Below are 99,400 nucleotides of genomic sequence, written 5' to 3' on the forward strand. Positions count from 1 at the left end.
AGCTTCAATATGTCGTTTACCTTGTCCCAAAAAACAAAATAGCCAGCCGAATGGCATCGCATGACAGTAACAAGCTTGCCCCCTTGACTCCGAAAGAGTGGGAAGTTTATGAGCTTGTGCAGCAAGGATATACAAACCAGCAGATTTCGGGCGAATTACACATTAGTCTGAATACGGTCAAAAGGCACTTGCAAAATATCTATAAGAAAATGGAAGTAACGAACAGAACGAGCTTGTGTTACAAGATTAACTCGTAGTTCTATCTTTTTATGACGCGAGTCCGTCCGTTGTCTCGATGGCCATCATGGTATTCTCTATCTTTACCCTTTTGCTGGGGATCGCCTCATCGTCAATCTCATCACCAGTGGCATGAGTTTTTTCATGACGGCTAGCCATACAACCAAATAGCCTATTCACTCTTTCCAGCAACATCAACACCAAAAAGCCGATTCTCTCTTAGAGAAAATCGGCTTTTTGCCTATACTCATCACTCCTCCCGCTTCGTCTCGATCGATAATCCTTCGACATGCTTGCGACTCATCATTTTACGCTTCTTCCGGTTCTCTTTTGTCTCGAAAACGATGTCCATGTCATAATCGGCCGGATACAGTTCTTTGCCCTCAATATGCAAGGCGAGGCGCTTTCTGTTGATTTTATATTTCTGATTTTGAATCATGACGCCAACGATACCTTTGGAGTCCTCCGCAGCAAACACAATGCCGGTTCTCCCCAGATAGGAAATGAATACACAATCACCAACAGCAAATGGTTTGTCTCGCTCAGGCGTGGCTGGTGTATCTGCTGCTTTTTCGGAAATCTCCTGTGAAGGTTGCTCACGCCTCTCCGCTTCTCCTTCTACTGCCACTTCCACTTCTTCCGACTTTTCTATTACCCGTGTCTCCACGTATTGAGGAGCCTCATTCTCTTCCTGCTCGACGGCTTGGTATTGTTCCAGCCTTTCCGCAGTGGAAGTCGTAGTTGTGAATCCATTCCGAGTAATTTCCCGTGAACGCTGAATCATCTCAGACGGGATACCCAGCTTCAGTGCGATCAGAAATGCGTAGCTCTGGCCAGCTTCTCCGATTCGCAAACGATACAGTGGCTGCAAGGTCTCCTCGTCGAATTCCATTCGTGCATTTTGGAACCCGGCAGTTGCGGAGGCAAAATTTTTGATTTCGTTAAAATGTGTATTCACAATCACCGTCGCGCCTCTTCGGTGCAGCTCCTCCAAAATTGCAATCGACAGGGCGACACCTTCTCCTGGATCTGTACCGGTAGCCATCTCATCAATCAGAACGAGGGTCGAGGCATTAGTGATCTGCAAGATTTCCAGGACATTATGAATATGCGCGGAAAACGTGCTTAACGCTTGCTCGATGCTTTGACCATCCCCAATATCTACCGCGATGCTGCGGAAAATAGCAAAGCGACTGCCTTCCTGTACAGGTACGAGCAAACCCGACTGCACCATCATGGTTAAAAGCCCGATGGTTTTCAACGTCAATGTTTTCCCGCCTGTATTGGGCCCTGTAATAATAAGCGATTTGTATTCTCGACCAATCTTCATATGCAGCGGCACCATTTTCGGACCGAGTAGCGGATGCCGTGCTTCTTTGACATCGATGATCCCTTTTTCGTTTAGTTCGACATTCGCACCTCCGATTGCCAATGCGTACTTCGCTTTTGCGAAAAGGAAGTCATACATCCCAACAGTCTCGACATTCACGGTGAGTTCATGCGTATATTCTTCTGCGAACGCGGATAATTGCATCAGTACTTTGGTTACTTCGCGTTCTTCCTCTGCCTTGAGTGCTGTGAGTTCAAACTGTACAGTGCTGATCTCCGTCGGTTCCATATAGACGGTTTGACCGCTCGCCGATTCATCTAAAACACTACCAGCCACTTGCTTGCGATGCTCTTTTTTGATAGGGATGACATAACGTCCATTGCGTGTACTAATGACATTTTCTTGCATGATCGAACGATATTTGTTCATGATGGAATCCAGTTGTCTTTTCAGGCGCTCTTCAAATACGATAATCCGTTTACGCACCTTCAACAGGTCTTTGCTGGCGGAATCGACAACTTGCCCATGACGGATGCATTGTTCAATTTCGTTCTTCAATTTTGTGGCGTCGTACATCGATGCTGCATAGCTGCTTACGCGTGGTGCCAATTGTGCTTTTGTCGCCATGTACTTCATTAGCTGTGAGCAACTCGTAAGGAACAGGTACAGATTTGTAAAATCGTTTACCCCAAATACATATCCCGTCCCCAAGAGGGAAAGGATCTTCTCCATCCCTTCCAGCGCAGGAATCGGTACACTAGCTCCATTTTGCAGGATGTTCTTGGCTTCTGCTGTTTCGTCCAACTTGCTTCGCACTACTTTGACAGAGTCCAGCGGCATCATTTGTTCTACATGCTTTTTCCCTGCGTACGATAAAGCGTATTCCATTACCTTTTCTTTGATTTTGTCGTATTCGAGACGCTGTAATGCTTTTTCATTCATGACTGATTTCTCCTTTTTTATGAAAAATAAAAAAGGGCGAAGAATGAACAAATGTCATTCTCCGCCCTTTTTTTGGGGATACCTAAACAAAACGCAACCAAATAAAAAACCGCGCTGAACACAGCACGGATTTTGGGCGCAATGATAGGGTTTTCACCTAAGGCATTGTATGATATCCGTTGTTCTTAACTAATTCCAAGGCCGATTATCACCCAGCACAAAAAAACTTTGCTTCATGGCAAAATTTTCGAATGATGAATCAAGACCTTTCATATGGAATTGCTTTAGTTAAGAACGACCGCCGACATCAACATCTCTCCCTAGATATGGTTCTCTCCACTATAGCGCATGTGATCCTCTGCCGTCAATGCGCTTCGAATTTGTACACCTTCACGCCATAACCAGCAAAGATATCGTCAAGCTGTTTTCTTACCACATCCCAGTCCCCGCCTGCTAAACCGCAGCCAATCCCGTATGGAATGGCAATGGTCAGATTTTCTTTTTTCGCGAGGGAGAGAACTTCTTCCAACCCTTTTTGCAGCATGTCATATTTCGTGTACACTCCTTTTTTTCCATAACCGAGCTGTGCGAAAAGGTTGGCCATGTACTTCCCTTCCCCAACCTGGCAAAGCTGTACTTGTCCAAGGAGGTCTCCCCGTGCATCCGCATACTGCTCGCAATGCTGTTTGTATTCTGTATAAACGCTTGGGTATTTGGCTCTTATTTGCTTGGCAAGCCCTGCTCCCATCACACCCATGCAGTTGACCTGCTGCACGATGATATTTTCCGTAGCTTCCAAAATGTTGCCTGACACGACTTGTACCCATTCACTCATGGCATTCACTCCTTTCCTTATACTACATGCAGGGCTTTCTTTTTACGCCTTAAGAAGCGCAGACAAACAAAATAAAGCAAAGATGCAACTACGCCCAGGACATAAAACTTGAGAAGCAGCTTAAAGGTATGCGTAACGATTAAGAAAAGCATCATGGTTGCAATGATTCCAGCCACGATGTACAGTAGCGTTTCTAGTAGGAAAAGGAGACTTCCCTTGTTCCATGGTAATCGCTTCATGACCCAATCAATGGCGAGAGATTGCGGAATCCCTAACAAAAACACCGTCGGGAACGTAAACATCGCAACGAGAAGAACTGAGGATCGATCCTGAAAATACAGAAGTGCAATCCCAAATGTAAATAAAAAACTGGCCAGTATCCCCGCAATAAACCTTTCAGCCATGCTCGACAATCACTCCTTGCTCCCTACACCTGCTCACGAATAAACAGGTCTGGATAGTTCAGAACCAACCCACTTGTATCGACCGTGATATTCTCCACGAATGTTCCTGCCCGGTATTGATAGACAGAAGAGCCCCCATTGCTTTCGAGCAATGTATATTGCTGTTGCACTTGTCTGTACGTCAGCTCATGGGCTGAGAAATAGGCTACTTGGATAGACTGTGGCTCCCCTGGAGAATACGACAAACGGCGGATCGGCAGTGTATTCGTGAAAGGCGTACAAGAAATATCGATATCGATACAGCCAAAGAGCTCGGGAATGGGCTCACCCACCTCGTTCGTCCAATTTCCCTTGCCATCCGATGAGAGATGCAAAGCTCCTTCTTCGCCCATGATTGCTAGTGAAACCTCTCGCGTGACCCAATTTGAATCAAGGACAATTTCATATTGGATTCTTGTTAGGGTGGCGTCATCCAGCCTCCTGATCACCATGCTATTTACGTGAATTCGGTTCGAGCCCTCCCGTATTCTCAAGTGCTCATATCCGACACCTGTCGTTGGTTTCCAGATAACATTCGCTGGTAACATGCAAACCCCTCCGATCATTTGTTCCCCTTTTCTCCATCCTATCATTTCTTGGATGAAAATGGTAGGGTCCTGTATGATCGGCTTACTCAACGCATACCTGGGTCATCCACGGAATAGGATTATAGTACCGGAAAATAATGGAAAGGGGACGTTTGATGGATAATCCCTCCTTCTCCTTAACACAACCTGACATGCTGTCCATTATTCGCAATGGTCTCCCACGAACGCACTCTCCCCTCAATATCATCATCATCGGGGCGGGGATTGCTGGTCTTGTTTCTGCCTCCTTGCTAAAAGCAGCGGGACACAACGTAACGATTTTGGAAGCTGCGGACAGGATAGGCGGCAGAGTTTACACATTGCGCTCTCCTTTTACCCACGGCCATTATCTAGAAGCTGGCGCCATGCGTATTCCTCACACGCACGAACTTACCCTGGCATACGTGAAGAAATTCTCCCTTCCCCTTCATCCATTTATCAACAACTCTCCGAACGACATCATCTCAATAAATGGCATCAAGACAAGGCGTTGGATCTATCAACGCGATCCCGGCATCCTCCGCTTCCCTGTAGCGCCACATGAAAAAGGCCGTACTTTCCATGAATTAGCCGGGCAGGCCATTCGTCCTGTCATTGACTTCATCAAACTCAATCCTGCGACGAACTGGCCCATCATTGTTCAAAAATATGATCGTTTTTCCATGGATCAATTTTTGCGCTTCAATCCTGTTGGCCCTTCCTTATCCGCCCCCGCTATCGATATGATCAAGGTCATGACTGGCTTCGAGGGATTCCCTGAGCTCGCCTTTCCCGAAATTTTACGAGACTTCATCCTGTTCGATCCTTCTACACGTTTTTACGAAATAGCAGGGGGATTTGACCAGCTACCACAGGCATTTCTCCCCATATTACAGGACAATATATACTTCCGGCATAAAATGACGCGAATCGTCCAGACGGGAAATCAAATTACCATTTCTGGCGTACGTACCGACACAGACGAACTGTTCCAGATGACCGGTGACATTGCGATTCTTACCATCCCTTTTACCGTTTTGCAGTTTGTTCAGGTTGAACCGTACGATCTGTTTTCCTATCAAAAATGGAAAGCCATTCGTCAACTCCACTATGTTTCCTCATCCAAAATAGGCATCCAGTTTTCTCAGCGCTTCTGGGAAGCACAGGGAATAAGGCACGGACAAACCGTAACGGATACGCCTATTCGCCTCTCCTACTTTCCCAACCACGGGTTTGATCAGCCTGGGGGTGTCGTATTGGTCAGTTACACATGGGAGGATGATGACCTTCCGTGGCTCAGCATGTCGAAAGAAGAACAAGTGATGCAAGCGGTAAAGCATCTGGCAAGCATTCATGGAGAGCAGGTGTACACTACCTTCGTTACGGGGATCACACATAATTGGGCATTGCAGCCTCATGCTGCTGGTGCCTTTGCCTTGTTCAAACCGTTGCAGGAGACGGAATTAACTCCCTACATTGGTGCGCCGGAAGGAAGAATTTATTTTGCGGGGGAGCACACCTCGAATGAACATCACGGCTGGATTCAAGGGGCGATTGAATCTGCTTTGCGAGTGGCTGTAGAGGTGGGGAGAAAATGAGCGGGGGTCTGTACGATGAAAGATTCCGTACAATCCCCCGCCTCTTATCGACTACGATTCTTTTACGAATTCAACTCATATTCTTTTCGAAGCAGCGCCAGCTTCACAAGATCAATGTACATCCCATTTTCAAATTCCGTTTCTCGATGGATTCCTTCCACTTGAAAGCCAAATTTTTGGAGCAAATGGATGGAGGCCGTATTTCGGGTATCTGCGTCTGCTTCTATTCTGTTTAGATGCATATCCGTAAACCCGTACGCGATAATGGGCCGCAATGCTTCCGACATGATCCCCTTATTCCACCACAAAAAATTCAGATCATATCCAATCTCCGCTTTGTTATGTACAGCATGATAATTTTTGTAGCCGCAGCTACCAAGAAATTTTCCAGTGGAACGATCCGTGACCGCCCATCTGAGTCCCTGTTTTTGTTCAAACAAGTCTCGATACCATCGAAGTTCATTTTCAGCATCTGCTATCGATTGAAACCTCGCTATCCCTACATATCTCGCCACATCTTCATGTGACAACACTTCAAAAATATCTTCTATGTCTTGTTGATCAGGTTGTCGAAGAATCAATCGGTCTGTTTCGATGAGAGGGAATTGATTGAACATAGTCAGATTACTCACGATAAGAACCTCCTCGCAAACGTAGGATGAGAGATGTTTGGTGCCTGCTCCCTTTCATCATCTAGTGAATGATATGGTTTATGATCGAAAGAAGCAATATCTCGAATTGCTGAACTTGCTTGTGCGTTGCTCCTCCTCTTTCCGAGGACCAGAACGATCGCAGCAGTCTGTCTACAGTATCTTACGAAAGTGATATTCCATCTCTCCAGCCAGTGCTGCCAGAGTATCACCTGTTTCGCGGAAATCATGAGTATAAATCGTTTCAAACGGCCCAAAATCTGCTTGCTTATAAAATTCAAAGCAAGGGAATCCATCGTGCGCTCCTTCGATCTGTAAAAAACCATCCCTTTTCGCCGTTACCGATAATAAGTAGTCAACTGGAGGCGCATGGTCATTCAGGGGATTGCTCGCACTTGCGCTCATTTCAAAGCTCACTTCTTCATCCGATTTCCATACCATGTTCCTGCACAGAATACCCTCAGTACTCGCTTTTCCTTTTCGCAAATGAATCGAGCCATCTGGATTCGTGATCTTCTCTGTTGTGATTCCCGTGTTCTGATAAGTAAACATTTCTTTTTTCATAAAGTCTACGACAACCTCTTGCTCGACTCTGGACCGCATGGCGTTAACAGCATACGGGGTAAATTCACGTGAATCGCCTTCGAATTGAATGATTTTTCCTGTTTGCGGATCAGTCCTCGGTTCCGTCCATGACAAGGGGATAAATACACTCGCTCTGATTTTGATCAAGTTCACCATACCTTGGCACCTCCATGTGTGATTGTTCTTCTAAGACAAATATGTCATGTTTTGCTGAGGAACGAACTCCATGCAGATAGCTTCAAATTCTTTGCAATCAGCCAAATTGGACAGATTCATGGGGGCTTGTATCCTTTCTACGCCCATCTTCGGATTCACCAATAAATAATAAGCCATGAGTAACGCTTTTCTACAATGATCCTGATTTGGTTCACGCACGAGTAGCTCACAGATGATAGCTGTTCTCTTATCCTCGTCATATTGTAAGGCGAAATGGTAGTCCCAAAATGGTATGGAGCTTTTACTCCCAGCAGAACAAACAATAGGGAAACGCGCATGTACAAATTGATTGATGATCTCATGTACATCATCCGTGCTTACCTTCTTCATTTCGTTGTCAACGCAGCTTATTCCTTGATGAATAACCTGATGATATGACACATTCAATAGATGCTCCCGAAATTTCTCTATTAATTCCCCGCGCAAAAAAATAGGACCTATCATGATAAAGTATCCCCTCATTTTCTTAATCGCGTTACAATGACCGCCATGTTATGATTTTAAAATACGAGAATTATCCAAGGATTACCACATAAGAATTCACATAAAATCGCATGAGTAAGGTGGGATGATGATGTTGCAAGAGAATGCCAATCTTTACGCTCCAGACAGATGTATTTTTCTCGTTACGGGGATTATGGCTTCTGGAAAATCAACAGTAGCCCAGTTACTTGCTGAAAAGCTGACTCGAGGCGTTCATCTGCGTGGTGATTCGTTCCGACGAATGATTGTAAATGGCAGAGAAGAATATATGCCTGAACCGTCAGAAGAAGCCATTCGTCAATTACGGTTGCGCTACAAAATAGCAGCCTCTACGGCAGACACTTTTTTTGAAGAAGGATTTAATGTCGTTGTACAGGATGTTGTGATCGGCCCCTTTTTGGGTGAATTTGTTGAAATGATTCGGAATCGTCCATTGTATGTTGTCGTACTCACGCCCAATGAAAAAACGATTGAAGAGAGAGAAGCTTCCCGTTCCAAAACAGGGTATGGGGCTTGGACGATTCCCCACCTCAATAAAATCTTGCAGACCAAAACGCTAAAGCTCGGCATGTGGATCGATTCTTCCGAGCAGACACCTCAGGAAACTGTCGAGGAAATCTTGCGGCTTGCTTATCGAAAGCCCCCTCGTGTCACTCCGTTGCCTTGAAGTTGGTTGATCTTTCTCTCATCATAAAAAAACCTGAGTTCGGTGAAATCCCGAACTCAGGCAACCAGATCGTCTATCTTCTTACACTGCGTACATGGTTGGCCAGAAGTACTCTACGCCTTCCGCGTACAAGAACGCTTGGAACTTTTTCAGCTCATCAGGAGTATTTCGGACAGCGCGTGGAGTCAGGCCATATTGTAAGCAATACGCTGTCAAATAACCAGCTACTTCACCGACGTTCCACTCTACTGGGTGGAGACGGAAGCATCCATTTGTAATATGGGTAACCCCAAGATTTTTGCCCGCTGGCAGCAGGTTATTTACACGCACAGGGATTAAGCTGCCCAACGGAATTTGGAACGGATAGGTAGACACATCGACGTAATTGCGGTTTGCAGTGCTCGGATGCAGGTCGATTCGGTAGCTGCCGACCCCAACGGAATCATGGAAGGCTTCTGCTTTGCCTGTATTGCGGACAAATGCACTCACATGTTGCTCCAATACGGTGAATTCGGCTTTGATCCGGCGGGATTCGCGAATATACGGATACATCGCCAGTCCATCCTCTGTTCCCACTACATCCTTGCGCAGGCGCAGTCCTGGATACCCTTGTCCACCATCTGGGCGAGGAGCCTCTGTTTGCATCCAATACAGAAGGGAGAGACTCAGTTGTTTACCACCGTAGAGGTGACGCTGACGCTCTTCCTCTGGCACATCAATGATCGAGCCCAGCCAGTAATCATTTTGCGGCCAGTTTACGAGCGATACGCCACTCTTGTACAAACCGGTTTGGAAGTTTTTCGGGTCAGCAACCTGACGATACGTGAAGAGCGGGAAATATTTAGTACCTGGGAATAGCTCATATCGTACTGATTCAGCAGTATTTCGCGGATTGGAGCCTGTCCAGCTGAGCAGCTTGTCCGGCCAGAAATCTGCTTTGTAGTTTCTCCAGAAGTCATACGTTTCCGGCTTGGCAATCGTATGATCTTCTCCCTCCAAATAGTCCATGGCAAAGACATACGTAAACGCCTGAATATCATTTGGCTGCGGCGGCCCGACAACAGCATTTGGCTCTCCTGTTTGATCGACTGATTCAGCGCCAAGTACGTATTCTACGCCGGCTTGCGGGAGTACATCTCCACATTCTGTCGCATCCAAGAAATAAGGTGCTACCAGTTCATGAAAATCATGATGCTTCCGATCTTCAACTGTGATCGACAGTACGTTATCGCCAGCCATGCGAACGGCATGCAGCTTGTGATTCGTCAGAATAGTAAGTCTACCACTATTAATATAAGGAGCAAGCATCTGATAAAAAACAGCGAGCGCTACTTTGGGTTCGTGGCAAAGGCGACTTACGGAACCGTTACCAGGGTCAAGATTTGGGATGACACGTGCTTCTGCCGTCATTGGATAATGGTTACGGTAATAGTCACGCACGCTGTCACGGAATGTGCGATAGCTTCGCGTGCAACCAAACTGTTCAATCCATGGATGCTCATCTGGCGGTACCGCTTGGCTCGTAAATTGACCGCCAATCCAGTCGGTTTCTTCCGTCATAATGACTGATTTTCCTGATTTTGCTGCTGCCAGTGCTGCTGCGCAGCCACCAGTACCTCCCCCAATGATTACCACATCAGCATGAAGTTCTCTCATTCTTCTTCCCTCCACATTTTCCGCTTTTTGTTTGTTTCTGCCAATTAATACGCAAGAAATGACAATACGTTACAATTTTCGCAAAAAAAAACTAAATTTTTTATCCATTAGCTTCTACTTGTGCAAACCTTGACTCTCTGCATCAGTGCCTCAAATTTGCTTAAGAGTTGCTGCCCCTTTTCATCCCCTTCCTGCTGTCTCTAGCCAAGCCAGCATTCCACATCTCCCCCCTGAAATACATATTTTGGGGTGAGATTATCTTTGCAAAGCTCCTCAAAAACAAGAACACACGTTCCTATTTAAATATATACGAACACAACGCGAACAGTCAAGAAATTATTTCCTTTTCTTTCTATTATTTGTAAAATACTAAGCCATAGAGAGCATTCAGAAGTGAATGTAAGCACAAAAAATCCCTCCAGCCTAGACTATCTCCAGCATGAAGGGATTTTTGAATCGTCTTTATTTAAACAAATTAATCGTGGTAATAATAATCGGCATCGCGAACACATCAATCAGGAAGGCACCTACGATTGGAACGACCAGGTATGCTTTTCGCGAAGGACCAAATCTTCCCGTTACTGCCGCCATATTCGCCATTGCGTTTGGAGTAGCCCCCAGACCATGTCCTGTAAAGCCTGCCACCATGACTGCGGCGTCGTAGTTTTTGCCGAGCAAACGGAACAGGACGAAAATGCCAAACAAAACGATGAATACTACTTGAACAAAGACGATCACGAGCATTGGAAGCGCAAGATCGGCAACTTCCCACAGCTTGATGCTCATCAGTGCCATGGACAGGAAAATTCCTAGCGTAACGTCACTGATCAGGTTAATACTCTTCATGTCGATTGCCTTTGGACTGAGCTTATCTACGATGTTACGAACAATCACCGCTACAAACATCGCTCCCACATAACCTGGCAAAACAAATCCGGTTGCAGTCGAGAACAACTCTCCCAAATACGTTCCCAATGCCATACAGAATGTAATCAACAGGACTTGGATGAAGAAGGTATTCGAGTGAATCGGTTGTCCTTTTTCTTCTACTGTCTCTACTACTTCTTCGGTTTCCGTCGGCTTCAGATCGTATTTGGCAACTAAATATTTCACAGTCGGTCCGCCAACCAAGCCCCCTGCTACAAGGCCAAAAGTAGCTGCTGCGATCCCAATCGCCAACGCAGATTGAATGCCCATATCCTCAAGCGTTTGTCCAAAAGCGCCAGCAGCTCCATGTCCACCTTCCATGGAAACAGCCCCTGCCATCATTCCGATCAATGGATGAATGCCGAACACGGAAGCCAAAGACACACCGATTACGTTTTGTGCCAAAGCCAGAAATCCACAGGCGATCCAGTAAATAACGAGCAGCTTACCACCAAGCTTGATCAGCTTAAAGCTCGCTCCCAATCCAACAGTAGTAAAGAACGTGAGCATGAACAAGCTTTGCAAGGAAGTATCCAATGTAATTTGTAAAATTCCGGTCGCTTTCAAAGCCGTTGCAATGATAGCGAACAACAAGCCCCCAACAACTGGTGCCGGGATACAAAACTTTTGCAAGAAACTAGCCTTTTTTACGAGGAATGTACCTAATACGAGAAGTGCTACTGCGAGAAAAATCGTCGTTACTTGATTAAGTGCTAACGTCATAGTTGTCTCCCCTTAGTTGTTCTCTAGTAATCCCATGATGGCTTCATTCGTCAAGTAAGCACCTAACTTTACTGTTCTGCCGTTTTCATCTAAGATCGGGTTCACTTCACAAATATCAAAAGAAAGCGTTTTCTTATGAGCGGCAACGATACGTATCAAAGTGCGGACAACCATTGGTGTTAAGCCAAAAGGAGATGGAGCACTTACTCCCGGTGCAAAAGCTGCGTTTAAAACGTCCGTACATAGCGTTAGCATGACATGATCGTGTTTTTCGATGAATTCGCTTACAGATAAAGTAATTTCATCCATTCGTGCGTCTGTCATCTCTTCTTCATACACATAACGGACACCGAGCTCATCTGCTTTATCAAATAGCTCCTGCGTATTTCCGAAACGCTGAATCCCTAACACAAAATAGCTACTGTTTTTGTCATGTTCTAGTATTTGCCGAAACATCGTCCCCGATGAAGGCTGAACTTCATAGGATCGCAAATCGAAATGAGCGTCAATATTGATAATGCCCAGAGAAGCCTCTTTTCCAATATGCTTTCGGACACCGACGTAATGTCCATACAATGTCTCATGGCCTCCACCTAAAATAATGGGCGTCATGGCTTTGGAAAAGATGGCAGAGACGGCGTTACCCAACTCTTCCTGGGCAGCTTCTAGCTCTTCGTTTGGACAAGCAACATTCCCCACATCAACAATCCGTTTTCCTTCCTCCACCTTCCAAGGAAGGCTTGCAAGCGCTTGCCGAATTGTGTTTGGAGCTTTGGCTGCACCTAATCGTCCTTGATTACGCCTCACTCCCTCTTCACATTCAAACCCAATGATAGCGACTGTGCGATCCTTGGCAACTTGCAATGTATCCAAGTCCGTTATTTCTACAATCTGATGATAGCGAAAACTGCTTCGTCTCTCCGTATGGTCAGTCCGGCCGGTCCACAAATCTGCTGATATACTCTTTGGCAAGCTATTCATCCTTTCTGAACCTTTTGTTTATTGATTATATAATGACAAACTTATTATTTCTAATATATAATTTAAATAAATTGATAGCTTCAAGCTATAAATAGAGGCAGGCGATCCAGTTGGACATCAAACATTTGCACTATTTTGTGACAGTTTGCGATCAGTTGAGCTACTCCAAAGCCGCACAAAAACTGCATATTTCACAGCCTTCCTTAAGTAACGCGATCAAAAATCTGGAGCAAGAAGTCGGCTCTCCACTGCTCGAGAGAAACACAAGAAAAATGGAATTAACGGATGCTGGTAAAATTTTGTATCAGAAATCGTTGCTGCTTCTTTCCCAAATGAACATGTTGAAAAAAGAGATGGAAGAAGTAAAGCTGACTGGCAGCGGAGATCTCATCATTGGCATCATTGAGTCCGTGAAGCACTGGATTCCAAAAGTCATTCGCGGATATCAGGGGCGTTTTCCCTCTATTAACATCAAGCTAATCGAGGTGCTGAGCGGGAAAGCTGTCAAAGAATCACTGCGGAAGTATCATACGCATTTACTCATAACCAACCAATTTATCGATGAAGAAGATATCGAATCATTTCCCCTGTATGATGAGCGGTTAATGCTGGTGCTACACAAAGATCATCCATTGGCGGAAAAGGATTCGGTTCGGTTGAAAGATTTGACTAGTGAGCCATTCATCATTAGTACAGAGGGATTTCAGACGAGGGAGGATATTTTAACCGCCTTTTCGTTTGAACAAGTCTACCCCCAAATCAAATTTGAGATTGAGCGATTTGAAACTGCGTTAACGCTAGTGCGGGAGAATCTGGGGGTAACGATTATTCCGGAGAACTATTTGTCTGGATCAACAGATGCTTCGCTTGTTCGGAAAACGATTGATTCGCCTGCGTTGGAGCGGACGGTTTATTTGGCGTATATGAAAAGTCGTTATTTGGCCCCGGCGGTGCAGGCTTTTTTAGAGGAGGTTCGGGGGAAGTTTCCTTCCAAAACATAGCCAAAACCCTCTACATCACATAGAGGGTTTTGGGTTCCTACTTCTGAGGAATCGTCACCGTTAACTCTTCTTCCGTATTCTTCTGATAATCTTTTTTCTGGTATAGGAGTTCGGTTTCACTCTTCCATTCGAGTGGGAAGTAGTCCGTGTGATCATTGGCTTGAAGCAGCTTTTTCTGCTTCATGGTAGCCAAATCGTACAGCCATATATCTTCTGTCTCTTCGTCTTCCATCCCGTATTTTTCTTTAGCAACTCTCCCACTTAATAAAGAAAAAGCTGCCCATTTCGAATCTGGTGAGAAACGGAATTGGTAAATATACGAGAAAGGCTCACTCATTTTATCGGTTGCTACCTGATAGATTTGTCCGCCGCGATGTCTGCTCGTTCCTGTATCCAATAAGAGATACGCAGAATCGGGAGACCATGTAAAGAAATAGCGGTCGATGACAGCCTCTTTTATTGGGGAGGGAGAATCGTTGCCAACCTTCCAAATGTATGCCTGACCATCTTCGGTAGTTCCCTTATAATAGGCGACTGCTTGAAAGTTCGGCGACCATTTGGCGTGAAATGTATCTTCGCTTGTATACAGCTTCTGCTCGATCTTGTCCATTTGCTGCCATGTTTCCGGACTCACCTGTATACTTTCAGCCTCCAAGGTTGGCTGTGGATAAGTAGCGGGATCAAAAAGATGATAGAAATACTTCAAGCCATCTTCTCCAAGTACTTTTACATGGTGAGTCGAAGGTTCATAGTAGCGGGCATTTCCGCGATCCCCGTCCTTGTCGGGTAGGTAAAATGTGTATTCATCCTCTTTCCACACCCCCTGATAGGTTCCCCCTTTCACTTTTTCTATTTCACGGATTTTATTGAGTACTTGATAAGGAGACCGAGGTTCTTTTTGTTGTTCTTCCACTGGTTGCTTGGTAGGTGCTGTTGTGTTTGGACTAGAGGCTGGAATCGGTTCAGGTGTTGGTTCTTTCCCTATTTCTTGATTTGGTGTAACGGATGGAGTAGGGCTTGGTTTTGCTATGGTCTCTGTTGTTATTCCGGTGTTCTCCGATGTGATCGGTTTGGTCGTTTCCTGTTGACATCCAGCTATCAAAGCGACCATGCAGAGCATCGACAGCCATTTTATTTTGTTCGAAGCTTTTCTCAATGGTTAAGCGCCTCCAAGATGGTAAGAAGTTGAAATAATACATTCCAATTATACCAATTTTTACAGGCATAGAATAAATCCATTACACAATTCTCTCATCTTTATATATAATTGGGAAAGTCTTGAAAACATTCAAAAGCAGGTGATCCTTTGGTTCAAGTAGGCGATGCTCCCTCTACCTTTTTTGTGTTCCTCCCGCTCCTTCTCATCTTATTTTTAAACGTGATTAATATTGTCATCAGTATTTGGGCATACCGTGATGCGAGGAGACGTGGGAATAGCAAGGAGTTCTCCATCATTGTGCTTATTGCGTTATTGTTTTTTCCGATTATTGGGTTGATTGTTTATTTAGTGATTCGGAAAGATAAGTATTGAAAAGTAAGGAATTCTATTTTCCTTACTTTTTTGTTTTCTAGGAAAGCCAAACCTGTCGCAACAATTCGGTTAGGAGCTATGCTTTTCGATAAAAAAAGCAGTCAAATCCACCGATTGAGATGTCAGAATAGCACCTGATCATTTCTGTTAGCATCACCTTTGCCTCCAGTCTGGATAATGGTGCGCCCAGGCATAGGTGGCAGCCCTTTCCAAATGATAACTGCTTATTGCTATTAGGTCGCTGGATATCGAATTGATCTTCCTGTGCAAAGGTATTTTCATCACGATTGGCATAACCGAGCCATGCAAGCTAATGGCAAATAATCCGCCCCAAGCATGAAAGCGACCGCAGCAACTTCAGGAGTTCCAATGGAATGTACCTTTTCCTCTAACCTAAGCATCCATTTGCGAAATACCGGATTCTGATCAAAAAGGTCTTTTCCCCATCTGATCGTACTGAGACCCCTGTTCAGAAAACAGAAACACAACAGGCTTTTCCATGTATGGTGCCCCCCTTGTATATATGAAAGGTTTTTATAAAGAAAACTCCCCACAGCCTGGTCATTTGACCGCTTGTGGGGAATTCATAAGCGATTTGTCATGGGTGGTTCTATCTCCTGAAGTTCATCCTTTACTACAGCAACATTCCACTCAGTCTTTTTCGGGTAGGTGATCGAACACACATAGTCGCCAAGGATAAAAGATGCAGTACGGTATTGGGGAAAGTTTTCAAAGAGACTATACACAACCCCATTCTTTGCCTCCACTTGGCTTATTTCATAGATATGAAAAGAAGTTGTTAGGCCAGTCTTCAAAATTTTGGATAACGCTTCCTTGACTGTCCAGAAAAGAGTGAGAGTCGTTTCATAGGAATAAGGCAAGCATGAAAATAAATTGCCCTCTTTCACTGTCATTTGCGTCTCCAGAACTTTATTTCTATCAACGCTAATTCTCTCAACATCAATTCCCATCGGTAGCTCTTCCGAAAAAGCAATGGCTGCGGCAAGATCGTCACAGTGGGTGATACTCACTTGGACATTGGTTGTATTCGGTAGGTTCACGACAGGGTGATGAAAAATGCCCTGTTCAATACATATTCGCTCTAAGCTGTCTTCTCCAGTCAAAACCGAAACGGCTCTTTTGGCGACATATCTCCCTGTCAGGTAGCTTTTTACTCTCCGCTCAAACTCCAGATGAAAATAGTACTCGAATTCTTTTGGATGCAGGAATTTTACCATTTTAAAAAAATCAGTGGGAGCAGAAAAGCAGCCCAAACACAAACTTGCACGAAACTCTCTATCCGTGCCTTTTACAACGAATTCTTTCGTAGAGATCTGTGGAAATACATGCAATCCAATCTCCGCCTTCCGTTCTCCTACTATGCCAATGGGCAGAGCTTCCCCAGTTCGTGGGTCAATAAAAATACACACTACTGTTTCTCCGTATGTCCTCCCTACATTCCTTTAACGTGCCGAAACATCGATTAAAATTCCCTATGGGATTTTCCTTTCGATAAAAAGCTTATATAGCTAGCTCTTTAAATTTATGCAGAATGTTACGACAACTGCATTTATTGCATAATACAAGGAAATTGGATATATTTAGTATAATAACACGTTTTTTGGAAATCATAAAGAACTCCAGACTTTCGAATCCACTTCATAATGAAAGGATTGCTCACCTTGAAATGGTATGCCATCTTTGTAGATTCTGGTAAAGAAGAAGTCGTTCAAAAGTACCTCAAACTCTATTTTAATGAGGAGTCTTTAAAATCCCTTGTACCGAAGAGATTGGTTCCTGAGAAAAAATCAGGCATTGTGTATAATGTCCTGAAGAATATTTTTCCTGGATATGTACTTATTAAAACTGAAATGACTAACGATATGTTCCATAAAATCAAAAAAATCCCTATAAATTTTCGTTTGGTCAATAACCGTAGTTACTATTCGCAAGACGAGGGCGTTTATTATTCGAGCATTGATGAAAAAGAAATCATCCCGATACTCCAACTCATGGGCAACGGTGAGGTTGTCGATTATTCAAAAGTTTATCTGGAAAATTCAAAGGTGATCGTAGAATCTGGTCCCCTAAAAGGACTGGAAGGCATTATCAAAAAAGTGGACAAGCACAAAAAGAGGGCTAAAATATTTCTATCTTTTATGGGAGTAGAGAAGACAATTGATGTGGGAATTGAAATCCTCTCAAAACCTTCTTAAATGGGGAGCGTCGTGTACGCGCCCCCTTTTTATTTTCTTCATACAAGCACGCATTCCATCGTAAAAACATAGGCTCATGGTAAGTGACATTCGAATAGGATTTCCCTGCTTTCATTTGGGAGGGACAGACAAAAGTTCGATGATTCTTGTTTGGAAAGGAATTTGTCTACATGGTTTTCTCGGACGAAGACAACATGTTTACTAGTCAGGCTGCCATTTTCCTTGCGGCCATGAGCTATCAGACTTATCTATTATATTTTAATGAGGAGCTTATCTTACCCAAAGGCTTTCAACTCCGATACACGATTCGAGCTTCAGCTGACGTAGAGAATCCAACTGAACATATCTATGGTTTTGTGGCAGAATCAAAAGATGAAATCATCATTGCCTTCAGAGGGTACGCAGCCTATCCGGCAGACCTTTTGGCAGCCTATGACATCTTACAAATTCCCTATCCTTTTGTTACAGATGCAGGGAAAACCTTACGTGGATTTACATGCCTGTATCAGTCAACACGAGATCGATTACTGAGAAAAATAAATCAGTTTTCCGCATCAAAAAAGCTGATTATCACTGGACACAACTACGGTGGAGCTCTGGCTGTGCTGGCAGCTTTAGATATAGCGGTAAACACGCAGTTTAGACACCCAATCGTTTATACCTATGGCAGTCCGCGTATTGGTGACCCCCACTTCGCTTCTCGCTTCAATAAAGTCGTTCCAAATAGCCTGCGCATTGTCAATGTTCACGACTCTTTCCCTACCTTCCCCGATCAAAAGTATCCGCCTCCTTTTACCCAGGAAGGCATCTACTATCAACATGTAAAAAACAAGTTTCCTCTCTCGTTTCAACTGAATAATACGCCTCGCAACGATAGTATCGCCTGCTATTTTCATAGCCTCACTCAGCTTGACCCTGATTATGCCCAAACGCTCTGTGTGGAAAATCCGGGGTTTTGTCCCGATACCGATACGTGTATTCCGTTTCAAGGCAAATGCTAGCTTTGACAGCCTTGAAACCGAGAAAGGGAGACACATGAATGATCGATCGTATTTATAACAGTGAAGATGCGATTTTACTTGCGGCCATGGTCCATCAGGCCTATCAGCTTTTTGAAACAGATTCACTTGTCTTGCCACAAGGGTATCGTCAACGCTCGGCGATTCGAGCATTGGCTGGTGTTGAGACGCCGGAGCCCGAGGTATTTGGTTTTGTAGCCGAGTCACCCGACAGTATCGTTGTTGCTTTTCGGGGAACACGCACGTTTAACGACAATGAGTCAGATCAAGATTTGTATCAAGTCCCCTATCGATTTGTCAGAAAGGCAGGAAAAACCCACCGTGGGTTTACTTGCATTTACCAATCCGCGCGAGATGAATTGATTCGGGAGTTGAGCAAGCTCCCTAGATCGAAAAGACTATTTGTTGCGGGGCACAGTTTAGGGGGAGGCTTGGCCGCACTTGCCGGCTTGGATATTGCCGTGAATACGAAGTTTACGCGACCTTTTGTGTATACGTATGGGAGCCCTCGTGTCGGAGATCCTGTCTTTGCTTCGCGGTTTAATGAGACTGTAAAAAACAGTGTTCGGATCGTGAATGTTCATGATATTATTCCGACGTTGCCGTCCAAGGCGTATCCTCCTCCGTTTACGAAAAAAGGGTTGTACTACCAGCATGTCGATCCGAAGCATTTGTTGGATTTTCAGTTGAATAGCTTAGCTGTAAGGAATCATGAAATTGTTTGTTATTTTAAGTTTCTGGCGCCGGAGGACCCTGGGTTTACGGAGAGGTTGTGTGTGGAGAATGAGGGGTTTTGTCCGGATACAGGGATGTGTGTGCCGTTTTTAGGGGGATGTTGATTCCATTGAATCACTCTCTTTTTTTATGCCCTCTTTATCACGGCGTGAGAGGTAATCTACAAAAAAACTTATTGATAACAGTTATCAACAGGATTATAATGGTTATAATTTCCAAATATTTACTTCCGATCGTGATTGAGAAAAAAAGGAGGCATTACGATAATGAAAAAAGCCATTTTAGCAGGGGCATTAGGAATTGCACTATTTTCAGGTGTATCTTTGCCAGGAGTGGAAGTCTCAAAAGCTAGCGCAGCAGCTACAGCTTTAGACATGCAAGAGGTTACGAAACACTATTCTTTGAGTTCATACGAAGTGACGCAAAAAGAATCTTTTTCGCTTAAAAAGGGAGAAGAGCTTACGATATTTGTAAACAATTCAGGATTCCCGATCTCTTATACAGTCTTTGATGCGGATAATCAAGTGATTGGTACATACCAAGCTAATTCACCTTACGGACGCGTCTTTCAAGCAGATAAAGATGGCAATATTTCTGTGCAATTTCAAGCTGGAGCGAATTCTTCCTATATGAAAAAAATGAATTTTACAGCTAAATTCGCTATTTCCAAGTTTTATTAAGCGTTAAGAGAAAGGGGCTGTTTCAAAAATCGATTTTCCGACTAAACGACAGTCCCCTTTGATTCATTAACGATTCAATAAACAGTGTTGTGGACGCCAATGAACCAGGCGCAATAAAAAAAGAAAGCCCCTTGTCTACCAAGGGGAATGAAGTTATTGGTAACGATCTGAAAGAAGCAGTCTATAAGTACAAAACAATCATACGCGGATGTTCATAAAATTAAGATTTACAGAATCGCAATGGGGCAACCAATTTTCCCCGTTGCTTGCTCCTTATTTCTTTAATTCTTCTGGAATTTCAGGTTTCCCCACGAAACCAAAGGATGCGGTAGATACCGCCAGTACCGCAACAAATGAAGCAATTGCTGAAACATGCTTCGCTACGAACATCATCGCTTTATTTTTCATCTTTTCCACCTCCTTTCAGTGGAATGAGCGTCAGTGCTTGCACAAAAAAGGTCTTAACCAGTGTCTCGCTTTCTATGAAAAATAATAAACTGACGATGATAATGGAGATGATCTTGAGGAGCAAAGTCTGATTCTGTTTGAATAGTCGTGATTGCATTTCCATTTTTTGCGGTGCAAAAAGTGCTACTAGGACTAATGTGATGATAATAATCGGGGTGACAAAATCATTAGGAAGGGTAATGAGAGGGATGAATACAGCTCCCGCTATACTTGTCATGGTGCAGTAGACGGACGATGAGTAGTGAAATCCTCCTGAAAATTGGCGTAGTACTAAAAATCCGGCCAATGTGAGTAATGTTCCTTGAAACGTCCCAATCAAAAGTGAAATGGTAAGGCTAATTGTAATGATGAGCAGCATGTTGATGATAAGGATCAACCCAAACTTCATGGTAGGAACCGACTTCGTTTCATGTGGATTGATCGATTTTAGTTGTATGGCTATTCTTTCAGCAAGAGTTTCAATCATATTCCCCATCCCTTTTTATAGCCAGCCATGCCAGTATCGTGATTCCGATTGCCATCCCAAAGAAGATCCAGACTAAGGAAGCAATTCCATATGTGCTTGCTAATTTAAACAAGACCGTTATCAATACTCCTGTTACAATGATCAGTGACAAAATCACCATGTTGATTCTATGATAAATAAAGAAAGGCGCTCCATCTCTGACAAATGTAAATTGCAATCTACATTTCCGAAGTCCATAGCATAATGCAAAGGTAAGGAATGCGGAGATTGTCTGGAATATGAACCCTGTGTTGATGGTTCGATCCTCTAACGATTCAATTGTCTCTAAGGTTCCTATGACGGTCAGGAAGAACACTTCCACCATCTGAATCCCCAAGTATATTCCAGCTGTTATAATAGTCATTAAGGCAGCATGTCCCCAATTAACGTTCCATACCAGGATTAATGCCCCAAAGATGATGACGACTTGAGCTATAGTTGCATAGTCTCCATATGGCGTAAATTGTCGCAGCCCAAACGAGAAAAGCATTAATACCAGACTCACAAAGAGAATCCGGTTGATATGCACCAAAAAGCCAAACCTAAATAGTGTAGTCATAAGAGCAAATATTGCGAGGTATTCCAACGTTGAAAATAGGACAAACAGCATGTAACTTTTTCACCTCAATTACTTATTGAGGGTTATATTCTACTAGAAACGACAGATTCCTGCTTGAATTTACCATATTTGACATTTTAGAGACCGTAGCCGTTCCGAAGATAGTTTCCAAGACCCAAGACATTATAATGCTGCGCTTCTTCTTATTCAAGGTGTCAATCCTTAAGTGGTAAGTGAAAGATAGGACATCCAACCATCCGATTGGCTCAATACTCTTACTCCTTCCAAATTCGTGTACCTAAAACAAAAACCGCCCGGTTATTTACCTGGGCGGCTTATTCATCGTGCGTACACTTAGGATAGAGCGGTTTTTGATTTATTTGCAAAAACCGTCAAAAGTGTCAGATTTGTAAACCCTTCGAGTTGAAGAGGTTTATTTGGCATTGGGTAACCCCCACCAAAGCACAAGGACTCTACTAAGACTCGAACGCTGTTCTTTCCGGAAAATTTCCGCCTTCTCTAATTAGACAAACTGCCAACCGCTGCGCCGCTCTGTCAAAATAAAACTTAGATGGAATACTTAGGTCGGGTATTCCTTCTAGCTCGGAAAATTTTCTGGTTAATTTGTTTAATTCAATTTTACCCATTATATTTTCATTTGGTCCAAATTTGTATACAACAGTTTCATCATTTTCAAATTCTTTTAGTAACAAAACATATGAAGCCAATATTACTCCTCCTCTGGTGGATACCATGGACGCCCAGAATCTACCGTTCTGTCGTGAGCAGTTCTGTAATCCGTCTTAAATATTCCTTCAAATTTAGATTCAAAAATTTCATGATTCAATAAGTCGATGTCATTCGGTTTGTATGTCCCTTTTTGAAGCCTATCCCAAGCTTGAGCAATTTCATAATCAGCTTCAAAACGTCCTACACCATGCTCCTTGATGTGTTCTTTGAAGAATACATGCTCTTTTATCCTTTGTACCCTATGTTCTACCATCCCAGTATTTTTTGCAATAGCCTGAACATCAACATTTGACGTTCTAAAGGATTCGTACATTTCATCTGCTTTGTCTAAACGTCTTAGATATTCATCGACAGAGAGTTCTCTACCACCTGTCTGAACTTTCGCCGGCACCTTCTTTCCTTTTCTTGCAGCATCCACTATTTGTTTTACGTTTTTACTTCTTCCGAGCGTAAGTGCACTCAAGGCAAGTCCACCGATTGCAATTCCATCCGCGAGATTGATTTTATCATCCCGCAACGTATCCAAGTCTTCTTGCATTGGCTCTATATAGCCTTCCCTTACAAACACGCCAACACCCTTAGGCAAATCCTCTGCCGCCTTCTGTAAACCTTTTGGCAAATCATTTGCAGCTTTCTCCAAAGCCCCTGGCAGCTCACTTGCCGCTTTTTGCATCGCAGCAGGAACGTCTCCCAGCATCGAGATTCCTTTGACGAAATTATCCCACATGCTTGGCTTTTCCTGCGGCTTTTCGCAAGCTGGTCCTTGTCCAAAACCAGCAGCAGACGGCCCGCTGTCTGTTGACGACTGATTTCCTATCGTCACACCACCCAAATCCTGCCCGTCATCTTCAATCTTGATCTGCCCACAATAGAAACACATATTCGTTGATTTATTTAGCAATGCCGGATGGCCGCCGACCATTTTGTCCGCTTTCCCATCTATCCATGGCATTGTGGTCAGAGGTATGCACGGCATTGGAGTAAGTACACCGTTGTTAGCTGCCGTGGCAGAAGCGACTGTGGGATTTTGTAAGCTGTTGCACTTTCCAAAGGGCATGATATTTACGTTGGGAACAAAATCCATGATGTTCATTTGCGGCTTTCCTTTTACAAAAACACCATGGCTGAACTGCATTTTCAACCGACTCTGTTTACTTCCGCTGCTGCAAGATAAAATGGCTCCCACAACCACGTAGCTGTTGCGTTCAGCGCTTGACTGCTGGATATTAATACCTTCAATATTGGGCATACAGTCTCCTCCTCTCTGTAAAGGTTTCCATACAGATGGAAGATGCTCTTGTTGATCGATACGCCTGATATCCAATCTATATATAAAAAGGAAAAAATGCCCACGTTTTGATGTATCGGATATAGAAAGGTCACGAGCAATAGGTATAAAGTTACAAATACACCTCTGTGTTCGAAAAACCGCCTTATTCAGTGCGGGATCTGCCCCGCTCGACATACCTGCAACATGGATTACAATAAACGAATATTGCCATGCGAGGACGGACCTCCATCTAGAGGAGATGGTACTAATTCAAACTAGCAAGTAAACTCAAAAAGTCGATGAGGCATTATGAACGCCCATCGACTTTTTTTGAATAAGATATTAAACTAAGAAAAATCAAGCGGTGATAATAGGGGGAAGTATGGACTATACATATGAATCTTTACTGACCGATTTAAAAATTGTACGTGAAATAGAGTTTGAATATAAAGCATCAAGATACTCCATTACTCGAACGAATGGATGTTGGAACTTCACCACATTCAATCAAGAAGATTATCTACAGATAAAGAACCTTAATGATATCGGTTTAGTAAAAGTTGAGGATTGTTTACTAAAAGATCTATTTGATTTAGGAAAATATCAAGACTTAACTATTTTTTAATGTAATTTATTGAATTTGTCTGCTCAACACCCGATTAATGGGTGTTTTTTTATTGAAGTTTATGCACATTCTTCTCATATCTAACAAGTAACCCAGTAGACACAACTATGCATACACATAAAGAAGTCCTTCTTTATTCGAATTGTCTACTATGTACGTCAAGCTATCTTGAACTATTTTACATTAGATGAAAAATATATATAGATACTTACACGATCCTTTTAATGCACATTGCTCAAAGGATTGAGACTAAAAAAGCCTCCCCCGTTGCAGTGCAGATCACTTTAAAGGAAGGCGATAATTTTACTGTGTTGTTTTTTACTCGTCTCCATTGATTCCACTTGGGTTAGATCCTGTTTAAGTCCTCCAACTGCCTGTTGTCAAAGAAGCCAGTACAACAGTTCTCCTTCCAAAGAAACAGCTTCAATCAACTGTATGATAAGCTGCATTAGATACGAACATGTAAAACAAAAAAACCCTTGATTCCTCAAGGGTTCGAGCCTTCATATTATGGGGATCCGGACTGGGTTCGAACCAGCGACCCCCACCCTGTCAAGAGTGGGCAATGTTATAGTTCGAATAAAACAAATCAGAGATACTATCTCTAAATATTGCTGAAATTGCATGAATCAAAGATCCTTCAAATCATAAAAATTATTAAGATGCTAACTGATAATAATTTTGGCACCAGCGTGGCACCAAATTAAATCACAAGTTATACGCCTCTAACGCTAGTACTTGTTAATATTTTGTTTTTTTTCTCCTATTACACTCCTTGTGGGTAGCCTGTAAATTGAGAAAAGAGTCTCTTCCACCTACTGCTAAAGGCTTAATATGATCTACTTCTATCTCATCTCCCGAAAATAAATATCCACTACATAAAGGGCAGATATTATTCTGCTTCTTTATTAGCTCTTTTTTCTCGTCATCAGTTAAAGTTATTTTTCTGCTTTCAATGCTAAAGTTGTCCCAAAAGGCTTGTACTTTACTTAAGAAATAACTAAGTCCATTACCGTTAGAGACATTTTTCATTAGCTCGAATATATTTGTTATCTCTGTTTTAATTTCAGTTCTGTGGGTTCGAATCATCTCTGAGTTAATATTATTTAGCAGATACCAAAGTGTATAAAAGTTTTGAAGGGTTCTTCTTGCATTCATACCTCCTTTTGGAAAGACTGAGTTTAATTCTTCACCTAAGAAATCATTTAAGTTATCAGTATCTTTGTCAATTAAAACTGTTTTTACCTTCCTTATGAAGGATTCAACATTTTTAATGGACTTAATAAAATCCGATTTCACATTATCATTGATAGACGATAGATTGAGTATTTTAGTTATGTCATTCTTATCTTTAATCCTGGCATTTACTTTTTCCGCAATCTTGTAAATATCAAGGTAGGCTGAAACTTCTTCCTTGGTTACTTTACTTTTATACTCAAGATAGGCTAAAGATGTATACAATTCCTCATTCTCCATACGGTTGTTATTTTTCCTAGAATAAAACCATCCTGAATGCTTTTGTGTATTTTCCTTGATTGCACTTATAATTTCCTTATCTATATAAGAGTTCCACATTTCGAATGTGTTTTCCCGTATTGGATAAGGTTTGTTGTTAAGTCTGATAAATAAATCAATTGGATCAAAGTTAGGGTTAATCTTTTCATCAATGTTTACTACTGACAAATTAAAATCAAAAATTTTATCCTTTAGAGAATCAGGTAAATCATCAAATTTTTTTCCATTAAGTTCGTTTAGAATAGGTAGTTTACTTAAAGTAAATTTATACTTTTCAGATTTTACTCTTTTTCCACCCTCGTCTGTAAATTCTTCACCAATAAATCCAAGAATTGAAAGTAATCTCTGTTGACCATCCACTACTTCGGAAATTCCATCATTTCTTTTATAAACAAATAACGGGGGCAATTTTATCCCTAACAAAATACTTTCAATTAAAGCAGAAGATTTAACCTTATTAATTGCTTCTCCACGTTGGTAAGAAGGACGTACTAAAAACCTTTGCCTTAACATCTGCCTACATATGTCTTCAATCGTGGTAGTTGAAGCATCTGGTTTATTTAACCTTAATGATTCAAATTCATGTAGTTTATTAGGGTCAGTATTTACTTCACTTAATAATTTTTCAGACTTAAACCGACCTTTATTATTTAAATATAGATCAAAACTTATACCGAATTCCTGCTCAAAAATCGACGCTGTAAAAGTGTATCTCTCATTGAACTCTTTATAAAAGTGACTATTATCTGTTTTATATTTGTCAATATTGTTTGCAACTATATTGACAAGTTTTTTCTTAAAGTCAGGATTATTTATAAGGTTTAAATCAATTTTTTCATTCTCAAGGATTGACAAAGCCCAAAACAAGCATTCAAAAACAAGTCTGTTTGAAGGGCTATTTGTTAACATAAATTGATCCTTCAAGTCTTTTAAAAACTCAATTTTGTTAAGAAAATTGTTATAGAAAATTTCTATATCATCAATACTATTCGATAAGTTTTCAAAAAATCTTCCAATCAAATCTTTTCTACCTTTTGAAGTAGAGAAATAACCAATTGGAATATTATGAAGCACTAAAAAAGTCCTGATTTTATCCATTACTTTCTCTAAAGTTAAGCTCTTTTCCATTAGCTCCATGTCTCTCTCTAAAAAAAACAGTTCAAGAATCCACGAATATTGATATTTATTTTGTTTTAATTGGTTCTTAAAATATGAAACAGTATCATCTCTTATATATTTTGCCTTCTCAACCTCAACGCTTTTTAATGGAGTTATTCCTGAATTGTATCGCCTAAATATCTCCTTTTTTATAAGATCTTCTTTCCTATCATCTAGGCGAGGCTCATTTACAACACCATACTCTATGATACGAAGTTTAGTATCCCAAAAAATATCTTTAATATCGCTAGGTAAATCGTCAAAACTTTTTTTCTTCAAATATTTTAGAACATTTAACCCATTGTTAGTCAGATGGAATTGGTTTTCAATAAATCTTTTGATGGTTTCAAATCTTTGTCTACCATCTATAACTTCTATTTGCTTTCCTGTGTTAAAAAAAACTAATGGTGGAATTTCTGTCCCTAATAAAATACTTTCAATAAAATAAGATGCTTTATCAGTATCCCAAACATAATTTCTTTGATAATAAGGATCGTACACTGTATTTTTTTGTCGGCGAGTATTAGCAAACAAAGTTTCAATTGACATAACCTTGGATTCAATAGTTAGATGAGATTTAAATATTTCATGAATCTCTTCATCTTTAAGGAAAATATCGCTCATTAGTTCTCCTCTTTTGTTTTAAAAGTAATAAATGACTACCTTATTCTACCATGTTAATTGTGGCAATTCCTACACTTTTGCTCATTATTTGAACGAAATCTTCTATCGCCTCTGATTACATAATCTAGGAATAAAAACGCTTGATCTATGTCTTCTTTTTTCTTAGAAATTTTTGTGTGTACAATAAATTTAGGAATTTTTTGTATTGGTGTTAAGAAGGTTACCGATTGACGAGAAATATTTACTGAAGGACTCGGCATTATCTTTAATAACCCAATTGAACATATTGAAAAGCCGCGGTTGGTTAAAAGTGAAATGTCTGCATGGGAAGTTTCTGAGGTCGAAGTCTTTCTGAAGAATGCTAAAGACGACTGATTATATCCTGCTTTCTTACTCGCACTATCAACAGGCATGAGACAAGGGGAAATATTGGGGCTTCGTTAGAAAGATATTGATTTTGAAAACAATACTTTGGCTGTTCGTCAAACGCTAAGCCATGACGGCAAAACATCGACCACGGAAGCAAAAACGAAATCAAGCCTTAGAACAATTTATCTTCCAAGTCATGTACTTGCCGCTTTAAAAAAGCACAAGAACATAGAGTAAGGCAGGAGAAGTTAAAAACCGGGGCAGAATATCAGGATTTCGACCTAGTAATGCACATCTATTGGAACACCTGTTATCCCTAGAAACCTTACTAGAACGTTCTACGGGCTTGTTGATAAGACAGGGGTTACACCTATCCGCTTCCATGACATGAGGCATACACATGCCACACTGCTTCTTCAAGAGGGAATACACATTAAAGTAGTTGCTGAGAGGTTAGGGCATAGCAATACAAGAATGACATTGGATACTTATAGTCATGTGCAATCTAACATGCAATCTAACATGCAAGCTTCAGCGGCTGAGGCAATTGATGAACTTCTGTTCAAGAAAAAAAGTGATTGGCACCAAAATGGCACCATTGTTAGTGCAGAGGCATGAAAAGAGGGATATTTAGGATTGCTAAAAAAGCAAAAAACCCTGATATATCAAGGGTTCTAATCTTATGTATGGTGATCCGGACTGGGTTCGAACCAGCGACCCCCACCCTGTCAAGATGGTGCTCTCCCAACTGAGCTACCGGATCATGGGATATGTGTGTGATCGTTTAATGGTGGGCCCTGTAGGACTCGAACCTACGACCAATCGGTTATGAGCCGACCGCTCTGACCAACTGAGCTAAGGGCCCGAATCGTATCGGACGTCGATCACATTTATTACTATACAGCATCGTAAAATGGATTTCAAGAGGAAATGAATAATTTCTTGTAAAAATTTTCACTCGTACCAAAAGAACACTAAGAAACCCAGTGAAATCAGGCTTGTTTTACCCTTGCAAAAAGCCATTCCCCACCACTGCTGCCCACATCCCCCCCCTACAAAACATGGGGATTACCTACATGATGGCATCACATCATACATGACTGCATCAAGCATATGAGCAACACCGGCGAAGAATTGGCTCCTGCTAAGCTGAAAGCGATCCAATAAAGTTACAACAAAAACAAGATAATTAGGTAACGATCGAAACAAACTCCCTCATCCCAAACCTAACCTACCCCGCCTGCTCCGTCCCTTTCCCTTTCTCCTCGACAAGCAGCTCCGTTTCCTGTTGCTTCAACGCCTCACTTCGTGCCAACTCCGCCTCCTGCTCATCTCTCATCCGATGCGCCATTCGGCTAGACGCATTGGCTGCCACACTCGCCACGAGGTCGTCCAAAAACGTGTGAACACGTCCCTCTGCCGACTTGGTATCCAGCCTTTTAATCACCCCAACCTTGTGCTTATCCAAATGACCAAAGGTGGTCACCGCGATACTTCCATATCCAAATACGGAGCCTAGCGCCAATGTTTCGTCGCATCCGAAAAGTCCTTCATCTGACGCGATGATGGATTGGAGCGGCTCGGACAAGAGACCCTTCTCTGCTAACGTATCCAACTCAACGCCAACCAGGATGGCGTGCTGCATTTCCCTTTTTTCCAAGACTGCTTTCACGCTCTCGATGCACTGCGCCATTGTGAGATCTGGATGGTAGGGCGACTGCATGAGATAGACGATCTCTGCGATATCATCCACCGTCACTCCGCGTTCTGCCAAACGTGCGAGAGCAGCGTTTCTGACTTCGATGCTGTGTACTTGCTTCTTCATATAAGAGACAACCCCTTCCACAAATCGAGTGAAGTCGTTTCCTACCATAGTATCACACGCTGACCAAATTGCGACAATCTTTCGCCCACAGCCTGACCCTGCACCCAAACTCTTGGGCATGCCCGCTCGCTCCTGTATAATAATGAACAGGAATATCCCAATAAGGAGGACACCGCAGTGGCCCTTGAGGAAATCATCTTGGAAAGCCGGCATTTGGGGACGCCGGAAAAGCTGATTGTCTACACACCCCAACGCTACTCGCCACTCTACTCGTATCCAGTCCTCTACGTACAAGATGGAGAAGATTACCTGGCAATGGGTAGAATGGCTTCTTTGCTGGATCAATTGAATGGGGACAAAGAATTGCCTGATATCATCGCTGTCTTTCTCCCAGTCGAGAAAAGCAAACGGAACGAACGTTATCATCCGGATGGCAAGGAGCATATGGCCTACCGTCGCTTCCTCGCCGAAGAAGTTGTAAGCTATGTCGATACGCATTACTCCACTCATCCTTTGGGAAACGCTCGAACACTTCTTGGCGAATCTTTGGGCGGCGTTGTCTCTCTGTTCACTGCTCTTCACTATCCACATACGTTTGGACAAGTTGCCTGCCAGTCGATTGCCATGGACGCAAAGTTAAATCGTCTGGTTGCTGACGCTGACTTTTCCGTACCGCAAACCATTTATTTGGAGATCGGGACGGAGGAAACGGCAGTAAGCACGGGCCGAGGCACATTGAATCTTCTAGCGGCCAATGAAGAACTACGCGAGATTTTGGGCACGAAAAAAGCCACCCTCGTTTATGAAACGTTTGAGGGTGACCATACGTGGGGCCACTGGCAGCGTAATCTACCGCGTATGCTAAAGACGCTTTACGGGTAAACTTACCGTGGCTGTTCTTCTTGTGGACCTTCATCCTTGATAGTCGATACGAGAGCCTCTTCGAATTCTCCTTTTCGTATCGCAGTCAAGATCGTGAAGGTCAGCACAGACAGTAGAAGCAGGACGAGAAAAATGAATGTGATCATCATAGCCGTATGCATGCAGTGCGGCACCTCCTTGCACTACACAGTCTTTCCTTTCGCACAAGGAATATACGGACCCACGCTTAACATTACACAAATGAAGAATTTTCTGTTAAAATAAGATCTTGTAGAGCATGATAGATAGTAAGGAGGAGTGGTTCTGATGATGTACAGTATCGTAATTTTCCCATCTAGCAAGGTGCAAGAAGTAGCCAACTCTTACCGGAAACGTTATGACCCGGGCTATGCTTTGGTTCCTCCGTATATCCGTTTGAAGGAAGCCTTTGAGCTGGATGAAGCCAAGCTGCCTGAGCTGGTGAGCCATCTGGAGCAGGTTGCCTCCTCTACCGACAGCTTTTCGGCCCATTTCCATCGGGTATCTTCTTTCCACCCTACCAACAACGTGATCTATTTGGCTGTGCAAAACAAAGAACCATTCAACGAGCTGCATCAAAAGATCGCCAATCAGTGTGTGAATGAAAAAGAAACCTACGCATACGTACCGCATCTGACCATCGGGCGTGACCTGTCCGACGATGAGCTGCGGGATGTAACCGGCCAACTGAGCATGGCAAAAATTGACTTGAACAGCGAGATTGATCGCTTCCACTTGATTTATCAGCTCGAGGATGGCATCTGGAGCGTTTACCAGACTTTCCTTCTCAAAAAATAAACAGCTTTTCCTCAATCACCAACCCTCCCTGCGTATCCAACGTAGGGAGGGATATTTTCTAACAAAGGACGAATAGCGATGAACCTGCAAACCTACCAGATCCAAAAAGCCACCACTGAACAAGAATTGGCGGATGCCCTGTCGGTACGCCGAGTCGTTTTCATCGAGGAACAGGAAGTACCGGAAGAGTTGGAAATCGATGAGCATGACACCTTGGATGGTGGAACGATTCATTTTGTGGCCTACCGCGATGGAAAGCCAGTGGGCGCAAGCCGTATCCGTACGTACTCACCTGGCGTGGGAAAAATTGAGCGGGTGGCGGTTGCCAAAACAGAACGCGGTACTGGACTGGGCCGCCAAATCATGCTAGCGATGGAAGAACTGGCCAAACAGCACGGATATGACAGCCTGAAGCTGAACGCACAGACGCACGCCCAGCGTTTTTATGAAAAGCTCGGCTATGAACCTTTTGGCGACTTATTCGACGATGCGGGTATCGAGCATATTGCGATGGTCAAATCCATTCACGAATAACAGAAGCCGCGTGCAATTCCATTCCCTCAGACGGAATAACAACCTCGTTTTCGCGTTGATCATTATGCGAAGCGAGGTTGTTTTTCATTGGCACCAGAGAAAAGAATTATTTCACCAGCGGTTTCCGGATGGACTCAATTACGCGATCTAAAGAGTCAGCACCGTAGCCCTCTGCTACTTTCTGTGTGGCCAATGCTAGCAACGGCTTCAACCAATCAACGGGGATTCCCTGTTCCTGGCTGGCATGGATGATGTGTTCAAGTCCGAGTTTGTTCGTATTCATGTTGGACACATCGGTTGTGAAGTTTCCTTCATCACGGGCACGTGCGGCAACCGGATCGGATAAGAGCGGGGCAATCACGTGATTTACCCAGTTGGTTGCGTATGGAAGAAACTCTGTTCCTGTTATGTTTGCCGTACTTAATAGGGCATGTGCATGCATGGAGCCATACCAAGCCCCATACATCATGGTGAGCAGCGACAAATCATAGATCAACGGAACACCATAGTCTTCACCGAGATAGGCAGCGTTCCCTCCCAACAGTTGTAATGTCGGTTCATAGGCTTCAAATAAAGCCTTCGACCCGCCGTAGAAAATGAGTGTTTCTGGCAGTCCAATCATTTGAGGGACAGCCATGATCGCTCCATCGAGATATTGCCCACCGCGCTCGCTTACCCATTTGGCTGTCTTGCGTGCATCCTCCGGGGTTCCGGTGGTCAGATTGACGATGACACGCCCTGTTAGTTCACTTTCCGAGGGCTCCAGTAGCTCTTGCATGACTTTGTAGGTCGATAAGCAAACAACGACCAAGCTGCTTGCCGCGATTGCCTCTGTTACACTGCCCGCCAGCACTGCCCCCTTCTCGACTAAACCTTTGGCTCTATCTGCTGAACGATTCCAGACAGTCGTTGGATGACCGCCTTTTAGAAAAGCATCCGCGAGTGCTACTCCCATATTGCCAAGGCCAATAACCGTTACAGACGCAGGAATTGTTGTTGATTTCATAGGTCGACACTCCATTCATTTTATTTTTGCAAGCGAGATGATCCGGCGCTACATGCAAGGTCAACCGCTCTTGATTGCGATTCTAAAGCTTTACACTAGTGTGAATGTCAATACAAAAATCAATGCTTCTTGACACTTCTCACCCGGTGGAATAACATGGAACCAGAAACATACGATACCGTATCTTTTGGGGTGAACCATGCAATACGTACGCGAAGATTGGATTCGGGCAGGGCTCGATATGTTGGCTGAAGCGGGCATTGACGCTGTCCGTGTGGAGCCTCTCGCCAGAAAACTGAAGATCAGCAAGGGGAGCTTTTATCATCACTTTCCAGATCGTCAAGCGCTACTGGACTCCATGATCGATTATTGGGAGGAGCATGCGACCGAACGGATCATTCGAGCGCCACACTCGGACAACATGTCGTTGGAACAGTTGTTGGCGGGCGTTTTTAGCAGCGAGCGAAAAATCGAAGCCGCTATCTACAACTGGGCGAAACAGCATCCTGCCCTTTCCAAGCGTCTCGTGGAAATCGAGCAGCGCAGGATCGGCTTCGTTGCCTCTTTGTATGAGAAAAAAGGGCTGGCTCCCACCGATGCAACGGCACGCGCTCAGCTCGCATACCTCCTCTATATTGGTTGGCTCGTGCGCAGGGAGCTGGAAGTGCCTTTTGATATGTCCGCACCGTTGCATCATTTTATGACTTGGATTTGATTACCCCCTACCTACCTGCCTGACAGATTGTCTTGCGCAGGGATTTTTCCACCCAAAACATACGGATGCGTATCTTCCACAAAAACCTTACGAATCAATAGGAGGCATTCTCATGATGCATGTTTTCCCCATCTCATCTGCTATCTTCTTAGTCATCGTGTCCTTGCTGCATTTTTATTGGGCCTTTGGAGGAAAATGGGGGACCGATTCTGTCATTCCCACAACCGCTGATGATTCACGTCGGACTTTTTCCCCTGGGATAGGCGGAACGATCATCGTTGCCTGCTTGCTCGCATGTGCCGCTTACATGTTGCTCGCCCAGAGCGGTTATCTCTCTCCCGTAATAGCCCCTGCTCTCATTCAATGGGGATGCATTGTCTGTGCCGCTGTATTTGTCCTGCGGGCTGTTGGAGACTTCAACTACATTGGCTTTTTTAAAAAAGTAAAAAATACGAAGTTTGCCCGTCAAGATACGGCATTGTATACCCCTCTATGTTTGTGGTTAGGGATATCATTTCTGCTTGCATTGTTTTAAGTTCACAAAAAACCCTCTTCCCATAAAAGAGAAGAGGGTCGTTTCCATTACGTATGGATGAATTACGCCTTCCGCTTCGCCGCAATCGCACGTAGCTGTTTAACAGCATCCATCGCTACGGTATGAGAGCCGAGCATCGCATGAAACGGCTCCTCTCCACGCCAGCCATGGAAATCAGAACCGCCCGTTACAACAAGTCCGTACTGTGCTGCCCATTTGGTGTAACGCATTTTTTGTACCTCATCGTTGTCCGGGTGATTGACTTCAATCCCGTCCAATCCGAATACAATTAACTCCTGGACCAGCTCATCATCGTCATACAGACCCGGATGAGCCAGCACCGCCACTCCGCCAGCCTCTTTGATCAGCGTGATTGCTTCCTGCGGGGTAATGCGAGGAGGATTGACATAAGCCGCTCCTCCTTTGCCCAAGTACTTATCGAAGGCCTCCGCGATCGTTGAAACGACGCCCAGCTCTATCAGTTCTTCAGCAATATGCGGTCGCCCGATATTTTTGTCCGTACCCTGCTTGCGGCGGTATACCTTTTCCAATGAAATGTCGATGCCGAGCTCCTGCAGTCGTGCTATCAGCAGTTGGTTACGCTCATGCCTTGTCTCTCGCAAACGAAAGAGACGCTCTTCAAAAGCTGGGTCTTCATACGGGACAAAATAGCCGAGAACGTGAATATCCTGCCCCTTCCCTACGGAGCTTACTTCGACTCCCGGAATGATTTCCACGTCGAGTGCACGGGCAGCCTCCATTGCTTCTGGAATCCCTGCTACCGTGTCGTGATCCGTGATCGCCAGTGCAGCAAGTCCTGCCTCCTTCGCCAAACGTACGTTTTCCGCTGGCTCGCAGGTACCGTCTGACGCTTTTGTATGTGTATGCAAATCTGCCATAAGTTGCATCCTCGTCCACTCCTTCTTTTCTTTTTCTACAAGTCTGAATTGGTATTGCCGTACATAGTATTGGAGTAAGCTTGATTTCTCAATGGTTGAACCGAGGAGGATGTCCATGCGGTTAAAAAACAAGACCCTTACCGGTGTCGTTCAGCCACTCTCTTATGTTGACAAAATGCTGCGACAACAAGGCTTTCATCGATCAGGCGGGGACAGCATGCCCACGTACGATGTCGTCATGTACGATTCCGCCAGCAGCAGCGCGTATTTTTTGCGCATCCCTACGAACTACACCAACACAACAACCGGAAAAGGGGAACTGAATGTCAAACTGGGTCATCCGTATTTGGAAGCTAAGTTCTATATGAACACCACGTCCGAAGAAGTTTTTTTCATTCCCAAGGCCGTCCGCGAAGCTGCAGAGCATAAGCTAGCAGAAATCGCCGATTACCTTTCTGTTCCCTCTGCTCCATCCTGAACGGTTCTCCACAACCACCGATTATGTTCAAACCGGTATGCCACCCTCTTTGTTTTCTGAAGCCCGACCAAGTACCCCATAAACGCCGTTCGAAACAGAACGTAGCTCGAAGCATTCTCTATGGAAATGTGTAAACGCTCACATAGGAGAGTGAACGCTTCTTCTGGTGTTCTCTCCTCTACCAAAATGTCACAGATCACCGAGAAAATCCGCTCATGCCAAGCAATATTTTTATTCACGGCATCATGAGAGGTGGTGGTATATGCTCCGTGCCCAGGCAAGTATCCCTTGAAGTTGGTTGCAAGCAGTTTATGTAGACTGAGTAGGGTCTCATGCGCATCCACAAGAAACGGCAGCTTGTGCTTTTCCAAAACCTCTTCGCCTAAATAACTGTCGGCAGCGAAGCAAATCTCGTCACAGACGACGCCAACCTGTTGCCAGCTATGCCCCGGCAGAGAAAGGATAAAGAAAGGTACTCCAGCAATTTCGATCCCTTCATCCAGTGGAAGGAGGTGGTCCACCCGAGAAGGTTGCGCCAGCAAAAACTTGTTTTTGAGATCCTCAAGTGGTGCTGCACCCATATTCAAGTAAATGGGCTCAAGTATCGGATTCCGAATGATCGCCTCTTCCAGCGGTGGCGCATAAACCCTTGCTTCGGGCCAGCATCCGAGCAAGTAGGCGTTGCCACCGAAATGGTCGGCATGAGAGTGTGTTTGAATGATTGCACACAAGGGCTGGGCGATAGCGTCCAGTCCTTTCTTGATTTTTTTTGCGTTCTGGGTATCTAGACCAGAATCAATCAAGATCGCTCCATGCTCACCAATGACAAGTCCTATGTTAACATGACCAGAAAAATAGCCAACACGCTCTGTTATCATTTGAAATGCTTGTCCAGACAAAACAGTCCCTCATTTCATCCTTTTCCTATTTATTTTCTCCAAAATATCGCCTTCCCCTTCCCTATTCCTATATCTCGTGTTCGTAATTACATAGAGCCCCGACGAGCGATCATCCATTTGACGCGAAAAAAGCGGGCCAATGATCGTATACGGTGGCAGAGGTTGTCCGAGTCCACTGAACATATGCGTATTCGCCGCCACGGCAACGATTGTCAGCAAAGAGAAAATCATTCTCTCCATCCCGATCGTTTGAATCGAGGAGAGTACGATTAACCCATCTATTAGAAAAATCAGCAAGGCAACACGCAGCTTGTATCGTCTGGCAAGAAATTGCGCGAGCAGGTCTGTCCCACCCGTATTCGTCTCGTAGGCAAGCATCAAGCCGATACCCATTCCGATTAATACGCCGCCAGTAACTGCGGAAAAGGATGTTGACCATAGGTTCCAACCACGCATATCCGAGAGAATGTCTATGAAGAAAGCAGAAATCAGCATGCCGTGAAAACTGTGAAAAAACAATCGGCGATCATAAAAAAAGACGATGACATACACAGGGATACTTACCAAGATCATCACGAGACCCGGCGGCATTTGCATGTAATACGTCGCCAACAAACCGATCCCGATCATGCCCCCGTCCATCAGGCGGTGCGGCACCAAAAAGAGATTGACTCCTATGCCCAGAAGCACGCTTCCCGTGAGAATCGCTACACCTTTTTGCAGCCAGTACACGTCGCTCCCCTCCTTGAACCGTGCTCGTTTAGTTTATGATCGGAAAGCAGCAAGTATGTCCAAGCATTGCCTAAGAATGCGCTCGTTCAAATCGGAACGTTTTGACTGTTCGGTTGACCTATTGGTATACTTACGAGTAACAAGAAAACCTGTAGCTTGGCTCATGAAAAGCTTATCCATTGCAGGTTTTAGATCGAATATTTATCCGTTTTTGGTCGTACATGTAAAATACCATTATCGTATCGGAGGTGAATTCTCCACCTTTCGCACTGCGGGAGGCGGAGGTGTGCTTGGAGAGTCCGATAGGGGAGATTACGCTGAATCTGCTGCTCGTGGTATTTTTGGTTCTTCTGAACGGCTTCTTCGTCGCAGCAGAATTCTCGTTGGTAAAAGTTCGCCAAACTCGTCTGACCCAGCTCGTCAGTGAAGGCAATAACAAAAGTGCCCGCTACGCGCAAAAAGTCACCCGAGAGCTCGACGCCTACCTGTCCGCCTGCCAGCTCGGAATAACGCTGGCTTCGCTGGGATTAGGCTGGGTCGGTGAACCCGCCGTCGCCCATTACGTCGCGCCCGTCATGGCATTTTTTCATTTCCCATCTTATTTGGTCGGTCCGACCTCACTTGCGATTGCCTTTGCTATCATCACATTTTTACATATCGTCTTCGGAGAGCTTGCGCCCAAGTCCTTGGCGATCCAAAAAGCGGAGGCCACTTCCCTATGGACTGCTGCACCGCTCATGTTTTTTTACAAGCTGAGCTATCCACTCATCTGGTTTTTAAACGGAGCAGCCAATTTACTGATCAGACGTCTTGGAGTAGAGCCTGCCACCGGAAACGAATCTGCTCATACAGAAGAAGAAATCCGCCTTCTTATGAACCAGAGTCATAAAAGTGGTCATATTGACCAGACCGAGATGGCTCTCGTCGACAATGTCTTCGTGTTTTCCGAACGTCTTGCCCGGGAAATCATGATCCCGCGGATTGAGATGATTTGCCTCTACGACGACAACACGTTTGACGAAAACCTCGAAATCATGAGAGAGTCCCGTCATTCACGCTTTCCTGTCGCCCATGAGGATAAGGACAGGCTGATTGGCTTTGTACACACGTCAGATTTTTACCTCTCTGCGCTAACGACAGGGAAAGCAGCGTTAACTGATTTTCTCCGTCCAGTATTGACGGTGCCGGAGTCCATGGAAATTAGCCACGTCTTGCGCTTAATGCAAAAGCGCCGTTCCCAGCTCGCCATCGTGATTGACGAATACGGAGGTACAGCAGGGTTGTTAACGATGGAGGACATTTTGGAGGAAATCGTCGGTGATATTCAGGACGAGTTCGATGAAAATGAGCGCCCTGAAATTGAAGAAAGCTCCAGCAATACACTCTCGGTTTCCGGCAAAACTCTCTTGACAGAACTGAATGATTACATATCGATTGAAGTCGTTTCCGACGAAGTCGACACCATTGCCGGATGGCTCTACAGCCAGTTAAATGAAGAGGTCGCGAAAGGCAAAACCGTCGCATTCCAAGGTTATCTTTTTGCGATCAGTGAACTGGAAAACCATCGCATTACACGGGTGAGCATCACGTATTTGGGAGCAGAAGATTCGTCTGCTCTTCCTGAGGACATCGTGTCGCTGCACTCCTAATCGAAAAGAACAACCATAATGGCAAGTGTCCCCTGCCGACAGGGGGCACTTCTTGTTTCCGAGGTGTCATGATGAACTACGCTTTACTAGACAACAACCCCATCCTGTTGCTACCTGAGAACTACAATCGCATACCGTTTTGGCGCATGGCTGCCCGGCAGGACAAGGTACGCTGTCCAGCCTGTGCATCGGCGCTTCGTCTTCATGCTGGCATTAGCTTTGAGCCGCATTTCTTCCACCCTGAAGGAGCAGAGTGCCCGCTTCTGACGGATAATGGTCCTGCTCCTCTCGATTCGCTGCAAGCGATCAATGAGACGGCTGCCACTGCCTTTCAGGCTGTCTTGGCTGCTACGGTCGAAAAGGATCACAGCGACGATCACACGAAAGAATCACTCGCTTTCTCAACCGAGGAGCACAACGAGGTATCCATAAACGAAGAAAATCCAGCCACCATCGGCTCCTTTCGCCTTCCGAAAAAGAGAACGATTGGCACGAGCACGACGCCGCCCCCGTCAGCTCCAAAGCCACCGATTTTCCGCAAACGCTTGATGCCTAAGAAGACCATCTCTCACATGGCTGAGCAAATGCGTGATCAATCGATGCATCCGGGACAACAGCAAGCGGTGCACGCTACCGAGGGGCCTTTTCTGATCCTCGCGGGAGCCGGAAGTGGCAAGACGCGCGTCATGACTGCACGCACGACTCACTTGATCTCAGAGTTGGGCGTCAAGCCGAATCAAATCATGGTCGTGACCTTTACGACCAAAGCCGCCGATGAAATTCGTCAGCGCATTGCCCGGCAACTGCCCGCTGGACAAGCACGTGAGCTGATCGCTGGTACGTTCCACAGTATCTTTTACCGAATGCTCCTGCATCACCAGCCAGAACGGTGGGATCAGCAGCGCCTCTTGAAAAAGGATTGGCAAAAATGGCGGTTGATGCGCGAGACCGGCGCACTGCTCGGTCATGATGATCTTGCCACGTTAAAAGAAACAGAGATCACCGAAGCACTCGGCATTGTCAGCCGTTGGAAAAACGAATACATCCTCCCCCATGAGGTCGCGTATCGGGAAGCGACGAACGATGCAGAAAAACGGGCGATCCAGCTTTATCCTCTTTATGAGGCCACGAAGAACAAGCATCAATGGTTTGACTTTGACGACATGCTCATTGGCTGCTACGAAATGCTGCGCGATGATCCAGGACTCCTGCGCCGTTATCAGGAACGCATCACCTATGTGATGGTCGATGAGTTTCAGGATATCAATCGCATTCAGTATGAGACGGTCAAGCTGCTCGCCGCTCCACAGAACAATTTGTGTGTCATCGGGGATGACGACCAGTCTATTTACGGCTTTCGCGGCAGTGATCCGCAGTACATCTTGGGCTTCACCAAAGACTTTCCGCAGGCGTCGACATTTACACTCGAGGTCAACTACCGTTCCCATTCCTCGATTGTCAGTCTTGGCTACTCGCTGATTGGTCACAATCGGGAGCGTTGGGCAAAGGAATGTCAGTCCTTTCATCGCGAGGAAGGCGATACGTATTTATTCGAGCCGGAAGACGAAGAAGAACAAGCTTCCCGGATCGTCGATGAAATTAACCATCGTCGCGAGCAAGGAGCCCTATTGGGTGAATGCGCGATCTTGTACCGGACCAATGAATCTGCACGCCCCATATTGGAGCGCCTGAGCGAAGCAGGGATTCCTTTTCATTACACGCAAGAGGAGGATTCCTTTTACCAACGCCAGACGGTTCGCTGGACACTGAATTATTTGCGGCTCGCGTTAAACCCGGATGACAGCGATGCGCTAAAAGAAATATTGTCGACCCTCTACATCTCAGCCGAAATGTGGAATGCCTTGCGCAGTCAAGCCATCATCGAGGACAAGCCGATTCTGCACGTTCTTCCGCATTTGACACAGCTCAAACCGTATCAGCGCAAGCACATGCTGCTAATCAATGAGATTCTCACCGCGTGCAAGGATGTTCCACCTGCTCAAGCGTTGGAGCTCATCTATGAGGATGGCAAACTCCGCGACTATCTAAAAAAACGTGCGAAAGACCGGGAAGATGGCCGGGAACGTTGGAGCGATGAGCTTCAGCAAATACTGGCAGCTTCCAAGCGCCATGCGACAATTAGCGATTTTTTGGCTTATATCGATCAAATGGCGCGACAAGAAAAAGAGTGGCGCACGATGCGACCACTCCCGGACGAAGCTGTTCATGTTTTAAGCATCCATCGGGCAAAAGGTCTCGAATACGACCACGTCTTCTTGCCCGATCTGGTAGAAGGTGCCCTTCCTCATGAGTACACATTGGATGAGCTGCGAAAAGGCGGCTCCGGTGCGCTTGAAGAAGAACGCCGTCTCTTATACGTCGCGATTACCCGGGCCCGTCACAGCTTGTGTATCGGTATCCCCCGGGAGCGATTCGGACGAAAGACCCGCACCTCCCGCTTCATCGCCGAGATGGGCAGGTAAGTACTGAAAGCCGCCGCCCATATAAATCAAGAACTCTTCCATGTTCGTAATCAATGGAAACATGAAAAAACAGGCCCCCTTTCACGCATTTTGGGTATAGTATGCGAGAAAGCGGGGCCTGTTATTCTTTTTCGGGAAAATTACTTCTGGTTAGCCGCCCATAATGCTGTAGCCAGCATCGACGTGCAGAATTTCACCTGTGATTCCCCGGGAGAGATTGCTGAACAAGAAGAGAGCGGTGTCGCCTACTTCCGATTGGTCAATCGTGCGGCGCAATGGCGCTTTTTCCTCAATTTCCTTCAGTACGGTGTTGAAATTGCGGATTCCTTTTGCAGCAAGCGTACGGATTGGACCAGCGGAGATCGCATTGATACGAATGTTCTCTTTGCCCAGGTCGTTTGCCAAGTAACGAACAGATGCATCAAGCGCTGCTTTGGCTACACCCATTACGTTGTAGTTTTGAATCACGCGCTCACCGCCAAGGTAAGTCAAGGTCACGATGCTTCCGCCCTCGGTCATCAACGGACGAGCAGCACGAGCAACTGCTACCAGGGAGAATGCGCTAATGTCTTGTGCCAGCGCGTATCCTTCGCGGGATGTGTTGACATACTCGCCTTCGAGCTCTTCGGTTTTCGCAAACGCGATGCAATGCGCTAGGCCATGAATAACGCCCACTTTTTCTTTGATCACAGCAAAAGCCGCTTCGACGTCCTCATCCTTCGTGACATCGCAATTCACCAACAGCGACTCTACTCCCAATTTTTCCGTGAGTGCCGCCACGTTTTCACGCAAACGCTCCCCTTGGTACGTAAAAATCAGATTCGCTCCAGCATTATGTAAGGATTGCGCAATTCCCCAGGCAATGCTGCGGTGGTTTGCTACGCCCATGATGACGATGTTCTTTCCTTGCAACAATGTATTCATTATGTATCTGCCCCTTTCCCAACTTATTCCCCTGCATTATAACCGATCTTGTCCATGGATACGAGAGGATAAACGAGAGGGGCAGTACAAAAACATTTAATCGGTACTTCCGGCCTGATCGGTTAGCACAGGTAGCGCGTCAGAGGTAGCCCACGATTCCTGCAATGGATTCAACGATGTCCCCATGACCGGGAATTCAGTCAGTGACTGCAAGAGATCGTCTGTTTGCATTTGCTCCTGATGGTTCATACTGTCAGTCCACACTCCTTCCTCCAGACTAGACTGGCTAGGAATGAGACCTTTTATGCATGCAAGTGGTTCGCGTGCAAATAGGCAGACAAAATCAGATACACCGCCATGGCACCAACAAAATAAACGCCGTACTGTGCCTTTTTGGTTTGGCCGATATAAGGGACGAGATGGCTGGCCGATACATACAAGAATATACCTGTTGTCATGGCCAACATAATGCCAGACCAATTCGGTGGAAACATTTGCTCGGCAAAACCAAAGCTGAGAGCTCCTGCAATCGTCGCGATTCCAAGCGATGTGGCCCCCAAAAATGCCTTCTTTCTCGAATTGGTCGCTGCCAGTAAAAGAGAGGCAATGGTCACACCATCCGGAATTTTATGCAGCAGCATCGCCACCAACACGGATACCGCTACTTCTGAATCCATCCGCAGGCTAGCGACTAATGAGACCCCTTCGACAAATGCATGCAATAAAAAGCCCGTCATGACCCCAATGATTCCCGTGGAGCCAAATTCTCCGCTCGATTTGCTGATTAGTTCCAGAGCAAAAAGCGTCACAAAGCCAACGAGCACAAATGGCATCAACCACAAGCTCTTGTCAGAAAAGACATGTGGCATCAAATCTAGCAGCGTAATCGCCAGCAGTAGCCCAGCCCCTGCACTGATCATCGCGAACAATGCCTCGGATGACCAGGCACGCAGACATAACAGCAGTCCCCCGATACTGCTCGCCAAGGCAGCAGTCAAAAGGACAATCCAGAAAACAGATTGCATCATCCGGTCCTCTCCTCACCCAACGAGCAAAAACATGCTTACTCCTTCCATATGTACGCGCCTGTCCCGGTCATTATGAGCAGACAACCAAATTTGACAAATTACGACGACCTGTCCGAATCGGACGAAAGATCACTAGTTTTTAGAACCTTTGTCGATTCTCTCTTACCCGGAAAATTTTGGTGCTATAATGAGTCCACCGGGAATACCGAGAGGAAAAAAAGGAGTGATTCGGGATGGATGTACAAGTTTGGATGGCTTCAAAAGAGGTAGCTGATCGCCTTGATGTGCATGTTCGTACACTGCGTAACTGGCTGGACTTGTTCGTACCTGCTCAGGAACGTCTGAAAAATCCGCAGGGTCACTATTTGATCAGCGAAGCAGGGTTTGAACTGCTCAAGGAAGTAAAGGAAAGAAAAGACAACGGCAACAGCTCGTTAAAAGATATTCAGCGCCAACTGATAGAGGAAGGTCGCCTGTCCGAGGAAATGCTCCTGGAAGAAGAACTAACAAGCGCGGAAGAAACCGCCGTTACGATCAGCGCCACAAACAAGCTGGGAACGGGCATGCGAGAAGTAGAATTGACGGTCCACGAGACACTCGTCCAATTTCAGCAGGAGCTCACACAGCTCTCCTCTATGAATCATATGCAAACGACCATTTTACAAAAGATTGCGGACATTGAAGAAATGCAAGAATCCCTTCGCTTGGAAATGCGTCGCGTTACTTTTGAACTGGATCTCATGCAGCAGCGCTTGACTCGTCGCAAGGAGCGCTATGCCCGCTACGAGCCTCGCTGGTCACTCAACCCTTTCCGCTGGTTTACACGTTCCGATCGCGCAGCCGAGCAATAATCCTATTATTTTGATAAGGAAAAAAGTGACAATTGAGAGAAGTACCTCAACAACGGTAGTCTCCCATGTTCTACTGTGATAAAATGGAACTACATGAACTGACTGAAAAGCAGGACTATTTACATTCCATAAAAAAAGGACTGGGGCTTTCGTTGTGAGAAAATTGCATATTACTTCGGTAAAGCCGGGCGATGTTATCGCCAAGAGCGTGTTCCAAGAAAATGGGAATGTTCTGTTGGGGATCGGGGTACAACTAACCTCCCGTTACATTGAACGGCTTGTTCAATTGGGAATTGATACCCTTTACATTCAAGACAAGCACACAGAAGATATCATGCCCGAAGATGTAATCCGCGATGAGACGCGTAAAGAAGCCGTGGATGCCGTGTACAAAACGATGACCACCCTCATGGATCAGCCGCAGATCAAGCGCCGTACGTCTGCACCTGATTTCGGGAGCAGTTTTCAAAAGGTGTTTCGGGAAATCTTTCAAGATTTGAGCAGTCGCAAAGATATCTTGGTCAACCTGTCCAGTCTTCACGTGTTGGATGGTTACCTTTTTCACCACGCTGTCAATGTCGCCGTTCTGTCTGGTGTGGTAGGGATGGCCAAAGGCTACAACCAGCAGCAGATGATGGAGTTGGGGATTGGTGCGCTTTTGTTCGACATCGGCATGACACAGGTTCCTAAGGAGCTCTGGACCATGCGTACCGAGCTAAGCGCAGAAGAACGACAACGTGTACAATATCATACGGAAGAAGGCTTCCATATTTTGCGGAATCAACATAACATCTCGGTCGTCTCCGCACACTGTGCGCTACAGCACCACGAGAGATACAACGGAACAGGATATCCCCGTCAGCTCTGTGAGAAAAACATTCACGAGTATGCGCGCATCGTTGCAATTGCTGATGTTTACGATGCCTTAGTTTCCCCGCGTCCATTTCGGAAAAGCTATTCGCCGAGTGATGCTACCGAGTACTTGTTCGCTACAGGAAACACCTATTTCGACCTCGACCTGCTCAAGCTATTCCTGCAGCACGTCGCCATTTATCCAATTGCTTCCACTGTATTGCTAAGTACAGGGCATACGGGGGTCGTTTCCAAGGTGAATCCATTGGCAGTGAATCGACCGACGATCCGTATTCTTACCAATGAAGATGGCTCTGAAGTAGCGAGCACCTATGAAATCGATCTCTACGATAAAGAATGGATGAGCGTGACGATCGTCAAAACCTTATAGGCATAAGATCAAGCTGAGATTCATTATTCATCTCAGTTTTTTCATGCGTGGGTACGTGTTGTTTTCGTACGTTGCAAATATCCCGCAACTAACACGAGAGCGGCCAATCCAATTTTGATCGCATATTCGAGCCAAAGCCTCCCTGCGATCCACTCATGTACCGCATCTTCCATGAGAATCATATTCGCCGCTGTCACAGCCAGGACACCTGAACCAACATAAACAAGCCATACAAAGCGCTCCATCGCTTTTAGAATGAGCTGACTGCCAAAAATCATGAGAGGCACACTGATTACCAGGCCCAACACGATGAGGACGATATCTCCTTTGGCAGCCCCTGCAATAGCGAGTACGTTATCCAATCCCATCATCACATCTGCTACGACAATCGTCTTGACCGCTTGAACCAAGTCTTCACTCGAGCTGATCGCTTCCTCTCGCTCGTCCTCGCGTAACAGGTTGTAGCTGATCCATAGCAGGATAACTCCGCCGATCATGTACAGATACGGGATTTGCAGCAAATAAACAGCAAGAATCGTAGCAATCACGCGTACGATGATAGCAAGAAACGTCCCCCACAATATGGCTCGTTTTCGTTGTTCGATAGGAAGCTTCCGACAAGCGATGGCAATAACCACGGCATTATCTCCACTTAATACGAGGTTGATGGTAATGATGAGTAGCAGTGACGAAAAAAAAGCAGATTCAAACAAAGGATGCACCCTCCCTGAACTTTTTGAGCCCTACTCGCCACCCTTGTATGGTGCCCCCGATTTTTTGTATGATGGTAACGAGGAGGGTTGTCGAAATGTCGAAACAATTCGTTATAGAAGCGATCATGTTGGCTATCTACGGGGAGTTGATGGTCCCATCGCAACCAGTAGAATATCTGATACCCGCGTCGACAATCTATGAATTGGACGAATTTATCCAGAGTCCTGAACCTATCATGCCCTACTCTGCTGATGATCAGTATGTCCGGCGGATTATGAAAGAAATGAGCCAATTTTTTGCCGATCCATTCAATCGCAAGCGAATGGAAAAAGGACTGATAGCCCCATGGTCCAAGGTTCCCTTTTCTTTTCCGAACGGTGTGACCCTGACAGTCGTAAAAGTGGAGGACAACGCCATGTGGGGGGAGATATTTGATCCCGTAGAGACACAGCTATTGTTGACGGCCATGAAATTTGAGGCCCCACTTCTCACAGACCAGCCTGATTATCAGGATCGGATATTGGAATATATCGTGCCTGTTCAATTTTACGATGTGGATGATTTTGATTTCGCTCTCGAGCAAGGAATCTCATTGAACGACCTACGTGAACCATAAGCAAGAAAACAGACCGACGAGCCTGACGCTTGTCGGTCTGTTCTTTTTCGTCCAACATCAAGCGCTGGTGTCTTTGCCTGTCACAAAAAAACGTCCTGAGTAGGTTTGTCCATGGTACAATATGGGTAAAGACATGGAAAGCGGTTCGGGGAGGAATTGTGCACATGGAAATGACGAAAAGAAGCAACGGTTCGGATTGGGAGGCAGAAGCAACTGTTGACCAACAGATTTTGTTTAAAATGGGGAATGAATATTACGGACTATCTATTTCACTCGTACGTGAGATCATCAAGCCGCTGCCCATTACACGTTTTCCAAAATCTCCACCTTATGTCGAAGGAGTTATTGATCTGCGTGGACGGATCTTACCGATAATCAACTTGCGGAAAATGTTTGATTTGGAACCTTTGGAGGAAACGGATGATACTCGCTTTGTCGATTTGCAGATGGATGGGTTGAACATCGGGATTATCGTGGATGCGGTCTCTGAGGTCATGAATATTCCGCAGAACTTGATCGAGCCTGCCCCACCCATTATCGCTGGTGTAGAGGGCAAGTATTTGCAAGGCATTGCCCGTTTGAACGACAAGCTGATCATGCTGCTCGATGTGGATGAAATTTTTGGACAGTGGAAAAAGAAGTAAGGGAAAGTGTAAAGCCCAGTGCGATGATGCACTGGGCTACTCTCTTCCTCCGCTTGCTAAATACGCATAGTTTACCCATACCATCTCTTCGATTCCCAAAATTTCTTTGAACAGGTCAACCGAGTCGTACAACAATGAAGCTCCTGTGTCGTCATCGACGTTCGTCAACAACTGCAAATCGAAAAGGGAACGCAACTGCTGAATCTGCTTCGGACCCACGATCCGACTAAATGACTGCGGCTTGATACGTGTGATCCCTTTACCTACCTCGCGCCGATACAACTCCGAACGCACTACCCTCTCCAGTATGTCTTCATACTTTTGCCGAACGTCCTCGCTGTCTACGATTCCTTCCTGCAGGTCAATCTCTGGATAAAGCCTACCAAACTCGGCTTCCGCCATTTCTACATCGAGCGAGTAGCTGATAGTCGCTGACGCAACCTCGAAGCCTGCATCGAACAAGCGAAAGCCCCAGCCGTTGTCCTCAGCGTCATGAAACCAGAGGAGAGGTACGAATTGCTTGGACAGTCTCAGCAAAAAATCAAGCGTCGTACAGGTTTCCAGCCACTCATCCTGCAGGAAAAATGCATTCCAGTCGCTGTTGACGTTTCTGTGGAAGTGTGGCTGCTCTGTCTTGGATAAGGCAATCAGTACTTTCGGTTCGTATTTGCGTGGATAAAGAATGCCGGTCGTGAACTCACCCATCCGGTTTTCCACCGCTTTCTGGAAGGCTTCCCTGATCCTTTCTTCTTAGTCTATTCAGGCAACGCTTGTTTTTTGCTGTGATCTTTATCAAACGTGCTCGTGTGGATCATCGTATGTACCGCTCCCTCCGGTAACAGCTCGGAACGATACAAATGAAAATGCCGTGCCTTCCATTGTGGCGGCTCCTGCGCTAAATAACGTTCATTCCAATCCAGGAGGGCCAACTCATCACCGTTGCAATGCGGACCGCGCGCCAGCGTAATATGCGGCCGGTACCGTTTCCGATCGTAGGACAAGCCTTCGTGCAATTCGAACCGTCTGCCCAACAATAAATGGAGCTGGTTGAGAGGAGAAAGTTGGCCACGCAGTCCCAGCCAGAGAACACGTGGATGCAGGGCATTCGGAAAAACCCCGAAGCTGCCAACACGCAGGGTAAAAGGCTGGATAATCGCGCTGACGATATCCATATCCTCACAGATTGCGGGTACGAGTGACTCATCCACCTCTCCAAGAAAATGCAGAGTCAAATGCAAATTAGCGAGAGACTGCCACCTGTCCGCCTTCACATCTTGCTTCAACCGTTTTTGAACATCGGCAATATAAGCGGCAGCCTCAGTTGGAATATCCAATGCTATGAATAAGCGCATTTCTGTCCTCCTTCGAAAAAAATAGCCCTCCTGTGACGGAGAGCCATTTATCTTTTATGCCGCGTTAGGCAGCCATCATCTTTCCGGTTACGATTCCCAAAACACTCCTGACGTATTCCGCAAGACGGTTCGATCCAGGCTGGTAGGTAAAGCGCAAGGTCAGCTCGCTATGACCGACATGACCAGCGGGAGGGATATTCCAGAAGTACTCTGCTTCCCCGTATAAATACTCTTCAATGCGCTGCTTCTTTCCTTCGATATCGATACTCGGATCATGCGTCAAGGAAAACTTCATCATGACAGAAAACGAATCTGTCCAAACGTGATCGCGCTTATGTAATTTCCCATGGATAACTACTAAACCGGCGTCTCCCCACAGATTGTACTCGAGCAAAGCCTGAAACTGAGGATGTACCTGCAGCTCCAGGGCCGGAAGCCCTCCTTCGATCGTAAGTGTATGACGTTGTGCCAGTTGCTCAATCTCCCCTTGAAAACGGTGGGCGCATTCAGAAACAGCTTGGAACAAATTGGGTTCAACAGCGTACATCGTCGTCACCTCTCCCAATGGATTGTCTGTCTTACCTAATTCGAATTCCCTCTTGTCATATCCTTTGTTGAAAAATGACTTATTTACCCATATTTCATCGAAGACTAAAAAATTCCCGGGAGAATCTTTTTTCACAATCTCTCAACAATTACAGGTATGGGACAGACATTCCTGGAAACGCTTTCGCAAACACCTGCGCGAGATGCTTCTGTACATCTTCATCCAGCTCCAAATGATAGAGGCGACCGCTCTCATAGCGCAATAGTGGATAGGCGCCTACCTGCAAGGGTGATGCGTCCTGCGTCTGCACATACTCCGGCAAGGTCATCAAAAAGCGCGAGAAAGGATTCGCCTCATCCTCTGACATGTGAACGACCTCGAACAAATGCGAGAGGCTTGGCGTCAACACGATCATCGCGTAATCGCCCGCTTCCGCAGCCCATACGGTAAAGGACGTATCCCGGACCTCGCTGCGGGCGTGCCTGCGCATGACCCATACTGCTTGCTGCACAGTACTCATCAATAAATGCTGCGCTCCTTCTTCACCATGGACATCTCTCATCTGCTTGTAACGCAATACGAAGGCCATCCCCGATTCTGTAAACACAGATGCAGGCAAGCTCATCGCTGGGATGCTTTCGGTCTCTTCCTCACGCACCTGCACCTCTTCTGGAAGTGTATCGGGTGTTCCCTCATATAGCGCTTGAATCATCTCGCGTGTACGAGCCACTTCCCCTGGGGAAAAAGAAATCGACTCGGAATAGATATGGGTTAGCTCACGATCCGTATAAGCCAAGTAGTGCAAAGAAGTATAAGGCTGCTCAATCAATCTCAAGGCCATGCTTCGCTCTTCAGCACGCGCTATATCGAACGTCAAGGGAAAACCAAGTGGATTCAGCGGGTCCGACAGTGTCCAAATGACAGCGAGCAGCTTATTTTGATACGTCTTGAACTCGAGCGAAACGGCATCTCTTGTCTGCTCGCTGAAAGCATCCACCGATTCGAATACTAAATACAGCTCCACCTCACCTGTGCCGCTAAGACGGACAAAGTAAGGAAGTCCCTCTTCTTCTGCCAGCTTGTACAAATCGTGATAAACTACGGGATCGAGTACCTCTCCCTGCGTTGAATCGTCAGGAGAACACTGGCTGTCATCAGGAGTTAGCGGAGGAAAAAAGTCGTCGTTCATCCGTTATTCCTCCTGTTTTCCCCAAGCTTTTAGCAATGCCCAATTGTCCATTTGTTTTAAGAGAGTCCGATCTGTCGCGTCAATGTGGACAGGGGTAATCGCAATATAGCCATGCTTGAGCAAATCATAGTCCAGCGGCTCCGCTAGTGGCATGACTTGAGGATACTCGCGTGCCAAATAATATCCTTCTGCTTCTTCACTATATTTGTCTTCATAGTGGTTCATGGACAAGGTAGCCGGAACCATTCCTTTCACCTCAGCCAGCGGTACATGCGGGATATTAATATTCCAAAATACCTCTGACGCCAATTCTCCTTTGACCGCACGATCGCTGAATTCTTTTACGATTGGACGAATCATCTCCACAACTTCGCCGTAGTTGTCTTGATCGAACCAGTTATCATAGGAAAGAGCAACTCCAGGAACACCCAAAATTACCGCCTCCCTGGCACCGCTGCACGTACCGGAGTAATAAATATCACGTCCGAGATTCGTCCCGACGTTAATCCCCGAGAATACGATATCCGGCTTTTTCCCATGTTCAAACAGGAGATGGTAAGCCGCTTTTACACAGTCTGCAGGGTTGCCATTGACCGCCCACGCTTTCACAGGCATTCCGTAAAAATCTCGCTGTTCAGGCGCGAGTGCACTGCGATAAGTGATTCCGTGTCCGACCCCGCTTTTCTCTTCAACCGGTGCCACGATATAGACTTCCGCTCGCTCCAAAGTGAGCAAAGCTTCTACCAATCGTTTGATACCAAGAGCATCGATCCCATCATCATTCGTAACCAAAATCCGCAAAATAGGGTCTCCTCCTTCATCCATAGCGTTGCCACTCGCTGAGACGTTATTTTTCTTATTGTACTGTAGAAAACGAGGCTGCGCCACGCTTCCACCTAAAACAAAAGGACCCCAATCATATTGGGGCCCCGGCTATTCACCTACAATATCTTTCCAGCGTTCGCGCCAAACAATCCCTTCACGAATCCACTCTTCTACTTGACGCTGCTTTTCCTCCGAGATTCCGATCAGGCATGCGATACGGGCAATCTCTTTTGTCTCCGACGGTGATAGCTTCCGATCGATCAATGCCATGTGGTAGAGCTTGCGCATCATAACGAGCTTTTCAGCCTGCGTCATGGCTACCAGATCTTCCACGATGACCTCCGGACGCTTCGGATAGTCCATATCATCCATTAAAATTTGTCGTTCTTTCAATGTAAAATGCTCCGAATTCACGATTTCATGAATACGATCCATTTCTTTATTTCCTATATAACCGTCGGCGTGTCCGACGCAGATCATCAAGCGAATGGACGCAAACAAAATGTGTTTGTCCTTTTCGATTTTGGTATACACCGGCATGGTTCCTCCTCAAAAAACTTTATGAGCATAATAAATAACTACATATGATAATACGATGTAAAACGAAAGCGGTTTCACATAATTATGTGACAAATTTATGCTATTCCCTCACAAAAATGCGTCTGAAATCAATCCAGCCATAGGCATCCAGACTTACACCGGATAAACGCGGATGTGCAAGCATTTCTACCCGATTCGAATACAGCGGGACAAACGTACTGCAAGCCGCAAGAGTTTGCATGATGATGTCCACGCATGCTTGTCGGTCTTGTGCCGTTTGGACGCACGACATGCGGTTCATCCAATGCGCGATCTCTTTCTTTCCATGCGGATCTAAATGATGAGAAATACTCAACGCACCCGCGTATAGAAATTCTCGTAAAGACAGCTCTGCCCTTTCATCTACATTCGCACTATCCACAACCAAATCTGCGTCTCGTAATAACGAAGGCAAGGCAAGCTCCTCCGGGGATGCGTACCTGATCTCTATGGCAATTCCGTATTCCTCGCACGTTTTCTGAATCCACTGGGCATCTTCTATATGATCGGAATCTGGATACGTATAGAGCGACAGTGCCTCTCCCAGATACCCGCTCTCTTTGAATATACGAACCAGCTCCTGTGAATCCGGCACCTCTCTTTTTCCTTGGAACAAATCCGTATTACCCCAGATGACTGCATGCTCCCTCGTTCCCTGTAGCTCTTGTCTCAAGGCTTGTCCACAAAGGATAGCAACCAGGAGACTTCGAAGCTCGCTATGTGACAGCGGGCCATTTTTTGCTCCATTCAAACTGACGTATTGAAAACATTCTTCCAATCTGCCAACGTCACTCCATGCTAGAAAGCTCGTATCACGATGATCATCCAACGCCGTTACGGATAACAAGCCCTCATCTGCCTGTGCTTCTGCTGCCATTCCAGGAACGCACCAGATTTCGATTCGGTCCAAGAACGGCCTTCCCCCAAAATAAGGCGTGAACGCTTCTAGCACGATCATGGAATCGTCGTTGCGGACTACTCGAAACGGCCCCGTTCCTACTGGCATTTTAGCAAATTGCTCCCCCATCTCCAGAACGTAATCACAGGGGACAATTGACATATATTCCTTGCTCAGTGCCTGTAAAAACAATTCATCCGGCCTATGCAAAGAGATCGTCAATACGTAGTCATCTTTGACGGTAATCGATTCAATTGAAGCGGCTAGCCAGCGATGTTTAAAGGAATGCTCCATCAAACGAAGTAAAGAAAAGCGCACATCATCAGCAACAAGTGGGCGGCCATGATGGAATAAAACACCTTTCCGCAAGTAAAAAGTCCACTGCTTTCCTTCTTCACTCGCCTCCCAATAAAAAGCGATAGCGGGTTCAATCCGTCTCGTGCATGGATCAAACCGGACCAGAGAATCAAATAGCTGCTTGACCATATGTGACTCGGAGCGCAGGAGAATATGAATCGGATCAAGCCCTGCAAATGGTCGACTGTAAAACAAACGCAAGGTATCAACTCTGCCCTTACTTCCCTTTTCCCGCTTCACACGATGTCCAAACTGACTATTCATCCATCGTGAAAATTTTTCACCCAAAACAGGCAAATTTCTCCCTTTTTCCTCGATCATATCCCGTGCAGCACGAATCTCCCCTTTTTGCACGAGTTCCTTGGCTACGCTCATAATCAGGTCTTCGGGCACAAGCAAGCACGTCAATACAGATCGATTTCCTCGCCCTCTCCCCGGCTGCCAGACTATCCATCCCTGGCTTTGCATTTTTTTCAAGGTCAAGGTCGCATTCCGCAATGTACAAAACAAAAGGGAAGCAACTTCAGCTAACGATATGTCAAGCGGATTCCCTATCGCTTCAGTAGGTCGACCCGCACATAAGCGCATGTATTGTTCAACGAGTTGCATCTTGCCACCACCAATTTCCTCATAAAACATGAAAAAGCTATACGCCTAATCGTACGCTTTTTCTCCGGTCTTTGCCACCTTACAATTCTAAAAACACCAACTAACCGGAAAAAGCCGAAAGAAAGGATTTTCTTATGTCACACATCCCTCATGCACTGCGTCGAGTCTTTGCTGCGTATCCGACACTCCTCTGGGTCCGTTTGTTCGGCGAAACGCTTACCTCTTTATCCAGCGCCATGATCGCCCCGTTTCTCGTCTTGTACTTGAGCGAGAACATCGGCGGCTCTGTCACTATGACCATGCTCGTCATTGGTTTGCAGCCCTTCTCCGAGATTTTGCTGACGCTATTTGCCGGTGGCATCACGGACCGTTATCGCCGTAAAACGATCATGCTACTCGCCTTGTTTCTACAAGGCTTCGCCATGCTGGGAATGGCTTGGGCAGACTCTATACTGGGCTTTGCGATCCTGTATATCATCAACGGTGCTGGTCGCTCCTTGTTTATCCCTGTCAGCCGTGCACATCTCGCTGATACGATTTCCTCCACACAAATGGCTGGTGCTTTTGCCCTTCTCAATACTTCCAGCAGTATCGGGGCAGCATTGGGACCTTTAGTCGGTGTCATCATTTATAAGTACGATCCTGCTATGGCATTTTTATTTACTGCGATCTCGCTATTGATCTATGCTTTTGCCGTCTGGTGGAAAATACCGCAAACCCCACTGCCAGAAGCTCCCGTCGAAGAAGCAGCAGACGTACGTTCACGCGGCTCCTGGCATGTTTATCGACCAGCCCTTGCCATTATGATGCTGGCTTTGCCGATCAGTCTGTTTTACGCGCAAACCGAAACGAACCTCCAGCTTCATCTGAAATACACGCTGCCAGACTATTTGCAAACACTCGCCTTGCTCATTGCGGTAAAAGGGGTCATGTTGCTTCTGTTCGAGTATTTGCTCGTCAAATGGACCCAGCACTTGCCAGCCCGCCTGTTGATTAGTGGCTCGTACATTTGTTTTCTCATCGTATCCTTGGGCTACGCCTTTATTGACAACGTACCTGTCCTTCTCGCTTTGCAAGTGTTACTCGTCATCGGAGAGAGTATTGGTCTGACGCAATTGATGGCCTTCGTCACACGGATATCACCTGTCACAATGCGCGGGCGGTACTTCGCAATAACAGGAACACACTGGGATATTTCCCGCATGTGCGGACCGTACTTGGGCAGCCTTGTCTTGCTGCACTATGGCGGCACGCTGCTTTTCACCATTGTCGCAGGCATTCTCTTAATCGGTGCCGGATTCATATACGTGTATCTTTCCAACAACGAAAAAGCCTCCCCGCTTGAACAGGAAGGCTGATTCGACCCAATTAGGTTAACAAAAAGCGATCTTCACTGAAGCTTTCTCCACCGCGGGCTGTTTCGAATGCTCGAAGCAGATCCTGCGGTTTCATCGTCCGTTTTTTCTCATCCGGAATGTCGAGGATGATTCCCCCATCGTGGAGCATCAACAGACGATTCCCCATGTTCAACGCTTGTTCCATATTATGCGTGACCATGATCGTTGTCAGTTTATAGCGCTCCACGATTTTTTCCGTTAAATCTACAATCAACTGCGCCCGTTTCGGGTCAAGCGCTGCTGTATGCTCATCGAGGAGCAAAATCTTCGGCTCTGTGAAGGTAGCCATCAACAGACTAAGCGCTTGACGCTGTCCTCCCGAGAGAAAACCAACTTTGGTCTTCAAACGGTTCTCCAGCCCTTGATCCAACTGCTTGAGCTGCTCGCGGAACAGCTCTCTCTTCTGGTTATTCACCCCAAATCCAAGTGTACGGCGTTTCCCCCGCCCCAAAGCGATTGCCAGATTTTCCTCAATCGTCATGTTCGGCGCTGTACCTGCCATTGGGTCCTGAAACACACGGCCGATCAGACCTGCGCGTTGGTGCTCCGCCAAGCGCGTGACATCTTTGCCGTCAATTGTAATGCTACCGTTATCTGGCGTCAGTCCACCGGAGATCATGTTCATCATCGTCGATTTACCGGCACCATTACTACCGATAACGGTGATGAACTCTCCTTTCTTTACCTGCAGATTGACGTTTCGAAGCGCGATCTTTTCATTCACAGTTCCTGCGTTGAATACTTTGTTGACGTTTGTAATTTTAAGCATCGCTGCTTCCTCCCCTTGCCGTGCGTCCCGCTTGCTTTTTCCAAATGCCTTTTGCCACAGTTGGAACTGTCAGGGCAAAGATAACAATCAGGGCAGTAATCAGCTTCATGTCAGAAGGATTAAGCCCTGCATCCAGAGCCAGTGCAATGACCAAGCGGTACACAATCGAGCCGAGAATGACAGCAAGCGTCACTCGGAAAATCGAAGAACTGCCAAACAAAACTTCCCCGACAATAACGGAAGCGAGACCGATGACGATCATCCCGATCCCCATCCCTACATCCGCAAAGCCTTGGTATTGGGCTACCCACGCACCAGCTAACGCTACCAAGCCATTGGAGAGAGCCAAACCGATGATCGTAGTCGAATCCGTGTTTACCCCAAAGCTGCGGATCATCTTCGAGTTGTCACCTGTCGCCCGCAAATCCAGACCCATATCCGTATGCAGGAACCAGTCAATGATGAGCTTCAACACCATGACCCCTACGATAAAGACGATTGCTACACCAGACAGCAAGGTAACTCCACCTACGGCCAGGTTTGGAATGCCCATATCCTTCACATAAGTGAACAGGGTATCCTCCCGCAAAAGAGGCAGATTCGCTTTCCCCATGACACGCAAATTGATTGAGTACAAAGCGATCATCGTCAAGATCCCCGCCAAAAGTGCGTTAATCTTTCCTTTGGTATGCAAGATGCCCGTAAAAGCTCCTGCCAGACCACCTACGATGAAAGCCAGCAGAGTAGCCAAAAACGGATTGGTTCCATCGATAATGAACTTGGCTGCGATTGCGCCTCCCAAGGCAAAACTACCATCTACGGTCAAGTCAGGAACGTTCAGGACACGGAAGGTCAGATATACACCGAGAGCCAAGATACCAAATAGTAAACCTTGCTCAATGGCTCCCATTACTGCCAGTTGATTCATAGAAGAAATCCTCCAATTACTGCATTTATTACTCGATCACTTGTCCAGCACGGTCGAGCATGGCTTGCGGAATCGTCACACCCATTTTTTCCGCTGCTTTCTTATTCAATACGAGCTTCATGTCTGCTTGCACTTCTACAGCCATATCAGCTGGCTTCGCTTCACCCTTCAGGATTTTTGCTGCCATATCGGCAGTTTGCTCGCCCAGCTTCGTGTAGTCGATCCCGTAAGTGGCAATCGCTCCGCTCTTCACAGAGTTTTCTTCCCCTGCGATGACCGGAATTTTTTGTGCTTCCGCTACACCGATAACAGCTGCAATCGAAGATACAACCATGTTGTCAGTCGGTACGTAGAAAGCATCTACTTTGCCCACCATGGACTCAGCGGCTTGCTTCACTTCTGTCGCGCTCGTAATCGCTGCTTCTTTGATTTCTAAACCAAGCTTGCCGGCTACAGCTTTTGCCGCATCTACCTGTACTTTGGAGTTGACTTCACCAGAACTATAAATGATTCCAACAGATTTCGCATCAGCTTTCATTTCTTTAATCAGCTTCAATTGCTCTTCGACAGGGTTCATATCCGATGTACCGGTTACGTTGGCTCCCGGCTTGTCCATCGCAGCTACGAGACCAGCTTCTACCGGGTCTGTTACCGCAGTAAACAGGATCGGAATCTCTTTACTGGTTTGTGCAGCAGCTTGTGCCGTTGGAGTCGCAATGGCCAACACCAAATCTACTTTGTCAGCCTCGAATTTTTGGGCAATCTGAATGGCTGTATCCATGCTCGCTTGAGCGGATTGCACATCGATTTTTACTTGCTTGTCTTTTTCGTAGCCGTTTTTAGCCAGTTGGCTGATAAAGCCCTCTCTTGCTGCATCCAAAGCAGGGTGTTCAACGAATTGGGCAATGCCAATTGTCAACTGCTTGGTTTCAGACGGAGCAGGTGCCGTCGTAGTTGCAGGAGCTGGTGTAGAATTGTTTGCAGGGGTAGTGCTTTGCTGTCCACAAGCGGTAACAGACAAAAGCAATAAAGGAAATAAAAAACTCTGAAAAATTTTAATACTCTTCTTTTGTTTGAACATTTAGTGAATTCCCCCTCGTGAATTTTTTTCTACAATTTTAACATGGATAAAACGGTTTTAAAAGAATAAAAAGAGAGCATGACGCTCTCTTTTTACTTGATGATTTCTTTCGCCTGTTGTTTGAGTGCCTCAGAAATAGTGAGCCCAAACTTTGCAGCAGCTGTTTCATTAATATACAAATCAGCTTGTTTCGAAATCTCTACAGGAGTATCAGCAACAGTTTGCCCTTTTAAGATACGGGCAGCCATATCGCCTGTTTGTTTACCGATTTGGTAGTAATCAATCCCGTAAGTAGCAACCGCTCCACGTTTCACTGTATCGGTATCAGAAGCAAATACAGGGATTTTGTTTTCCTCTGCTGCTCCGAGTACCGCTTCAAAGGAGGATACGACGGTGTTGTCAATTGGGATAATAATGGCATCTGCTTTACTAGCGAGCCCTTGAGCTGCCAGCTGCACTTCGGATAACTGTGAAATGCCTGCCTTGATGATTTCTACGCCTTCTTTTTGCGCTGCGTCTTCCAATTCCTTGACCTGTACCTCTGAATTAATTTCGGAGGTCGTATAGATCACGCCCAGCTTTTTCAGCTCAGGCAGGAAGGTTTTCACCAGCTTTAATTGTTGTTCCATCGATACTTTATCGGACGTCCCGGTGACATTTTTGTCTGGCTTTTCCAGACTGCCAACCAGTTGAGCCGAGATCGGGTCTGTTACGGAACTGAAAACAACAGGTTTGTCAGCAATCGCCTTGGCTGCAGCCTGAGCGGATGGCGTCGCAATCGCTACGACAATATCCTTTTTATCTCCGGCATACTTCTGTGCGATCGAGACGGTATTGTTCATGTCACCATGGGCGTTCTGGGAGTCTACCTCCAAGTTCTTGCCCTCTTCGTAGCCAGCATCCTTCAGACCATCCAAAATTCCTTTATGAATAGCATCCAGCGCAGGGTGCTCCACAAATTGTGTCAGCCCCAGCTTCACTGTTTGCCCTTGGCCTGTCGTTGCTGCTGTCTCTGTTTTCCCACCTGTTTCGTTGCCACATGCTGCCAAAGAAAACGCCAGCAATGCGGTCAGTACCATACTGACTGCTCGTCTCATCTGTACTTCCTCCTCTAGTCTCTACTCTCAGCTGCTCTAATCACCCTAAGCAATTAGGCTCATTGCCATCTATGCAACTTGTGTCCCATTATAGCAATTATATGACGCATTGAGAAGCCCCCTTTCCTCACTTACGGGGAACTGATTTCTTCCTCTGCTTTGCCGATTTTCTTTGCATATACCCTAGTGATTCTGTAATGGTCGACTTCTCCCACGACAAATTCGTACATCCCCTCTTTTACTCGATCCCCCACGCGCGGCGGATGATCGATTTGCATGTAAATCCAGCCTGCTAGCGTATCGACATCGCTCGACTCCAATTCAATGTCCAGATAATCGCCCACTTCTTCCAGTAGCATACGTCCGTCTAGTGACAGCATCCCGTCACTGCGTTCCACCTCCGGGCGCTCGTCGTCGAACTCGTCTTGAATGTCACCAACAATTTCTTCCATTATATCCTCGAGGGTCACCAGCCCGGCAGTGCCCCCATACTCGTCAATGATAATCGCCATTTGTCCTCGCTGTTTTTGCAGCATGGTCAACAACCGGCTGATCGAGATCGTCTCCGGTACCGTCAAAATAGAACGCATGAAGGTCTGAAGGTCATGGCTCTCTCCTTCTAATAGCCCAGTCAGCATATCTTTAATGTGCAGGCTGCCTACTACATGATCCTTGTCACCATCCACTACTGGGTAGCGGGTAAACCGCCCGTTTTGGACATGCTTGACGTTTTCGTCAAAGGGATCGCGCAGGTTCAAGACAACCATATCCGTACGCGGAACCATAATTTCTCTTGCCATCGTCTCCGAGAAATCAAAAATATTATCGACCAGCATCAGTTCGGTTTGATCAATCAAGCCGCTTTTATGACTTTCATTGACAAGAATGCGAATCTCTTCTTCTGTATGTGCTTCCTGATGCGGCTCCAAGGATATATGAAAAAGCGCAAGAAAACGGCTCGCGGACCAGTTCAGCATTTGAATAAAGGGATACATGATTTTGTAAAAGAGCTGGATCGGCTTCGCTACTGCCAATACTACCTTTTCGGAGTATTGAATAGCCAATGTCTTCGGAGCCAGCTCCCCCAGAACGATATGCAAAAACGTAATCACCGAAAAAGCGATAATAAAGGAAATACTGGTAACAACCGTTTCATTTAAATGGAAATAACGAAAAACTGGATGCAAGAGATGCGCGATGGCAGGCTCTCCCAGCCAACCGAGCCCTAATGAAGCGAGCGTAATCCCGAGTTGGCACGCGGAGAGATAGGCATCCAAATTGTGCAGGACCCTCTCGACGTCAACAGCACGCTTGTTTCCTTCCGCTGCAAGCTGGGCAATGCGCGATTCCCTTACTTTTACGATCGCGAATTCAGTCGCAACAAAGAACCCGTTCAGGAGTACGAGGATTATGACCAAGATCAAATTAAACAAGCTTCCCCAAATTGCCATGCTCCCCGCCGTCCTTTCCGTCCATGCTTTGGGATATTGTTTCCCATCCTCGCTAAAATGTTACCTGTTCGTTTTTCTTTCTTTTTGAGATTGTGATACCATAGTGCTGATTCCTATGCCTTTTGTAATGAGGTGAGTCTATTGTCGTACCGTCCAGACCTGCCCTTGATCGTTCAAAGCGATCGGACGATATTGTTGGAAACACAGCATCCTTTATTTCCCGAGGCCAGACAAGCTATCAGCGGTTTTACCGAGCTAATCAAGAACCCAGAATACATCCATACCTATCGAATCACTCCTTTATCGCTTTGGAATGCGGCTGCATCTGGTCTTACATCCCAAGAGGTAACAGACGTGCTTGGCAATTACAGCAAGTACGGTGTCCCACCTACCATCGTCAAAGAAATCGAAGATACGATGCGAAAATATGGCTTGTTTCGTTTGGAACGCATTGGTGATCAACTCGTATTAATGAGTAATGACCCACTTCTTTTAGCAGAGGTGACCAGCTATAAATCAATCGCTGCTCTTTTTGAGAATGAATTCGTCATCAAAAGCTATGCGCGGGGTCTGATCAAACAAGAGCTGATGAAGCTCGGGTTTCCTGTTCAAGATTTGGCAGGCTATACAGAAGGCGAATCCTGTGCAGTCAGCTTGCGGGAAACGACATCCCGAGGCAGGGCATTCTCCTTGCGCTCTTATCAAAAAGAAGCTATCGATGCCTTCTATTCTGGTGGAGCTGTGACCGGGGGAAGCGGCGTACTCGTCCTGCCCTGTGGTGCTGGAAAAACAGTCATTGGACTTGGTGCCATTTGCCAATTGCAAACAGCCACACTCATTTTGACCACGAATACGACATCGGTTCGTCAATGGATTGCAGAGCTCTTGGACAAAACGGGACTTGATCCAAATATGGTCGGCGAATACACTGGTGACAACAAAGAAGTCAAGCCGATAACTGTGGCGACTTATCAAATTCTTACATACCGCCCCACCGCCGAAGATGATTTTCCTCATCTGAAACTCTTTTCAGAGCGCGACTGGGGGCTTATTATTTACGATGAGGTGCATTTGTTGCCCGCACCCATCTTTCGTGTCACTTCTGGGATTCAAGCCACTCGCAGACTTGGGCTGACTGCTACTCTTGTTCGGGAAGACGGACGGGAGGAAGATGTATTCACGCTAATTGGTCCAAAAAAGTTCGAGGTTCCGTGGAAAGTCATGGAAGAGCAAGGCTGGATCGCAGAGGCGCATTGCAGAGAAATTCGACTCCCCTTTGAGCCGAAGTGGCGGGAGGCTTATGCACATGCAACCGCTCGTCAAAAGTTTCGCATTGCGGCGGAAAATCCAAAAAAACTGGAGGTCGTCCGCGAGCTATTGGAGAGGCACGCCCACGATCGTGTTTTGATCATCGGGCAATATATCGATCAGCTAGAGCAGATGGCAACAGCCCTCCAACTGCCACTCATTACAGGAAAAGTACCGGACAAAGAACGTGAGCTTTTATACACGCAGTTTAAAAAAGGGGAAATCACACGCCTGATCGTATCCAAGGTAGCCAATTTTGCGGTTGATTTGCCGGATGCCAACGTCGCGATCCAAATTTCCGGGACGTATGGTTCCAGGCAAGAAGAGGCACAGCGCCTTGGACGTATCTTACGGCCAAAAACAGACGACAACACCGCCCATTTTTATACATTAGTAACACGAGACACGAGAGAGCAGGAGTTTTCGCTCCATCGCCAGCTTTTTCTGGTCGAACAAGGCTATCCATACGATATTATAGAAATCGAAACGCTGGTCTGAAACGTTTACGAGTAACCAGCGTCTCATAGAGGGAAGGGAGGCCAAAGATTCAATGCAATCCGACGCCGAAATCATTCAGCGGATTCTTCAAGGCGACATCGAAGCGTATCGCGACCTCATCCAGCGATATCAGCATATGATCTACGTTTTCATTTACAAAATGGTAAACAATCGCTCTGATGCAGAGGATCTCACTCAGGAAGTATTTGTTAAAGCGTATGAAAAATTGTCCACATTCCGCGGGGACAGCCAGTTTTCTTCTTGGTTACATACGCTTGCACGAAATAAGAGCATCGACTTCTTGCGTCGCCGAAAGTATCATGACTCGGATGAACAACTGGCCTATGTGCCGTCCAATACACGGGACGAATCCCCTCAGGAATCGCTCATGACAAAAGAGCAACGCCGAGAAATTCAGGAGGCCTTTGCCTTACTGTCAGATTCTTATCGAGAAGTGATTGTCCTTCGCTGTACGCACGAATATCCGTTTGAAAAAATAGCTACACTCCTCGGCATCGCCGAATCTACAGCTCGCGTCCGTTACTTGCGTGCTCGTCAGGAACTCGCAAAATTGTTATCCCGCAAGGAAGGGGGGCTCGTACATGAACTGCCAGGCATTTAGAAAAGCATGGCTAGATGACACAGATAGCGATTCACACTCACATATTGAAACCTGTGACGAATGCATCGCTTGGATAGAAACGCAAATGACAACAGAAGAGGAGGTGCAGTTCTTGAAGGAGGTTCCACTACCTCAAGCGAACCTGGAAGACAGAATCATGCAAGCAATCTACCAGACCGCAGGAAAAGGTGTACCCCCTCACGCCGCTTCTGTATCTTCAGAGCAACAAACGAGCACAGTGATTTCAAAGCCAAACAAGCGTTGGACCAAAGGCTTCCCTTCATACGCCTGGGTTAGCGCAGCGGCTGTCTTGCTCGCAGTTGGTTTCGTCGGATACCAACAACTGGAACCGAATAATATTCAAATGGCTGCTGTACAAGAAAACGGAATGAAAGACACCAGGAACACTATTGCCTACGACGAAGCGGAATCAAAATCGGAACCGCAAGCTCCAGCACCTGCTATCGCTTCCCTACCAGCAGCCGCTGATAGTGCGACGATGAAAAAAGCAGAAAGCAATCCAGAGTCCGCGGCTACACAATCGCAGGTCGCTCCGACAGCACCTACAAAAGAGACACCTCCTGCATCACCTCCCCAATCGAACAATGCGATTGCGATGGTGAAACCAGAGGAAAAAGTAGCAACACCAGAGCCACGTACGATCAATAAAGACGGGCAAAACAGCGTGGCATCCCGTGGACTGCAAGGAAACACTACTGATCAAGCGGCAAAAGCGAAATCGGAAGTTCCTGCCGAGTCAGTAAAAAGTGGTGACCATATAGCCGCTAAGGAAGCCAATAGCACTGCTGCTGAGAATCCTACGACCTTTGGGATCGCTTCCCAATTGGAACCAAACACTGCTGATGGCGGCACGACGGAGAATGCATTAGTGGGTCCAACGTTGCCGACGGAAGCGAAGCACCCCATTACGCTCTCTTCCTTCTCGGATTTGAACACCGCTGTACAAGCATCAGATATGCCCGTGCCTGCCCTCTCGCAAGCACCGAATGGGTTCTCGATGAGTACGGTATCGGTCCAATATGAATCCGAAACCAGTCAGAAGGTGACTCGCTTAACTGCAGATTACAAGCGGAACAACGACTGGATTCGCGTAGATGTTGTGCGAAATACAGAAGGCAAGCGCAGCCTCTCAATCCCAGGTACTTTCTCCGCTACTCAGTTGTTCGCGGTCAACGGAGAACAAGCCATCGCTGTTTCTTTTGATCAAACCGATTCAAAAGCATCAACAGCACAGCACGCGGCTCATTTTAACGCTCAATCCGACAACCAGTCGTTGTATGTAGTCATGACGGCACATGGAGTCACTTTAAATGAATTAATGGATGCTGCCAAACATATTACGTGGAATCCGTAAAAAGATCCCTACCATTAGAAAAGACACGACCTGAAATTCAGGATCGTGTCTTTTTTCTGTTCTGTCTTTTGATCAAATCCAATTTACGATATATTGAAGGAAGATAATTCTGAGGAGCTAACTAATGGACAAATTTCACATCTGCTTCGGCCTATCTGCCTACGGTACACTTCGATCCGTCTTCCGCAAACAGAATCTACTACAAACGGAAAGCATCATCTGTATCGAGGATGATTTTTCAGTTGGACCGCTACATCAACTGGAGACCGCAACCGGGATGAATAAAAGGATTGAATGGATTCATTCTTTTTTCAAACGAGTTGAAGCAATCTCTCCCGAAGACCTGACAACAGTAAAGGCATACCTGCTACGAAATCTATCCTTTCCAGCTCAGATTCCGGACGGCAGTAACGTAATTCTGTGGCATGGTCAGAACGCATCTGACAGCATAGGGATTCATTATATTGTCTCCATGCTTCAGGATAAAAGCCTCTCATTCGAAACAATTGACATAACGGCATTTAGTGTGAATTACGATTACAAACTAAGAAACAGAGACGGCAACGAGGTATCTTATGTATTGAAAAGCGTAGGTGCCCTCCCTCCTAATTTCGTGATGGATGCTTATCAGGTGAAAAAGAATATGCCTGCGCCTCTCGTGCAAAGCCACATCCACGAATGGGAAAAGTGGTCGCAATCTGATAGTACGCTGCGCGTTTACAAACAAGGTGAGGTACTGGAAGTATCGGAGGATTTTTATGATGCCTCGATCTTGGAATATGCATCTAAAGAGTTCCAAAAGGCTGCACGTGTGATCGGTACCGTCATGGGGGAAAGCGATCAATGTATTGGTGATATGTATTTGACATACCGAGTTCATGAGCTGATCAAGCAGGGGCTCCTACAGTACCAAGGAGAGTTGATGCCTCTACGCCGGTTAGAGATTCGATTGAAGTAAAAAAACGCTGTCCTCTTTCGCAAAGTGACAGCGTTTTTTTCTACTTTTAATGCTTTTGATTTTTCTCCTGATTCCATTGCTTGATCTGCTCGATGATTTCCCGAATTTGATTCCGTGCTTCCAGATGCTCAGGCTCGCTTCCCCAATGCTGAATCAGCGGCGGCATCGCTTTTGCCATCGTCGTGTACAAGCACCATACCTTTACCATTTCTACGCGCTCAGGTGTCGCTTCTCCTGTCAACAGCTCTGTAAATTTATGAACTAGATCCTCCAGTTCAGGGACCAACGCTTCTTTTTTCTCGTCCATGTCAGTTACCTCACTTTCGGGAACTTTTCTATTTGTATCCTTGGTTTATTTTACGAAAAAATCACCATGTGGAAAAGGAAGATTTTTCAGGTGGGATCGGTTACGCTTAAGCTATCAAAATGATCGAGGTGAAGACTTATCAAAGACATTAATATTCGATTAGTTCCAACAACCAGAGATAACTGGCAGGATGCACTACGCTTGCAGGTGCAGGATGAGCAGCAGCGGTTTGTCCCCTCTATTGCCGTTTCGTTGGCGAAGGTTCATATCCGTCCTGACGGTGACAACTGCGCCTATGAACCATTCTGTTTGTATGACGCTGATGAAATGGTTGGGTTTGTCATGATTGCTTATGACGCCTCCACAGATTGGTGTTACTGGTTCAATGGTTTTTTGATTGATCACCAGTACCAAGGCAAAGGATATGGCAGAGCGGCACTCGCAGCGATCGTGGATACGGTACGGAACCGTTTCCCGCAAAGCCGATTTGTCAACCTGACCGTATGCCCGGACAATGCAGGTGCAAGACATTTATACAGTCAAACCGGTTTTGAAGAAACTGGCGACGTATACGATGGAGAGATTGTCTACAGACTCACGTTATGATAAGCATCAACAAAAACCGCCATAATTTGGCGGCTTTCCTGCATTTAGCTATTTCGTTTCTGGTACCATGAATTGCAAAAGTCCAAAAGCCACACCTGCCGTCAATAGCGCACTCCAGATAATAATACCCACCGACATCCACAGCATGAGCTTTTTCGTAGGGGCTCCCAGCGAGATGCCGATAGCAGCTCCCAGTGGGGCTCCTGTTAAAAGCGGCGAAGCGAGACCGAGGCCAACCACTCCGTATTTATCCCATATCTGCCACATGCGCCCCTGGCGCTTGCTCCGTTTCTCTACACGCTTTAAAAGCCAATTGCGCAAGGAACCTCCCACGAAAATAACAGCACCTGCGCTGATAATCGCACCCACCGCACTACATATTCCGATCAGAACCGGTGGTAGCTGCAACATAAAACCTACAGGGATCGCTGCCCACAGCTCAAACATACCAGATAGTGTCACCGAGCCTGCTTTCCATAATACATCCATTCTGTTCGCCTTTCCCCTCTCGCTGTCTTTTTTCATTCGTCATGGTTAAGACGAGCAGACTTGCCATTAAGTAACGGAATTTGCCAAATTAGGATGTGACATCCCTACGGATAAAGGTCGCGTATGCAATGATCAGTGCTGCGATCGCCCATACACTCAGTACCGTCAACGAGAACGGCAACGTCATCCCCTTAATCGGAGGCAGTGTTCCATTGAGATAATCCGTAAGCTGCAAATTTACCACGAACAAGTATTTGGCCGATTCCCAGGAGGATGCCATCTGCGTCAGGATCGTTCCGCTAATTAACGCCGCCATCATAATTCCCATCCCCGCAGCCGCACTCCGAACCAAAACAGAGACCATAAGTGTTACCGTTGCAACCACGACGCAAACGAACCAGCCTAGTCCGTACTGCATCAGCAAAAATTGCCACTGTGGCAGCATGAAAGCGCCAGATGTCTCGAGCTCTCCTCCCGATACTTCAAAGCCCGTCAAAATGGGCAGGTCCCATCCTGAATAGCCAAACACGACCCCAGAGAGCAAGTAAGCAAGAATCAGTGTCGTGAGAACCGTAAGAGAGGTAAACAGCAGCAGGGTGATGTATTTGCTGGTCAGTACCTTCCAACGCCGTACGGGTCGCGTTAATAGTAGTTTGACCGTCCCCTCACTAAACTCAGAAGATACGAGGTCAACCGCGAGTACGACGATGATCATCGGCAAAAACATCGAAATGGCTTGATCCATAAAGCCACGAGCAAATGTAGGTCCCCCCGGTGCCATCGGGTTAATGTCGTGATCCAAATAATATTGCTGCTGTGCAATCCTGACCTTGATAAAATCCCGCCACTCTTCAGGAAGACGGCTTGATGCCAATCTGTTTTGCATATCGACGATTTGTTGGGTTAATAGCGGGCGCCAGTCAGTCGTCCCCATTCGTTCTTGTGCAGTGACAACCGAGCGGTACTGCGCGTATGTAAAAATCGGGATCAGAATCGCCAAGATCAGCACGACGACGAGAAAACGGCGCCGACGCAGCAATTTTATGGTTTCATTCTGTACGAGCCCCACCATGCTCTGCTCCATGACTTCCCCCTCCTCCCGTCAATGTAAGGAACAGGTCTTCCAGTGTAACCGTCTTTGTCGCAATCCCCATCACAGGAATGCCACCATTGACCAGCGCTTGGTTCGCCTCGCTCACTTTTTCTATATCCATGCGTGATTTCAGACGCTCTTCACTAATCACCCACACTTCTGTCACTGCTGGCAGTTTTCGCAGGACTTCCTCGGCCTTTTGTATATGGGAAGACGGGATTGTCCAATCGACCTGATCAGCAAACTGCTCCATCAGTTCTTTGACTAATCCAACCGAAATGACCTTCCCTTGGCTGATAATCGCCACCCGGTCGCACATCATCTCGATTTCACTGAGAAGATGACTTGAAATGAAGACAGCGAGCCCTTCCTCCTCGGCAAGCTTGCGAATAAACTGGCGCAATTCACGAATCCCCGCCGGGTCCAAACCGTTCGTCGGTTCATCCAGGATCAATATTTTCGGACGGTGCAAAAGTGCCTGCGCGATCCCCAGACGCTGCCTCATTCCGAGTGAGTACGTTTTCACCTTATCATCAATCGCCCGCTCCAAATCAACGAAGCGGACGATTTCCTCAATACGTTCAGGCGTAATGCCGCCGCTCATTCTCGCAAACTGTTCCAGATTCTCTCTGCCCGTCAAAAACTTGTACAGCTCCGGATTTTCGACGATACAACCAACCTGCGCAATCGCTTGCGGAAACTGTTCCTGAAGGGAGATGCCTCCGATGCGAATATCTCCCCCATCGGCTTTTGCCAATCCAACGAGCATGCGAATCGTAGTAGTTTTGCCTGCGCCATTTGGCCCGAGAAATCCAAATACCTCTCCGGCGAAAACGTCAAACGTAATATCATGAATGATCGGCTTTTTGCCAATCGCTTTTTGCAATCCTTTTACTGAGAGGACCGTTTCGGCCAATGTGCGCCCTCCTATCTGAGTCTCCCCTCGTCAACTGACGATGGCATTCTGTTTATGGTACACTGTCATAAGATGTCCATCCACATTATACCATGACCATACACTTTAAAACGAATAGGAGGATACCCGATGCGCACATCTGGCCAATTTCTTTGGCGCACGGCAGGTCTCTTGTCTTTACTCTCCTTTCTCTTATTTGCGACAGGGTTTGTCCTCGCGATGAATCCGCAGCAGTTGGCACCATCCACAGCAACCCCACCTACCAAAAAAGAGCTGCCACCCTCGCCTTTACCAGAAAAGGGTGTCCATAAAGTAGTCGCACTAGGAGATTCCCTCACGCGCGGTGCCGGAGACGCAAACGGTCAAGGCTATGTCGGACTCGTTCGCCAAGCATTGGAGAAAAAATCGGGCCAGTCGATTACTTTTACAAACCTCGCGATTAATGGACAGGAATCATCTGAGTTGCTCAAGCAAATGTCCCAGGAGCAAGTAAAGAAGCTGCTTGCAGAGGCCGATCTGATTCTTTTTACCATCGGCGGAAATGACTTGTTCAGGCAGACAGGCGGGCTGTATACCATTGAAAAAGAAAAAGTGACCACAGCTCTTAATCAGCTTGCGGTCAACTATGAAGAGATTCTCAAGCAGGTTCGTACCGTCAACAAGACGGCGACGATCGTTTACACATCCCTGTACAATCCTTTTGGCAATACCGAAGCAGCCGTCGACACCATCGGGCCCGTACTCGACTGGAACAATCAGGCGTCCCAAATCGCCTCCCGGTACCCGCAAGTTTTCGTGGTGCCGACCTACGACTTGTTCTTGCGCAAGGAACAAAACTACTTGTATACAGACCATTTCCACCCGAATGCCGATGGCTATAAGCGGATGGCGGATCGTATCTTGCAAGCGTTAGAGTGATTCAGCCCTCGCCTCATTCAAGGACTTGCCGCGGGTTGCCTCAAAGGCCCGAGCACCCGCCCATTGGAAGGCACTGCTCATCATCGAGGTAGCTGCTACCACCAGGAACAAGGTCGTACCTCCGTAATGTGCCAACAGCAATCCACCCATCCACGGACCGATGAACTGGCCGAGGTTGCTGAAGCTTTTCGCACCGTAATAGCTGCCGCGCATATTCTCTGGTGCCATTCGGTCGATCAGGACATCCCCTGCGGTAAACGTAAGGATTTCTCCAATCGTGAAAAATACCATCGCCACAATGAAAATCAGCCACGAATTGGCAAAGGCATAACCCACATCACCAACCGCATACATGACGTTTCCCACCAATATTGCGGTGAGAGGCGTCTTTTTTTCTGCCCAAGTCGTCAACGGAAGCTGCATCACAACAACGACAATGGCATTGACGGTCATCAGGATGGCAAACAGTTCTGTTCCGTTCACGACTGTCATTTCTGCGAATTTGGCCAGCGTAGAAGACATCTGCGAGTAGCCAATCGCTCCTAAAACACCGGCGAGCATGTATAAGCGAAACGCCTTGTCATTGACCACTACGCTGAATGCACGGCTAAATGTAACGACTTCTTTCTTTTGGCCTTCAATTTGTTTGATGCCGAACTTGTTCAATAATCCTTGCAAGCTAATCACATAGATCAGATAAATCAGCGCAGTCATCAGGAAAGGCAGGGCTACAGAGCTTTTCGCCAGCACTACCCCGGCGATAGGCCCAACCGCTACCCCTACGTTAATTGCCATGTAGCGAATACCGAACACCCGAAGCCGTTTCTCTTGCGGCGTTACATCTGCCATCAGTGCCTGTGAAACGGGTTCGTAGAAGGAGCGACAGAGTCCCCCTGCTATATTGAGCAAAAGCAGAATCCACGGGTCTTTACTAAGCGCAAACCCGACGAACACGAGCGTCCATACATACAACGCCCCTAGCATGACTCGCCTGCGCCCGATCCTGTCTGACCATGCCCCCGCAATAAAGCCTCCGATTGTACCCGCGAGTGGTCCTGCTCCAATCGTCAAACCGATCATTGCCAAGCTCATATCTGTTTGATTAGACAAGTATAAAAACAAAAACGGCATGCTCATCGAGCTGGCGGCCCGGACGAACACGGTCCCGACGACTAATGACCAGACGATCGGGTGAAACTCCTGTAAACGCATCTTGATCCAGCTCATTTTCTCTCTCCTCACCACTGTTATGCTTTCCCATCGCTGCCAGAACAGATGCTCTGTGATGTTCCCATTGTAGAGAGGCAATGGTCGTTCGTCAATGAGCATTCAAAATTTTTTGATTATGAAACATTTCTATGAGAGTAATCAAAATTTCGATAGGGTTGGACACAGAAGCCTTAGACAACACAAAAGACCGCCAGAAAACGCTGACGGTCTTTGCCTATCCTTTTTACAAAGTAACTTCAATACGATCAACCATTTCTCCCTGCTCGTTCCATTTCACCGCACGGTAAACGCTATCGTGGTAAAACGTGAACCAAGCACCTTGCTTGATCCCGTTGTTGATCCATTCTTCTTTTGCAAAGATGGATGTCATCGGATAGTCGTCGTAGGCCATCACCCATAATGGATTTTGATGGGCGTGTGTAGGCATGATGTCCGCCAGATGCAAAAGCAGGTGCCCCTCTGTCTCCATTCGGACAATAGCATGTCCCTGACTGTGACCGCCTGTATGATGAAGCGTGATTCCTGGCACTACTTCGTGCGAAGCTCCGTACGTCTTTACCTGATTCTCAATCGGACGCCAGTTCTCTTCCCAATATGTATTCTTCGAGCGAATATTCGGCTCTCTCATCTCTGCCCATTCCTGCTCCTGCACGTAGATGACAGCCTGTGAAAACGTAGAGACCAGTTGTCCATCACGAACAGAGACAAGTCCGTTGGCATGATCGTAGTGCATATGTGTCATGATGACGATATCAATATCGGCAGGAGACAACCCTTTTGCAGCGAGGGAGTCCACCACTTGAGACTCTTCCTCCAAGCCAAAATTGCGCTTCTGTTTTTCCGTTAGCCGATCATTTCCCATACCCGATTCAATCAAGATGCGCTTGCCATGAGCCTGTACCAGGATTGGGTCAGCACGCAAAGGGATTTGATTGAGATCATTTGCTGGGTATCTTTTGCTCCAGAGCGGCTTGGGCACGACTCCAAACATTGCGCCCCCGTCCAGCTTCGTGAGTCCACCTCTCAGCCAAGACAATTGAAACTGACCTACCTGCCATTCGTTCCCTACCATGATCCTGCCGCCTCCTCGATTGCTCGGAATGATGATTGAAGTTCGAAAGCGAAAAGCACCCCGTTCAGGGTGCCTTACAGCTTTTCTGCTACACTTACAGTTCTAGTCGCCGGGGCGATTTCTAACAGGAGATCACTCGATACAGCCTGCACAGTGACATCTGAATCACTTCGTCTATGATGAAGCACGAGTTGCGCTACCTTTTCATTCTCTCGGTATACGCTGATTAATGTCTGTAATGGATTGGCACTCCCGCCTGCGATCAACTTAAACCCCGGGGCTATCGTAAACGTCCATCCCTCCACCTCTACTAGCGGTGCTAACGAGTACAGGAAGTAGCGTTTCCCTAAGAGAATGCCATTATGGTTCATCAAGGCGAGAGCCCCCAATCAAATGAATTTGAACAGTATAACTTCATTTTGCAAAAATTAGCGGATGTTGAAAAGCGATTCGACAAAACTTCTAAAAAGACGACATACTTTTCTTAATCATATCCGATCACCGTTGTTTTCGAAATAGAGAATCTTTCATCCCTTAAATCGCTCTTCCTACGGTCGCCCCCTCCAAAATGGCGCGCTTGGCATCGAGCTCTCCCGCTTCTTTAGCACCGCCTATGAGGTGCACAGGTAGCCGATCCAGCAATGCGTGGTATAGCGAATTGTTGGAGGTCGCTCCAGCCGCTACAATGACCGTATCAGCAGGAATCATGCGTTCCTCCCCATCCTGAATGAAATACACCCCTTCTTCAGCAATTCGGCTGTATTCAATTTGTGTCAGCATCTCTACGCCCCGTCGCTTCAGGTTGGAGAGAACTGCCCAACGCGTCGTTTTGCCCAAGCCCGATCCGACATGCTTTCCTCGCCGCAGCATGCTGATTTTTCGTTTTCGCTGTTGCAGTTGCTGTACAGCTCTTCCATCGAGAATCCGATACTCCTGCAAGTACTCCGCTGCCTTCGGTGAAATCGTTTCGTCGTGCATCAGTAAATGGGACAAATCACATGCGATTCCTCCCGCACCGACGATGACTACTTGTCTACCAACCTTGGCGCGCTTTTCAAATACCGCATCGTACCCCTTCACATGTTCGAGCTCCACACCTGGAATCTCTGGACGCCGTGGAATGACACCCGTTGCTACCACAACTTCTGCAAAGCCTTCTTCGATTAGGGCTTCTGCCTCTGCCAGTGTTCCCAGCCTTATTTCGACACCAAGACGCGCAAGCTCTGTCTGATAATAGCGAAGCGTTTCATTAAATTCCTCTTTACCCGGCACCTGTCTGGCGTAGTTTAATTGTCCACCGATCTGTTTTTTGGCCTCTATGATGATCACCTGATGCCCTCGCTCTGCCAGCACACGAGCCGCCTCCAAGCCAGCAGGCCCCGCACCGATTACAGCTACCTTCTTGCGGTTTTCCGCCGGAACCAACTGCCACTCTGCTTCTCTGCCCACGAGAGGATTGACCAGACAGGAGGCTACCTTCCCCTCAAAAATATGATCGAGACAGGCTTGATTGCAAGCAATGCACGTGTTTACTTCATCAAAGCGTCCTTCTTTACTTTTTTGAACGATATACGGGTCCGCTAAAAACGGACGGGCCATCGAAACCATATCACTGCATTCCTCATACAAAATCTTTTCAGCCTGACGCACGTCGCTGATTCGATTGCTGGCGATAACCGGGATGTTCACGACCTGCTTGACTTGCTGCGCCACCCATACATATGCTCCACGCGGCACCATCATGCCAATCGTCGGTACTTGTGATTCATGCCAGCCAATTCCGACATTGAGAGCATCAGCTCCTGCCTCCTCCAGCATTTTGGCAAATTGCAATGTCTCTTCCATCGTCGTACTATCTGGCATCAAGTCCAATCCCGACATCCGGTAGATGATCGGATAATCCGGTCCGACTGCTTGGCGGACACGGTTAGCCACCTCAATACCAAAACGGGCTCTGCGTAAAAAGTCCCCACCCCACTCATCTTCTCGCTTATTGGTCACAGGGGACAAAAATTGATTGATCAAGTATCCTTCCGAACCCATAATTTCTACGGCGTCAAAACCAGCTTTTTTAGCACGGACGGCACCATCAGCAAAGCATTGGATCGTTGCTTCGATCTCCTCTGCATTTAACTCTCTCGGCTTCCAACGGTTAATCGGCGCCTGCAATGGTGATGGTGCTACCGGGTCTAATCCTGTTGCTTCCTTGTAGGCATAACGCCCAGCATGGAACAGCTGCAACGCAATTCTCCCATTGGCTTGATGAACCTCTTTCGTGATCAGGCGCAATTTCTCGATATCCTCGTCTTTGTATACATTGCAATACTCGTCGCCCATGCCGCCTTCTGGATGTACGGCAGCCCCTCCTGTCACGATCAGACCTGCCTCTCCATTGGCACGCTCTGCGTAAAAGGTAGCAAGCCGCGCTACACCATTCTGAAGCTTTTCAAATCCAACGTGCATGGACCCCATCATAATCCGATTTGGCAACGTCATCGAACCAATTTGAATCGGTTCCCATACTTTTGAAAGTTCCACGTTAAACGCCCCCCTTAACGAGTGAATGCTCATTCATTTTCATTATCTATACGATTCTCTCTCTTCTCCTCATATTCCTCCTTCCTCATCCATTCATGCAAAAAGCTCAGGGCATTACGCCTGAGCTTCCTTATTTCTTATGTACAGCCTATGTTTTTATGTGCCGAGTTTTACGAGCATTCCTAAATCTGCAGAAAATCTTGCGATGGTTTCTGTAAATACGATATCCTCAGCTTCTGTTCGCGGCATCTGCACAACAAAATGATAATCCAGTACGACATTGGCTTCTGCCTGCTTGCCATGCTCCACAAAGCGGCGCTTTTCTGTCAGCGAGCACTCAGCTACCAAGCTTTTTGCTTGTGTCCATAAGTGTTGAATCTCTTCATCTTGTAAGCTATAAGGATAGTCAATTTCCACCTCAATTTCACAACTGTCCTCTTCCGCAAGCGAAAACAGATGGATGGTCGCCGTTGGTTGCTTCTCATCTTCCGCCTCGGAAAACGTGATCAGAACCTCTTGCCCTTCCGATTCTTCCAACAACGAATGATCGGAGCGCAAGACGATATCCGAAATCATTCCATGCGTATGTAACTGTTGATTTAGTTTTTCCACCATAAATTGTAGCACGTACATTTTTCCTCCTGTTTCACGATTTCCTCTCGTTGCAGTATAGCACGAGTTTTACAAATGCGAAAAACCCCTTCACGAGGAAGGGGTCGGGGTATTGTTCATATTTTTTTGATTCATGAATTCGGACAGCCACGCACGACGTACTTCTTTGTTTGGACAGTAACCTAAAATGTAGCTTTCTCCGCGCATATATTTTTCCTTAATCCACTCTTTATGCTTGCGGAAAAAGGCATGCTGGAAATCAATCGGCATCTGCTGATATTCTTCCAAAGCTGAAGGGTTCTGGAGGAAAAAATCTTCATCATACACAAACTCTTCGTTTTGTTGGCGGCTGATCAGGTACACAAAAGCAATCACCAGGAACAGGTTCACCAAGAAAATCGTCATAGAAATCCCTCCAGTCAGTAATAATTATCTGATTAATCTGTCTTATCAGCATATTATTATTGTACCACGAAATTGGTGTTTTCTAAACCTTTTCCATAAACGAATTTTTAAAAATTTTTGATGAATCGACAAATAAAAACACCCGCTCGTGATGAACGGGTGTTTTTCGTACTCGTTAGGAGTTTGTGTTCGGACTATCTGTCGTTGCAGGACCAGCATCCTGACTGGACGGCGGGATGATATCCGGCGGTGGAGTAGAGTTGTTGCCGTTGTTACCTGCTGGTACAGTCCCAGGAGATTGTGTTGCATCAGTCGCAGGCGTCTGCGCTCCCTGACCTTGATCTGTCGACTGGCCTTGCCCTTCTGGGTTTACGACATCAGGTGGCGGCATTGCGCCTTCATTTGCCGTACCGTCTTGATTGTCTGTTGGATTCGTCGGCTCTTGTTCTTTCGGAGCCTCCGTTTTTTGTTTCGTTGGTGTTGACGCAGCTGATTCTGTCGTTTTCTTCTTGACGCTCTTCTTGTTGCTTGTCGCTACCGCTTCACCGGCACCGAGTATCGGCGAATTATTGAGCGCTACGACGCTCTCACTCAATCCCATCTCTGATTGCAAGGAATCGCGAACAGACTCGAGCTTTTCTTTTTCGAGATAGGTGTATCCTCCCTGCCAATATGCCCCATTATCCAATGCAGTGACCGTAGAGGAATTAAATCCTTTGAAATCGTAGGCCAAGCCTTTGATCTGATCCTTGGAAAGATCGGTATGTATATTCTTGGCGCCTACGTCCATGACGTTAAAGATCTTCGTCAACCCTTCAAGAGAAGCCGCTTTGTCCACAACAGCCTTGATGACCTCTTGTTGGCGACGGTTACGGTCGAAGTCACTGGAGTAGTACTTCGTTCCACGGTTGTCATGACGATGTCGTACATAACCAAGTGCTTGTTCACCATTCAATTTTTGAAGTCCTGGCTGGAGATTGATGTGTGTATCGTCAGTTGGATCATCGTATACCAGTCTGCGATCCACATTGACTTCCACACCACCTAATTCGTCAATGACCGCTTTGAAACCATCGAAGTCAATCGCTACAAAATGCTCAATCGGAATACCCAGTATTTCATTCAACGTTTTCTTCGTTAAGGAAATACCATCTTCGGTAACCGTCTTGTTGTTGCGCTCTGCTTGTCTGCGTTCTGCTTCACCATTGGCATAGACAGAATTGATCTTATGGTAGTCGCGATAGCCTGGAATCTTGACGCGTGTGTCCCGTGGAATGGATACCATGGTAACTTTCTTCGTCTTTGGATTGGCAACTGCCACGATCATTACGTCTGTATTCATGGAACCTGTTTCAGGACGGGTATCAGAACCAAGCAAGACGAACGACATTGGCTTATCCGAGTAGTATACAGGATCGACATTTTGGGATACTGGCGAAGTAAATCCGCTGTTTGCAGGGCTCGTTACTTCCGTCAGAGTGTCTTCAATTTTCCAATAAATTGCTCCAGCCACACCGCCAACCAGCAGCAAGGTGATCAATGTGAGGGATACCACGAGTTTACGTATTTTTCGATTACGGCTCGGCTGTTTCTTTCGAGAAGCTGAAGCGCGTGTTTTCACAACAGTATCTGGCATATGAATCAGTCTCCTTGTTCGCGCACGCTTTTTGACAAAGTAAAGGGAGGCACGATTTTGAATTGTGCCACTCGACAATATGCACCACTATTTTCTTCAGTTGGCAATACTCTGATTCAGGTATTGTACCATATCGTTGTCTGCATTTGTAGAAAAATGTTCCTTTAAACGAAAAGTCCCCCATCTTTTTGTCGATAAGGGGACTTTAGTTGCATATATAACTTTTGGCTTATTGCAAGCCACGTGGCGCCTGACTAAACCCTTGTACAGGACCTTCAGGACGCTTGTTTTTGGAGCGATGTGAATCTCCGCCCTGCCGAACATGGCTCTCTTGTTTTCCGTTTACATCATTCGATTTCTTTTCCATGACATACACTCCTCCTCTGTACCAACTAACGGGTAGTGTACGTCAAGCTATGTATTTTCATTCTCTGTCGAGGATCTGTCTTTCTTTTGCGGCATAGTAATCTTTTCGTGCCAAAAGGGTATCGATATCATATCGGCCATTTCCCTTTGTTCTCATCTCTGCCAGAGCAACCCCGAAAGCTGCTTGTTCTGTAAGGGACAGCGCTTTGTTTTGCGCATAAATGATACCCGCGGCAAACGCATCTCCTGCTGACTCTCGAATCGGCATAGCCGGGGCAGCAAGCCATTTTTTCTCATGTGCGGTGCAAAGCCACAGCCCTGCTTCCCCACAAATGACCATGACCTGATGGATACCTTCTGTCACCAATTTTTTCGCGCATATTTCCACATCATTATAGGAATGAAGCGATTGGCCACCCAACACTTCCAGTTCATCAATGCTCGCGACAAGTATATGAACACCTTCAAGTAACCCTTTCCATTTTTCTGCTTTTTTCACAGAGACAGGGTCTACGATGATCTTTTTGTCGAGTCTTCTGGCTTCCGCCAAAAATGCCCGCATAACCTCGACGGGAAGATTGGCATCCAGAAACAAGCCTGCGGCCTGCGGCAAGCGCTTGAGACCTTGCTGGACAATCTCCGCTGGCCACTCTTCATTTAGTTCCATATCTGCAACAGCCGTGTACAATTCACCGTCACGATCACGAATAGCCAAATAGCGCCCAGTCGATTTCCCTGCGATTCGCAGCATACCATGGGTAGCCACTCCACTATTTGCTGTGACTTGTCTTAACCACTCGCCATCTGCATCTTCTCCCACCAGAGCAAACAGCTGCACTTCTTCTCCTAGCCATCCGAGATTTTCCGCCACGTTTCGAGCTACACCGCCTGCTGCTTGATGCACTTCACCCGGATTACTTGTTCCAGGCAACAGTCTAGCAGAAGTGATTCCCTGCACGTCAACATTGGCTCCTCCCACGCATAGCCAGTATTCTGTTATACCTTCCAGCATTCCAGCATTCCCCCTAGCCTTCTGCTCATGGTCTAGTCCATTGTGCTCCTCTCTTTTTTCGACAGCATCTCCCCATTTACCTACCTTTTTAAAAACTTCCTGACAGATCAAATTCTTTATTTCGAACCACTATATTCCGGTTATTCATGGATGACGTCCTGTAGAATCCGTGCTACATTGAGAAAAATGAAAAAAGTAAGTTACGAAAGAAAGGTTGGGGATGAACTGACATGAGTGCCTCATCGACACCCATTCACTCTACACCCGCAGGGACTGCGGCACCGACTGTCTATCGCATGCTCTTTGCCATTAGCATTGCGCATCTGTTAAACGACAGCTTGCAAGCGGTCATCCCTGCATTACTTCCTATTGTAGAGAAGAATCTGGCATTAACGTTTACACAAGTCGGAATGATTTTACTCGTCATGAATCTTACTTCATCTGTTTTGCAACCATTCGTCGGTTACTTCTCCGATCGCAAATCGATCCCTTTATTGCCACCACTGGCTTTGATCGTATCGGGCTTGGGGATGCTGGCACTCGCTTTCTCGGGCAATTACTATTTCGTTCTCCTAGCAGTCGCCTGTGTTGGAATTGGCTCAGCCATTTTCCACCCAGAAGCCTCACGCTTCGCTCACTTGGCATCCGGTCCTCGCAGAGGGCTGGGGCAATCCATTTTTCAAGTAGGTGGAAATGCTGGGCAAGCACTCGCTCCCTTGATGACCATCCTGGTCTTTGCGAACCTGGGACAGACTGGGGCTGCCTGGTTTCTGCTGCCCGCGCTGTTAGCTAGCGGCATCTTGCTCTATGTTGCTCTCTGGTATCGTGGACAACAGCGTTTGAAAAAGGCTACTACCGCACCAGTCACGTATACGAATCGGAACAAGAGGCTGATTGCCCTCGGCCTCCTGATTGTCATCGTCAGTGTGCGTTCCTGGATGAATGCTGGCTACCAAAGCTTTTACCAGTTTTATTTGATGTATGTGAAAGATATGGATTACGCCAATGCACAGCTCGTCATTTTTGGTTTTCTTTTCGCAGGAGCGATTGGGACATTTTTTGGCGGACCGCTGTCTGACCGATTCGGAAAAAGGAACTTGCTCATCATTTCCACACTCGGTTCACTTCCACTGACATTGCTGACGCCTTACGTCTCAGGCTTTTGGGCCTTTCCATTGCTGGTGATTAGTGGCTTTATCATGCTTTCCAGCTTCTCCGTCACGGTTGTATACGCACAGGAGCTACTGCCTGGTAAAATCGGTACCGTATCCGGGCTGATTATCGGGCTTGCGTTCGGAATGGGAGGCATGGGCGCTCTCATATTCGGCTATCTCGCCGATCTCTACAGTTTGAGCTTTGTCATTCTGTTATGTTCGTTCCTCCCGTTGATTGGGTTTATGGGCTTTTTCCTGCCGAAAGACAAGACACTCCGCGAATGGGCTCACTAATCTATACCAAAGAAAAGTCAAAACAAAAACCCGAGGACACAAATCCTCGGGTTTTTGTTAATGCTAGGGATCTAAACCAATACACCTGTTGGTGCGCCCAGCACTTGGGCAATGACTGGTGGATACACCTCAGGCGTACCATACAGTCTCCAAGTACCATCCTCACCTTGACCGAACAAGCCGTGGATCATCCAATCTGCTGCCAGCATAGCACCCAAATCAGCGCCAATAGACAGCTTGATTGTCTCGCCATTCACACGTTTTGCCGTACAACCAGATGAAGTGATTTCTTGCACGAGTATGGATTCTTCCGTGATATCTTTGATCGCCATCGGGTTGCTGTAAAGATTTTGAGTCGCTTCCTTTTCCAGCACACCACGCAGGCGATAGGATTCCGGCAATGTTTCCTTCAACTCGGCGAACAATGGCTGCATGACAGGATAAAGCGCGTATGGTCCCTGCTTATCCAGCCACTTGAAGAACGCCGTCAAAACAGACATCAAATTTGTTGCCAACGTTTTGGTCGTTGCGTCCGTGCGCGTGAAAATGTCGTGGACGAGGAAGTATACCAGGTCCTCTCTGCGCAGCTGCTCCCATGTGAAAGATGGGCCAAACGCTCCTCTGACGAATGAACGGAAGTTGTTCATGACCTCATCGTACTTTTTGACGGTTGCTTCTGATTTGCCCTCGGTCATCTCTTGCACGAAACGACTGATGTCCGCAAGTCTGTCAGGATGTACGGTGTACACACTCTCCGGCAACCCCTCGATCAACGGACGGCGCAGCAGGTTATGCACATGCAGGCTGTCATTTGACAACGAGAGGCGCGGACGTAGCATGTCCATACGGATAAAGCGAGCCAAGCCTTGTCCGATTTTATGATCCTGTTCCATTTGCTCCATCAGCTTATGGAGTTTTTCATGCAACTCCTCGTTTTCTGTAGCCGCAACCAAGAGCGGAGCCAAATCATCGAGCTGTTCATGGGAAGTAACCAGCCATTTTTCAGCAAAATAGGTTTGGACTGCCCACTGCAACACTTTTGGTGGCATAGTAGGCTGACTCGTGATGAACAGAGTTCCTTTGGACAAACGAGAACCTGTTGAAGTAAGAACGCGAATCTCCTCTTCGTTCTCAAATGCAAGCAGCAGCAAAAGCTCTGCCACTTCGTCCAACTGCGGTGGATACCCTTCCAGAACCAGGCTGTCATCCTGCAAAATCACTTCTGCCTGTACTTCGTATAGCTCCAGCAAGGCATCCTTTAAATTCGGGAACAAATGCTCTTCCTTGCGTGTCGCATATACCCATATCTCACGAGCACCATCTCGTTTTTTCAGCTCAAATGCAGGGTTCGACTCGATTACTTTCAGCAGCTGCTTACGATCTGGCAAAGCATAGGTACGACGCAGAAGCGATTCTTGCTTCGGTGCTTCCGACTCGCTTGCCGCTTCCCCGAATTGAACGATGAAGTGATACAGCTCTGTCGTATAGCTTCTCTTGCTCGTATCTGCCTTCGCCGCTTCTACTTCTGGATGCTGATGTAACCACTCGAGCAGGCTTTCCTTGACATGTGGCTGCAAGATGATGCTGCCAGAGAAGAGCATATCACGCAGACCTAGATTCAGCAGGCGCCCTACGATCAATTGTCCAGGGACAACATTCAACGTATTGGCACGAAGCAGATAGTGTTTTTCTTCCGATATCGGTTGTTGAACCGTGATGACATCACGATCCACTTCCACGATTTCATAAACATTCAGGTGTAGTCCAGCAAACGCACGGCGAAGATCAGGCTCCATCCGACGTCCATGCTGTTTGATATAGTTCTCAAGCAGCGTGCTTCCACCTGTTTTGACGTCCAATACACACCAGTTGAAGAAATGGGCTGCCCACTCAGGACGTGCGACGCTCTCTTGGGTCAAACCTACTTCTTCGGCAAAACGATTCCGCGCTTCTTGAATCGTCTCGCTGGTTACATTTGCGCCGACAAAATGGTTCAGTCTTTCGACCCAGCCAGCGTATTCTTTTTGCAGCTTTTGCTCATGGCGGCTACGCAGCTCCGTAATAGGAGTGACAACCCCACAGCATTTTTTGTATTTTTTTCCGCTCCCACAAGGGCACAGTTCGTTTCTTCCTACCGACATAGAGGGTTTGGATCTCCTTTCCATCCCACGCGGCATGCGCGGGGAATCATGCACAATCCCCCTATTTTACCGCATTATTCGTCATGTGTTCAAGTGTTCTCGCTTTGGTTCATGTGCGATACCCACATCCGTGTTGTTGCTTTCCCATTGAACAATAAATTGTTCCAGTCGATTCATCAACCTGACGATGCGCTGCTTCTCGCCCATGCATGCTGAAATAGCAGAGAGTTGGTTCGTGGCAAAAAGCTCCACCACTTCCTTCTCCATGTCTTGAAGGCGAATCCGATAGCCCGCGATAACATCGCGCAGGATGGCAAATCTCTGCTCTAACCGGATCGTAGCCTCAAGTTTACTCATTGTTCACTGGTCGCTAGCACCTGTTGAATGCCAAGTACGATCTGCTCATGCTTATGTTTCTCTTTCATTAGCACTTCTATAGCTTGCATATTGCTTTGTTGAAAATGAGCGACAACTTCTTGGGACATTTCTTGATTTCTTGTCTCCAAGCGGTTGATAGCTTCTTGCATCAGTTTTTGTACTTCCTCGAGAACTTGCTGGTTGGTAATGGTAGACATAGTAGCATCCTCCTTGGTAAATAGTAGTTCTTGTTGTTCTTCCACCTGGTGTAAGGGATTCGCTGGTTCTTCCGATGCAATTTCTTCTGAGACGGACTCGCTGTTTCCTATCGATACAGAAGGGGCAGCCACTGCAACCTCGAGGGCCGCCTGCTCTTCCTTGGAATCTTCGCTACGAGCAATGATGTACATGGTATCACCGTCAATGCGGAAGCGGTCATCTTGCGCAGGGAGAAAAGCAGCATCTGCAGCAATTCCAACTTCCTGCTCCAGAAAATGGACTAATGTGCGAGCAGCTACCTGCGTAATGCCATTGTCGCGGCAAAACGCATACACTTGGTCATTGCCCAAAGTCCACTCTGCCAAAAACCATCTGCTGTCGCCTTGATATTGCACAAAGCGAGGATCGCGTTCCAATTGCAACATACGAAGAATCTGATTCCAGCCAAACTGCGTTTGACGACGCAGCTCTGCGACAATTTGCTCAAGCTTTTTGGGTGTTTGGCTATCGCGCAAATAGCGATGAGCCAAGTCGTACACTTGATGCGGCTGGTGAGTGACCTCTACGATCGCCTCAGAGCTTCCAACCCGCACTGGAGACTGCTCCATGTTCAACACTTTTTCCAGTATTGTCTCGCAGTCCAGATCCAAAAAAGCATTCAGCTCATTCGCTTCCATCCGGGAGCAGATCTCCGTACGTGGAAGGGAGCGCTCACCGGGCCGGAATACCTTTTTTACAATACTTGGTAGGGTATAAGTTGGCCGTTTCATTGCACTTTCTCCTTCTCGTGATCGGCATTGTTTGCCAAATCAAATGGGAATCAAGAAGATATTCTACAAAAAGAAAAAAAATCCTACCTGCCTTGAAGTGTTTATGAATTCCGATAATGATGAAAGGGAAAACCCGACATGGCTTCTACACCATATCGGGTTTTGGTTATGGGGTAGCTTTCCATTCCAGCCAGATTTCTTCCACTGCACCCGTAGCAGCATTGATCTGCAAAGACTTGGCATCTGCTGTCGGTAAATAGGCCAACTGCGGCAGTTTCGCTGCATGCGTACCTACCTTCGGATACCAGTATGCCAAGCGCAGATTTGCTTCTTTGACATACGCGTCCTTTGCTTTCTCATCCTTGATAATACCGTCTTTCCTGATGGTAGCAGGCATGGACGGCAGCTCATTTACTTGAGCAAGGACTACATTGCCCTTCTTTGCGTCCACTTCCATGTAAAACAGTGGCCTCTTGGTTGGGATACCATCAATCTCAGGATGAAAAGCAAAACTACTGATCGGTCGCACCAGATTTTGATCCGCCCAGCCCGGCAGATTTTCTACCAGACTAGTCTCTTTTACGGAGAAAGATTGTTCTTTGGACAATAAGTATTTTTCCACAAATTGTACGGCGATGTCTTTTGCCTCATCATGTGTGAGCGGCTTCTCAAGCTCCTTTTCTACGGGACCGTCCAGCTTGAATTCAATGGGTGATTTTGTTTTACGGTCGATCGTAATCCACGCGCTTTGATACGAGCTTGCATTCCATTCATGGCGATCGATGTCACTGTTTTTGTACTTCTTGTCTTCTTTTACATTTTTGTACGTGCGTTGATTCAGCTTCAGGCCAAAATCCTTCTCGAGCATCTGCTCCATTTTTTTCGTATCTCGCCAGACTCCCATGTCTGCTGTTCCTTTGATTTTCATCGTCTCATTCGTTGTTTTATACACAGACGGAACTTCTTCGCCAGTCAGAGCATCTATCGTTGGCAATTGGTCAGGCACGTAAACGAGCTTGCCCGCTGACTCATCGTAGACCAATTCCAAGGATACCTTGTCTTGCCACTCCTTCATTGCCTTTTCAAGCGCTACAGTCTTGCTTGGGTCCGCTACTTCTTCTGCGGTAGGAAGCTTTAGCTTTTCTTGCTGAAAATGGACAACCTGACCCTTTGCGTCAACCATGACCCGTGCTGTCTCTTTGTCCACCCATGTGTTGTTCAACTGTGGGTAGACACTGACAACCGCCAGATGATCTAGCTCAGATGCACGATCGTAAGAAAGCATTGCTCGCGGGGAAATAACATGGTCAACTGCTATGTAATTCCGAACAAAGTCCACAGCCTTTTGATAGGCTTCCTTTTGATTGATTTTAGTTGTTTTGTCCCGATTCACATCATGCAGGACAAAACTGGTCATATCTCCCTCTGCATTTGTGGAGATAGTGAGCGTCGTATTCGTGGTAATGATACTCTTTCGATCCGAGAGATTAATGACATACCCCGATTTGCTTGTCCCTCCGTATGAGTCCACATGAAGGCCCTTCATGAGAGGCACATAGTCCTCTTTCAATTCTGTTAACAAGTGAGCGATGTCTTCTGGCAACTGAATGGGTTCCAGACTCGATTTGCCATCATACGCATAAGAAGACAACGGATGCAGAAGTGCCACTGGTGTCGTGACCATGCTGACTGCCAACACAAACATGGCAGCTCTGTTTCGCTTTTTCACAGGAATACCTCCTCATTACAAGACATTACTGTTAAGACGAGCTTCCTGCAAAATCGTTTCTGATTTATCTAAAAAAGCCAACTGCTCGTTTTGCTTAGCAGTTGGCTTTTTGGTCCATTAATACCCGCGCCAGACTTTACGTCTAAGCACGCCAGCGTACGCCCATTCCTCTTCTTCTGTCATGTCCGCTAGTGTTTGGCTCAAAGCGTTCATTTTGCTGTCGATCTGATCCAGGTAATGGAACATGACAGCTGTAGGCGTTTTTCCAGATACAGCACTGCCCCAGCCGTTTTCTACCTCTCCATGATGACTCAAAATGCAATGCTTCAAGTGCAGAACCTCCGCGTCCCCTAAAGAAATATCTAGCTTGCGGCAAATACCGCTTACCATCTCGACTCCCATGACCAAGTGACCAATTAACTGACCTGGCGTGGTGTAGTCAGGGGCGATGGGATCAGACAGCTCGTACAGTTTTCCAATATCGTGTAGGATACAAGTCGCAATCAATACATCCCTGTCTACTTGTGGATACAGGGGCAAGAGGCTCTGTGCCGCCGTCAACAGAGAGACAATATGCTCGAGTAAACCATGATAATAGTTGTGGTGCATGCGAACGCCAGCCGGATAATGGCGAAGACGATCCTGAATCTCCTCTGTTGCCAGCGCTTCTTGAATAATGGCCTTGAGCGTGGCACTCTGCAGGCTGTCGACTGCATGGGTAAGCTTTGTCCACAGTTCCTCTACTGGAACTGGCGAGATCGGAATAAGTGACTCCATCTGAACTTCGTCGGATGCACCAGCCGGTCTGATTCGTTGAATCACCAGTTGCTTTTTCCCACGATACACTTGGACGGCAGCGTCGATCTTCACGACAGCCTTGACGTTAATCCATTCCTTCATTTCTGCATTGACATCCCACAGCTTTGCACTAATGGTGCCGGAGCGATCTCCCAACTCCAAGTTCAAGTATTCACTCTGGTTACTCGCTACGCCTGCTTCCTTGTTTTTAATCAAGCAAAAAGCGACAACACGCTCTCCCTCTTGATAATCCAATAAATATTTCATCTATTTGTCCCATCCTAGCTTATTTTTTTCGGAACAGGGTTTCTTCCAGCTTTTTCACTATTTTCTTGCCGACCAGATCATCCGCTGATCGAACCACCTTCGTAATGACAGCCAAGAGGTCTTCTTCGCCATTCCAATGCTCACGTACAATCGATTCATCGATATCCACCAAAATCTTGCGCAACGCATAAACAGCCAAAATGACGTCGTCCACAAGTCCGAATCCGCCGACTAATACCTCCGGAATAAAATCAACCGGGGTAATGAAGTAGGCAACTGCTACACCCGCTAACGCTTTTGATTGAACACCTACGCGCTTGTCCAGCATAAGGCGGGCCAAGAGAACGAACAAATCTGGTGCAAGCAGTATAAAGTTGGCTACAGAATCATTGACTCCCTTGTCTCGTATGAACGCTTCGATTTTCTCACGCAATTTATCATAAAATCGCTGATGCTTTTCCGGTAATACTACAGGAACCAGTTCGGTCGGCTTCTGAACCACAGGCAGTAGATTTTCGTTGCGGTTTTCTTCACTCATTCTGATCCCTCCGTAGTTGTTTTTTTACATTCGCCTTGTGCCTGAAATACGACCAGGCTGCGATCAATGCGAGCAAAGCGATAAAGAAAATCGCGAGGTTACGAGCAATCAAATCAAACAGCTCATCCCAACGTTCTCCTAATTGCCAGCCAAGCGTCACAAAAAGCAAGCTCCAAAACAATCCACCCAAATAGGTATAGAGCATGAAAGTCGGAAATGGCAATCGCGTAATCCCGGCGAAATAGGCCGTAAACTGACGAACACCAGGGATGAAATAGCCTAGCGGAAGCGCCCATTTACCGACGCGATTAAACCACTCTTCCGTTTTTTTGTAAACCGTATAGCCCATTCCCAGTCGTTTCCCATATCGTTCGAGAAAAGTGTAGCCTAATGTTCTGCCGATCCAGTATGCCACCGTCATCGCTGTAACGGAACCGAGAAAGCAGACGAAAAAAGTAGGCCAATATTCCAATTTTCCCGTTGAGACAAGAAATCCAGAAAAAACGAGCAGCGTTTCTTCAGGCAAGGGCATCCCCAAAATTCCTAGAAAGAACAATCCAAACAAGGCGCCATACCCATATTGAGCAATATAGTCACCGAAGGTTCCCATTACATCTTCCACGAATGTCACCACTTTTCCAGCAAGCTGCCCTCTTCCATTATGCCAAAAGAAAGGCGCATTCACAAATCAGAGCTCGTATGGCAACTATTAATTTTTGCCAACTTGGAGATACTCTACAACATCAATTGAAAACGAATCCAGCTTCACCATTCGCCTTACCCTTAGGGGATATTACAGACAAATGACTTGGGACAAACGAGGGATAGCACGGATGTGGAAAAAAACATATCGAAAGCTAAAATTCGAATACTACAAGGTGCTGAGAATGAAAGGGGCTCCAGCTTTTGTCGCCCGCGGATTTTCGCTCGGAATCTTCATCGAGTTCATTACCCTGCCTACTTTTGGCCTCGCGTTTTTATTGCTTTTCCCGCTTTGCAAGCTGTTTCGTGCCAGTTTGCCCGCTGGTTTGGTTGCGTTTGTCATCGGAAAGCTCATCTTACCGCTTTTCATCCTTTTTAATTACAATATTGGATACGTGTTGATCGGCAAACCGTTACAAGGGCATTTGATCCATCACGAGTCCGGGATGCAATGGCTTGTCTGGGTGAGAGAAAAAGGACTTGTCTATTTTACCGGGAGTGCCATCATGGGACTGATTGTCGCGTTCATGAGCTACTTTCTCGTTTTAACTGGCCTTCAATTGTATCGCCGCAAGAAATTACGGCGCTCATTGCCTGAGGAAAGCCCTACTCCTTAGTCGCTCGAACGAAAAAGACCGGTCCGACAATCGAATGTCAGTCCGGTCTTTTTTGCTCGCAATGTTATGCAAAGTAGCCTTGATCGTGCAGGTGCTCCATGATTTCGGCAACAGTTTTGTCTTCTTTCAAGAGCTCCACGGTTACTTCCACTTGCTCTGGGGACAAACCGTTCGCTCCGAGGCTTTCCTTGATCAACACGTCGTTAGGGCGACGGAAGTACGTTTGCAACGTACGCTTCACACGTCCTTCCAGACTTGTTCTCAGCATCAATTCAGTCGTAGACATCTGTTCCACCTCTTTCCTAGAAAGATTTGCGTAACCCCTATTATCTTATAAAACCGTGGAATAATCAACCTTTCTGCGAAATAGCTTCCTTGCATAGTTGATCCCGGTTTTGGTCATGGGCAGAACGGAGATGTTCATCGATCGATACACCATCATACATCAGTTGGGAAAACTGCTCTGTAAGTACATCTTCCCCTACATTATTGGCGATCCCTTCGAAAACAACTGCACGTGCATCCAACAAATACTGGCGATCACGTGCAATTCGATGCAGAATTTCCTCGCGTCCTTTTGCAGGTACTCCGTGTCCAGGAATGACTTCTTCCACCTCTCCTAGAAGGACCAACCGCTCGATTTTTTCCAGACTCTCCAAATAGGCACTGCTGTCATCGATAAACGGGAACTCTAAATTGGATAGCATGTCACCGACAACAAGCAGCTTCTGCTCCCGGAACAAGGTCGCCATCTGATCAGGTGTATGTCCTGGTACAGGCAGGAACAAGACCTCCTGCCAATCTTGTGCATCCCCCACAAATTTCGTGAACTTCGGCATTCCTACTTCATACGATCTGACCACGTAATACGAGCCATCAAACCGCTTTGCCTTGTTCAGCTTACCCTCGATCCGTCCATCGGTGAGGATTTCCTTTTGTGCAATGATTGTGGCATCCGGAAATTTGCCGACCCCGACAACATGATCCCAATCTCCGTGAGTCAGGACGAGAACGAGCTCTCTTCCATTCCTCTCCCTTTGCACATAGTCAGCAATCGCCTCTATCTCATGTGGAAAATAGGCCGGATCAAACAAGTAGAGACGTTGCTCTGTTGATACGACTGCACTGGTCGTTTGCCACAGACAACTTGTAAACAGCTTGTAGGATTGTGGCATATCTATATGCCTGGCATGATGTTGCGCTTATGCTCAGAGATTCGATGCAGGTAATCGATGCGTTCTTTGGCCTCCGGTCGAGTTTCGCCTGTAATCAGCAAACGATCCAGGTCCTCATAGGTGAAGCCCATCTCCTGTTCATCCGTCTGCCCTTCCCACAAATCGGCAGAAGGCGGCTTCGTAATGATCTCTCCAGGCACCCCGAGCTCAGCAGCGAGAATTCGCATCTCATGCTTCGTCAGGCTTGCTACTGGATTAAAGTCGGCAAGACCGTCTCCGCCTTTTGTCATATAGCCAACATAAATCTCGCTGCGGTTGCACGTATCCGCTACCAGGTATCCTTTTTGGTTCGCGATGGCGTACAACACTGTCATGCGCAAACGAGCCTTTGTATTTCCTTTTGTTTTGTCATCAAGCCCAAGTACACTCTCGATAGCAGGAACCAAAGCGTCGTAAGCAGGCCCTACATCAACCGTGTGCAAATTGAATCCAATCGCTTCAGCAAGTCGCTTGGAATCTGTTTCATGAACGGTTTGCGAGTAAGCAGGCAACCAAACGCCAATGACACGTTCAGAGCCTAATGCACGAACACACAGCGCTGCCGTAACGGCACTGTCAATCCCACCAGAAATACCGACGACTGCACCGCCGAGACCATTTCCGTCAATTTGCTCACGAATAAAGGCAACACGTTTTTCCACGTCTTCTTTTACATGAATCTGGTAGTTCGCCAGATGTTCTTGAAACTTGTCCACGCTACCTACCCCCAGGGTTGATTATTTCTCCCTCATCCTACCATGCCGTTTTCGGTGTGGCAATTGGCGCAGAACGGGACTACACTATATACTATAAAGAGTTCTTGACTAACGAGGAGAAGGAGAGAGTCGATGATTATCCTCAAGACACCTGAAGAAATTGAACTCATGCATGCAGCAGGCAAAATTTTGGCTGCTTGTCATCGTGAGATTGCCAAGATGATTCGTCCAGGCATTTCTACCTGGGAGATTGATCAATTCGTAGAAGAATTTTTGGCTGAAAATGGCGCGACCCCTGAGCAAAAAGGGTTTCATGGATATCCCTATGCCACATGCGGTTCAGTAAATGATGTTATCTGCCATGGCTTCCCAAAAAAAGAGCCTTTGCATGATGGCGATATCGTCACTATCGACATGGTTGTTCGCAAAAACGGCTGGCTGGCTGACTCCGCTTGGTCTTATGAAGTGGGAACAGTGTCCCCAGAAGCGAAAAGACTGCTGGAAGTCACTGAAAAATCGCTGTATCTCGGTATTGAGCAAGCTGTCGTAGGCAATCGGATCGGTGACATTTCCCACGCCATCCAAACGTATGCACAAGCACAAGGCTATTCTGTCGTGCGTGATTTTACCGGACATGGTATTGGTCAGGAAATGCATGAGGAGCCGTTCGTTCCTCACTTTGGCCCTCCTGGCAGAGGTCAACGCCTCAAAGAAGGCATGGTCATTACCATTGAGCCCATGCTGAACATCGGGACGTACCATGCGACGGTCGATGAAGATGGTTGGACAGCACGTACTCGCGATGGGAAGCTGTCCGCTCAATTCGAGCACACCCTCGCTATTACCGCGAATGGACCTGTAATCTTAACAAAACAATAAGGATGTACGTAAAGCCCTTGCATTGTCAGGGCTTTTTCTTTTTCTCCCAATGTGCTCGGTCGCACATCCAAGCGTTGACATCCCTTCTTCTGCTCCGTATGATGCAAGTACGTTTTGTTACTACCCAGTAACAATCTTATCCGACCAGCAACCGCTAAGTACAAGGAGGGTTTCATCCCATGTCCGATACAATCTCCTCGAAGCAACTACGAGATATCCCATTGTCCGTTCTCGATTTAGCACCTATAACCGAGGGTAGCAACGCCGCTGAATCGTATAAAAACAGTCTTAATCTAGCGCAGCAGGTGGAAAAATGGGGCTTTACTCGTTATTGGCTTGCCGAACACCACGCAATGCCCAGCGTAGCCAGCTCTGCCACCTCTGTTCTCATCGGTTACATTGCCGGAGGCACCAGCAAAATCCGTGTTGGCTCAGGCGGCATTATGCTGCCCAATCATGCTCCACTCGTGATCGCCGAGCAATTCGGGACACTGGAGTCTCTCTATCCAGGCCGGATCGACTTAGGTTTGGGACGCGCACCCGGAGCGGACCAACGAACAGCACGTGCGCTACGCCGCGATTTGCGGGTTGGTGGAGAGGATTTCCCGGAGTTATTGGAGGAGCTGCGTGAATATCTTCGTCCACGAACAAGCGAGTCGTCATCAGCCATCCGCGCTATTCCTGGCGAAGGTCTGAACATCCCGATCTGGCTGCTCGGTTCCAGCGATTTCTCAGCGCGACTGGCGGGTATGCTCGGATTGCCTTTTGCATTTGCTGGACATTTTTCGCCTAACTTTACATTGCCTGCGTTGCAGACGTATCGTCATTGTTTCCGTCCATCGGAAGTGCTGGATCAGCCATATGCCATGGTTGGCGTCAACGTGATGGCAGCCGATACAGATGAGCTCGCAAATCGACTGGCTACCTCCCATTACCAGGCATTCTTAAATCTCGTCCGCGGCGATCTCAAGCCAATCCAACCACCTGTGGACAATATGGATGAGCTATGGAGTGAATTCGAAAAACTGTCTGTCCAAGCACAGTTGCGTTCTTCCATCATCGGCAGCCCTGCTACCGTGAAAAGCAAAATGCAAGAGTTGCTCGATGCTACAGGCGCAGATGAGCTCATGATTACGACGCAAATGTACCACCATGCTGATCGTGTTCGCTCTTTTGAAATTGTCGCTGACGTCTGGAAGTCCTAAATGGGGGATGGTATATGACGGAAGCAAAACGTCCTCGCGTGCCTCGTGAAAAAGCACAAGAGATCATCTTGAACGCTGCAGAAGAATTGTTTTATCAAGAAGGAATCCATGCCGTCAGTGTAGATGCCATCGTCGAGCGTGCCGGAATGAATAAAATGAGCGTCTATCGGCAGTTTTCCTCGAAAACGGATCTGATTCTCGCCTACATGACCCGAAAGCAAAACGTATTTTGGCAAGAGTGGGAAGAGAGCATCGCCAAGCATCCCAATCGGCCACGAGAGCAAATCATTCAGTTTTTTGCTGATCTGGCTGAGCGAGCGACCAACGAGGAATTTCGCGGCTGTTGCTTTATCAATGTAGCTGTCGAGTTTCCTGATCCGGTTCATCCTGTTCGCGAGTTGGTTTGCTCTCATCAGAAACGCATCCGCGACGCTTTTTTGGACCGCACGACTGCCCTTGGCGCTGCAAATCCATGCGAGCTGGCCTATACGCTTATCTTGTTGATGGAAGGTGCTTACGCGGACAGCCAGACATACGGAACCGATAGTGCAGCGATCCGCATGGTTCCAGCCATCGTAGAAAAGGTTTTGGATCAAGCGCTTCACAATTAAAAAAGTGGCTCCCTGCCTTCTTCGGGCAGTTGCCACTTCCTCTTTTTGTCGCGCATAGAGCTGTTTTAGCGCTGAGCACTGGTTGCATACTTGTCTTGTTTCGTCGTCATCGCTTCTAATTCTTTGACGTCTTGTTCCAAGTCATGGATGTCTTCTTCAATCAGTTTTTTCAGATGTTGCTTTTCCCGCAGGATTTTGCGGGTTTGCTCCAAACGCTGATTCAAATCGAACACGCCGAGATACACTGCTTTTCCCTCCCTATGTAGGTTTTCCACCTTACATGTTATGCAGCGATCTCCAGAAGTTGCTGACCAATTTTTTTGTGGGATCAAAATAGGTAAAAGTGAAAAGAGACTTCCCGTGAGCGTAAAGCCCTGGAAGTCTCTTCTTTACTTTACAGTCCCTTGTATTTGCCCAATTCTTCACGCAGGCGATACACTTCCTGTACCAAAGCACGCTTCTCCAGACGGTCAATCTCCTGATCCAAATCGTTCATACGTGTATGTCCACTATATGGTACATCATGCATCGGAAAACCGTCTGAAGCGTATGACCATTGCGGTTCCTTTGGCATGATCATCGCCATTAGCAAGTAAAGCAAAATCGGTACTCCTGTAAAAACAGTGAGAACGACAACTCCTACACGTACCAGCGTAGAGTCAATGCGCAAAAATTGCGCAATCCCACCACAAACTCCAAATAACCGTTTATCATGAGAACGGTATAGTCGTCTTTCCATCATTGCATTCCACCCTCTCTACAGTATCCGCTTGCCTTGTATCTACAGGATACCCGATAGGCGAATCCGGTAAAATGGTCCGTAGAGGGATTTGTCCTCCGTCGCTGGACGGAGATCAATCACTTGGCAGGCGGCTCATAAACGGGGCGGGGACGATCAAACTGTTCGCCCAGAGTCGCATACGTATGGCCTGCTAATCTGCTAACGGGTGCAAACGCTGTAGCATCAATCCGTCCTGCATGATACAGCTCATCTTCTACATGTACATGCACCACTTCCCCGATAATCAAATCCGATGTGGTCGGACTACCTAATTCCACAATCTGATGCAGCTTGCACTCAAAATGGATGCGGGATGCACGTAGTCTCGGCACCTTGACGAGAACAGATGGGGCAACTTCCAGCCCCACTGCCTCTACTTCACTGATCTCTGGCGGATAATCAGCAGAAGTCTGATTGACTGCATCCACATTGTGTACGTCCACCATATTCACCACGAATTCTCCCGTTTGCATGATGTTTCGTGCCGTATCCTTTGGGACACTCCCCGGCTTGCGCATGACGGCAACTGAAACCATCATCGGTTCAATGCTGGCGACATTAAAATAGCTGAAAGGAGCGGCATTGACGATCGCCCCCTCCCCTAAGGAGGTGACCCAAGCGATCGGCCGCGGGACGATGCAACCGATCAAGAGCTTGTATTTTTCCTGCCGTTCAATCTCGTGAATAGCGATTTCCATTGCGTTTTTGCACCTCTTCCTATTCCTGCGGTGGCAACCAGCTTGACATGTATGCCTCATCCTCGATTTCCAACGCTTGCTTTGTAACGTGAAGCGGGTGGAATGTGTCCAGCATAACAGCAAGCTCCTGCGTTTCTTTTTTCCCAATGCTCGCCTCTACCTTGCCTGGATGCGGCCCGTGAGGAATCCCCATTGGATGCAGAGTGATCGAACCCTCGTAAATACCTTTTCTGCTCATAAAATTGCCATCAACGTAGTATAACACCTCGTCACTTTCTACATTACTGTGGTAGTAAGGCGCAGGGATTGCTTGCGGATGATAGTCATACATCCGCGGAACGAACGAGCAGATGACAAAGTTTTGACCGGCAAAGGTTTGATGGACAGGTGGTGGTTGATGAATGCGTCCAGTAATCGGTTCAAAATCATGAACACTCAGTGCATACGGATACAAATAACCGTCCCAGCCCACAACATCGAACGGATGGAAGTCAAAGAAGTAGCTGTAGACCACAGATTGGCGTTTGACGCGCACTTCGAAGTCTCCGCTTTCCACATGTGTCACCAATTTTTCCGGCAAACGAATATCACGTTCACAAAACGGCGAATGTTCCAACAATTGACCATGCTCGTTGCGATAACGCTTCGGTGGCACGATCTCATTCTGTGACTCGATGACGAGGAAACGACTCTGCACAGAAGGTACTATCCGATAGGTCGTGCCGATCGGAATAACGAGGTAGTCGCCCGGCTTGTAAGTGAGTGTACCGAAAATCGTTTGCAGCTCTCCCTCACCTTGATGGACAAAGACAACTTCATCCCCATCCGCATTGCGATAAAAGTAATCCATCGGCTCTGTCGGTGCGCATACTGCCATGACGACATCGTTATTCCCCAGCATGTAGCGACGTCCGAAAATCGGGTCCCCACCCGGCTGAACATCAAACGTTTTAAAATGCTGATGCTTTAAATCAACCTGCTCCACATATTCCAAGCGGACGTCTGCGTATTTGCGCGTCTCCCTCACTTGGGTTGGTGGATTGTGGTGATACAGAATGGATTGAATTCCGGAAAACCCTTTGGTTCCCATCACTTGCTCGCGGTACAGTCCCCCATCCGGCTTGTAAAATGTCGTATGCCGCTTTTGTGGAACTTCCCCCATTCGTTGATAAAAAGCCATACGTTCCTTCCTCCTTTTTTCATCCTTATTCACAAATCGTATTGCGAAGCACACCGAGGCGTTCCACCTCTAGCTCCACTACATCACCTGGCGCAAGCCAAGCATACTGCTCTGTCCCGAGCTCCAAAATGCAGCCAGTCCCTACCGTTCCCGATCCGATAACATCTCCGGGATACAAGGAGCAATCCTCTGAGGCGCGGGCAATCATTTCAGCGAATGTATAGTGAATGTCTTTGAAGTTTCCTTTTGAATACTCCCTACCATTGATTCGTGCCACCATCTCCAGATCGTAGCGGCTGCCCTTTTCGCCTGTGATGCGTACATCCGCCAGCTCCTCCGGTGTAACCAGCCACGGTCCCATGGACGTTGCGAAATCTTTGCCTTTGGCTGGCCCTAAGCCGACCTTGACCTCTTCCCGTTGTATGTCCCGAGCGCTCCAGTCGTTTAAGATACAATATCCTGCGATGTGCTCTTCCGCTCGTTCTACTGGAATGTTTACTCCTGCTTTTCCTATCACGCAGGCAATCTCCAGCTCATAGTCCAGCCACTCGGTTGCTTTAGGTCTGCGAATATTCGCTTGCGTCCCTGTAAAAGCTGCTGCATTCGAAAAATAAAAGACGGGGAAGTGATACCATTCGGGCACCATCGGAAGTCCGCGTTTCGCTCGTGCTGTCTTCACATGGGCCTCGAAGGCGTAAAAGTCACGAAAGCTGACGGGACGTGGGAGTGGCGAACCTAGCACGACTTGCTCTAAATCCCAACCATCCTGTGCCTCGTATGCTTTTTGGAGAACGGGTAACCAGTTCGCCCACTCCTCGAGTAAACCAAGCACTGTACTCGGCGCCTCCGGGCAAGCATGTGCAATATCTTTGACTTTTCCTTCGTGCAAGAGCCCCGCTCGCCAAGCATCCCTTTCCCTTTCTCGATAGGAAACCAGCTTCATGAAACCCTCTCCTTCTCTTGGGCAATAAGAAAACCCAGCTCACCCCCAAGGCAATTCCGGTGCATGACAAAAATAAAAAGGGAGGCCCTCTTTGTCAAAACGATCCGAAACAGGCATCAGGCGCAAGCTGGGTCTCGTCTGCTACTGAAAAAAATCTTTGCGGGATTTTCCCCCGCAGACAGCCAGCTATTCTCTGTTGTGTTTCCAATGTTTGTAACGAATTTCTTCTATCATATCGAAAACGCTTACAGCTTTCCAGAGGGAAATGACGAAATTTTTCGCCTAGGTCATTTCCTTGCACGGATAATCGGGAAAAAATTGTTGGACGAGCTGCTCCGTATCACTTGGCAGCGGCTCCTCCCAGTTCATCGCAAGACCGCTACGCGGATGGACAAAGGATAGCCCCCATGCATGCAAAGCTTGTCTGCCGATATGCTCCCGTTCTCCCCCGTACAGATCATCTCCTGCAAGTGGGTGCCCTTCACTGCTCATATGTACGCGAATCTGATGCGTGCGCCCTGTCTCCAACTTCACCTCGACAAAACTCATTCCTTCCCCTCGGGCAAGCACACGATAATGGGTAACAGCTGTCTGCCCATCCGGCCTTACCTGTCTGGTGATAAACGAATTTTCCGCCAGACCAATCGGCGAGTCAATCGTACCTTCGTCTGACTCCACGAGCCCTTGAACGATAGCTCGATAGGTCCGCTGCAACGTCCTGATCTGCTGCATGCGGCTGAATTGTTCATGCGCCCATTGATTCTTGGCTACGATCATCAAGCCTGATGTATCTTTATCCAAACGGTTCACCGCTCGGAACTTTCTGTGCTCACCACGCTTTTTCCAATAAGCGATCATCCCGTTGGCCAAAGTCCCACTGGGATGATTTCCTGTCGGATGAACGACCAATCCCGCTGGCTTTGCGATGACCATCAAATCCTCGTCCTCGTAACGGATGGAGAGCGGCATGTCCTCTGGGGCAACGGTCTCTTCCGCCTCTTCTTCAACCATGACTGCTATTTTATCGCCGGCATTCAATTTTTCGTTCACGAATACGAGGACGCCATTCCGTGTAATGGAGCCTTTAAACTTGGCACGAATGAGCAAACGACGAGATACACCATACCGCTTTTGCAGTACTTCTCGCACGGTTTGCCCTGCATCTGCCTCATCAACCGTAAAGCTTATTAATTCTTCTAGCATGTTGTCTCTCCTTTAAGTCTTCCCTTCCCCTCAGTATAACAAAAAACGATCATGGCTGTTTGGCCATAACCGTCTGGGGTGTCTATCAGATGTTGTCTTTCACTTCGATGACAAATGCATGACCTGCATCACCTTGCGTCCACTGACCGCGAACATCGAACAAATACCAGCCCGGCTGTTCGGGTGCTTTCCACTGATTGCCGTTTTCTACTGCTTGCTCAACTTCATTCATACCGTTCCATTGGGTTACCTTGAGTGTATTTGCAGTTGGCTGCTGGGCAAAAGTGACGGTCAGCGTCGCACCAGGCTTTACTTGCAGGGGCGCAGGCTTTTGCTCTGCGACGAGTTCCGGTGGTGCCGCCGTATCCTTGCAAATCGCCTCGCTATTATAGCTCCAGCAGGAAGATGCAGGCACCGTCGCAGCAGTTTTTCCGCTCCATTCAATGACTGGCTGTGGTGGTTCCCCAAGCTGCGAAGTCCCTTGCGCGGACGATCCGTTCCCACACCCTGTCAGTAATAGTGTCGCTATCAGAAATAGTTGACCAAGCCATCCTACCTTTTTCATCCAATCACCTCAAACCTATGACGCGAGAAAAAGGGGATTCGTTTCATACAACTTGGCTCAGTCGATCATTGCCCTATGATTGCCAAACACGAGCAGGAATCGAAAAAGTAGTAGAGACCTCTTTTACATAGTCATCAAGTTGTTCTGCCGGATTTTCGATTGGCTTGCCATGGCATACTTCCAAATAGCGTGGTCGCAATTGGCCGACGATCAAACTGCTTTTGAGTGCTTCAGCCATATCCGCCGTAAACATAGGCATGGGACGATGCAATCTGCCGCGTTTGGAAGTAAACAAGTCTCCCGCCAAAAGAACTCCATCCTTTTCGTGATAATACACCACATGCCCCGGAGAATGACCAGGTGTCAGATAAGGTTGCAATTCGCCAATGGGAGCTATATTCCCTTCGGCATCCTCTGGCAAAGACTGAGCCAGGCCAGGCTGGACGTTTACTTCCAGCTTTTTACGACGAGGATACAGCTCTTTCCCTTCCATATAAGGTATCTCGATTCGATGGGCAAAGACTGGTACAGATTCTGCCACCGCGATTTTTTTTACGGCCCCCACATGATCCGAATGACCATGCGTCAGCAAAATTCGTTTGAGTGGTCCTGCATTCAACTGTTTGATAAAAGCCATAATCCGTTTCGTCATAAATGGCATCCCTGCATCAACGAGCGTAACGCCATCTTCCTCCCTGACAATCCAGACCCGCAAAGGAATCAACAACCACGCTTTGATACACCAAATGTTCGCCGAGATTTGCTCCACTCTGATCATTCTCTCGTCACTCCCTGTTCATTATTTTTTGACTTCCTGCGAGAAAAACATCTACAGCTAAAGCGAATGTAGGTGCCAGCCTTTCTATCAAGCTGTCCAATGGTTCTTCGGAATGTGTATACGTACCGACGATGCCATGCAACGTGTAGAAGTAAATCCGTGCATGAGCCAGTGCTTTTTCTTCCTCTATGTCACTTGGCAAGCAACGTCTTACAGCCTCCCTCAATAAACCAAACAATTGATTCCGCAGCGTTTGCAAGTCTTTTTCCGGCTCCTCTACATCGATCCGAGAGGCTTTGATCATGAAGAATAGGGTATACATCGTTCGATTGCGCAAGCAAAAGTGGATGAATTGACTGCTGATTTCACGCAGGTTCTCTTCTGGTGTTCGTCCGTGTTTGGAAAGTGTTTCTTCCATTTGTAGAGCCAAGCTTTGCAAAGGTTCCTTGGATAGATGATGAAGCAGAGCTTCTTTGTCCTTGAAATAAATATAGAGGGTTGTATGGGAACAGCCGGCTGCTTTGGCGATTTCCCTGATGGATACCGTATCAAAGCCTCGGGTTGCGAAAAGGTCTGCTGCCGCCGTCAAAATCGCCCGTTTCGTTTCTTCTGAGCGTATTTCTTGTTTGCTTGCCATGCGAGATATTCAGCTCCTTGCTTCTCA

General features: G+C 46.7%; 107 protein-coding genes, 2 tRNA genes and 2 pseudogenes (1 of these 111 only partly in view). 35 read left to right on the forward strand and 76 right to left on the reverse strand.

All coding sequences use genetic code 11. The features are described 5' to 3' along the window. Positions 1-257: the end of a helix-turn-helix domain-containing protein gene (locus HP568_RS09700; protein WP_173628953.1), read on the forward strand. It extends 259 nt beyond the left edge of the window; only the last 257 of its 516 coding nucleotides appear in the window; the start codon falls outside the window, past its left edge; it ends in the stop codon at positions 255-257. A 10-nt stretch (positions 258-267) separates the two neighbouring features. Here the strand turns inward: HP568_RS09700 and HP568_RS09705 are convergent, their stop codons facing one another. From HP568_RS09705 to HP568_RS09725, 5 genes are all read right to left on the reverse strand, one after another. After that, a complete protein-coding gene (locus tag HP568_RS09705) occupies positions 268-441 on the reverse strand; it encodes a hypothetical protein (RefSeq protein WP_217366501.1) in 174 nt (57 codons plus the stop codon). A gap of 46 nt (positions 442-487) precedes the next feature. Next, complete coding sequence (locus HP568_RS09710) at positions 488-2,509, reverse strand: endonuclease MutS2 (RefSeq protein ID WP_173628955.1); 2,022 nt, start codon at positions 2,507-2,509, stop codon at positions 488-490. Positions 2,510-2,873: 364 nt separating this feature from the next. Continuing rightward, entirely contained in the window at positions 2,874-3,344 is a 471-nt protein-coding gene (locus HP568_RS09715; protein WP_173628956.1) for a macro domain-containing protein, read from the reverse strand. Between the two features lie 17 nt (positions 3,345-3,361). Then, positions 3,362-3,748, reverse strand: a complete 387-nt coding sequence (locus HP568_RS09720) for a hypothetical protein (protein ID WP_173628957.1) — start codon at positions 3,746-3,748, stop codon at positions 3,362-3,364. 23 nt (positions 3,749-3,771) lie between these two features. Beyond that, a complete protein-coding gene (locus HP568_RS09725) occupies positions 3,772-4,335 on the reverse strand; it encodes a putative glycolipid-binding domain-containing protein (RefSeq protein WP_048033855.1) in 564 nt (187 codons plus the stop codon). Between the two features lie 155 nt (positions 4,336-4,490). Between HP568_RS09725 and HP568_RS09730 the strand changes: the two genes are divergently transcribed. Continuing rightward, positions 4,491-5,951 (forward strand): flavin monoamine oxidase family protein, encoded by a 1,461-nt coding sequence (locus HP568_RS09730; RefSeq protein ID WP_173628958.1) that lies wholly within the window; start codon positions 4,491-4,493, stop codon positions 5,949-5,951. 62 nt (positions 5,952-6,013) lie between these two features. Here the strand turns inward: HP568_RS09730 and HP568_RS09735 are convergent, their stop codons facing one another. The 3 genes from HP568_RS09735 to HP568_RS09745 form a co-directional block, all read right to left on the reverse strand. Beyond that, entirely contained in the window at positions 6,014-6,583 is a 570-nt protein-coding gene (locus tag HP568_RS09735; RefSeq protein WP_173628959.1) for a GNAT family N-acetyltransferase, read from the reverse strand. 171 nt (positions 6,584-6,754) lie between these two features. Continuing rightward, on the reverse strand, positions 6,755-7,342 hold the full coding sequence (locus tag HP568_RS09740; RefSeq protein WP_173628960.1) for a DUF3238 domain-containing protein: 588 nt from the start codon (positions 7,340-7,342) through the stop codon (positions 6,755-6,757). A gap of 30 nt (positions 7,343-7,372) precedes the next feature. Next, positions 7,373-7,846, reverse strand: coding sequence for a hypothetical protein (locus HP568_RS09745; protein WP_173628961.1), 474 nt, complete (start codon positions 7,844-7,846; stop codon positions 7,373-7,375). A 130-nt stretch (positions 7,847-7,976) separates the two neighbouring features. Here HP568_RS09745 and HP568_RS09750 point away from each other — a divergent pair, with 130 nt between their 5' ends. Continuing rightward, the gene (locus HP568_RS09750) at positions 7,977-8,552 is read left to right on the forward strand and encodes an AAA family ATPase (RefSeq protein ID WP_217366502.1); all 576 of its coding nucleotides are present in this window, start codon (positions 7,977-7,979) and stop codon (positions 8,550-8,552) included. Positions 8,553-8,633: 81 nt separating this feature from the next. Here the strand turns inward: HP568_RS09750 and HP568_RS09755 are convergent, their stop codons facing one another. The 3 genes from HP568_RS09755 to hutG all read right to left on the reverse strand — a co-directional run bounded on the left by HP568_RS09755 (position 8,634) and on the right by hutG (position 12,839). After that, positions 8,634-10,208 (reverse strand): FAD-dependent oxidoreductase, encoded by a 1,575-nt coding sequence (locus HP568_RS09755; protein WP_173628962.1) that lies wholly within the window; start codon positions 10,206-10,208, stop codon positions 8,634-8,636. A gap of 462 nt (positions 10,209-10,670) precedes the next feature. Next, entirely contained in the window at positions 10,671-11,858 is a 1,188-nt protein-coding gene (gene gltS, locus HP568_RS09760; protein WP_048033862.1) for a sodium/glutamate symporter, read from the reverse strand. A 12-nt stretch (positions 11,859-11,870) separates the two neighbouring features. After that, positions 11,871-12,839 carry a formimidoylglutamase gene (gene hutG / locus HP568_RS09765; RefSeq protein ID WP_173628963.1) on the reverse strand — a complete coding sequence of 323 codons (969 nt, stop codon included), beginning with the start codon at positions 12,837-12,839 and terminating at the stop codon, positions 11,871-11,873. A gap of 110 nt (positions 12,840-12,949) precedes the next feature. On the opposite strand from hutG, the gene HP568_RS09770 reads away from it, so the two are divergent. Next, positions 12,950-13,840: a LysR family transcriptional regulator gene (locus tag HP568_RS09770; RefSeq protein ID WP_173628964.1), complete on the forward strand. Its 891-nt coding sequence runs from the start codon at positions 12,950-12,952 to the stop codon at positions 13,838-13,840. A gap of 37 nt (positions 13,841-13,877) precedes the next feature. Here the strand turns inward: HP568_RS09770 and HP568_RS09775 are convergent, their stop codons facing one another. Further along, entirely contained in the window at positions 13,878-14,996 is a 1,119-nt protein-coding gene (locus HP568_RS09775) for a hypothetical protein (RefSeq protein ID WP_173628965.1), read from the reverse strand. 150 nt (positions 14,997-15,146) lie between these two features. On the opposite strand from HP568_RS09775, the gene HP568_RS09780 reads away from it, so the two are divergent. After that, positions 15,147-15,371 carry a PLDc N-terminal domain-containing protein gene (locus HP568_RS09780; protein WP_048033865.1) on the forward strand — a complete coding sequence of 75 codons (225 nt, stop codon included), beginning with the start codon at positions 15,147-15,149 and terminating at the stop codon, positions 15,369-15,371. Positions 15,372-15,447: 76 nt separating this feature from the next. On the opposite strand, the pseudogene HP568_RS09785 reads toward HP568_RS09780, so the two are convergent. After that, positions 15,448-15,663 (reverse strand): annotated as a pseudogene (locus HP568_RS09785) (cytochrome P450); the annotation flags it as partial. 292 nt (positions 15,664-15,955) lie between these two features. Continuing rightward, a complete protein-coding gene (locus HP568_RS09790) occupies positions 15,956-16,495 on the reverse strand; it encodes a 4'-phosphopantetheinyl transferase superfamily protein (RefSeq protein ID WP_254551111.1) in 540 nt (179 codons plus the stop codon). Positions 16,496-17,053: 558 nt separating this feature from the next. Here HP568_RS09790 and loaP point away from each other — a divergent pair. The 4 genes from loaP (at position 17,054) to HP568_RS09810 (ending at position 20,021) form a co-directional block, all read left to right on the forward strand. Then, complete coding sequence (gene loaP / locus HP568_RS09795) at positions 17,054-17,587, forward strand: antiterminator LoaP (RefSeq protein ID WP_173629009.1); 534 nt, start codon at positions 17,054-17,056, stop codon at positions 17,585-17,587. A gap of 170 nt (positions 17,588-17,757) precedes the next feature. Next, positions 17,758-18,588 (forward strand): lipase family protein, encoded by an 831-nt coding sequence (locus HP568_RS09800; protein ID WP_173629010.1) that lies wholly within the window; start codon positions 17,758-17,760, stop codon positions 18,586-18,588. A gap of 38 nt (positions 18,589-18,626) precedes the next feature. Then, positions 18,627-19,445 carry a lipase family protein gene (locus HP568_RS09805; protein ID WP_173628967.1) on the forward strand — a complete coding sequence of 273 codons (819 nt, stop codon included), beginning with the start codon at positions 18,627-18,629 and terminating at the stop codon, positions 19,443-19,445. 162 nt (positions 19,446-19,607) lie between these two features. After that, positions 19,608-20,021, forward strand: a complete 414-nt coding sequence (locus tag HP568_RS09810) for a hypothetical protein (RefSeq protein WP_173628968.1) — start codon at positions 19,608-19,610, stop codon at positions 20,019-20,021. A 273-nt stretch (positions 20,022-20,294) separates the two neighbouring features. Here the strand turns inward: HP568_RS09810 and HP568_RS09815 are convergent, their stop codons facing one another. The 5 genes and pseudogenes from HP568_RS09815 to HP568_RS09840 all read right to left on the reverse strand — a co-directional run. Continuing rightward, positions 20,295-20,429, reverse strand: a complete 135-nt coding sequence (locus HP568_RS09815; protein ID WP_015892250.1) for a cyclic lactone autoinducer peptide — start codon at positions 20,427-20,429, stop codon at positions 20,295-20,297. Then, the gene (locus HP568_RS09820; RefSeq protein ID WP_173628969.1) at positions 20,419-20,955 is read right to left on the reverse strand and encodes an accessory gene regulator ArgB-like protein; all 537 of its coding nucleotides are present in this window, start codon (positions 20,953-20,955) and stop codon (positions 20,419-20,421) included. The genes HP568_RS09815 and HP568_RS09820 overlap by 11 nt, the downstream gene beginning before the upstream one ends. Continuing rightward, the gene (locus tag HP568_RS09825) at positions 20,948-21,604 is read right to left on the reverse strand and encodes a hypothetical protein (protein WP_048033872.1); all 657 of its coding nucleotides are present in this window, start codon (positions 21,602-21,604) and stop codon (positions 20,948-20,950) included. The genes HP568_RS09820 and HP568_RS09825 overlap by 8 nt, the downstream gene beginning before the upstream one ends. 425 nt (positions 21,605-22,029) lie before the next feature. Beyond that, positions 22,030-22,281, reverse strand: coding sequence for a hypothetical protein (locus HP568_RS09830; protein ID WP_048033873.1), 252 nt, complete (start codon positions 22,279-22,281; stop codon positions 22,030-22,032). Positions 22,282-23,135: 854 nt separating this feature from the next. Beyond that, a pseudogene (locus HP568_RS09840) lies at positions 23,136-23,552 on the reverse strand (DUF4280 domain-containing protein); the annotation flags it as partial. A gap of 403 nt (positions 23,553-23,955) precedes the next feature. Here HP568_RS09840 and HP568_RS09845 point away from each other — a divergent pair. Continuing rightward, a complete protein-coding gene (locus HP568_RS09845) occupies positions 23,956-24,198 on the forward strand; it encodes a hypothetical protein (protein ID WP_173628970.1) in 243 nt (80 codons plus the stop codon). A 741-nt stretch (positions 24,199-24,939) separates the two neighbouring features. On the opposite strand, the gene HP568_RS09850 is transcribed toward HP568_RS09845, so the two are convergent. Beyond that, complete coding sequence (locus HP568_RS09850) at positions 24,940-27,495, reverse strand: HNH endonuclease family protein (RefSeq protein WP_173628971.1); 2,556 nt, start codon at positions 27,493-27,495, stop codon at positions 24,940-24,942. A gap of 681 nt (positions 27,496-28,176) precedes the next feature. Between HP568_RS09850 and HP568_RS30265 the strand changes: the two genes are divergently transcribed. Continuing rightward, positions 28,177-28,482 (forward strand): tyrosine-type recombinase/integrase, encoded by a 306-nt coding sequence (locus HP568_RS30265; protein WP_375154932.1) that lies wholly within the window; start codon positions 28,177-28,179, stop codon positions 28,480-28,482. Between the two features lie 69 nt (positions 28,483-28,551). Here HP568_RS30265 and HP568_RS09860 read toward each other — a convergent pair. The 3 genes from HP568_RS09860 to HP568_RS09870 all read right to left on the reverse strand — a co-directional run bounded on the left by HP568_RS09860 (position 28,552) and on the right by HP568_RS09870 (position 29,689). Further along, positions 28,552-28,627: transfer RNA gene (locus HP568_RS09860), tRNA-Val, on the reverse strand. A gap of 25 nt (positions 28,628-28,652) precedes the next feature. Then, positions 28,653-28,729: transfer RNA gene (locus HP568_RS09865), tRNA-Ile, on the reverse strand. Positions 28,730-29,095: 366 nt separating this feature from the next. Continuing rightward, positions 29,096-29,689 (reverse strand): phosphatidylglycerophosphatase A family protein, encoded by a 594-nt coding sequence (locus tag HP568_RS09870; RefSeq protein WP_173629011.1) that lies wholly within the window; start codon positions 29,687-29,689, stop codon positions 29,096-29,098. A 177-nt stretch (positions 29,690-29,866) separates the two neighbouring features. On the opposite strand from HP568_RS09870, the gene HP568_RS09875 reads away from it, so the two are divergent. Then, positions 29,867-30,571: an alpha/beta hydrolase gene (locus HP568_RS09875; protein ID WP_173628972.1), complete on the forward strand. Its 705-nt coding sequence runs from the start codon at positions 29,867-29,869 to the stop codon at positions 30,569-30,571. Between the two features lie 2 nt (positions 30,572-30,573). Here HP568_RS09875 and HP568_RS09880 read toward each other — a convergent pair whose 3' ends face one another. Further along, positions 30,574-30,732 (reverse strand): hypothetical protein, encoded by a 159-nt coding sequence (locus HP568_RS09880; protein ID WP_015892263.1) that lies wholly within the window; start codon positions 30,730-30,732, stop codon positions 30,574-30,576. A 145-nt stretch (positions 30,733-30,877) separates the two neighbouring features. On the opposite strand from HP568_RS09880, the gene HP568_RS09885 reads away from it, so the two are divergent. After that, positions 30,878-31,387, forward strand: coding sequence for a YjcG family protein (locus HP568_RS09885; protein WP_048033880.1), 510 nt, complete (start codon positions 30,878-30,880; stop codon positions 31,385-31,387). Positions 31,388-31,465: 78 nt separating this feature from the next. After that, on the forward strand, positions 31,466-31,921 hold the full coding sequence (locus tag HP568_RS09890) for a GNAT family N-acetyltransferase (protein ID WP_173628973.1): 456 nt from the start codon (positions 31,466-31,468) through the stop codon (positions 31,919-31,921). A gap of 106 nt (positions 31,922-32,027) precedes the next feature. Here HP568_RS09890 and HP568_RS09895 read toward each other — a convergent pair whose 3' ends face one another. Beyond that, complete coding sequence (locus HP568_RS09895; protein WP_173628974.1) at positions 32,028-32,927, reverse strand: NAD(P)-dependent oxidoreductase; 900 nt, start codon at positions 32,925-32,927, stop codon at positions 32,028-32,030. Between the two features lie 199 nt (positions 32,928-33,126). On the opposite strand from HP568_RS09895, the gene HP568_RS09900 reads away from it, so the two are divergent. Beyond that, positions 33,127-33,642 carry a TetR/AcrR family transcriptional regulator gene (locus tag HP568_RS09900; RefSeq protein WP_173628975.1) on the forward strand — a complete coding sequence of 172 codons (516 nt, stop codon included), beginning with the start codon at positions 33,127-33,129 and terminating at the stop codon, positions 33,640-33,642. A gap of 112 nt (positions 33,643-33,754) precedes the next feature. Next, positions 33,755-34,177 carry a DUF3995 domain-containing protein gene (locus tag HP568_RS09905; RefSeq protein ID WP_173628976.1) on the forward strand — a complete coding sequence of 141 codons (423 nt, stop codon included), beginning with the start codon at positions 33,755-33,757 and terminating at the stop codon, positions 34,175-34,177. A 62-nt stretch (positions 34,178-34,239) separates the two neighbouring features. Here the strand turns inward: HP568_RS09905 and HP568_RS09910 are convergent, their stop codons facing one another. Next, a complete protein-coding gene (locus HP568_RS09910; RefSeq protein WP_173628977.1) occupies positions 34,240-35,085 on the reverse strand; it encodes a PHP domain-containing protein in 846 nt (281 codons plus the stop codon). Positions 35,086-35,191: 106 nt separating this feature from the next. Between HP568_RS09910 and HP568_RS09915 the strand changes: the two genes are divergently transcribed. Continuing rightward, complete coding sequence (locus tag HP568_RS09915) at positions 35,192-35,554, forward strand: hypothetical protein (RefSeq protein ID WP_048033886.1); 363 nt, start codon at positions 35,192-35,194, stop codon at positions 35,552-35,554. On the opposite strand, the gene HP568_RS09920 is transcribed toward HP568_RS09915, so the two are convergent. Together HP568_RS09920 and HP568_RS09925 are read right to left on the reverse strand one after the other, a co-directional pair. Further along, positions 35,524-36,453 (reverse strand): MBL fold metallo-hydrolase, encoded by a 930-nt coding sequence (locus tag HP568_RS09920; protein WP_173628978.1) that lies wholly within the window; start codon positions 36,451-36,453, stop codon positions 35,524-35,526. The two genes, HP568_RS09915 and HP568_RS09920, sit on opposite strands and share 31 nt — an antisense overlap. Positions 36,454-36,462: 9 nt before the next feature. Continuing rightward, on the reverse strand, positions 36,463-37,185 hold the full coding sequence (locus HP568_RS09925) for a YitT family protein (protein WP_173628979.1): 723 nt from the start codon (positions 37,183-37,185) through the stop codon (positions 36,463-36,465). Between the two features lie 284 nt (positions 37,186-37,469). On the opposite strand from HP568_RS09925, the gene HP568_RS09930 reads away from it, so the two are divergent. After that, positions 37,470-38,834 (forward strand): hemolysin family protein, encoded by a 1,365-nt coding sequence (locus HP568_RS09930; RefSeq protein ID WP_173628980.1) that lies wholly within the window; start codon positions 37,470-37,472, stop codon positions 38,832-38,834. 71 nt (positions 38,835-38,905) lie between these two features. Then, a complete protein-coding gene (locus HP568_RS09935; protein ID WP_173628981.1) occupies positions 38,906-41,317 on the forward strand; it encodes a UvrD-helicase domain-containing protein in 2,412 nt (803 codons plus the stop codon). A gap of 150 nt (positions 41,318-41,467) precedes the next feature. On the opposite strand, the gene fabI is transcribed toward HP568_RS09935, so the two are convergent. The 3 genes from fabI to HP568_RS09950 form a co-directional block, all read right to left on the reverse strand. Further along, a complete protein-coding gene (gene fabI / locus HP568_RS09940; protein ID WP_056485666.1) occupies positions 41,468-42,241 on the reverse strand; it encodes an enoyl-ACP reductase FabI in 774 nt (257 codons plus the stop codon). A 96-nt stretch (positions 42,242-42,337) separates the two neighbouring features. Beyond that, the gene (locus tag HP568_RS09945; protein ID WP_173628917.1) at positions 42,338-42,505 is read right to left on the reverse strand and encodes a hypothetical protein; all 168 of its coding nucleotides are present in this window, start codon (positions 42,503-42,505) and stop codon (positions 42,338-42,340) included. A 38-nt stretch (positions 42,506-42,543) separates the two neighbouring features. Next, positions 42,544-43,269, reverse strand: coding sequence for a ZIP family metal transporter (locus HP568_RS09950; RefSeq protein ID WP_173628982.1), 726 nt, complete (start codon positions 43,267-43,269; stop codon positions 42,544-42,546). 233 nt (positions 43,270-43,502) lie between these two features. Between HP568_RS09950 and HP568_RS09955 the strand changes: the two genes are divergently transcribed. Both HP568_RS09955 and HP568_RS09960 read left to right on the forward strand, forming a co-directional pair. Then, entirely contained in the window at positions 43,503-44,120 is a 618-nt protein-coding gene (locus HP568_RS09955) for a MerR family transcriptional regulator (protein ID WP_048033892.1), read from the forward strand. Between the two features lie 154 nt (positions 44,121-44,274). Then, positions 44,275-45,363, forward strand: a complete 1,089-nt coding sequence (locus tag HP568_RS09960; protein WP_048033893.1) for an HD-GYP domain-containing protein — start codon at positions 44,275-44,277, stop codon at positions 45,361-45,363. Between the two features lie 41 nt (positions 45,364-45,404). On the opposite strand, the gene HP568_RS09965 is transcribed toward HP568_RS09960, so the two are convergent. Further along, the gene (locus tag HP568_RS09965; RefSeq protein ID WP_173628983.1) at positions 45,405-46,085 is read right to left on the reverse strand and encodes a TerC family protein; all 681 of its coding nucleotides are present in this window, start codon (positions 46,083-46,085) and stop codon (positions 45,405-45,407) included. 86 nt (positions 46,086-46,171) lie between these two features. Here HP568_RS09965 and HP568_RS09970 point away from each other — a divergent pair, with 86 nt between their 5' ends. Together HP568_RS09970 and HP568_RS09975 are read left to right on the forward strand one after the other, a co-directional pair. After that, positions 46,172-46,693 carry a hypothetical protein gene (locus tag HP568_RS09970; protein ID WP_015892281.1) on the forward strand — a complete coding sequence of 174 codons (522 nt, stop codon included), beginning with the start codon at positions 46,172-46,174 and terminating at the stop codon, positions 46,691-46,693. Between the two features lie 164 nt (positions 46,694-46,857). After that, entirely contained in the window at positions 46,858-47,337 is a 480-nt protein-coding gene (locus HP568_RS09975; protein ID WP_048033895.1) for a chemotaxis protein CheW, read from the forward strand. A gap of 36 nt (positions 47,338-47,373) precedes the next feature. Here HP568_RS09975 and HP568_RS09980 read toward each other — a convergent pair whose 3' ends face one another. From HP568_RS09980 to HP568_RS10010, 7 genes are all read right to left on the reverse strand, one after another. Continuing rightward, on the reverse strand, positions 47,374-48,054 hold the full coding sequence (locus HP568_RS09980; RefSeq protein WP_309142215.1) for a hypothetical protein: 681 nt from the start codon (positions 48,052-48,054) through the stop codon (positions 47,374-47,376). 38 nt (positions 48,055-48,092) lie between these two features. Beyond that, the gene (thpR, locus tag HP568_RS09985; RefSeq protein ID WP_173628984.1) at positions 48,093-48,689 is read right to left on the reverse strand and encodes an RNA 2',3'-cyclic phosphodiesterase; all 597 of its coding nucleotides are present in this window, start codon (positions 48,687-48,689) and stop codon (positions 48,093-48,095) included. 64 nt (positions 48,690-48,753) lie between these two features. Then, positions 48,754-49,236, reverse strand: coding sequence for a hypothetical protein (locus HP568_RS09990; RefSeq protein WP_048035900.1), 483 nt, complete (start codon positions 49,234-49,236; stop codon positions 48,754-48,756). A gap of 148 nt (positions 49,237-49,384) precedes the next feature. Further along, positions 49,385-50,425: a hypothetical protein gene (locus tag HP568_RS09995; RefSeq protein WP_048033898.1), complete on the reverse strand. Its 1,041-nt coding sequence runs from the start codon at positions 50,423-50,425 to the stop codon at positions 49,385-49,387. Between the two features lie 3 nt (positions 50,426-50,428). Beyond that, positions 50,429-51,250: a 5'/3'-nucleotidase SurE gene (gene surE / locus HP568_RS10000; protein WP_173629012.1), complete on the reverse strand. Its 822-nt coding sequence runs from the start codon at positions 51,248-51,250 to the stop codon at positions 50,429-50,431. A gap of 108 nt (positions 51,251-51,358) precedes the next feature. Next, positions 51,359-51,790: a tellurite resistance TerB family protein gene (locus HP568_RS10005; RefSeq protein ID WP_048033900.1), complete on the reverse strand. Its 432-nt coding sequence runs from the start codon at positions 51,788-51,790 to the stop codon at positions 51,359-51,361. A gap of 100 nt (positions 51,791-51,890) precedes the next feature. After that, positions 51,891-53,693, reverse strand: a complete 1,803-nt coding sequence (locus HP568_RS10010; protein WP_173629013.1) for an SgrR family transcriptional regulator — start codon at positions 53,691-53,693, stop codon at positions 51,891-51,893. Positions 53,694-53,827: 134 nt separating this feature from the next. Between HP568_RS10010 and HP568_RS10015 the strand changes: the two genes are divergently transcribed. Next, positions 53,828-55,051 (forward strand): MDR family MFS transporter, encoded by a 1,224-nt coding sequence (locus HP568_RS10015; protein WP_173628985.1) that lies wholly within the window; start codon positions 53,828-53,830, stop codon positions 55,049-55,051. 10 nt (positions 55,052-55,061) lie between these two features. Here HP568_RS10015 and HP568_RS10020 read toward each other — a convergent pair whose 3' ends face one another. The 5 genes from HP568_RS10020 to HP568_RS10040 all read right to left on the reverse strand — a co-directional run bounded on the left by HP568_RS10020 (position 55,062) and on the right by HP568_RS10040 (position 60,416). After that, complete coding sequence (locus HP568_RS10020) at positions 55,062-55,859, reverse strand: ABC transporter ATP-binding protein (RefSeq protein WP_048033902.1); 798 nt, start codon at positions 55,857-55,859, stop codon at positions 55,062-55,064. Then, the gene (locus HP568_RS10025) at positions 55,852-56,787 is read right to left on the reverse strand and encodes an ABC transporter permease (RefSeq protein WP_173628986.1); all 936 of its coding nucleotides are present in this window, start codon (positions 56,785-56,787) and stop codon (positions 55,852-55,854) included. The genes HP568_RS10020 and HP568_RS10025 overlap by 8 nt, the downstream gene beginning before the upstream one ends. 28 nt (positions 56,788-56,815) lie before the next feature. Continuing rightward, complete coding sequence (locus tag HP568_RS10030) at positions 56,816-57,868, reverse strand: ABC transporter substrate-binding protein (RefSeq protein ID WP_048033903.1); 1,053 nt, start codon at positions 57,866-57,868, stop codon at positions 56,816-56,818. 92 nt (positions 57,869-57,960) lie between these two features. After that, positions 57,961-58,965 (reverse strand): ABC transporter substrate-binding protein, encoded by a 1,005-nt coding sequence (locus HP568_RS10035; RefSeq protein ID WP_048033904.1) that lies wholly within the window; start codon positions 58,963-58,965, stop codon positions 57,961-57,963. Positions 58,966-59,096: 131 nt separating this feature from the next. Next, complete coding sequence (locus HP568_RS10040; RefSeq protein WP_173628987.1) at positions 59,097-60,416, reverse strand: hemolysin family protein; 1,320 nt, start codon at positions 60,414-60,416, stop codon at positions 59,097-59,099. Between the two features lie 141 nt (positions 60,417-60,557). On the opposite strand from HP568_RS10040, the gene HP568_RS10045 reads away from it, so the two are divergent. From HP568_RS10045 to HP568_RS10060, 4 genes are all read left to right on the forward strand, one after another. Continuing rightward, complete coding sequence (locus tag HP568_RS10045; RefSeq protein WP_048033906.1) at positions 60,558-62,222, forward strand: DNA repair helicase XPB; 1,665 nt, start codon at positions 60,558-60,560, stop codon at positions 62,220-62,222. Between the two features lie 52 nt (positions 62,223-62,274). Continuing rightward, positions 62,275-62,844: an RNA polymerase sigma factor gene (locus HP568_RS10050; protein WP_007716978.1), complete on the forward strand. Its 570-nt coding sequence runs from the start codon at positions 62,275-62,277 to the stop codon at positions 62,842-62,844. Next, on the forward strand, positions 62,825-64,219 hold the full coding sequence (locus HP568_RS10055) for a hypothetical protein (protein ID WP_173628988.1): 1,395 nt from the start codon (positions 62,825-62,827) through the stop codon (positions 64,217-64,219). The genes HP568_RS10050 and HP568_RS10055 overlap by 20 nt, the downstream gene beginning before the upstream one ends. Positions 64,220-64,343: 124 nt before the next feature. Continuing rightward, positions 64,344-65,177 carry a DUF1835 domain-containing protein gene (locus tag HP568_RS10060; RefSeq protein WP_173628989.1) on the forward strand — a complete coding sequence of 278 codons (834 nt, stop codon included), beginning with the start codon at positions 64,344-64,346 and terminating at the stop codon, positions 65,175-65,177. A 46-nt stretch (positions 65,178-65,223) separates the two neighbouring features. On the opposite strand, the gene HP568_RS10065 is transcribed toward HP568_RS10060, so the two are convergent. Next, a complete protein-coding gene (locus tag HP568_RS10065) occupies positions 65,224-65,484 on the reverse strand; it encodes a DUF2573 family protein (protein WP_048033909.1) in 261 nt (86 codons plus the stop codon). 147 nt (positions 65,485-65,631) lie between these two features. Between HP568_RS10065 and HP568_RS10070 the strand changes: the two genes are divergently transcribed. Then, positions 65,632-66,090 carry a GNAT family N-acetyltransferase gene (locus HP568_RS10070; RefSeq protein WP_048033910.1) on the forward strand — a complete coding sequence of 153 codons (459 nt, stop codon included), beginning with the start codon at positions 65,632-65,634 and terminating at the stop codon, positions 66,088-66,090. Positions 66,091-66,138: 48 nt separating this feature from the next. Here HP568_RS10070 and HP568_RS10075 read toward each other — a convergent pair whose 3' ends face one another. The 3 genes from HP568_RS10075 to HP568_RS10085 all read right to left on the reverse strand — a co-directional run bounded on the left by HP568_RS10075 (position 66,139) and on the right by HP568_RS10085 (position 68,588). Then, entirely contained in the window at positions 66,139-66,579 is a 441-nt protein-coding gene (locus HP568_RS10075) for a small multi-drug export protein (protein WP_048033911.1), read from the reverse strand. Positions 66,580-66,667: 88 nt separating this feature from the next. Further along, complete coding sequence (locus HP568_RS10080; RefSeq protein WP_048033912.1) at positions 66,668-67,663, reverse strand: ABC transporter permease; 996 nt, start codon at positions 67,661-67,663, stop codon at positions 66,668-66,670. Next, complete coding sequence (locus tag HP568_RS10085) at positions 67,629-68,588, reverse strand: ABC transporter ATP-binding protein (RefSeq protein WP_048033913.1); 960 nt, start codon at positions 68,586-68,588, stop codon at positions 67,629-67,631. The genes HP568_RS10080 and HP568_RS10085 overlap by 35 nt, the downstream gene beginning before the upstream one ends. A 129-nt stretch (positions 68,589-68,717) precedes the next feature. Here HP568_RS10085 and HP568_RS10090 point away from each other — a divergent pair, with 129 nt between their 5' ends. Then, complete coding sequence (locus tag HP568_RS10090; RefSeq protein WP_173628990.1) at positions 68,718-69,506, forward strand: GDSL-type esterase/lipase family protein; 789 nt, start codon at positions 68,718-68,720, stop codon at positions 69,504-69,506. On the opposite strand, the gene HP568_RS10095 is transcribed toward HP568_RS10090, so the two are convergent. From HP568_RS10095 to HP568_RS10135, 9 genes are all read right to left on the reverse strand, one after another. Further along, the gene (locus HP568_RS10095) at positions 69,498-70,733 is read right to left on the reverse strand and encodes an MDR family MFS transporter (RefSeq protein ID WP_173628991.1); all 1,236 of its coding nucleotides are present in this window, start codon (positions 70,731-70,733) and stop codon (positions 69,498-69,500) included. The two genes, HP568_RS10090 and HP568_RS10095, sit on opposite strands and share 9 nt — an antisense overlap. Before the next feature lie 226 nt (positions 70,734-70,959). After that, positions 70,960-71,808, reverse strand: a complete 849-nt coding sequence (locus HP568_RS10100; RefSeq protein ID WP_048033916.1) for a YtnP family quorum-quenching lactonase — start codon at positions 71,806-71,808, stop codon at positions 70,960-70,962. Positions 71,809-71,882: 74 nt separating this feature from the next. Continuing rightward, positions 71,883-72,179, reverse strand: coding sequence for a hypothetical protein (locus HP568_RS10105; protein WP_016742437.1), 297 nt, complete (start codon positions 72,177-72,179; stop codon positions 71,883-71,885). A gap of 163 nt (positions 72,180-72,342) precedes the next feature. Next, the gene (locus HP568_RS10110) at positions 72,343-74,346 is read right to left on the reverse strand and encodes an oxidoreductase (RefSeq protein WP_173628992.1); all 2,004 of its coding nucleotides are present in this window, start codon (positions 74,344-74,346) and stop codon (positions 72,343-72,345) included. 156 nt (positions 74,347-74,502) lie between these two features. Then, complete coding sequence (locus HP568_RS10115; RefSeq protein ID WP_048035902.1) at positions 74,503-74,973, reverse strand: hypothetical protein; 471 nt, start codon at positions 74,971-74,973, stop codon at positions 74,503-74,505. A 75-nt stretch (positions 74,974-75,048) separates the two neighbouring features. Beyond that, positions 75,049-75,363, reverse strand: a complete 315-nt coding sequence (locus HP568_RS10120) for a hypothetical protein (protein ID WP_007717017.1) — start codon at positions 75,361-75,363, stop codon at positions 75,049-75,051. A 175-nt stretch (positions 75,364-75,538) separates the two neighbouring features. Further along, entirely contained in the window at positions 75,539-76,999 is a 1,461-nt protein-coding gene (locus HP568_RS10125) for an LCP family protein (protein ID WP_048033918.1), read from the reverse strand. A gap of 229 nt (positions 77,000-77,228) precedes the next feature. Further along, positions 77,229-77,366 carry a hypothetical protein gene (locus tag HP568_RS10130; RefSeq protein ID WP_007717021.1) on the reverse strand — a complete coding sequence of 46 codons (138 nt, stop codon included), beginning with the start codon at positions 77,364-77,366 and terminating at the stop codon, positions 77,229-77,231. A 57-nt stretch (positions 77,367-77,423) separates the two neighbouring features. Next, complete coding sequence (locus tag HP568_RS10135; protein WP_048033919.1) at positions 77,424-78,377, reverse strand: carbohydrate kinase family protein; 954 nt, start codon at positions 78,375-78,377, stop codon at positions 77,424-77,426. Between the two features lie 230 nt (positions 78,378-78,607). Here HP568_RS10135 and HP568_RS10140 point away from each other — a divergent pair, with 230 nt between their 5' ends. After that, the gene (locus HP568_RS10140) at positions 78,608-79,825 is read left to right on the forward strand and encodes an MFS transporter (RefSeq protein ID WP_173628993.1); all 1,218 of its coding nucleotides are present in this window, start codon (positions 78,608-78,610) and stop codon (positions 79,823-79,825) included. A gap of 71 nt (positions 79,826-79,896) precedes the next feature. Here HP568_RS10140 and HP568_RS10145 read toward each other — a convergent pair whose 3' ends face one another. The 7 genes from HP568_RS10145 to HP568_RS10175 form a co-directional block, all read right to left on the reverse strand. After that, the gene (locus HP568_RS10145; RefSeq protein WP_048033921.1) at positions 79,897-81,966 is read right to left on the reverse strand and encodes a YecA family protein; all 2,070 of its coding nucleotides are present in this window, start codon (positions 81,964-81,966) and stop codon (positions 79,897-79,899) included. Between the two features lie 81 nt (positions 81,967-82,047). Further along, positions 82,048-82,323, reverse strand: a complete 276-nt coding sequence (locus tag HP568_RS10150) for a hypothetical protein (protein ID WP_056485582.1) — start codon at positions 82,321-82,323, stop codon at positions 82,048-82,050. Continuing rightward, positions 82,320-83,312, reverse strand: coding sequence for a hypothetical protein (locus HP568_RS10155; protein WP_048033923.1), 993 nt, complete (start codon positions 83,310-83,312; stop codon positions 82,320-82,322). Before HP568_RS10155 ends, HP568_RS10150 begins: the two co-directional genes overlap by 4 nt. Before the next feature lie 166 nt (positions 83,313-83,478). Further along, a complete protein-coding gene (locus HP568_RS10160) occupies positions 83,479-85,041 on the reverse strand; it encodes a YcdB/YcdC domain-containing protein (RefSeq protein WP_173628994.1) in 1,563 nt (520 codons plus the stop codon). Positions 85,042-85,158: 117 nt separating this feature from the next. After that, positions 85,159-86,106, reverse strand: coding sequence for a 3'-5' exoribonuclease YhaM family protein (locus HP568_RS10165; RefSeq protein ID WP_048033925.1), 948 nt, complete (start codon positions 86,104-86,106; stop codon positions 85,159-85,161). 19 nt (positions 86,107-86,125) lie between these two features. Then, on the reverse strand, positions 86,126-86,644 hold the full coding sequence (locus HP568_RS10170) for a YkvA family protein (RefSeq protein ID WP_048033926.1): 519 nt from the start codon (positions 86,642-86,644) through the stop codon (positions 86,126-86,128). Beyond that, the gene (locus HP568_RS10175; protein WP_048035903.1) at positions 86,637-87,266 is read right to left on the reverse strand and encodes a DedA family protein; all 630 of its coding nucleotides are present in this window, start codon (positions 87,264-87,266) and stop codon (positions 86,637-86,639) included. The genes HP568_RS10170 and HP568_RS10175 overlap by 8 nt, the downstream gene beginning before the upstream one ends. A gap of 211 nt (positions 87,267-87,477) precedes the next feature. Between HP568_RS10175 and HP568_RS10180 the strand changes: the two genes are divergently transcribed. Continuing rightward, positions 87,478-87,963 (forward strand): DUF2062 domain-containing protein, encoded by a 486-nt coding sequence (locus HP568_RS10180; protein WP_173628995.1) that lies wholly within the window; start codon positions 87,478-87,480, stop codon positions 87,961-87,963. 64 nt (positions 87,964-88,027) lie between these two features. Here HP568_RS10180 and HP568_RS10185 read toward each other — a convergent pair whose 3' ends face one another. The 3 genes from HP568_RS10185 to nadE all read right to left on the reverse strand — a co-directional run bounded on the left by HP568_RS10185 (position 88,028) and on the right by nadE (position 89,893). Next, positions 88,028-88,249 carry a hypothetical protein gene (locus HP568_RS10185; protein WP_048033928.1) on the reverse strand — a complete coding sequence of 74 codons (222 nt, stop codon included), beginning with the start codon at positions 88,247-88,249 and terminating at the stop codon, positions 88,028-88,030. Between the two features lie 64 nt (positions 88,250-88,313). Then, positions 88,314-89,138: an MBL fold metallo-hydrolase gene (locus tag HP568_RS10190; RefSeq protein ID WP_173628996.1), complete on the reverse strand. Its 825-nt coding sequence runs from the start codon at positions 89,136-89,138 to the stop codon at positions 88,314-88,316. Between the two features lie 2 nt (positions 89,139-89,140). After that, a complete protein-coding gene (gene nadE, locus HP568_RS10195; protein ID WP_173628997.1) occupies positions 89,141-89,893 on the reverse strand; it encodes an NAD(+) synthase in 753 nt (250 codons plus the stop codon). Between the two features lie 132 nt (positions 89,894-90,025). On the opposite strand from nadE, the gene map reads away from it, so the two are divergent. From map to HP568_RS10210, 3 genes are all read left to right on the forward strand, one after another. Continuing rightward, positions 90,026-90,772: a type I methionyl aminopeptidase gene (map, locus tag HP568_RS10200; RefSeq protein ID WP_173628998.1), complete on the forward strand. Its 747-nt coding sequence runs from the start codon at positions 90,026-90,028 to the stop codon at positions 90,770-90,772. A gap of 179 nt (positions 90,773-90,951) precedes the next feature. Then, complete coding sequence (locus tag HP568_RS10205) at positions 90,952-91,977, forward strand: LLM class flavin-dependent oxidoreductase (RefSeq protein WP_173628999.1); 1,026 nt, start codon at positions 90,952-90,954, stop codon at positions 91,975-91,977. Between the two features lie 14 nt (positions 91,978-91,991). Continuing rightward, positions 91,992-92,588, forward strand: a complete 597-nt coding sequence (locus HP568_RS10210) for a TetR/AcrR family transcriptional regulator (protein ID WP_048033933.1) — start codon at positions 91,992-91,994, stop codon at positions 92,586-92,588. Positions 92,589-92,653: 65 nt separating this feature from the next. On the opposite strand, the gene HP568_RS10215 is transcribed toward HP568_RS10210, so the two are convergent. From HP568_RS10215 to HP568_RS10255, 9 genes are all read right to left on the reverse strand, one after another. Continuing rightward, complete coding sequence (locus HP568_RS10215) at positions 92,654-92,833, reverse strand: hypothetical protein (protein WP_048033934.1); 180 nt, start codon at positions 92,831-92,833, stop codon at positions 92,654-92,656. A gap of 149 nt (positions 92,834-92,982) precedes the next feature. Beyond that, a complete protein-coding gene (locus HP568_RS10220) occupies positions 92,983-93,330 on the reverse strand; it encodes a PspC domain-containing protein (RefSeq protein ID WP_173629000.1) in 348 nt (115 codons plus the stop codon). 116 nt (positions 93,331-93,446) lie between these two features. After that, positions 93,447-94,067 carry a flavin reductase family protein gene (locus HP568_RS10225; protein ID WP_173629001.1) on the reverse strand — a complete coding sequence of 207 codons (621 nt, stop codon included), beginning with the start codon at positions 94,065-94,067 and terminating at the stop codon, positions 93,447-93,449. Positions 94,068-94,086: 19 nt separating this feature from the next. Further along, the gene (locus HP568_RS10230) at positions 94,087-95,247 is read right to left on the reverse strand and encodes a homogentisate 1,2-dioxygenase (protein ID WP_173629002.1); all 1,161 of its coding nucleotides are present in this window, start codon (positions 95,245-95,247) and stop codon (positions 94,087-94,089) included. Between the two features lie 25 nt (positions 95,248-95,272). Continuing rightward, positions 95,273-96,190, reverse strand: coding sequence for a fumarylacetoacetate hydrolase family protein (locus HP568_RS10235; protein WP_173629003.1), 918 nt, complete (start codon positions 96,188-96,190; stop codon positions 95,273-95,275). A 282-nt stretch (positions 96,191-96,472) separates the two neighbouring features. After that, on the reverse strand, positions 96,473-97,393 hold the full coding sequence (locus tag HP568_RS10240) for an RluA family pseudouridine synthase (protein ID WP_173629004.1): 921 nt from the start codon (positions 97,391-97,393) through the stop codon (positions 96,473-96,475). Between the two features lie 85 nt (positions 97,394-97,478). Beyond that, positions 97,479-97,958 (reverse strand): hypothetical protein, encoded by a 480-nt coding sequence (locus HP568_RS10245; protein WP_173629005.1) that lies wholly within the window; start codon positions 97,956-97,958, stop codon positions 97,479-97,481. Positions 97,959-98,031: 73 nt separating this feature from the next. After that, the gene (locus HP568_RS10250; protein ID WP_173629006.1) at positions 98,032-98,736 is read right to left on the reverse strand and encodes an MBL fold metallo-hydrolase; all 705 of its coding nucleotides are present in this window, start codon (positions 98,734-98,736) and stop codon (positions 98,032-98,034) included. Positions 98,737-98,743: 7 nt separating this feature from the next. Next, positions 98,744-99,373, reverse strand: a complete 630-nt coding sequence (locus HP568_RS10255) for a TetR/AcrR family transcriptional regulator (RefSeq protein ID WP_048033941.1) — start codon at positions 99,371-99,373, stop codon at positions 98,744-98,746. Positions 99,374-99,400: the final 27 nt, after the last annotated feature.

It is taken from the genome of Brevibacillus sp. MS2.2 (genome assembly GCF_013284345.1).
GTDB lineage: Bacteria > Bacillota > Bacilli > Brevibacillales > Brevibacillaceae > Brevibacillus > Brevibacillus brevis_C.

Coding starts and splice junctions, on each gene's coding strand:
- HP568_RS09710 (WP_173628955.1), bottom strand. CDS start 2,509: ATGAATGAAAAAGCATTACAGCGTCTCGAATACGACAAAATCAAAGAA.
- HP568_RS09715 (WP_173628956.1), bottom strand. CDS start 3,344: ATGAGTGAATGGGTACAAGTCGTGTCAGGCAACATTTTGGAAGCTACG.
- HP568_RS09720 (WP_173628957.1), bottom strand. CDS start 3,748: ATGGCTGAAAGGTTTATTGCGGGGATACTGGCCAGTTTTTTATTTACA.
- HP568_RS09725 (WP_048033855.1), bottom strand. CDS start 4,335: ATGTTACCAGCGAATGTTATCTGGAAACCAACGACAGGTGTCGGATAT.
- HP568_RS09730 (WP_173628958.1), top strand. CDS start 4,491: ATGGATAATCCCTCCTTCTCCTTAACACAACCTGACATGCTGTCCATT.
- HP568_RS09740 (WP_173628960.1), bottom strand. CDS start 7,342: ATGGTGAACTTGATCAAAATCAGAGCGAGTGTATTTATCCCCTTGTCA.
- HP568_RS09745 (WP_173628961.1), bottom strand. CDS start 7,846: ATGATAGGTCCTATTTTTTTGCGCGGGGAATTAATAGAGAAATTTCGG.
- HP568_RS09750 (WP_217366502.1), top strand. CDS start 7,977: ATGTTGCAAGAGAATGCCAATCTTTACGCTCCAGACAGATGTATTTTT.
- HP568_RS09755 (WP_173628962.1), bottom strand. CDS start 10,208: ATGAGAGAACTTCATGCTGATGTGGTAATCATTGGGGGAGGTACTGGT.
- gltS (WP_048033862.1), bottom strand. CDS start 11,858: ATGACGTTAGCACTTAATCAAGTAACGACGATTTTTCTCGCAGTAGCA.
- hutG (WP_173628963.1), bottom strand. CDS start 12,839: ATGAATAGCTTGCCAAAGAGTATATCAGCAGATTTGTGGACCGGCCGG.
- HP568_RS09800 (WP_173629010.1), top strand. CDS start 17,758: ATGGTTTTCTCGGACGAAGACAACATGTTTACTAGTCAGGCTGCCATT.
- HP568_RS09805 (WP_173628967.1), top strand. CDS start 18,627: ATGATCGATCGTATTTATAACAGTGAAGATGCGATTTTACTTGCGGCC.
- HP568_RS09810 (WP_173628968.1), top strand. CDS start 19,608: ATGAAAAAAGCCATTTTAGCAGGGGCATTAGGAATTGCACTATTTTCA.
- HP568_RS09815 (WP_015892250.1), bottom strand. CDS start 20,429: ATGAAAAATAAAGCGATGATGTTCGTAGCGAAGCATGTTTCAGCAATT.
- HP568_RS09820 (WP_173628969.1), bottom strand. CDS start 20,955: ATGATTGAAACTCTTGCTGAAAGAATAGCCATACAACTAAAATCGATC.
- HP568_RS09825 (WP_048033872.1), bottom strand. CDS start 21,604: ATGCTGTTTGTCCTATTTTCAACGTTGGAATACCTCGCAATATTTGCT.
- HP568_RS09845 (WP_173628970.1), top strand. CDS start 23,956: ATGGACTATACATATGAATCTTTACTGACCGATTTAAAAATTGTACGT.
- HP568_RS09850 (WP_173628971.1), bottom strand. CDS start 27,495: ATGAGCGATATTTTCCTTAAAGATGAAGAGATTCATGAAATATTTAAA.
- HP568_RS09870 (WP_173629011.1), bottom strand. CDS start 29,689: ATGAAGAAGCAAGTACACAGCATCGAAGTCAGAAACGCTGCTCTCGCA.
- HP568_RS09880 (WP_015892263.1), bottom strand. CDS start 30,732: ATGCATACGGCTATGATGATCACATTCATTTTTCTCGTCCTGCTTCTA.
- HP568_RS09885 (WP_048033880.1), top strand. CDS start 30,878: ATGATGTACAGTATCGTAATTTTCCCATCTAGCAAGGTGCAAGAAGTA.
- HP568_RS09890 (WP_173628973.1), top strand. CDS start 31,466: ATGAACCTGCAAACCTACCAGATCCAAAAAGCCACCACTGAACAAGAA.
- HP568_RS09895 (WP_173628974.1), bottom strand. CDS start 32,927: ATGAAATCAACAACAATTCCTGCGTCTGTAACGGTTATTGGCCTTGGC.
- HP568_RS09900 (WP_173628975.1), top strand. CDS start 33,127: ATGCAATACGTACGCGAAGATTGGATTCGGGCAGGGCTCGATATGTTG.
- HP568_RS09905 (WP_173628976.1), top strand. CDS start 33,755: ATGATGCATGTTTTCCCCATCTCATCTGCTATCTTCTTAGTCATCGTG.
- HP568_RS09910 (WP_173628977.1), bottom strand. CDS start 35,085: ATGCAACTTATGGCAGATTTGCATACACATACAAAAGCGTCAGACGGT.
- HP568_RS09915 (WP_048033886.1), top strand. CDS start 35,192: ATGCGGTTAAAAAACAAGACCCTTACCGGTGTCGTTCAGCCACTCTCT.
- HP568_RS09935 (WP_173628981.1), top strand. CDS start 38,906: ATGAACTACGCTTTACTAGACAACAACCCCATCCTGTTGCTACCTGAG.
- fabI (WP_056485666.1), bottom strand. CDS start 42,241: ATGAATACATTGTTGCAAGGAAAGAACATCGTCATCATGGGCGTAGCA.
- HP568_RS09950 (WP_173628982.1), bottom strand. CDS start 43,269: ATGATGCAATCTGTTTTCTGGATTGTCCTTTTGACTGCTGCCTTGGCG.
- HP568_RS09955 (WP_048033892.1), top strand. CDS start 43,503: ATGGATGTACAAGTTTGGATGGCTTCAAAAGAGGTAGCTGATCGCCTT.
- HP568_RS09970 (WP_015892281.1), top strand. CDS start 46,172: ATGTCGAAACAATTCGTTATAGAAGCGATCATGTTGGCTATCTACGGG.
- HP568_RS09975 (WP_048033895.1), top strand. CDS start 46,858: ATGGAAATGACGAAAAGAAGCAACGGTTCGGATTGGGAGGCAGAAGCA.
- thpR (WP_173628984.1), bottom strand. CDS start 48,689: ATGCGCTTATTCATAGCATTGGATATTCCAACTGAGGCTGCCGCTTAT.
- HP568_RS09990 (WP_048035900.1), bottom strand. CDS start 49,236: ATGTACGCTGTTGAACCCAATTTGTTCCAAGCTGTTTCTGAATGCGCC.
- HP568_RS09995 (WP_048033898.1), bottom strand. CDS start 50,425: ATGAACGACGACTTTTTTCCTCCGCTAACTCCTGATGACAGCCAGTGT.
- surE (WP_173629012.1), bottom strand. CDS start 51,250: ATGGATGAAGGAGGAGACCCTATTTTGCGGATTTTGGTTACGAATGAT.
- HP568_RS10005 (WP_048033900.1), bottom strand. CDS start 51,790: ATGCCGGTGTATACCAAAATCGAAAAGGACAAACACATTTTGTTTGCG.
- HP568_RS10010 (WP_173629013.1), bottom strand. CDS start 53,693: ATGCAACTCGTTGAACAATACATGCGCTTATGTGCGGGTCGACCTACT.
- HP568_RS10015 (WP_173628985.1), top strand. CDS start 53,828: ATGTCACACATCCCTCATGCACTGCGTCGAGTCTTTGCTGCGTATCCG.
- HP568_RS10020 (WP_048033902.1), bottom strand. CDS start 55,859: ATGCTTAAAATTACAAACGTCAACAAAGTATTCAACGCAGGAACTGTG.
- HP568_RS10025 (WP_173628986.1), bottom strand. CDS start 56,787: ATGAATCAACTGGCAGTAATGGGAGCCATTGAGCAAGGTTTACTATTT.
- HP568_RS10030 (WP_048033903.1), bottom strand. CDS start 57,868: ATGTTCAAACAAAAGAAGAGTATTAAAATTTTTCAGAGTTTTTTATTT.
- HP568_RS10035 (WP_048033904.1), bottom strand. CDS start 58,965: ATGAGACGAGCAGTCAGTATGGTACTGACCGCATTGCTGGCGTTTTCT.
- HP568_RS10040 (WP_173628987.1), bottom strand. CDS start 60,416: ATGGCAATTTGGGGAAGCTTGTTTAATTTGATCTTGGTCATAATCCTC.
- HP568_RS10050 (WP_007716978.1), top strand. CDS start 62,275: ATGCAATCCGACGCCGAAATCATTCAGCGGATTCTTCAAGGCGACATC.
- HP568_RS10055 (WP_173628988.1), top strand. CDS start 62,825: ATGAACTGCCAGGCATTTAGAAAAGCATGGCTAGATGACACAGATAGC.
- HP568_RS10060 (WP_173628989.1), top strand. CDS start 64,344: ATGGACAAATTTCACATCTGCTTCGGCCTATCTGCCTACGGTACACTT.
- HP568_RS10065 (WP_048033909.1), bottom strand. CDS start 65,484: ATGGACGAGAAAAAAGAAGCGTTGGTCCCTGAACTGGAGGATCTAGTT.
- HP568_RS10075 (WP_048033911.1), bottom strand. CDS start 66,579: ATGGATGTATTATGGAAAGCAGGCTCGGTGACACTATCTGGTATGTTT.
- HP568_RS10080 (WP_048033912.1), bottom strand. CDS start 67,663: ATGGAGCAGAGCATGGTGGGGCTCGTACAGAATGAAACCATAAAATTG.
- HP568_RS10090 (WP_173628990.1), top strand. CDS start 68,718: ATGCGCACATCTGGCCAATTTCTTTGGCGCACGGCAGGTCTCTTGTCT.
- HP568_RS10095 (WP_173628991.1), bottom strand. CDS start 70,733: ATGAGCTGGATCAAGATGCGTTTACAGGAGTTTCACCCGATCGTCTGG.
- HP568_RS10100 (WP_048033916.1), bottom strand. CDS start 71,808: ATGGTAGGGAACGAATGGCAGGTAGGTCAGTTTCAATTGTCTTGGCTG.
- HP568_RS10105 (WP_016742437.1), bottom strand. CDS start 72,179: ATGAACCATAATGGCATTCTCTTAGGGAAACGCTACTTCCTGTACTCG.
- HP568_RS10120 (WP_007717017.1), bottom strand. CDS start 75,363: ATGACGATTTTCTTGGTGAACCTGTTCCTGGTGATTGCTTTTGTGTAC.
- HP568_RS10125 (WP_048033918.1), bottom strand. CDS start 76,999: ATGCCAGATACTGTTGTGAAAACACGCGCTTCAGCTTCTCGAAAGAAA.
- HP568_RS10130 (WP_007717021.1), bottom strand. CDS start 77,366: ATGGAAAAGAAATCGAATGATGTAAACGGAAAACAAGAGAGCCATGTT.
- HP568_RS10135 (WP_048033919.1), bottom strand. CDS start 78,377: ATGCTGGAAGGTATAACAGAATACTGGCTATGCGTGGGAGGAGCCAAT.
- HP568_RS10140 (WP_173628993.1), top strand. CDS start 78,608: ATGAGTGCCTCATCGACACCCATTCACTCTACACCCGCAGGGACTGCG.
- HP568_RS10145 (WP_048033921.1), bottom strand. CDS start 81,966: ATGTCGGTAGGAAGAAACGAACTGTGCCCTTGTGGGAGCGGAAAAAAA.
- HP568_RS10150 (WP_056485582.1), bottom strand. CDS start 82,323: ATGAGTAAACTTGAGGCTACGATCCGGTTAGAGCAGAGATTTGCCATC.
- HP568_RS10155 (WP_048033923.1), bottom strand. CDS start 83,312: ATGAAACGGCCAACTTATACCCTACCAAGTATTGTAAAAAAGGTATTC.
- HP568_RS10165 (WP_048033925.1), bottom strand. CDS start 86,106: ATGAAATATTTATTGGATTATCAAGAGGGAGAGCGTGTTGTCGCTTTT.
- HP568_RS10170 (WP_048033926.1), bottom strand. CDS start 86,644: ATGAGTGAAGAAAACCGCAACGAAAATCTACTGCCTGTGGTTCAGAAG.
- HP568_RS10180 (WP_173628995.1), top strand. CDS start 87,478: ATGTGGAAAAAAACATATCGAAAGCTAAAATTCGAATACTACAAGGTG.
- HP568_RS10185 (WP_048033928.1), bottom strand. CDS start 88,249: ATGTCTACGACTGAATTGATGCTGAGAACAAGTCTGGAAGGACGTGTG.
- HP568_RS10190 (WP_173628996.1), bottom strand. CDS start 89,138: ATGCCACAATCCTACAAGCTGTTTACAAGTTGTCTGTGGCAAACGACC.
- map (WP_173628998.1), top strand. CDS start 90,026: ATGATTATCCTCAAGACACCTGAAGAAATTGAACTCATGCATGCAGCA.
- HP568_RS10205 (WP_173628999.1), top strand. CDS start 90,952: ATGTCCGATACAATCTCCTCGAAGCAACTACGAGATATCCCATTGTCC.
- HP568_RS10210 (WP_048033933.1), top strand. CDS start 91,992: ATGACGGAAGCAAAACGTCCTCGCGTGCCTCGTGAAAAAGCACAAGAG.
- HP568_RS10220 (WP_173629000.1), bottom strand. CDS start 93,330: ATGATGGAAAGACGACTATACCGTTCTCATGATAAACGGTTATTTGGA.
- HP568_RS10225 (WP_173629001.1), bottom strand. CDS start 94,067: ATGGAAATCGCTATTCACGAGATTGAACGGCAGGAAAAATACAAGCTC.
- HP568_RS10230 (WP_173629002.1), bottom strand. CDS start 95,247: ATGGCTTTTTATCAACGAATGGGGGAAGTTCCACAAAAGCGGCATACG.
- HP568_RS10235 (WP_173629003.1), bottom strand. CDS start 96,190: ATGAAGCTGGTTTCCTATCGAGAAAGGGAAAGGGATGCTTGGCGAGCG.
- HP568_RS10240 (WP_173629004.1), bottom strand. CDS start 97,393: ATGCTAGAAGAATTAATAAGCTTTACGGTTGATGAGGCAGATGCAGGG.
- HP568_RS10245 (WP_173629005.1), bottom strand. CDS start 97,958: ATGAAAAAGGTAGGATGGCTTGGTCAACTATTTCTGATAGCGACACTA.
- HP568_RS10250 (WP_173629006.1), bottom strand. CDS start 98,736: ATGATCAGAGTGGAGCAAATCTCGGCGAACATTTGGTGTATCAAAGCG.
- HP568_RS10255 (WP_048033941.1), bottom strand. CDS start 99,373: ATGGCAAGCAAACAAGAAATACGCTCAGAAGAAACGAAACGGGCGATT.